Source organism: Gimesia benthica (assembly GCF_009720525.1).
GTDB classification, from domain to species: domain Bacteria; phylum Planctomycetota; class Planctomycetia; order Planctomycetales; family Planctomycetaceae; genus Gimesia; species Gimesia benthica.
Map to the genome: position 1 here is coordinate 230,686 of NZ_CP043930.1, position 115,343 is coordinate 346,028.

General features: G+C 53.9%; 88 protein-coding genes and 2 tRNA genes (2 of these 90 only partly in view). 38 read left to right on the forward strand and 52 right to left on the reverse strand.

Annotated elements, in window-relative coordinates; all coding sequences use genetic code 11:
* Nucleotides 1-520, reverse strand: partial view of a metallophosphoesterase family protein gene (locus F1728_RS01065; RefSeq protein WP_155362530.1) — the 5' portion only. Its footprint begins 227 nt before the window's first position; only the first 520 of its 747 coding nucleotides appear in the window; its start codon is at nt 518-520; the stop codon falls past the left edge of the window.
* Nucleotides 521-1,568: 1,048 nt separating this feature from the next.
* Between F1728_RS01065 and F1728_RS01070 the strand changes: the two genes are divergently transcribed.
* Nucleotides 1,569-2,966: a sigma-54-dependent transcriptional regulator gene (locus tag F1728_RS01070; protein WP_155362531.1), complete on the forward strand. Its 1,398-nt coding sequence runs from the start codon at nt 1,569-1,571 to the stop codon at nt 2,964-2,966.
* A 256-nt stretch (nt 2,967-3,222) separates the two neighbouring features.
* Nucleotides 3,223-4,353 (forward strand): hypothetical protein, encoded by a 1,131-nt coding sequence (locus F1728_RS01075; RefSeq protein ID WP_155362532.1) that lies wholly within the window; start codon nt 3,223-3,225, stop codon nt 4,351-4,353.
* A 30-nt stretch (nt 4,354-4,383) separates the two neighbouring features.
* Here the strand turns inward: F1728_RS01075 and cmk are convergent, their stop codons facing one another.
* A complete protein-coding gene (cmk, locus tag F1728_RS01080) occupies nt 4,384-5,046 on the reverse strand; it encodes a (d)CMP kinase (protein ID WP_155362533.1) in 663 nt (220 codons plus the stop codon).
* Between the two features lie 3 nt (nt 5,047-5,049).
* On the reverse strand, nt 5,050-7,965 hold the full coding sequence (locus F1728_RS01085; RefSeq protein WP_155362534.1) for a glycoside hydrolase family 38 N-terminal domain-containing protein: 2,916 nt from the start codon (nt 7,963-7,965) through the stop codon (nt 5,050-5,052).
* Nucleotides 7,966-8,640: 675 nt separating this feature from the next.
* On the opposite strand from F1728_RS01085, the gene pilM reads away from it, so the two are divergent.
* The 3 genes from pilM to F1728_RS01100 all read left to right on the forward strand — a co-directional run bounded on the left by pilM (nt 8,641) and on the right by F1728_RS01100 (nt 14,934).
* Nucleotides 8,641-10,791 (forward strand): type IV pilus assembly protein PilM, encoded by a 2,151-nt coding sequence (gene pilM, locus F1728_RS01090; protein ID WP_155362535.1) that lies wholly within the window; start codon nt 8,641-8,643, stop codon nt 10,789-10,791.
* A gap of 97 nt (nt 10,792-10,888) precedes the next feature.
* On the forward strand, nt 10,889-12,664 hold the full coding sequence (locus F1728_RS01095; protein ID WP_155362536.1) for a hypothetical protein: 1,776 nt from the start codon (nt 10,889-10,891) through the stop codon (nt 12,662-12,664).
* Nucleotides 12,665-12,729: 65 nt separating this feature from the next.
* A complete protein-coding gene (locus tag F1728_RS01100) occupies nt 12,730-14,934 on the forward strand; it encodes a hypothetical protein (protein ID WP_194242629.1) in 2,205 nt (734 codons plus the stop codon).
* A gap of 116 nt (nt 14,935-15,050) precedes the next feature.
* Here F1728_RS01100 and F1728_RS01105 read toward each other — a convergent pair whose 3' ends face one another.
* Entirely contained in the window at nt 15,051-16,469 is a 1,419-nt protein-coding gene (locus tag F1728_RS01105; RefSeq protein WP_155362538.1) for a bifunctional folylpolyglutamate synthase/dihydrofolate synthase, read from the reverse strand.
* Between the two features lie 200 nt (nt 16,470-16,669).
* On the opposite strand from F1728_RS01105, the gene F1728_RS01110 reads away from it, so the two are divergent.
* The gene (locus tag F1728_RS01110; RefSeq protein WP_155362539.1) at nt 16,670-17,158 is read left to right on the forward strand and encodes a DinB family protein; all 489 of its coding nucleotides are present in this window, start codon (nt 16,670-16,672) and stop codon (nt 17,156-17,158) included.
* 161 nt (nt 17,159-17,319) lie between these two features.
* A complete protein-coding gene (locus F1728_RS01115) occupies nt 17,320-17,652 on the forward strand; it encodes a hypothetical protein (RefSeq protein WP_155362540.1) in 333 nt (110 codons plus the stop codon).
* A 14-nt stretch (nt 17,653-17,666) separates the two neighbouring features.
* Here the strand turns inward: F1728_RS01115 and F1728_RS01120 are convergent, their stop codons facing one another.
* From F1728_RS01120 to F1728_RS01145, 6 genes are all read right to left on the reverse strand, one after another.
* Nucleotides 17,667-18,881, reverse strand: a complete 1,215-nt coding sequence (locus tag F1728_RS01120) for a nucleotide-binding protein (RefSeq protein WP_155362541.1) — start codon at nt 18,879-18,881, stop codon at nt 17,667-17,669.
* A gap of 85 nt (nt 18,882-18,966) precedes the next feature.
* Nucleotides 18,967-20,781 carry a type II and III secretion system protein family protein gene (locus F1728_RS01125; protein ID WP_155362542.1) on the reverse strand — a complete coding sequence of 605 codons (1,815 nt, stop codon included), beginning with the start codon at nt 20,779-20,781 and terminating at the stop codon, nt 18,967-18,969.
* Between the two features lie 121 nt (nt 20,782-20,902).
* The gene (cpaB, locus tag F1728_RS01130; protein ID WP_155362543.1) at nt 20,903-21,949 is read right to left on the reverse strand and encodes a Flp pilus assembly protein CpaB; all 1,047 of its coding nucleotides are present in this window, start codon (nt 21,947-21,949) and stop codon (nt 20,903-20,905) included.
* Between the two features lie 292 nt (nt 21,950-22,241).
* The gene (locus F1728_RS01135) at nt 22,242-22,793 is read right to left on the reverse strand and encodes an A24 family peptidase (RefSeq protein WP_155362544.1); all 552 of its coding nucleotides are present in this window, start codon (nt 22,791-22,793) and stop codon (nt 22,242-22,244) included.
* A 637-nt stretch (nt 22,794-23,430) separates the two neighbouring features.
* On the reverse strand, nt 23,431-23,604 hold the full coding sequence (locus tag F1728_RS01140) for a Flp family type IVb pilin (RefSeq protein WP_144985973.1): 174 nt from the start codon (nt 23,602-23,604) through the stop codon (nt 23,431-23,433).
* Between the two features lie 534 nt (nt 23,605-24,138).
* Complete coding sequence (locus F1728_RS01145; protein WP_155362545.1) at nt 24,139-25,584, reverse strand: hypothetical protein; 1,446 nt, start codon at nt 25,582-25,584, stop codon at nt 24,139-24,141.
* A 292-nt stretch (nt 25,585-25,876) separates the two neighbouring features.
* On the opposite strand from F1728_RS01145, the gene F1728_RS01150 reads away from it, so the two are divergent.
* Nucleotides 25,877-26,869, forward strand: a complete 993-nt coding sequence (locus F1728_RS01150; protein ID WP_228030446.1) for a glycosyltransferase family 2 protein — start codon at nt 25,877-25,879, stop codon at nt 26,867-26,869.
* 44 nt (nt 26,870-26,913) lie between these two features.
* Here the strand turns inward: F1728_RS01150 and F1728_RS01155 are convergent, their stop codons facing one another.
* From F1728_RS01155 to F1728_RS01180, 6 genes are all read right to left on the reverse strand, one after another.
* A complete protein-coding gene (locus tag F1728_RS01155; RefSeq protein WP_155362546.1) occupies nt 26,914-28,647 on the reverse strand; it encodes a divalent metal cation transporter in 1,734 nt (577 codons plus the stop codon).
* A 319-nt stretch (nt 28,648-28,966) separates the two neighbouring features.
* Nucleotides 28,967-31,705, reverse strand: a complete 2,739-nt coding sequence (locus F1728_RS01160; protein WP_228030447.1) for a M16 family metallopeptidase — start codon at nt 31,703-31,705, stop codon at nt 28,967-28,969.
* Between the two features lie 125 nt (nt 31,706-31,830).
* The gene (locus F1728_RS01165) at nt 31,831-32,751 is read right to left on the reverse strand and encodes a rhomboid family intramembrane serine protease (RefSeq protein ID WP_155362547.1); all 921 of its coding nucleotides are present in this window, start codon (nt 32,749-32,751) and stop codon (nt 31,831-31,833) included.
* Nucleotides 32,752-32,833: 82 nt separating this feature from the next.
* The gene (locus F1728_RS01170) at nt 32,834-33,157 is read right to left on the reverse strand and encodes a hypothetical protein (RefSeq protein ID WP_155362548.1); all 324 of its coding nucleotides are present in this window, start codon (nt 33,155-33,157) and stop codon (nt 32,834-32,836) included.
* Entirely contained in the window at nt 33,127-33,852 is a 726-nt protein-coding gene (locus F1728_RS01175; RefSeq protein WP_155362549.1) for a hypothetical protein, read from the reverse strand. Before F1728_RS01175 ends, F1728_RS01170 begins: the two co-directional genes overlap by 31 nt.
* A 31-nt stretch (nt 33,853-33,883) precedes the next feature.
* Nucleotides 33,884-36,184 (reverse strand): transglutaminase family protein, encoded by a 2,301-nt coding sequence (locus tag F1728_RS01180; protein ID WP_155362550.1) that lies wholly within the window; start codon nt 36,182-36,184, stop codon nt 33,884-33,886.
* 204 nt (nt 36,185-36,388) lie between these two features.
* Here F1728_RS01180 and F1728_RS01185 point away from each other — a divergent pair, with 204 nt between their 5' ends.
* From F1728_RS01185 to F1728_RS01200, 4 genes are all read left to right on the forward strand, one after another.
* The gene (locus tag F1728_RS01185; protein WP_155362551.1) at nt 36,389-37,831 is read left to right on the forward strand and encodes a sulfatase family protein; all 1,443 of its coding nucleotides are present in this window, start codon (nt 36,389-36,391) and stop codon (nt 37,829-37,831) included.
* 364 nt (nt 37,832-38,195) lie between these two features.
* Nucleotides 38,196-38,429 (forward strand): carbon storage regulator CsrA, encoded by a 234-nt coding sequence (csrA, locus tag F1728_RS01190; protein ID WP_145040571.1) that lies wholly within the window; start codon nt 38,196-38,198, stop codon nt 38,427-38,429.
* 363 nt (nt 38,430-38,792) lie between these two features.
* On the forward strand, nt 38,793-40,193 hold the full coding sequence (locus F1728_RS01195) for a DUF1501 domain-containing protein (protein ID WP_155362552.1): 1,401 nt from the start codon (nt 38,793-38,795) through the stop codon (nt 40,191-40,193).
* A gap of 140 nt (nt 40,194-40,333) precedes the next feature.
* Complete coding sequence (locus tag F1728_RS01200; protein WP_145040567.1) at nt 40,334-40,579, forward strand: LexA family protein; 246 nt, start codon at nt 40,334-40,336, stop codon at nt 40,577-40,579.
* 25 nt (nt 40,580-40,604) lie between these two features.
* Here F1728_RS01200 and F1728_RS01205 read toward each other — a convergent pair whose 3' ends face one another.
* Entirely contained in the window at nt 40,605-41,009 is a 405-nt protein-coding gene (locus tag F1728_RS01205) for an RING finger protein (RefSeq protein ID WP_155362553.1), read from the reverse strand.
* Nucleotides 41,010-41,271: 262 nt separating this feature from the next.
* Between F1728_RS01205 and F1728_RS01210 the strand changes: the two genes are divergently transcribed.
* The gene (locus F1728_RS01210) at nt 41,272-41,649 is read left to right on the forward strand and encodes a hypothetical protein (RefSeq protein WP_155362554.1); all 378 of its coding nucleotides are present in this window, start codon (nt 41,272-41,274) and stop codon (nt 41,647-41,649) included.
* A 121-nt stretch (nt 41,650-41,770) separates the two neighbouring features.
* Here F1728_RS01210 and F1728_RS01215 read toward each other — a convergent pair.
* Nucleotides 41,771-41,844 (reverse strand) — tRNA-Arg (locus F1728_RS01215).
* Nucleotides 41,845-42,147: 303 nt separating this feature from the next.
* Between F1728_RS01215 and F1728_RS01220 the strand changes: the two genes are divergently transcribed.
* Nucleotides 42,148-43,812 carry a Na/Pi cotransporter family protein gene (locus F1728_RS01220; protein WP_194242630.1) on the forward strand — a complete coding sequence of 555 codons (1,665 nt, stop codon included), beginning with the start codon at nt 42,148-42,150 and terminating at the stop codon, nt 43,810-43,812.
* Nucleotides 43,813-43,818: 6 nt separating this feature from the next.
* On the opposite strand, the gene F1728_RS01225 is transcribed toward F1728_RS01220, so the two are convergent.
* Both F1728_RS01225 and F1728_RS01230 read right to left on the reverse strand, forming a co-directional pair.
* Nucleotides 43,819-44,919, reverse strand: a complete 1,101-nt coding sequence (locus tag F1728_RS01225; RefSeq protein ID WP_155362556.1) for an acyl-CoA dehydrogenase family protein — start codon at nt 44,917-44,919, stop codon at nt 43,819-43,821.
* A 130-nt stretch (nt 44,920-45,049) separates the two neighbouring features.
* Nucleotides 45,050-46,357, reverse strand: coding sequence for a hypothetical protein (locus F1728_RS01230; protein ID WP_194242631.1), 1,308 nt, complete (start codon nt 46,355-46,357; stop codon nt 45,050-45,052).
* 221 nt (nt 46,358-46,578) lie between these two features.
* Here F1728_RS01230 and F1728_RS01235 point away from each other — a divergent pair, with 221 nt between their 5' ends.
* From F1728_RS01235 to thiL, 3 genes are all read left to right on the forward strand, one after another.
* A complete protein-coding gene (locus tag F1728_RS01235; protein ID WP_194242632.1) occupies nt 46,579-47,703 on the forward strand; it encodes a tetratricopeptide repeat protein in 1,125 nt (374 codons plus the stop codon).
* A 457-nt stretch (nt 47,704-48,160) separates the two neighbouring features.
* On the forward strand, nt 48,161-49,420 hold the full coding sequence (locus tag F1728_RS01240) for a trypsin-like peptidase domain-containing protein (RefSeq protein WP_228030448.1): 1,260 nt from the start codon (nt 48,161-48,163) through the stop codon (nt 49,418-49,420).
* Nucleotides 49,421-49,658: 238 nt separating this feature from the next.
* Nucleotides 49,659-50,585: a thiamine-phosphate kinase gene (gene thiL / locus F1728_RS01245; protein ID WP_155362559.1), complete on the forward strand. Its 927-nt coding sequence runs from the start codon at nt 49,659-49,661 to the stop codon at nt 50,583-50,585.
* A 12-nt stretch (nt 50,586-50,597) separates the two neighbouring features.
* Here the strand turns inward: thiL and rpoN are convergent, their stop codons facing one another.
* The 4 genes from rpoN to dnaX all read right to left on the reverse strand — a co-directional run bounded on the left by rpoN (nt 50,598) and on the right by dnaX (nt 55,001).
* Nucleotides 50,598-52,088 (reverse strand): RNA polymerase factor sigma-54, encoded by a 1,491-nt coding sequence (rpoN, locus tag F1728_RS01250; RefSeq protein WP_149339816.1) that lies wholly within the window; start codon nt 52,086-52,088, stop codon nt 50,598-50,600.
* 59 nt (nt 52,089-52,147) lie between these two features.
* Nucleotides 52,148-52,774, reverse strand: a complete 627-nt coding sequence (recR, locus tag F1728_RS01255) for a recombination mediator RecR (RefSeq protein WP_155362560.1) — start codon at nt 52,772-52,774, stop codon at nt 52,148-52,150.
* Between the two features lie 83 nt (nt 52,775-52,857).
* Nucleotides 52,858-53,211, reverse strand: coding sequence for a YbaB/EbfC family nucleoid-associated protein (locus F1728_RS01260; protein WP_155362561.1), 354 nt, complete (start codon nt 53,209-53,211; stop codon nt 52,858-52,860).
* Nucleotides 53,212-53,213: 2 nt separating this feature from the next.
* Nucleotides 53,214-55,001 carry a DNA polymerase III subunit gamma/tau gene (gene dnaX, locus F1728_RS01265; protein WP_155362562.1) on the reverse strand — a complete coding sequence of 596 codons (1,788 nt, stop codon included), beginning with the start codon at nt 54,999-55,001 and terminating at the stop codon, nt 53,214-53,216.
* Nucleotides 55,002-55,422: 421 nt separating this feature from the next.
* Between dnaX and F1728_RS01270 the strand changes: the two genes are divergently transcribed.
* Nucleotides 55,423-56,754 carry an amidase gene (locus F1728_RS01270; RefSeq protein WP_155362563.1) on the forward strand — a complete coding sequence of 444 codons (1,332 nt, stop codon included), beginning with the start codon at nt 55,423-55,425 and terminating at the stop codon, nt 56,752-56,754.
* An 87-nt stretch (nt 56,755-56,841) separates the two neighbouring features.
* Here the strand turns inward: F1728_RS01270 and F1728_RS01275 are convergent, their stop codons facing one another.
* The 3 genes from F1728_RS01275 to F1728_RS01285 all read right to left on the reverse strand — a co-directional run bounded on the left by F1728_RS01275 (nt 56,842) and on the right by F1728_RS01285 (nt 59,875).
* Nucleotides 56,842-57,849: an acyl-CoA desaturase gene (locus F1728_RS01275; protein ID WP_155362564.1), complete on the reverse strand. Its 1,008-nt coding sequence runs from the start codon at nt 57,847-57,849 to the stop codon at nt 56,842-56,844.
* A 218-nt stretch (nt 57,850-58,067) separates the two neighbouring features.
* Nucleotides 58,068-58,802: a response regulator transcription factor gene (locus tag F1728_RS01280; protein WP_155362565.1), complete on the reverse strand. Its 735-nt coding sequence runs from the start codon at nt 58,800-58,802 to the stop codon at nt 58,068-58,070.
* Entirely contained in the window at nt 58,799-59,875 is a 1,077-nt protein-coding gene (locus tag F1728_RS01285) for a sensor histidine kinase (RefSeq protein WP_228030449.1), read from the reverse strand. Before F1728_RS01285 ends, F1728_RS01280 begins: the two co-directional genes overlap by 4 nt.
* 266 nt (nt 59,876-60,141) lie before the next feature.
* Between F1728_RS01285 and F1728_RS01290 the strand changes: the two genes are divergently transcribed.
* From F1728_RS01290 to F1728_RS01300, 3 genes are all read left to right on the forward strand, one after another.
* A complete protein-coding gene (locus F1728_RS01290; protein ID WP_155362566.1) occupies nt 60,142-60,576 on the forward strand; it encodes a DUF2784 domain-containing protein in 435 nt (144 codons plus the stop codon).
* A gap of 130 nt (nt 60,577-60,706) precedes the next feature.
* On the forward strand, nt 60,707-61,435 hold the full coding sequence (locus F1728_RS01295) for an SDR family oxidoreductase (protein ID WP_145440247.1): 729 nt from the start codon (nt 60,707-60,709) through the stop codon (nt 61,433-61,435).
* A 39-nt stretch (nt 61,436-61,474) separates the two neighbouring features.
* The gene (locus F1728_RS01300; RefSeq protein ID WP_155362567.1) at nt 61,475-62,530 is read left to right on the forward strand and encodes a YheT family hydrolase; all 1,056 of its coding nucleotides are present in this window, start codon (nt 61,475-61,477) and stop codon (nt 62,528-62,530) included.
* A 51-nt stretch (nt 62,531-62,581) separates the two neighbouring features.
* Here the strand turns inward: F1728_RS01300 and F1728_RS01305 are convergent, their stop codons facing one another.
* Entirely contained in the window at nt 62,582-64,018 is a 1,437-nt protein-coding gene (locus F1728_RS01305) for an aldehyde dehydrogenase family protein (protein ID WP_145184452.1), read from the reverse strand.
* Nucleotides 64,019-64,169: 151 nt separating this feature from the next.
* On the reverse strand, nt 64,170-65,273 hold the full coding sequence (locus tag F1728_RS01310) for a hypothetical protein (RefSeq protein ID WP_145040521.1): 1,104 nt from the start codon (nt 65,271-65,273) through the stop codon (nt 64,170-64,172).
* Between the two features lie 428 nt (nt 65,274-65,701).
* On the opposite strand from F1728_RS01310, the gene F1728_RS01315 reads away from it, so the two are divergent.
* Nucleotides 65,702-66,277, forward strand: coding sequence for a GNAT family N-acetyltransferase (locus F1728_RS01315; RefSeq protein WP_228030450.1), 576 nt, complete (start codon nt 65,702-65,704; stop codon nt 66,275-66,277).
* Between the two features lie 61 nt (nt 66,278-66,338).
* Here F1728_RS01315 and F1728_RS01320 read toward each other — a convergent pair whose 3' ends face one another.
* Nucleotides 66,339-67,652 carry a mandelate racemase/muconate lactonizing enzyme family protein gene (locus F1728_RS01320; protein ID WP_228030451.1) on the reverse strand — a complete coding sequence of 438 codons (1,314 nt, stop codon included), beginning with the start codon at nt 67,650-67,652 and terminating at the stop codon, nt 66,339-66,341.
* Nucleotides 67,653-68,393: 741 nt separating this feature from the next.
* Here F1728_RS01320 and F1728_RS01325 point away from each other — a divergent pair.
* The 3 genes from F1728_RS01325 (at nt 68,394) to F1728_RS01335 (ending at nt 73,879) form a co-directional block, all read left to right on the forward strand.
* Nucleotides 68,394-69,644 carry a M16 family metallopeptidase gene (locus F1728_RS01325; RefSeq protein WP_155362569.1) on the forward strand — a complete coding sequence of 417 codons (1,251 nt, stop codon included), beginning with the start codon at nt 68,394-68,396 and terminating at the stop codon, nt 69,642-69,644.
* Nucleotides 69,631-70,863, forward strand: coding sequence for a M16 family metallopeptidase (locus F1728_RS01330; protein WP_145184444.1), 1,233 nt, complete (start codon nt 69,631-69,633; stop codon nt 70,861-70,863). Before F1728_RS01325 ends, F1728_RS01330 begins: the two co-directional genes overlap by 14 nt.
* Before the next feature lie 1,729 nt (nt 70,864-72,592).
* Nucleotides 72,593-73,879, forward strand: coding sequence for an ankyrin repeat domain-containing protein (locus tag F1728_RS01335; protein ID WP_194242633.1), 1,287 nt, complete (start codon nt 72,593-72,595; stop codon nt 73,877-73,879).
* A 3-nt stretch (nt 73,880-73,882) separates the two neighbouring features.
* Here F1728_RS01335 and F1728_RS01340 read toward each other — a convergent pair whose 3' ends face one another.
* From F1728_RS01340 to F1728_RS01375, 8 genes are all read right to left on the reverse strand, one after another.
* A complete protein-coding gene (locus tag F1728_RS01340) occupies nt 73,883-74,203 on the reverse strand; it encodes a DUF971 domain-containing protein (RefSeq protein WP_155362571.1) in 321 nt (106 codons plus the stop codon).
* Nucleotides 74,204-74,383: 180 nt separating this feature from the next.
* On the reverse strand, nt 74,384-76,288 hold the full coding sequence (locus F1728_RS01345; RefSeq protein WP_155362572.1) for a glycosyltransferase family 39 protein: 1,905 nt from the start codon (nt 76,286-76,288) through the stop codon (nt 74,384-74,386).
* A 172-nt stretch (nt 76,289-76,460) separates the two neighbouring features.
* Nucleotides 76,461-76,838 carry a hypothetical protein gene (locus tag F1728_RS01350; protein ID WP_155362573.1) on the reverse strand — a complete coding sequence of 126 codons (378 nt, stop codon included), beginning with the start codon at nt 76,836-76,838 and terminating at the stop codon, nt 76,461-76,463.
* Nucleotides 76,839-77,002: 164 nt separating this feature from the next.
* Complete coding sequence (locus F1728_RS01355; RefSeq protein ID WP_155362574.1) at nt 77,003-78,454, reverse strand: DUF1501 domain-containing protein; 1,452 nt, start codon at nt 78,452-78,454, stop codon at nt 77,003-77,005.
* Between the two features lie 3 nt (nt 78,455-78,457).
* Nucleotides 78,458-81,724 carry a DUF1553 domain-containing protein gene (locus F1728_RS01360; RefSeq protein ID WP_228030452.1) on the reverse strand — a complete coding sequence of 1,089 codons (3,267 nt, stop codon included), beginning with the start codon at nt 81,722-81,724 and terminating at the stop codon, nt 78,458-78,460.
* Nucleotides 81,725-81,881: 157 nt separating this feature from the next.
* The gene (locus F1728_RS01365; RefSeq protein WP_155362575.1) at nt 81,882-83,741 is read right to left on the reverse strand and encodes an ArnT family glycosyltransferase; all 1,860 of its coding nucleotides are present in this window, start codon (nt 83,739-83,741) and stop codon (nt 81,882-81,884) included.
* 133 nt (nt 83,742-83,874) lie between these two features.
* Entirely contained in the window at nt 83,875-84,384 is a 510-nt protein-coding gene (locus tag F1728_RS01370) for an NUDIX hydrolase (protein WP_155362576.1), read from the reverse strand.
* 93 nt (nt 84,385-84,477) lie between these two features.
* Complete coding sequence (locus F1728_RS01375; RefSeq protein WP_155362577.1) at nt 84,478-84,822, reverse strand: FHA domain-containing protein; 345 nt, start codon at nt 84,820-84,822, stop codon at nt 84,478-84,480.
* Nucleotides 84,823-85,232: 410 nt separating this feature from the next.
* Between F1728_RS01375 and F1728_RS01380 the strand changes: the two genes are divergently transcribed.
* The 7 genes from F1728_RS01380 to F1728_RS01410 all read left to right on the forward strand — a co-directional run bounded on the left by F1728_RS01380 (nt 85,233) and on the right by F1728_RS01410 (nt 91,411).
* The gene (locus F1728_RS01380; RefSeq protein ID WP_155362578.1) at nt 85,233-85,688 is read left to right on the forward strand and encodes a hypothetical protein; all 456 of its coding nucleotides are present in this window, start codon (nt 85,233-85,235) and stop codon (nt 85,686-85,688) included.
* A 258-nt stretch (nt 85,689-85,946) separates the two neighbouring features.
* On the forward strand, nt 85,947-86,531 hold the full coding sequence (locus F1728_RS01385) for a glutathione peroxidase (RefSeq protein WP_155362579.1): 585 nt from the start codon (nt 85,947-85,949) through the stop codon (nt 86,529-86,531).
* A gap of 133 nt (nt 86,532-86,664) precedes the next feature.
* Nucleotides 86,665-87,834, forward strand: a complete 1,170-nt coding sequence (locus F1728_RS01390) for an iron-containing alcohol dehydrogenase (protein ID WP_155362580.1) — start codon at nt 86,665-86,667, stop codon at nt 87,832-87,834.
* Between the two features lie 136 nt (nt 87,835-87,970).
* Nucleotides 87,971-89,263, forward strand: a complete 1,293-nt coding sequence (locus F1728_RS01395) for an SGNH/GDSL hydrolase family protein (protein ID WP_155362581.1) — start codon at nt 87,971-87,973, stop codon at nt 89,261-89,263.
* A gap of 36 nt (nt 89,264-89,299) precedes the next feature.
* Nucleotides 89,300-90,223: a 1-phosphofructokinase family hexose kinase gene (locus tag F1728_RS01400; RefSeq protein ID WP_155362582.1), complete on the forward strand. Its 924-nt coding sequence runs from the start codon at nt 89,300-89,302 to the stop codon at nt 90,221-90,223.
* Nucleotides 90,220-90,924, forward strand: coding sequence for an ABC transporter ATP-binding protein (locus F1728_RS01405; RefSeq protein WP_155362583.1), 705 nt, complete (start codon nt 90,220-90,222; stop codon nt 90,922-90,924). Before F1728_RS01400 ends, F1728_RS01405 begins: the two co-directional genes overlap by 4 nt.
* Nucleotides 90,925-91,045: 121 nt before the next feature.
* A complete protein-coding gene (locus F1728_RS01410; RefSeq protein WP_155362584.1) occupies nt 91,046-91,411 on the forward strand; it encodes a SpoIIAA family protein in 366 nt (121 codons plus the stop codon).
* Between the two features lie 27 nt (nt 91,412-91,438).
* Here F1728_RS01410 and F1728_RS01415 read toward each other — a convergent pair whose 3' ends face one another.
* The 5 genes from F1728_RS01415 to F1728_RS01430 form a co-directional block, all read right to left on the reverse strand.
* Complete coding sequence (locus F1728_RS01415; RefSeq protein ID WP_155362585.1) at nt 91,439-92,968, reverse strand: bifunctional aminoglycoside phosphotransferase/ATP-binding protein; 1,530 nt, start codon at nt 92,966-92,968, stop codon at nt 91,439-91,441.
* Nucleotides 92,969-93,087: 119 nt separating this feature from the next.
* Nucleotides 93,088-93,228: a hypothetical protein gene (locus tag F1728_RS31440; protein WP_228030453.1), complete on the reverse strand. Its 141-nt coding sequence runs from the start codon at nt 93,226-93,228 to the stop codon at nt 93,088-93,090.
* Nucleotides 93,219-93,830, reverse strand: coding sequence for a class I SAM-dependent methyltransferase (locus F1728_RS01420; RefSeq protein ID WP_228030454.1), 612 nt, complete (start codon nt 93,828-93,830; stop codon nt 93,219-93,221). The genes F1728_RS31440 and F1728_RS01420 overlap by 10 nt, the downstream gene beginning before the upstream one ends.
* A 51-nt stretch (nt 93,831-93,881) precedes the next feature.
* Entirely contained in the window at nt 93,882-95,078 is a 1,197-nt protein-coding gene (locus tag F1728_RS01425) for a DUF3419 family protein (protein ID WP_155362586.1), read from the reverse strand.
* 36 nt (nt 95,079-95,114) lie between these two features.
* A complete protein-coding gene (locus F1728_RS01430; RefSeq protein WP_155362587.1) occupies nt 95,115-96,017 on the reverse strand; it encodes a UDP-2,3-diacylglucosamine diphosphatase in 903 nt (300 codons plus the stop codon).
* 312 nt (nt 96,018-96,329) lie between these two features.
* On the opposite strand from F1728_RS01430, the gene F1728_RS01435 reads away from it, so the two are divergent.
* Nucleotides 96,330-97,127 carry an ABC transporter permease gene (locus F1728_RS01435; protein ID WP_155362588.1) on the forward strand — a complete coding sequence of 266 codons (798 nt, stop codon included), beginning with the start codon at nt 96,330-96,332 and terminating at the stop codon, nt 97,125-97,127.
* Nucleotides 97,128-97,156: 29 nt separating this feature from the next.
* Here F1728_RS01435 and F1728_RS01440 read toward each other — a convergent pair whose 3' ends face one another.
* Both F1728_RS01440 and F1728_RS01445 read right to left on the reverse strand, forming a co-directional pair.
* Nucleotides 97,157-98,872, reverse strand: a complete 1,716-nt coding sequence (locus F1728_RS01440) for a hypothetical protein (RefSeq protein WP_155362589.1) — start codon at nt 98,870-98,872, stop codon at nt 97,157-97,159.
* A 224-nt stretch (nt 98,873-99,096) separates the two neighbouring features.
* Nucleotides 99,097-99,873, reverse strand: coding sequence for a glycosyltransferase family 2 protein (locus F1728_RS01445; protein WP_155362590.1), 777 nt, complete (start codon nt 99,871-99,873; stop codon nt 99,097-99,099).
* A 306-nt stretch (nt 99,874-100,179) separates the two neighbouring features.
* Here F1728_RS01445 and F1728_RS01450 point away from each other — a divergent pair, with 306 nt between their 5' ends.
* From F1728_RS01450 to F1728_RS01465, 4 genes are all read left to right on the forward strand, one after another.
* Nucleotides 100,180-100,791 (forward strand): superoxide dismutase, encoded by a 612-nt coding sequence (locus F1728_RS01450; RefSeq protein WP_155362591.1) that lies wholly within the window; start codon nt 100,180-100,182, stop codon nt 100,789-100,791.
* 141 nt (nt 100,792-100,932) lie between these two features.
* Nucleotides 100,933-101,298 (forward strand): hypothetical protein, encoded by a 366-nt coding sequence (locus F1728_RS01455; RefSeq protein WP_155362592.1) that lies wholly within the window; start codon nt 100,933-100,935, stop codon nt 101,296-101,298.
* A 186-nt stretch (nt 101,299-101,484) separates the two neighbouring features.
* Nucleotides 101,485-101,844 carry a hypothetical protein gene (locus F1728_RS01460; RefSeq protein ID WP_155362593.1) on the forward strand — a complete coding sequence of 120 codons (360 nt, stop codon included), beginning with the start codon at nt 101,485-101,487 and terminating at the stop codon, nt 101,842-101,844.
* A gap of 270 nt (nt 101,845-102,114) precedes the next feature.
* Nucleotides 102,115-103,845, forward strand: a complete 1,731-nt coding sequence (locus F1728_RS01465) for an ATP-binding protein (protein ID WP_155362594.1) — start codon at nt 102,115-102,117, stop codon at nt 103,843-103,845.
* An 8-nt stretch (nt 103,846-103,853) separates the two neighbouring features.
* Here F1728_RS01465 and F1728_RS01470 read toward each other — a convergent pair whose 3' ends face one another.
* The 5 genes from F1728_RS01470 to F1728_RS01490 form a co-directional block, all read right to left on the reverse strand.
* Nucleotides 103,854-108,275 carry a serine/threonine-protein kinase gene (locus F1728_RS01470; RefSeq protein WP_155362595.1) on the reverse strand — a complete coding sequence of 1,474 codons (4,422 nt, stop codon included), beginning with the start codon at nt 108,273-108,275 and terminating at the stop codon, nt 103,854-103,856.
* 242 nt (nt 108,276-108,517) lie between these two features.
* Nucleotides 108,518-109,417 (reverse strand): WD40 repeat domain-containing protein, encoded by a 900-nt coding sequence (locus F1728_RS01475; protein ID WP_155362596.1) that lies wholly within the window; start codon nt 109,415-109,417, stop codon nt 108,518-108,520.
* Entirely contained in the window at nt 109,414-111,084 is a 1,671-nt protein-coding gene (locus F1728_RS01480) for a S41 family peptidase (protein WP_228030455.1), read from the reverse strand. The genes F1728_RS01475 and F1728_RS01480 overlap by 4 nt, the downstream gene beginning before the upstream one ends.
* Before the next feature lie 437 nt (nt 111,085-111,521).
* Complete coding sequence (pepT, locus tag F1728_RS01485; RefSeq protein ID WP_155362597.1) at nt 111,522-112,754, reverse strand: peptidase T; 1,233 nt, start codon at nt 112,752-112,754, stop codon at nt 111,522-111,524.
* A gap of 146 nt (nt 112,755-112,900) precedes the next feature.
* Complete coding sequence (locus F1728_RS01490; RefSeq protein WP_155362598.1) at nt 112,901-114,058, reverse strand: sialidase family protein; 1,158 nt, start codon at nt 114,056-114,058, stop codon at nt 112,901-112,903.
* Nucleotides 114,059-114,339: 281 nt separating this feature from the next.
* Between F1728_RS01490 and F1728_RS01495 the strand changes: the two genes are divergently transcribed.
* A tRNA-Met gene (locus F1728_RS01495) sits at nt 114,340-114,413 on the forward strand.
* 115 nt (nt 114,414-114,528) lie between these two features.
* Here the strand turns inward: F1728_RS01495 and F1728_RS01500 are convergent.
* Both F1728_RS01500 and F1728_RS01505 read right to left on the reverse strand, forming a co-directional pair.
* The gene (locus F1728_RS01500) at nt 114,529-114,825 is read right to left on the reverse strand and encodes a hypothetical protein (protein WP_155362599.1); all 297 of its coding nucleotides are present in this window, start codon (nt 114,823-114,825) and stop codon (nt 114,529-114,531) included.
* On the reverse strand, nt 114,818-115,343 hold the 3' portion of the coding sequence (locus tag F1728_RS01505) for a nucleotidyltransferase domain-containing protein (RefSeq protein WP_155362600.1). Its footprint extends 92 nt past the window's final position; 526 of the gene's 618 nt are visible here — the last part of the coding sequence; its start codon lies beyond the right edge, outside the window; its stop codon occupies nt 114,818-114,820. Before F1728_RS01505 ends, F1728_RS01500 begins: the two co-directional genes overlap by 8 nt.

The window sequence follows — 115,343 nt, forward strand, 5'->3', positions numbered from 1 at the left end:
CCGGAGCAAGGAAATTCATGCTTTCTGTAAAAATGCCGGGAATATGAGTGTGTCCCTGGAAGCAGTACTGGTCGACCAGACCAAAAATACGTTCCATTTTCCGCTGGTTATAAATGTCTTCCGGGAAGACGTATTCGTTTAGTGGATTACGGGCGGAACCATGCACGAACAGCAGTTTATCCTCGCGAATCATCCGCGGCAGTTCGCCCAGAAAATCCCAGCGATCCTGGTTTTTATTGGCATCACCCGTCTCCAGCATCTTCCGAGTCCAGAAGATGGCGCGTTCGGCACCGGCATTGAAACCTTCCGGATCAAACAGGGCAGCCTGGTCGTGGTTCCCCAGCAGAGACTTCTTGCATCGTTGTCTGACCAGATCGATGCATTCCCGCGGATTGGGTCCATATCCGATGATATCACCCAGGCAATAAATCTCGCTGATCTCACGGCGATCAATGTCAGCCAGGACAGCTTCCAGCGCCTCGAGATTACCGTGAATATCACTAATTATCGCTCTTAACAACGGACAACTCCCACTTTGTTTGACCGGGAATACCAGTTCGAAAGACTATCCAGGCAGTTTGCTTTTTACGGAGCATGACCACCCGAAGTTCTCATCAGAAATAAACTGCGACGGGTCAGATCTGTCAAAACAGACATGAATGCATTCACACAATGAAACACCGCCGCGGCACCGCGAAAGAAAAGCAGCGGTAACATGCAACGGGACACTGAGTCTGACCGGGTCTGACAAAAGATCACTACAGCTCTGAGAGACCGTCCAAAATCTTTCCACCAAAGTCCCAATAGTAGCAGTACAGGGGCACCATCTCAAGGCTCTGTTTACAGTTATCATTCGTTACCTGTCAGTAAATCTTCTGATTTCATCTCAGCTGAATGCCTTCAAAAAACAACATTGCCTCATTCATGACTGAAAAACACACCAAAACTCTCCCAGATCACCAAAATCGGTGATGATTTCTCTCCCCGGATTGAGTCAAAACATAGGAAACTGGGATAATACTGGCTAAATAGCGTTTCAAATGGCGAAATCAGGGATTGTACCGACTTTCAGGCCTGAAGCAGTTCTGCGGGGCAATTGAGCCACTGCAACACAGCGCGAGATCCACTGCGATCCCTGCAAGCGGCATTATCCAACCATCGCCGACCTCAAGCAGTGGTCACATTAACAGTTTCCTGAACCTCAAAGATGCAACCGAGGAACAGCTGCTTCCCAAAATCAACAGCCGCGTCGCTCCCGATGTTGCCTGCAGGAAACTGTGGTCTATGTTTTGGTACCCCTTCATCATGATTGTCTCCCAGTTTTCAACTCGGGTCGCACTGTTCGCCGGGATGGCGGACAAGCAGCCTGATTTGAAACCCGGTCTCTTCACATGTTCCCCGGAGCAGGTGAGCGATTCCGCCATCTGCGCTGTCGAACCGTCTGGACGGTCGCTGACAGTGCCAGACACTGGTTCCAGTGAGATCTAACATCCTATTAACTTTGATCCATCAAATCAGTTGTACGACGATTACAACGCTACAAGCACCTTTTGGCGAGACATAAATCAATGAAGACAAATTCAGGCTCATTACTGGTAGTTGATGACGACCAATACATTCTGGAAGCCATGGCAGACTATCTGCGTAGTCTGGGGCACCGTACAGAGACCTCTCTGACCTGCCTCGATGCCATCGAACGACTGAAAGAATTTCCGTTTGAAGTCGTGATCTGTGATGTCAACCTGCCGGATCAGGATGGATTCCATCTGCTGGAGTGGGTTGAGCAGAATGCCCCCGACACCGCCGTAATTATGCTCACCGGATACGGCACGATCGAAAGTGCAGTCGAAGCAATCCGCCTCGGGGCCTTCGAATATCTCACCAAGCCGGTCATTGATGAAGAACTCAGCCTGACCATTGAACGCTGCCTGGATCAGCGACAGGTGGTCGAAGAAAACAAATCACTCAAAGCGCAACTCGATCAGCGTTATGGCCTGTCCAACATTGTCGGACAGGACTACAAAATGCAGAAGATGTTTGATCTGATCGAAAGCGTCGCCGATACGCGTACCACTGTTCTGATTCTGGGAGAGAACGGAACCGGTAAGACAATGACGGCCCGCGCCATTCATCAGTTGAGCGATCGTGCCAACAAACCATTCGTCGAAGTCGCCTGCGGGGCACTGCCTGACACGCTGCTCGAAAGTGAATTGTTCGGACACAAAGCCGGTTCGTTTACCGGAGCGACTCACGACAAAATTGGTAAGTTCCTCCAGGCCGACGGAGGCACACTCTTCCTGGATGAAATCGCGACCGCTTCTCCCAGCCTGCAGGTCAAACTGCTGCGTGTTCTACAGGACCGTGAGTTTGAAGCTGTCGGCGATAACAAAACACACTCCGTGGACATCCGCCTGATTCTGGCCACCAACCAGGATCTGGAAGAGATGGTGGCGAAAGGGGAGTTCCGGCAGGACCTCTACTACCGTGTTAACGTCATCACACTCACCCAGCCCGCACTGCGGGAACGCATGAGCGACATCCCGCTGCTGGTGGAACATTATCTTAAGGTCTACAACGAACAGATCGGAAAATCGATCAAAGGTTTCGATCCTTCCGCCATGCAGGCCCTGCTGAAATATTCCTGGCCAGGTAACGTGCGGGAACTGATCAACGTCATCGAACGCTCGGTAGTCCTCTCTAAAGGGGAGTACATTCGCGTGCATGATCTGCCTGAGCAGATCCGTCAGGAACAGTCCTACTCACTCTCCACAGAGACCAGCAGTGGCGGACGTAGCTCGCTGAAAAATGCCCTCGCCAATCCCGAGCGACAGATCATCATCGAAGCACTGGAAGCCAACGGCTGGAACCGTCAAAACACTTCCAAAGCCCTGGGTATCAACCGGACGACACTCTACAAGAAGATGAAAAAATACGAGATCGACTTCGAAAAGCAGTTGATGCACTAAGCAACCGCCAACTGTAAATAACTGAAACAACACAGGTTCTTCTGAATCTCCTGAACCGGAAAGCACGCCTCACTGGCGTGCTTTTTTTACGTTAGCGGCAAAAGCGGTATTCCCTTCAAATCAGGAAAAACGAATAAAGTTGCACTTATATACCTGTTTTCACATTTCAGAAGTGCCGATATCTGAAGAGAGAATTTATTGTTTCTGACGAAACAGGTAAAACATTGAATCGTCTCATTTTCAGGAGGGGGAAGAAATGAGGTTTGCGCTGGTTTTCTATTCCACGCTCGTTATCCACATCTGCGGATCGGCAATTTTCGCCGAAGAACCAGCAGCACCCAAGTCCATTGAAGATGTCTTTCGTGAACTCGAACCTGCGCCGGCACCCTCTCTGACAGATCCCGCAACTCCAGCGCAACTCCCCCTGGAATCCCAGGTCGAAGCCATTACTGCTCCCACTGTGCAGCCTGCCGCCTGTCCCGGCGGAACGGGCTGTAACTGCGGTACCTGTAATTGCCAGACTCCGGTCTGCAGCTGTGAATCCTGCCAGACCTGCACGCTCTGCGATCGCATTCCTCTGCTGAATCGCTTTCCCAGCGACCGCTGTTTCGAAGACTTCGTGATGCCGGTCAGCAATCCAGTCTGGTCTATCGATCCCCGCTCGCTGACTTATGTTAGAGGCATCTTCATCAATCAGATGATCGATTCCCAAACGCCGGTTCTGGGGGCAGGGGACCTGCAGGTTTACGCACTTCAGCTGGGAGTCGCGCTCAACGAACGCCTCTCAGTCATCGCCGTCAAAGATGGTTACAACACCCTGCAGACACGGGGAATCGGCAACCGAACCGGCTGGTCCGACATCGGCCTGGGACTGAAATACGTTCTGGTCCGCGATGTGGAAAACCAGTTCCTGCTGTCGGGGGGACTGATTTACGAGGCTACCAACGGCAGTTCACGCGTCTTCCAGGGGAATGGCGACAGTGTCTGGACTCCGTATCTGTCGATCGGTAAGCAGATTGGTTCTGGGCACCTCATCGCCTCCACCGGATATCACGTTCCCGGAGATACTGCTGAAGAATCGCAGTCGATTTACTACAGCGTGCATTACGACCACCCCGTAACCAGCAAACTCTCTGCTCTGGCTGAGTTGAACGGCATCGTCTACACCAAAAGCGGTCAGGCTCTCCCTCTGAATATCGAAGGGGGCGACTGGATCAACCTGGGTTCATCCAGTGTTGCTGGAAACAATGTCCTGACATTCGCCTTCGGTGCCGACTATCGCTTCAATAAGTGTCTGTCATTCGCCGCTGCCTGGGAATTCCCGCTGTCCAACAGAAAAGATCTGCTCGACAGTCGTACGACCGCCACTTTGACTCTGATGTTTTAATTACGAGTTCAACCGTAATCAGTTCGGCATTCACTCGGCTGAAGCAGCCTGACGCTCACGAACTGTCTGCTCGAGCTGATCCAGGACTTCCTCGATTGAAAGCTGAGAGGTATTGATTTCCACCGCATCGTCGGCCGGTTTTAACGGGGCGACGGTGCGGCTTTCATCCCGCTGATCGCGCTGGTGGATCTGCTGCAGTATCTCTGCCTGGGTAATCTCCTGATCCTGTCCCTGCATTTCATCAAAGCGACGCCGGGCACGCTCTTCGGGGTCGGCAATCAGAAAGAACTTGCAAAGTGCATCTGGAAACACCACCGTCCCCTGATCGCGTCCTTCGCTGACAATATTCACCCCCTCAGCAGCCTGTCGCTGCAGATGCACCAGAGCTTCCCGGACCGCTGGATACTGCGCGACCTGCGACGCCGCTTCCGAAACTTCTGCAGTTCGAATTGCCTGGGTGACATCCTCTCCGTTCAGAATCACATGTGCGTCAGCAAAGGAAATACGAATCTGCTGACTGACGTCGCCGACGGACTGTGAGTCTGCTGGATCGATGCCCTGGTTCAGGACCGCCAGCGCCACACAACGATACATGGCCCCGGTATCCAGAAACTCGAAACCCAACCGCTGAGACAGCCCCCGCGCTGCGGTGCTTTTACCCGATCCTGCAGGACCATCAATCGTCACGATCATCTGTCAGTTCGACTCCTCAAAGAAAATTTCGATCTCAGCAATTTCATACAGCGACATTTCGACCAGCACCGCATCCTCTTCTACGGGGAGCTCGACAACGGTCTTCCCCTGGAAATCACGCTGTCGGGCGCTCACAGGGGATTTGAAACAACGCAGTTTTATTGAACGATGTACGCCTTCCGTTTCGAGCAGACGTACGGCAAACCCTTTCCGCGAATCATCGGGTCGCAGCTCATCGCGTTTAAGATCCATCACCCGGGTGATCTGCACGTTACTGGCCGATACATGGAACAGCCAACCCTGATCGCCCATTCGCGGCGGACCTGCGGGACTGGCATACTGAGCTACCGGCACCATCGCATTTCGAGCCAGCTGCATCGGGAAGTTCTGGTTCAAGGCAATCGAGAATTGGAACTCGCGTCTGGTTTCCCCTTCGACCACCAGCATACTGTCGAGCATGCGGGGACCGGTTTTGCGATGGAAGGGCAGCCCGTGATTTAGAATCGTCACCCGCTCCTCGCCTTCGGCGATTTCAAAATAGTGCGGGCCTTCGAAACGTTCTCCCTGAAACGCGTGGGCACTTTCCAGGAGCGAACGCGTCAGGGACGCTGTGCTGTCTCCCCAGGCAAAACGGGCCGCATAGTAATGGTCCCACGGATTTCCTTCGGGCTGTACCTGCACATCCAGCTCAATTTTCACATCCAGTACCGGACGCCCCCGCCACAATTGAAATGTCTGTCGGAATGTCGCCAGGGGGCTGTCGCTGACCTGATCATACAATTCACCAGTGGTGACAATCTCGCCCATTCCGGGCCCGGCACAGGTCAATTCGGCCTTCACACTTCGAATAGCAGCATAGGGTGTTTTCTCATCCCAGTCCCCCAGGGGATCGGGGCGGGGAATATTCCGCTGATAGGGGAAACGATATGACAACTGCTGACTCAGGCGATTAGGCTTACGACCATACTCTTTGATCTGCGCAATCCCGCCGGTCTCTTCATGGATGTGCACCTCGAAGAATTCGTTGCGTAACAGGAGCGGCTCACCGATCGGAATATTACTCTTAACCGCCGGTGCCGGCTTCTTCCCAGGCTGCAGCCAGACGAATCCCGCACCTGGTATTTCCACCACCGCCTGTTTGCGCTGCCCGTCGAACTGAGTCGCCTTGATGTAATCCCGCGGCTCCGGTTCGAAGGGAAAATCGGAGAGATCGACAACGACACGCCGGTTAAACGAAAGTGAATTCAACAGCAGCACACCGGACTGCGATGAGTCAGCTCCCTGAAGAATGATGTCGGCCAGTTTTTTGACACCCGCGTCCCGGAAACCCTCCAGTGCTGCACGTGCCGCCTGAATCATCTCTTCCTCAGCGTCCGGGTGTGCGTCTTCAACCTTTGCTTCCAGCTCTAATAAAGAAGGCTCTTGAATCGGCTTCCCATAGATTGCCTGGGCCACTGTCTGAAACCAGCGTCCCGCCATAAACTCGTCATGTCTTTGAAAGCAGTCAATGAAGCGACTCAACGGGTCCGGCTTCCGCATCGCCACCAGTTGGCTCAAAAAGGGAGAGAGATACTCTCGCGCATCGTAGGAAGAATGCCGCCCTGAAGATTCGGTATCCTGAAAGAAGTCATTCAGCAGGACGAAGCTACCTAATACCGGCGCGTAGCGATGAATGCGTTTCATGTCCTGATAAAAGGGCGATTTCACATCAGGCCAGCGGGCAAACATTAATGCCCCGACCTGATCTTCCTCCATCGACTCCGCCATTCGTTGGGGGAATCGCAGATAGCTCGCAGCACCTTCGGCTGACATCGGAATCCGAGAGTAGGCATCCAGAATGGTGCCGTCTGCCCCCTCCCAGTGAATCTTACTCTGTTCGTAATCCGGATAAATCCCGTCATCCAGAACCAGGTGCAGGGCTGAATGGAATCCCGATCGATGCAGGAGCATCGGCAGCAGGGAAGCCAGTCCGAACCGTCGTCGCGCCCAGGTCGTCGGTGCCCGTCCTGAAAGTTCGCGAATCTTCTCTGAACCAGCCTGTAACTGCCAGATCAGCGATTCCACCGCAATCACAGGGGTGGCAATCTCTTCCCGCTCACCACCGATGACTTCCGTCTCCCTGTTATCACAGCTCTTTTTCAAGACCGTGATCAGGTCCGGATTCTGTTCCGCAACAGTCTCCAGATCCTGCGCCGTAATCAGGATGTTCAGAGGTTGTTCGTCTTCGATCGCCTCTTGGAAACTCTCCTTGGCCCATTCTGGAGCCACCAGACAAAGGTCAATCAGGTAACAGTCGATGGGATAAAACCGTTCGCGGTTTTCCAGCAACACTTCGAAACAGGCCTTGAGATGCGCCCGGGCAGCTTCTTCATCGTGAGCGAGGGCAGCATCGGCGGCGGCAATTGCTTCCCGTTGAATCGTAGCTTCATCCAGGCTACTGAAATGGTGCATGCAGCGGGTGAGCAGTTCCAGCTGAATATAACAGAAACCGAGTGCGTAAAAATCAGCGACCAGATCTGCTGACAACTCGACCACTGCAGGCGAATCAGGCTTCTCTGTCTCAGATTCACCTGACTCCTCGGTGGAGTGCAGGGGGGCTAAGGCCGCCTCGGTATATTCGTCGCGCTGGATTTTGCCGCTGACAACGGTCGCTCCGTTCGACTCAGCCTCTTCAATCCATCCGTAAGGCAGCCAGTCCTCCGCCGTCTTGGGGACCAGCAACAGTCGATCGGTCAGAAACTGGGGAGGCTCATCGGAGCGGTGCCAGCTCGGAATCACCCGGGTTGTTGCCAACAATTCCGGATGCCAGGCAACCGCAAAGGCATTCAGCAGGCTTTCCGCCTCTTTTTCATCCAGCTCTGTCGGGAAGTCATCCAGACTGTGGCACGGAATCAATATCACAATGTCATTGTATGTCATTTCACTGCAATACTTTACAGAAGATATAACTTTATGAGATTACGCGGCAGGCCTGGTGTCGGCACAAACCGTCACAACAATTAGCATACGTAAACTGGTTCCGAGTATCCATAGTGCTGATTCCCACAGGGGTCAGAAATCCCAAATGCATGCTGAAACAATACTTAAATACAGCCCCATTTCACCCGCTCACAGACCATATCTCACAGCGACTAACCTGATTCTGTGGATGAAATCCAGCAAAAAATCTGGAAAAATCGTACTAAAATGATGTTTGCGGGAACTTTTCGCCCAGAAGCATCCGTCCAACATTTCGAGAGGCAGATAAAAGGCCACTCAGGAGGCCCAAAAAGAGCATCGTTAAACCGCTTTTCCGGGCTTCCAGTTGCAGGGAGCAGATTGATAAAATTTGATGAACTCGATGGCAAAACCCGTTATTTCATTGACTTTATACAAAACCCTGTGATAGCCTTATGTTAGGGAATTATCTCTATCGATTTTTTCCTGACCTGTCTCTACAGAAATGACTGAAATCAGATTCTTCCGGTCGCCTGAACAAGCTCTCTCATCCAGGTGACGGGAATTCACTTCGTACATTCAATTTCGAAACACGATTCGCAAGCACTCTGGTAGTACTGGTTCCAGTTCCACCAGAAAGCAGGAGTAACCAGACACATGGCAGAAAATCAAGCTGTTTGGGGCATTGAAATAGGACAGGCCGGACTGAAGGCCATCCGACTACGGTATGCCGAAGCGGCCGACCAGGTTATTGCGGTTGCCTTCGACTATATTCTGCATCCGAAAATTCTCAGCCAGCCCGATGCAGATCCCGAAGAATTGATCAGTCAGGCACTGGATACATTCCTCTCCCGTAATGAAATCAAGGGAGATGTGATTGCCATCAGCGTTCCGGGGCAGACATCACTGGCCCGTTTCATTCAACTGCCGCCGGTCCAGTCCAACCGTGTTCCGGAAATCGTCAAGTACGAAGCCAAGCAGCAGATCCCTTTCGCCCTGGAAGATGTCATCTGGGATTACCAGCCTCTGGGAGGCGGTATCGAAGAGGGGGGCTACATGCTGGATGCCGAAGTCGGCATCTTCGCCATGAAACGAGATCAGGTCCTCAAAACCCTGAAGCCGTTCATTGATCGTAAAGTCGAAGTGGAACTGATTCAGATCGCACCACTGGGTCTGTACAATACACTCTGCTACGACTCACTCGGCATGCGGGTCGATACCGATTACGACGGCAACCCGGAAGAGTCATCCATCGTAGTTGACATGGGTGCCGACAGTACCACCTTGATGGTAACGAACGGCAGCAAAATCTGGATCCGTAACGTCCCCATCGGCGGTAACCATTTCACACGTGCTTTGACCAAGGAAATGAAACTCACCTTTGCCAAAGCGGAACACCTGAAATGTAATGCCACCCGCTCCGAAGATCCCCGTGCGGTCTTCCAGGCACTGCGTCCCGTGTTCAACGAATACGTCTCGGAAATCCAGCGTTCCATCGGATATTTCTCCAGTGTGAACCGCGAAGCCAAGATCTCTAAGGTCTACGGTACCGGCAATGGTTTCAAACTCGCCGGTCTGCAGAAATTCCTGCAGCAGAACCTGCAATACGAAGTTGAACGTCTGGATGACTTCCAGGGGCTGGTCGGCGATGCCGTCCTCAACGAACCCCTGTTCCAGGACAACATCCTGACTTTCACAGTGCCCTACGGGATCGCCCTGCAGGCACTCAAGCAGACCATGATTCGCACCACGCTTCTGCCACCGGAAATTGCGACGGCCCGTAAAATCCGCCGCAAGAAACCATGGGCGGTGGTCAGTGCTGCTGCTTTGATGGTCGGCCTGTGTATTTCAGCCGTTGGTTACAGCAACGTTGCCAATTCGGTCAGCAAAGATCGCTTTGGGGAAGCAGAAACAAAAGTTAATAACCTCACCACACAGGTCTCGGGCTATAAATCCAGCTATGACTCCGCTGCCGGGGAATTCACAACCCTGATCGAAAACGGCAACAAACTGGTCTGGAACCTCGATTCGCGCGAGAACTGGCTGGAAGTTTACAAGGCCATTGATGAGTGTCTGCCACGTGATGTCGGCGATGAAATCGACAACGAACAGATTGCCAAGAGCAACCGCATCAAGTTGCCCGGTATCACAGTCACCCATCACAAAGATCTGGCCCAGTGGTTTGAAAAACTCTCTCCGCAGGCCAAATCGCTGTTGCCACCTATTGATAAAGAAAAGCCACCCGAAGGTGAAGGCTATGTCTTCACACTGACCGGCGTGCATTACCACAACGATGAATCCAAACCGACAACTGATGTCGGCGTACTCTATGTGCATGAAACACTACTCAAGAACCTGCAGTCATGGACTGTTAAAAACCCGAATTCTCAACCCGTGGATGTTCGCAAAATGGGGATTTCCCATGCGGTCATTCTCAAGGACGAAGTTCGTCCCTTCCAGTACTATCCGTACGGTAAACCACCCGGTATGCGCGGCACGGACGGCGGTATGGGCCGCGGTTTCGCGGGACTGGGAGGCGGTCAGCCAGGCATGGGAGCGCTTCCGGGAGAAGATGTCGGCTTCGGTTCGTCTCCAATGGGTCCGATGGGACGTCCGGGAGTTCGCCCGCGACCACGTCCCGAGAAAGAAACGAAAGTCATCCCGCTGAAGCAGACCACCTTCACGCTGGAGTTCGTCTGGCAACCAATTCCAGTGCTGGAGCGAGAAGAAAATCCACCGGAAGCACCTGCTGCTGAAGGAGAAGGGGGAGAGACTCCCGGCGCTGAAGGCGAGGCTCCTCCCGCCTGATCCGCGAAAACGGATTCGACTTTTGTGATGACTGATTTTGAAGTACAAGTAAAACTGAAAATAAACTGATTCTCTTCGGAGTGTAGAGGAAACCCCAATGGATAAATTGAAACCTCTGATTACTCATAAATTCTGGATCATCCTGTTCATCGCCCTCATCCTGCCTGTGGTAGGCTGGAGTATGGCAACGGGAAGTCTGGCTAAAGAAATCGATGAGCGTAAAACCGCTATCGATAAGGCGTTTACCGATGCCCAGATTCAGCCGAATCCTCCCAATGAGACCTGGTCCAGTGCACTTCGGGAAATCAACAAGAAGAAAGAGAGCTATATCGGTGAGTCGAATAAGTTCGTCTGGGAAAAGCAGAAAGAACTCTTTGTCTGGCCGCCGGAAATCACACCTCTGATGTCAGATACCCCTTACCGGGGTGAGATCACCCGTGTACCGCGTAACCTTTATCGTAGTGCCTACAAATTTGAAATCCTGCGTGCACATAAGGCCGCCAATCCCTTTGACATCAAAGATGGCACAGGACTGGTTCAACTTTCGCCGAATACCATTCCCCACGTTCCCCTGGACAAATGGAAAACCCTGCCTCCGACATCCGAAGAAATGTGGAACGCCCAGGAAGATGTCTGGCTGGTCACATCCATTCTGGAAGCGATCGCCAAAGTCAATAAAGGTGCAGCCAACATCAGTGAATCCCCGGTACGTCAGATTTCCGTTCTGGAACTGCGTGGTGGAACTCCCGGTGATGACGGCAGTGCTCCGGCCGGCGGCGACATGGAAGGAATGGGGGGCATGGATCCCGAAATGATGGCTGGCGGTGGTGGCATGTTTGGCGGGGGCAGCGGTGGTGCTGGTCCCGGTGCAGGCATGGACGGTGGCCGCGATGGCACACTCTCCATCGATGTCGATATGGACTTAATGAAGATCTTTGGTAACAACGTCGACGGCTCCGCCGGAGGTGGAGAAGGAGATATGGGTGGAGACATGTCCGCCGAAGGCATGGGCATGGTACCCGGTGGTATGGGAGGCGGCATGGGCGGCCAGTCCCAAAACCTGAAACGCTATTATAATGAGGAAGAAGACCTCCCCTATAAAACGCGCGCCTTTTATCTCAAAGCAACAATCCAGTCTTCCAAACTTCCAGATCTGCTGGCATCCCTGAGCAGCATGCCCTGGCCGACCAAAATTGTTCGCGTCCAGATGGCTTCGATGTACTCGGACAACATGCAGCCGATCGTCGCCAACGCAGGCGGTGGAGCCATGCGGGGCGGTGCCATGGGAGGCTCCGGTGCTGCAGGAGGCTTCGGTGCCGAATCTGGTTTTGGCAACGATAACTTTGGCTTACCTGGTGCAGGCGTGTCTGGTGGTTTTGGAATGGAAGCGGAAGCCGGAGGCGTTCCTGGTTCCGGTCTTCAACCCGGTGCGGAAAACCGCAGCTTGCTCGATGCAGCGATGAACGACCCGGAACTGGCAGTCGTCACTGTCGCCGGACTGATGACGCTTTATAAACCATATGTACCACCCGAAGGTGCTGAAGTAGCAGAACAGACTGATGGAAATCAGCAACCTGCCGGAGAAGCAGATGCAGCAACCGAAGGGCAGCCGGGCGATCCTGCTGCGACAGATGCTCCAGCAACAGATACTCCAGCGACTCCCGGTCAACCAGCAGCCTCAGGCCTGGCAACTCCAGGAACGACACCTGGTCAACCGGCAACGCCCCCCGCAACTCAGGGAGATACTCCCGCAGAGCCAGCGGACGGTAATAACAGTCCCCCTGCAGCAGAACCTGATGCAGGCACACAACCAGATGCATCCCAGCCGTCACCGCAGAACGAAACACCTGCTGAACCTGCTGGAAACCAGTAATGTAAGATTGATCTGAACCTGAAGTTAATCAGAGACAGTAAAACTCACTTAACGGAGAAGGTCCCGTGAAAAACCTGATGTCCAATCTCAAAGGAATGAATTACAAAGAATTTGCAGTGAACCATGCGGAAAAAATCGTATTGGGCTTCGTTGCATTGTTTGTACTCTTCGCCATCTTTACCTCCAAATGGTCGACCGAACAACGGACTCCACAGGAGTTAATCCAGAAGGTGGATACCTCTGAGTCCATGGTGGCTAACAGCCAGTGGCCTGAGGACAAACGGAAAGAATTCCTCAAACAGGATGACTTACGGGAAAAAGTGAAAAAGCTGATGATCGATGGCGTCGAAGCTTCGCCTTATGCTTTTTCTACCCCACTGGATTATCAGATCTACGCTAAAAAAGAACGCGCCAAAGAAGTGGACTGGCTCCCCGTGGAAGACCTGGTCGCCTCTTACGGACGTTTCATCATGATGACTCGTCCTGTTGACGCAACCACAGAAGAGGGAGCAGAAGGTTCAGAGTCTGGTACCGAAACTGAAAAAGCTAAACCGGATGAACCGGAATATGATCAATTCAAGCGTCGTACTACGACTGCCGGAATGGGCATGGATGGCATGGGCGGTCCCGGTTCTCCCACTGGTCTGACCTTCGGTGCGATTCCTGGCGAAGCTGAAATGATGGCCGCTGGTCCTGGTGGTTATGATCCGGGAATGGTTCCTCCCGAAATGGTAGGCGGCGCATTGCCGGAAGACCCTGCCATGATGGGCGCGGAAGGGATGGGCGGCATGGGAATGGCTGGCCCGGCCCGCGAAGGACGTGGTCTGCGGTTTGTTGCCGTCCGCGGTGTCTTCGACCTGGCCACACAGCAGGATAAACTGGAACGTTCACTGGGTGATGCCTACTCTCTGCAGAACATGCAGACCGGCAAACTGCTGGAATTCCTCGATTTCGAACTGGAACGCAAGAAAGCCGTCTCCGGTGCAGATCCCTGGGCTGGTCCCTGGGAAAAAGTCGATATCGATGTAGCCATTGAGACTCTCAACCAAAGCTCTGATTTCGATCCCGAAGTCGTCAACACAGGTATTACCGACCGGGTTTTCACCATGCCACTCCCCAGCCGTATCGCTGGATTCTGGTACAAGGTCGCTACACACCCCCGTGTTGAAAACTTCACCCTCAGCCAGGAGGAAATCGAACAGGAACTGGAAATCAATCGTCGCTTCCTGGATCAGTACAAGAAAACACATGCGAGTGAACGCGTCTTCAAAGAAAAGCAGAAAGGGTTCTCCACCCTGCAGCTTGACATGCGTGGCATTCGCAGCGACTTCATGTACGGCAGCCAGCCCGAAGCCATGGAGAACGTTTTCAGTGGCATGGTCGATGACATGAGACAGCAGCGTCCCGGCGAAGCCTTCGATGAAAAGAAATTCGTTCAGAAACTGAAAGCGAATGTGAGTGCCGCAGGTCGTCTGTTGCTGTTCCGTTACTTCGACTTTGACCTCACTCCCGGTGCGACCTACAAATATCGCGTCCGGCTGGTCGTGCGAAATCCAAACTACCAGCGTCCCATCGAAGAAGTGGTCCTGCCGGCTGTCGCTGAAGGGGAAACCCGTATGACTCCCTGGAGTAACGAAACCGCTGCGGTTACTGCTGAAGAAGATGTGCACTACTATCTGGAAAGTGTCCGACCTCCTCGGGGCATCAACGGCAAGACGGCGAACTTCGAAGTCTTCCAGTGGTACCCCAAAACCGGAACGACGATTCACTCTGTCCTGAAAACAGCCGTGGGTGAAGAGATCGGTGGTGAGCAGGTTGCTGAACTGTACGACGTCGCTAAAGAAGAATTCGACGAAAAAGCAACTGTCGAATTTGATACACAGAACTACCTGGTCGATGCCGTGGCTTCACCTTCCATTCGTCTGGAAGACCACCCGGACCTCAACCTGCCGGCGAACACACGCGGCAATCTGCCCATCGATGCAGAAGCCATTATCGTGGATAACTTCGGCAATCTGAAAACCTCATTGCCAGCAGCCGCTTCACGCGACTACGAGACTGTTAAAACCCGCTTCGGTCGGGAACGCAAGAGTCTTGAATGGGTTAAGGAAGCCACCGAAGCCCGTGAAACAGCTCCCACTGATGGCATGGAATTCGGTCTGGAAAGCATGAGTGCTGACTTTGCCGGAATCGAAGCAGAGATGATGGCGCCCACTCAGAAGAGTAAGAAGAACAAACGGAAACGGAATCCGATTCGCGTCGGACCGTAATCTTTCGAGTTCTGGATAATACCAAAGGGAAGTGGCTTCAGTGCCACTTCCCTTTTTTTCTGCGCATACGATTACGGTAGAGAGCGTACCATAGGCTCAGTTGAACACGGGGGAACCTAACAGGTTCCGGACAGCAGCACTTCATCGGTTTTACCGAGGAGCAGTTCCCGCATCTCTGCTGCGATAAAAAAGGAACCCGTCACGCAGATCAAAGTTTTATCTGTCGCTTCTGACCTGGCGCGCGACCAGGCGGCTTCGGGACTGGCAGTCACGACCAGTTCAGACGCGTTCCCGATCTCCCCTTGAATCGATCGAGTGATCTCATGCAGTTCCTCTACAGGAATCCGCCGCGGGTTGGAAAGATATTGTGTCAGAATTACTATCTGGAAATGAGGCAGCAGTGTTCTTAACATCTCCTGCACATCCTTGTCCCGCGTGACCGCGAAAATCAGCACCCGGTCCGGTTCAGAAAAACCGGCCGACAGTGTATCAACCAAAGCCTGAATAGAAGCACCATTATGTGCTGTATCCAGAACAACGGGAGGCTGCTTCTGCACCAGTTCAACGCGGGCGGGCCATTTCAGGTCGGCCATCCCTTTACGTAACAGATCCAACGGGATCTCGACTCCCTGTTGACGCAGATAGTCCAGAACGGTCACCGCCAGAGTCGCATTGATCGCCTGATGCGCACCCAGCAGGCTCACTGGAATCTGCTCCAGCCTGGACCAGGGGGTTAGCACTTCAACCTGCTGACAGGGAAGTCCGGTTGCCGCTGACAGCACCGGCATTTCAGCTGCTTCCACTGACCTTCCGGAAAAGTCCCGCTGCATCAAATAGAGCGGAGCCTGTTTCTCCTGGCTGATTTCCTCCAGCACGGCAATCGCCTCAGGCTGGGTGACACCACTGAAGACTGGAATCCCCGCTTTGATAATCCCCGCCTTTTCACGGGTAATCTGTTCGATTGTATTTCCCAGCAGGGCGGTGTGATCGTAGCTGATATTCGTGATGACTGTCACCAGAGGCGAACAGACATTCGTCGAATCCAGTCGACCTCCCAGACCGACTTCCATGACCGCGAAGTCAACCGACTGACGGGCAAACTGCATCCAGGCCAGAGCTGTCGTCAGCTCAAAAAATGTCGGGCTCAGACCAGTCTCTGCCTGGTCCATTTGCGCAACGACCTGGGAAAGCTCACTTACCAGCTCTACCAGTTCTTCCTGCTCCATCTGCTGACCATTGACCAGAATCCGTTCTTCGTAACGAGTCACGTGTGGAGAAGTAAACAGTCCCACGCGATAGCCGGCTGCTGAAAGCATTTCTGCCATCATTACCGAAGTAGAACCTTTTCCTTTGGTTCCGGCGACATGAATCGTGGGGACCCGATTCTGAGGATTCCCCAGAAGATTCAATAACGCCTCCATTCGGCTCAATTTGAAATCCTGGGTGGAATACTTGCTACTCCCCATCCGTTCATAATTGAGACGACCAAATAGAAAGTCCAGACTCTGCTGGTATCTTTCTGCCAAGACTCCCATGTCAGGCAGTTTCCTTATCTAACGCTGAAAATTGATCTGTTCACACTCAGGATTCCAGTCAGTTCAACCACAATCCCGATTCTTGTTCACTTCTGGCTGATATTATAGTCAGCCCCTTTTCCGATGTAGACCGTGAGGTATACAATCCAGCAAAGAATTTCACAACCGCCACACCGTCAGAACAACAGGGTGAACAGAAAATGAGTATCGATATCGCCACCATCCCCGAACTGCTCAAGTTTAACCGGGCCATGACCTTAAAAATATTGGATGAAATCAGTGAGTTCTCCGATCCGACGAGCGCACTGACCTTTAGACCTGGCCCCGGACGGGCACATATCGCCTGGCAGATTATGCATCTGGGCATTACGGAGGAGCTTTTCGCCTCACAGCGTCTGCGCTCAACAGATTCGTCCCTTACTCAATGGTTCGATTCGTACCAGAAAGGGACTAACGCCAGCGACGAAATCCCCTCGATCGACACCATTCGTTCGGTGTTGAGTGAATCCCGGGAAAATGTCCTCGATGCAATCTCTCAGATCACCGCAGCTGATCTGGAAACGGTTCCTGCAGGATTGAGTGAGCGTGGCTGGACCAATCAGATGGCATTACAGATTCTCTGCTGGCATGAGCCACACCATCAGGGGCAGGCCCATTTAACATTGAACTCCTGGAAAGCGCAACAGTAATTTCCAGGACTGTCTTCTGACAGAGCAGGGTACTGCTGAATCGCTATTGACAATATCCTGGTATCCACCGACAGTACGGCTTGGATACCAGGACATTTTTGCTGAAGAGATTCCACCTGAAGTGAGCCTTTGCACCTCTTTCAGTTGAAGGATCAGTGATCATGAGTTCGATCAATCCCGGAGCTGTCAATATTAACAGCTCATTCGCGGGTGCCCAGCGTAGTGATGCCACAGCCGAAAAACAGAAGTCTGATTCGGCGCAACGCAGTGGTGAGATCACCCAGAAAGAGATTACCGATCACCAACTGCACGATGTCGGTGACGCTGACAAATCCGGAGACCGCGATGCCGACGGACGCATGCCTCTGGGTTATGATGAAGGCGACGGTCAGGAACACCCACCTGGCAAGGACCAGCAGAGCGAAGAGGAGCATCCCCGACGGACTCCCGACGCAGACGGCACTCTCGGAACACATCTCGATCTGGATGCCTGAGGGTGTGCGGCAACCTACTTGGAATGATTCAGGAACCCAAAGAGACTCTTTTTCTTCTTCGCGGCTGAGTCTTCATCATGGGTCAGGCTGTCTCCACCCACGTGTGCAGCCAGCTGCATAATACTGCGGGTGAGTTTGGCCTTGGGAGCCTGCATAACCAACGGAACCCCGTTATTGCGGGATTCAACCATTGTGGCGTAATCGTTGGGGATCTGCGCGAAAATCTCGCGGCCGATTGTCTCCAGAGCTTTGTTTATACTGATCTGTGTATCTTCCAGCCCCAGACGATTCATGACCACCTTCACTTTATCAGCGATCTGATCATGGTTGTCAAAGAACTGGGAAAGGCGTACCACATTCCGTAAGCAGGGCAGGTCCAGCTGTGCCACCATTAAAACAGAATCGGAAAGTTCCATCGCTGCCAGGTCGAGACTGTTATAGCTCTTGCTGACATCAATCACCAGATGGGTGAATGTAGCCCGCAACAGGGCGATAATTCGCCTTAGTACGTCCGTATTGATTTGTGTGGACATATCCATCTGCACGGGTCGCGGCAGCAGAAACGCACCACAGTTATGTTTGGTCAATGATCGTTTCAGCAGCGAATAATCCAGCCGGGAAATGTTCTCAGCCACGTCCTGAATCGTGTAATCGGGAATGATATCCAGCCAGACATCAGAATCCCCCAATGCGAGATCCAGGTCGATCACCGCGACGCTGTTGTGTTCGTTACTCGCCAGACAGCAGGCCAGATTGATGGCCAGTGAAGTACAGCCCACGCCGCCACTCACACCAGCCACGGTAATGACCTGGCTGGAACGAGGCGCTTTATGTTCGCCACCCTCTGATTTCCCTGAAGAGATCTGGATGCGATTCAGCGCAGAGAGGAAGTCTTCCAGCACCAGCGGAAAGCCCAGGAACTCTTTCGCCCCGTTCCGCATGGCACGCAGAATCAGGCTGCCTTCCTGGGATCTGCTGACCACAATTACGCTGCAACTGGGCAGGTCCCGGGTTACCTGGGCAATCAGATTCAGGGCCATTTCCGGATCTGCGTCGAGCGAAATCAGAGCTATGTCCGGCTTGGTCTGTGAAACCACCTCAGTAAAGAATTCATATCGACTGCACTCAGCCTCGAGCCAGACCATATCGACACCAATCAGCATGTTTTTCAGCTCATTGCGCGTCGCCTCATTCGGATCAATAATTGATAGTCGAACTACTCCACTCATAAGTGATCACTTCTGCTTAAGGTATTAATTCTTCCCTCTGATTACTCTATTATCGAATCAGAGCGGGGCGGGTTTTAAATTTTTTCTAGCCCCCCGGTCCAATTAAACCAGGCTGTCCTTTGGGTGGTGTACTTAAAGTCCCCGGTTTAGGAGCCGGTGCCGGATTTCCCGTTTTCTGTTTGGGTTTCCACTGTCCCTGCGTTCCCTCGGTGAGGTCGGGAACCTTCATCCCCTGAGCACCAGCGACTGGTTTCGCGGGAGCCTGTTGCATCTTCTGCTGTTCCTGCAGGGCTTTTAGTTCTTCAGGAGACATCGCAGGCTTATGAATCACCTCAGACTGGATCGTCGGTGGTGCAGGGGGAGGCGGCATCTGCGACCGGGAAGCCGGAGGCAGTACATTATCTTCCATCTGCATCATAGACTCAGGACTGATTGGTCCAGGTACTGAATAGCGGCAGTCAGGACATTTGTCTCCATAGCTGGGAACTTCCAGCACACCATCTCCGTACAATTCACGATCGGTTGGTGTCGCGGTGAACCGCCCTGGTCCTCCCGGAGGAATCTGTCCCGCTTTCAGTGGCGAGACCAGTTCCGGCGTCACCATGATCACGAGTTCCGTTTCGCCTTCCGTATAACGTACCCGGCGGAATGCAGCTCCCACGACAGGCAGTTCGCCCAGGAAGGGAGTCTTGGATGTCTCTGCCGTTTTGCGGCTGGAGATCAGACCGGCAATAACCATGGTCTCACCAAAGTTCATTTCCACAGCAGTATTGGCCCGCCGCACAGTCAAACCGGGGACCGTAGTTCCGGAAACCTGTACCGCGTTAGAAAAGTCACGTTCACTGACTTCAGGTTGTACTTCGAGTCGCAGACGTCCATTTCCCAGTACGATGGGAACCGCTTCCATGCGAACACCAAACTCACGCCATTCAATGGTCACCGTCCCCAGACTCTGAGGTACGAGAATCGGAAATTCACCACCAGACAGCAGGTTAGCAGGGCGGCCACTGGTAGTAACCAGTTCCGGTTCCGCCAGAATCTTCAGTAAGGCTTCCTGTTTTAACGCTTCAATGAAGGCCTGGAAGATGCTGTTATCGCCAACGAGACCAAAGCCCATTGTGGCATTCCCCAGCAGCTGCTGGGAAGCTGTCAGAGCAGGTGGACCGCCGAAGGGAACGGAAATCCCTGTTAACGGTACCAGTGACCCCGGGTTGCTGTAAACATATCCGCTCTGGTTCAGGAACAGCCAGTTCACACCCAGCTGCCGAATCTTGGAACGCTGTACTTCCATGATTTTGACTTTCAGCAGAACCTGCTGCACACCAGCCAGCTTCATCTGATTCAAAACGCCGTTAGGGAAAAACTGTTCTGCGATTTCGACCATTTCGGTAATCGCTTCGGGCTCGGTTACCCAGCCTCGCAGCACAACCGAATCCTGTACCTTGATTGCGGTGACAGAAGAGCGGGGAAAGAGCTCTTTAAGATAGGCCTGCAGGTGACGGGCATCACCACTGACGAAGGTCTCTACAGAATAGATCTTTCCGTTTTCGTCAGTAATGACCAGAGTGGTCACTCCTGGCACCAGAGCCTGCACTCGAATTTCGTTGGGAGTCAGTGCGGTGACATTCAAAACCGTGGGGTCGAAGCCGTCGACACGCTTAATCTTGCCGGGAAACTTCAGAATCTTGGAGAACTTTTCTGTCACTTCCAGTTTCATCTGCTCGGCTGAAACCTGGACAACCGGCTCACTGGCTCCAGGTGGAACAGGTGGTTCGCCCTGCGAGTAGGCCGTGGAACCGATCAGGCTGAAGACCAGTGCCAGACAGAGTGAGAGTTCATGAACTTTGAAGGTTTTGTTGAAGGCCAGCATCCGTGCCCCTTGCTTTTTCAAATGAGTCAACCAGTGCCCCCTGAAGAGGGCCCTGGTATCACTCAGAATCGGTTATCAGTTTGTGCCTGCCAGGCCATCCTGCCTGTCTGGGCGACCCCCTGTCTGGTGAAACAGAGCAGGGGCTCACACTTCAATTGATTTTCTGCTTCTGTCTTTTCGTAAACGAGTCCCACAGATTTTTCAGAGCTGCCTGCTGATCACTCAGTTCCTCTTCCAGCAGTTCCACTTCCTGAACAATTTTTTCTTCGCCTGAATAAATTTCAATCTGCCACATTTTCTTTTCTTCTTCCATCGGCTCGACTTCGACTTCAGCAGAGGTCATCATCTGAGGCTCCTGCTGTTGATCGAGAAACTCTTTTGCCGACTTCGTGTTTTCCTGTGACTTCTTAACAACAGGCTGTTTGTCTTTCTTTACATCGCCCTGTGCCTCTTCACCATCCTGCAGGTATTCACTGCCATCTATTGAAAAGACCTCTGCCAGTTCCTGATCGTCAAACTGAACGTCCTCAGTGTCGGAATCATCTGATTGCGACCGCAGGGCGAGGTGAACTTCTCCTTTTTTCTCAGCCAGTTTCAGAATTGCTCCTTCACGGGGAGAGAGCAGTAACGATATGTTCTTGGATTTGACCTGGTTGCTTTCGGTTCCACCAACGTCAGTGAGATGATCCGTGGCAAAGATCTTGACGCGCTCCAGAATTACTTTAGTGATGGTCGACAATCCCCCCTGTTGCTTTCGCGCCGTGAATGTCACATACACATCAACAAAGTCACCCGGGAGTATCAAACCACTGTGTGTTTTGGTCATATCGACCGATGTCGTAAAGACCCGTTTTCCATCTGGAATTTCAACTGATGCGCCCCTTACACCTTGTTCACTGAGCTTCGCTTTCATCACGATTTCGCCAGGAACGGCCCGGGTTTTAATTGAGCGCTCTTTATATTCTTCCAGCTTTGTAACTGAGCCTTCTGGTATTTGATCAATGGGCCATGATTTAAATTTCACATTGGATTCCGTCAGGGGAGTCCCGGGGGCAATCTCGGAAATGGTCACCAGCACATTTGCTCGTTTAACCTCTTCCTTTTGATTATCCCGATTCAGGACCTGTCGGACGCCCAACATCGCAACTAAACCACAGCCGACTGCGACTACCAACATCATCAATGACTTCAGTTTCATTTCTGTCACCCGTAAAAGAGAAACACATCAGCGACACTCATGTTTCACACAGGCTCACAGGAGCACTGTGAATCGAAGTGACTGACCCGATGGGTAACTGCTTTCACAGTAAAACAGAAAGAACTTCTGCCATCATGGTCAACATCGGCACTCAGAGAGCGTTCGCTTCAATTTATAACGATTTTATCGTTTAAAATAATCATTCCGATTGGAGCGACCTCTTCGGCATGACAACCGAAGAGGTTCACAACCCCTGTTTTATCTATTTTCACAGACTTCAAATTTTCCAGTCTTACAGCAGGCCGGCATAGAAGAAGTAAGCGATTGATCCGATGCAGATCGGAATCCCGTAAGGCAGCAGGTACATGGTAGGCTTGCGTTCTTTAGCAATCCGCGACAGTTCCCGTGGGTTCTTGACGGAACGCCATTCGTCCAGAATCATGATCGCCTGCCCCAGGTGCTTGTAAAAGCTCTTGCGGTAGAGCACCATGGCGACAGCCATCACAGCTCCCACAACGGTTGTCACACAGAACGCATAGAAGGTGATTTTCACTCCCAGCCAGGCACCGATGCCGGCCATCAGTTTCACATCACCCGCGCCCATGCCACCGACGCTATACAGCGGGAGCAGAGTAGCCAGTCCGACAGCCATTCCCAGCAGTCCCCAGCCCAGGCCAGCCAGACCACCGGTCCAGGTCATGTAGACCAGACCAGACAGAACCATCGGATAGGTAATCCAGTTCGGAACCCGCAGTTCTTTACCATCAATGTAAGCAGCATAAATCAAGACGATGGAAACAAACTTAACATGCCAATTCTCGAGAAGTAACTGATGCCAATCCATCAATCTGGCCTTTCTTATTTCATTCTGAGTGAAATGCGGTTGAACACATTTCCTGAGGGATAGTTCTTGTCAGTAAATTTCACAGCCCAGGTAAGTCTCATTTTCTGTGAGTTCCACCGCCGTTCGAAGCAGAGGAGCTGAGCTGCGATCAGTTGTATGCTTATTATTCAGTCTAGGTCACAGACCGGGCAGGGCAGGGAATATCTTGAAAAAACAACGGTTTTTCCACGCCACTGGAGGGCCTGCATGAGAAGGCCACACTGTCTGTTGAAACGCCGGATTATTGAGACAATCGACGGCAGAATCACCGGCCAGTCTGCGAGACTGGTCTGACAGTGTGCCATTTTTTTGATCGGGCTTTAGATGCGGCTGCCGGTCAGCAGTGAAGTGAACCAGACAATGACCATCATAATCATCATCATAAATTCCAGAACTGCTCCCGCGTGGGCATCGAAATAATACGGAAACATACTGCACTCTCCTTGATTTTTAACAGTGATTGAAACACATGGGGATTTCATTGCCGGGGCAGGCTGAGGCCCTGAATTTCAGTGTCCCGTTACGCAAGAAAACGCTCAGCCGAATGGTTCGACTGAGCGGTTTTCTCGTAGTTTCGTTGCGATACAGATCGCCTCGATTAGGTCAACGCGTCACGAACCTGTTCGAATTTCGCATTGGCGTTTGTACCAACAGCCTGGATGGCAGTCAGACAAACGATGACGATCAGAGCCAGCATTACAGCGTATTCAACAGCTGTAGGACCATCTTCTGATACCAGGAAATTCTTGATGCTCTTTGTCAGATTCTTCATTGTTGCTCTCTTTCTTTCCAATTGGAGTCGAGTCATGAACCACATGCATCGACAAAACAACCAAGCCATGGTAATGAACCACAGCTCACCCGAAACATTGCCTCCCTGAGTGACGTCCTCGCAGGAAGCGTCCAATATGCCCCCTCTTAGAAGAGCTTAATTCTGTAAACAAAGAATGTTCACAGAAAATATTGGTGTAGATTGAACTCATATGAAAACGGAAATCTCTTTCCGATATGATGTCAAACTTGTTTTGCAGAGCTGATCCGTTTCACTTTCAGGATCAAACTTTTGCTACCTAAACCTAGGTCACGGGTTAAAACAGTCAAGCAGAGAAAGAAAAGATTTTTGGATAATATTTACCGGTTTCGTAAAAGAAACACTCAAGTCCGCGCAAACCGCTGCCGGGATAGCGTCTGTTTTTTACCTGTTGAGAATCGACAACTCGAAATTATTTTCGCGTCGCAAGCCGGTAATTTACCTGGAGAAAGCAAACTTGCCCTCGCAGAGTGATGGAGCATCTCCACAAGGGCGTTATTCTGCCTGCCAGTCCTGGAGCTTCTGCTCAATCCGTTCGCGGTCCAGCCGATCCGGATGCGTGTCGCGCAAAGCCCGCTTGAGGATCTCAACCGCCTGTACGGACTCTCCCCGCTGGTGATAACTGTTCGCCAGTTGAATCTGCACGACGGGTAACTGGGGCACCTGCTGCGCGGTATATTGCCACAAGTTCATGCCATTTTTCCAGACACTCAGGTAGTGAGAGGTCTGCAGACTGAAACGCGTGAAGAGTGCCAGCGCGAGGACACCAAACACAGCTGGCACCAGATAGCCTGACACACGCCGTCTGCCAAAATATCCGATAATCACACGAATTTTCAGTTGCTCCAGAATCTGATACAAGCCGCTGAACAGCAGTGCAAAAAATGGGATGCAGGGCAGATACAGATAACGGTCATTCATCAGAGTCGTGATCGGGAACAGGTTCAGCACCGGTAACAGCAGGAGCAAAAACGTGGCGCCCGCAAACAGAATCAACGGATTTCGTCTGCCCATCCGTACAAACAGCGCCGCTGCGATCAGCCAGCAGACGACCGACAACAGTACCAACTGACCAATGCCTGAAACAGGCGGGGCGTACAGTACCGAACGGCTCTGAGGCCAGATCAGCATCTGTACATATTTGGACATAATTACGCTGTCTACGGAGAGTATTTCGAGCTTGCTCATACCGAAGTGGTCGCGCACGCCCCCCAGTTCACTCGTCTGTGCCAGCATGGTAATCAGCAGTAAAAGCAGGGCACAGCAGCCGGGGAAGATCTGTCGCTTGACCGCTTCCCGGAAGGGAACTTTTACCACCCAGTAGTCGTAACAGAAGACAATCGCCGGCACGACGACTGCCAGTGCCTTGGAAAGTAAAGCCCCAATGAAACAGACAAATCCCCAGGTATTCTGTTCGAGTGTCCGCTCTTTTCTCAGCCAGTACCAGAGTGCTGCCAGGATGAACGCTCCGGACAGCAGCCCTTTGCGTGAAGAGATCCAGACCACGGTTTCAACCTGCACTGGATGAATCGCGAAGACCGCCGCCGTCGCCCAGCCCACCATTCGATTACCACTGAGTCGGGTGACCAGCAGATAAGCCAGCACTACATTGATCAGGTGCAGCAGAATGTTCGTCAGATGATATCCGCCGGCCCACAAACCATAGAGTGTATGATCAACCAGAAATGAAAAGACGGTGAGTGGCGCATAGTTACGCGTCACCACTTTTGTAGCTACCAGCTGCAGGTTTTCGGGCTGCCAGCTCTTGATCAGCGGATTGTGAATCACGTACCAGGGGTCATCCCAGTTGACAAAGTCAAAGGTCACAGCAGCGCCATAACTGACCAGCACGACCAGCGCCAGCGAGATCAGCGGCAGTTGCTGACTCTTGATGGCCAGCCAGATTTGCCAGGGCAGTTCGATTCGCTTTTGACCATTCATGAGATTAACACCATTTCTATCTGGATCCGCGGACGGAGTATCACGTACCCAAAACATAGTTTGAAATCCGTAAGCTGCAGACGCTTTGAAGAAAATGTTGCCTGAAGACAACATCCTCAGCGGGGACGGACACGAGAGCCGGTAAAATCGATAGAACCGGAAGCATTTCAAAATCCGCAGGACAGCGTCCTCTATCCCAGCGGCGAAGAGAGCGAATCGTGAACTAAGCTTAGATACAACATGATTTAAGCTGCCCGGCAGTGATCTACTTCACTTCTTCTCGGAGAGTAACGTGCTCGATTCATCCACCAGTGCCGATAGCAACCAGAGTGTCGCCGTCCCCGTCTTTGCACCTGACAGCGCCGAGATGATGGCCCAGTTCCAAAACCTGGAACCACTGCTGGCCGAAATCGAACAGTCCTACACTCCACAGACTGATACGCCACCGACTCCGGCGGAACCAGTTCCCACGACGGGCAAGACCGTCGTCGTCATGCCGGCTTATAATGCCGCTTCAACATTACTCAAAACACTCGCTGATCTACCACAGGATGTCGTCGACGAAATCATCCTGGTTGATGACGGCAGCACAGACGCCACCGTGGATCTCGCTCTGCGGGAAGGACTCACGGTCATCAGACATAAAGAAAACCGGGGTTATGGCGGGAACCAGAAGACCTGTTACCAGTATGCCCTGGAGCATGGCGCCGAATACATCGTTATGCTGCACCCCGACTATCAATATGACAGTCGCGTGGTGGGACTCGCAGTAGAGTTACTCAAACTGGATATCTGTGACGTCGTAATGGGTTCGCGGATCCGCACACGTAAGGAAGCCCTCGCGGGAGGTATGCCAGCCTGGAAATATCTGGCAAATCGTATGCTGACCATTACTGAAAACATTGCCCTGGGACAGAATCTGGGAGATTTTCACAGCGGTTTCCGTGCCTATCGCAGGGAAGTCCTGGAAACAATTCCATTCGAACGTAATTCCAATGACTTCGTCTTCGACAGCCAGTTCCTGGCACAGGCTGTTCACTTTCAATTCCGCGTGGGTGACATCCCGGTTCCGGTCCGCTATTTTCCTGAAGCTTCGAGTATCAACTTCCGCCGTTGTGTAAAGTATGGCATCTGCACTCTGGCTGTGCTGGCAAGGTTCTGGGCACAACGACTGCGAATTCGTCCTTCAAAAATATTCTTCAGTAAGCGGACCGATTCAGATACTGAGAATCGCGAAGAACTCCAGCAGGCTTCACAAAAAAAGACAGGCACGCCGGAAAATTAATTCCAGCGAATGCCTGCCTTGAAGAAGCTCTTAACGCGGTTTCGTTATTCGGCCGCAGGGGGCTGTTCAACCGGCGCCGGCTGGCGTACGAAGTGCACCACAATTGCGAGTCCGATAAAGATCCCCAGTGCGGTAAACCCGTATCCGGCAAAGCTGCTGGATTTGATACTGAAGAGTGAACCGAAGGTTGCCAGCAGGGTGGCGACCCCCATCGCGATGTTCCAGGCGAGCCGTTTGCCGCCTGTGGGAATCCGCTCGCCCAGGATCTGTTTTGAGTTCATCATAAAGAAGAACGTCAGGTAGGCGATCGGCAACAGCACCATTCCGAACATCGAAGTGGGAACTGCCAGCCAGGCCTTGGCATCCCCTTTCCAGAAGAAGGAGCCAACTGACCCCGTAATTGCCGGCATGAAACAACCAATCCGGTGATACATCCCTTTGGGTTCTACCCCCAGCATTTCGCAGAATACGAAGCCGTTGATCAACATCAGAATGATAATGGTGGAAACGGCCATCGATAACACACCGATCCCGAAGACCAGCTGTGAGACAGTGGCTCCCGCCAGCGGCTTCAGTGCAGAAGCCAGTTGGAAGGCATCTCGGTTGACCAGCATCGCAGCCAGCTTACGTTCCGGCAGGGGAATTGCATCCCGCTTCTGCTCCAGTGCCTGTTGATCGCTCGACAGTTCCTTCCACTCTCCGGGAGAAACTTCCGCCTGAATCCGGCTGTCCAGCAGCTTATGGTACTGTCCCAGCAGGCCCGGATCGGCTTTAACAACCTGTCCCTGTTCGTCTTTTTCCCCCAGCAGGCCCGCCGCCGGTTTCGCGTGGAACTGGGAAGCAGCTGCGATCACAACACAACTGGTCGCCAAAACGAATGGCACAAACAGACCGGTAGAAAGGTCGAACATTGCCAGACCACGGAAGTCCTTGTCCCAGCCTTTGGCCCGCATGGAGTATGGTAACAGGAAGGTCATATTGATACCGACGGCTGTCGCTGCCGCGGTGATCATCACCTTCTGCTGATTGCCGACAATCAGATTTTTCCAGTAATCGGCGTATTGTCCCGCTTCGGATAACACACCCGCAAACTCAGGAGAGGGATTATTAAACAGACTGAAATTAGGAATATAGCCGGCCAGAATCCTGGCCCAGTCCAGATCGTTTGTGGAAACACTCATCTTGATGACCACACCAAAGAAGCAGATCACCACGATCCCGACCAGGATCTTCAAAATTCCTTCAAACAGCTTGATGCCCCATCCGCCCGAATCGTAAAACCAGATCACAATCCCGGAAAGAATAAACATCATCGCGACCGCTAAGATTTTCCCGCTGTCATCATTGGTAAACAGTTCGGGGGCCAGATTCTGCTGGAGTGCCGCGGTTCCCAGTGCATACTGAGGCATACACCAGACCAGGTTGGCCATCAGGGTTGCAATCGCCCAGCCCCAACCCAGAACCGGGTTAATGTGTGTATTGATCGCCGTGAAGGGGCGTTCTTTGGTGGAGAGTGCAACGTAACCAATGGCACTCAACATGATCACGCCCATGATCATCGCCAGTGGCTGCAGCCACATCAGGTGATAACCGGAGAGAATCCCCAGATACAGACCACCGGCCAGTGACCCGCCCCCCAGTGTGATTGCACTCTGCAACCAGCCGGGACCAGAAAGTTTTGTGTATGCCAGTAACTTGGCTCCCGTACCACGCTGTTTGGCATCCAGAATTAACTGGCGATCTTGTTCAATCCGGGAATTGTCTGCTTCGTCTGTCATTGCAAACTCTTACTATATCTGTATTTATCGGGCGAGTAAAATCGACTTTGTTAATAAGACAAGAAGCCCAAGGTAACCAGTTCCAGAGCGAGAATCAAGCATCGTTGATTGAAGGCATGTGACTTTCAGCTAACAATCAGCCGTTGATCGATCACAGTTGAAAGCAACTACACCACGCGAAAACAGCTCAGCCGGAAACAGGGATATAGTAAAGGAAGTTAAATAAGAGTTGCGGACCATTAATCAAAAAGAGCGGCTCAAACCATTCCGTTTGAGCCGCTCGAATCAGTTTAGATTAACGATCCGCAGATCTAATCTGCTACTTCTTCAAACTCCCGGAGACCGTGATGATCAGATCTTTGGGGTTAATGAATTTAGCAAACGCCTTCTGAGCCGCTTCGGATGTGACCGCATTGATCTTCTTTTCCAGATCAATGTAATAAGTCATGTCACGATCGGCAAACAGGTTCGTCGTCAAAATTCCAGCCAGTGAAGCATCGCTGGTCCGAGAAACTTCCTGTTGTTCCAGGTAGCCTTTCTGGGCATTCGCCAGTTCTTCACCTGTGATGCCTTTGGCAATCAGCAGTTCCAGCTCTTCTTTGATCGCAACTTCGACCTTTTCCATATTGTCCGGGTTGCAGCTGGCGTAGATGGATATCGATCCGCGGGGATCGACATTGTCTGCGTGAATGAACGCTCCCACGCCATAAGCCAGACCTTCCTTCTGACGTACCCGGTCACCCAGTCGTGAGGAGAGACCACTGGATCCTAAAACAGAACCGGCGACAATCAGATCCGGGTACTCGGGAGACATGCTGTTCATCGGAAAAGTCAGACCGGCGAAGTAGAACGCATTCGCTTTATCGGGAATGATGATCTCTGTCAGTTTGCCAGGAATCTTGTGTGGCTCTGAAGGAATATGAGCATACTCGGCAGGAGATTTCCAGTCGTTCAGCACGGTTCCCAACTGCTCGAAGATTTCCTCTTCTGCGAAATCACCGACAACGGCGATTTCCCCCACGGAGGCGCCCAGATAATTCTCATACAGAGACTGCAGATCACTCTGCGTCAACGCTTTGACGCGGGCAGTCTCTTCATCGATATCCGGAACATAGCGGGGATCTTCGGGTGCATAGGGCCGCAGTTGACGCCGTACCGAGAGAATGGCCCGCGACTGAGGATCGGTTTTCTGCTTATCCAGCATCGCGACCTGCTGTGTTTTCAGCAGTTCCAGTTCGCTGGCGGGCAGGGTCGGCTCACGCAGAATCTGACGCAGAATATCGAGCACTTTGCCCAGGCTGTCGCGGCGGGTTTTGATTCCTACATTCACTTCACCCGGCGAACCGGAGAGCGAAAGTTGTGCACGCAGCTTATTCAGTTCATCTTCAATCTGCTGACGAGTCAGGTTCTTCGTGCCCCGCTTCATAATCGCAGGCAGAAACTCACAAGCGGTCCGCTTGCCTTGCAGATTTTCCAGGTTACCGTAACGCAGGGTCATTTTCAGGTTGACCTCTTCGCCACGCGTCTTCTTAGACAGTAACGCCACTTTCACACCGCCGGGCAGTGTTTTAATGGTGGTCCGTTTCTCGATATTCTCGGGAGAAACGTCGAAGTTTTCACCCGTCGCGACCGCTTCCCGGCCTTTGTAATCGCCAATCATCTTTTCGATGTCAGCCACCTGTGGGATCGCGACTTTCTGGCTTTCCTCTACGGGGACAAAGATCCCAACCGTCCGGTTGTTCTCTTTCAGATATTCATCGGCAACCCGTTTGACATCTTCGGGAGTCACTTTCTCCAGAGCATCTCGATACAGGAACCGCAGACGCCAGTCGCCCATCGCCACCCATTCAGAGAGCTCAACGGCGAGACGGGAACTGTTGTTTTCGGCCTGTTCGTACTGTTTCAACAGTTTCTGTTTGGCGCGGGCCACGTTTTCGGGAGAGATTCCTTTGTCCCGGACTTCCTGCAGGGTATCGAACATAATTCCCAGTACCACCTGCGGGTCATTACCTTTGATGACTTCCACCATCAGCCGCAGCACGCCTGGATCGTGTAACGCAAAAATCGAACCCGATACGCTGGATGCTTTTTTCGTTTTCACCAGGGCCTGATACAGAACGCCGGAAGGATCGTCTGTAAGCGTTGATTCGAGCACATCCAGAGCCGCCATGTCTTTGTGTGCCGCTGCGGGGATGTGATATGCGACACCGACAACGGGAACTTCCCCAATGCGTTTCAGTGTCACGATCCGCTCGCCTTCCTGGGGAGGCTCTTCAGTGTAAGTCTTATCCAGTTTGCGCTCGGGACGGGGGATGGTGCCGAAATATTTGTTGATCAGTTGCAGAGCCTGATCCGTTTCGAACTTCCCGGCTACAATCAGCACGGCATTATCGGGCTGGTAATATTTTTTGTAGAAGGCTTTCAGACGATCGATTGGCACACGCTCAATATCAGCCCGGTTACCGATCGTCGACTTTCCGTAGTTATGCCATTCAAATGCGGTCGCCATCACCTTTTGCATCAGCATGCGGGACGGGCTGTTTTCACCTCGTTCGAATTCGTTCCGCACAACCGTCATTTCTGAAGCCAGGTCTTCCGCCTTCACATAACTGTTCAGCATGCGGTCGGCTTCCATCTTCAGAGCGAATTCCAGATTGTCTTCACTGGCGGGCAGCGTTTCGTAGTAATTCGTCCGGTCGTACCAGGTGGTTCCGTTGAACTGGGCACCACGCGCCTGCAGTTCTTTGGGAATATTCTGATGCGTGGGTGTCCCTTTAAACAACATGTGCTCCAGCAGGTGCGCCATGCCCGTCTCGCCATAGCCCTCGTGCCGTGACCCGACCAGCAGTGTCAGGTTGACGGTGACCTTGGGGCTGGATGCATCAGGGAAGAGCAGCACACGCATCCCGTTACCCAGCTCATACTCCGTGATCCCTTCCACGGTACGAATTTTCTGAGGAGGAGCAGGGTTGTCTGCAGCAGTCACAAACGAATGGGAAACAAAACTCATTACAAACAGTACCCCTGCGGTTAAACTCCATTTTTGTCGATTCATCATCCGATATCTCGCTCCACTTGAGAGGTTCAGCAATATTAGTTGTTGTTCTTGACTCAGTAGTGTCGGCAAACTCTTACGAAATTATAGGCGATTGGCGGGAGGGCAACAATCACTGACAGCAGATTTCAGCCAGTTCGATTTGATTTGCCAGCCTCGCGCCACCACGTGGATGCCAGCCCGATAACGATGCCGGTCCCCAGCCCGAAGCCATGTGCGTAATTAGCCACATTCCCGACCACACCGGCGATACAGAGAAAAAACCAGCCAATCAGAATGATCACCATGTTGGGCGGTATGAAAAAACTGGATTGCGGATCGTATAAGCTTTTCATCCACATGTATCCAAACAAACCATAAACAACGCCCGACAGGCCACCGAACATGGGGCCCGAGAACCAGTACTGCGCCAGGTTAGATGGAACGGCGATCAGAATCACCATCGCGGCCAGTTTCAGACTGCCCCGATTGATTTCAATTGCCCCACCTAACTGGTAAGTCATGATGCAGTTAAACAGAATGTGCAACGGACCAAAGTGAAGAAAAATGGGTGAGACCAGACGCCAGAGTTCGCCCTTTTGAATATCCAGCAACCGGGTATCATAACGCACCATATCGCCCGACACCTCGAAGGAGCAGATACTCAGTGCCTGGCGAATGGGGATGTTGTAGTCATTGGTTTGCATCAGCAGAAACACCACCACACTGACACCGATCAGCAGGGATGTTACCGGACAGCGACTGGTGAAAGGCTGATTCCAGGTGTCACGCACTTTAACCTGACGTTTGACGGCCGCCCGGGCCTGGGCGATTCGTTCATCCCGAATGGCTTCCGCCTGACGGGTGGCTGCCTGGTACTTCTCTGCACCAGGATCATCTGTGAATGCGGCCAGTTCCTGCTTGGCCTGTTCGACCTGATCTTCATCCAGGATCCAGATGTTCCACTCGTCACCGGAAGTATCGATGTTGGCGCCGATCTCCTCTGTGAGCAGAAAGTCTTCGAACAGTTTCGCCTGCTGCTCTGAGGGCAGCGTCCCAATTTTTCGCATCGTGTTTACAATCCATGCCCCTGCTTAACAACATTGACTTCCATGTCAGGCATCAACGGACCCGCAGGTAAAACGGGAGAAATCAGTCCTGCTTCAGGGCAGATAAGTGAGTTTGAATTTGTTGTTCTAAAGTTGTGCGATCAGACCACGGAGTATAATGGGCCCGCATGATAAAACCATAGGCTTCGCCCGGCTGATAGTCCGGAATAAACCATTGAAAATCCCAGGCGGGATTCTGCTTTCCCCCTCCGGTCGGGGACTGGGCAAACCAGATCTGATCCTGTGATCTGAATAGCTGAGTATAAGCATAATTGTCACGAATACCATAGTACCACGGACGCGAATACACATAAGCTGAGGGGTGGTTGACCAGAGTCAGCGGAAAATCTTCAGCAACGCGGGGCAAGAACCGGACTCCTGCAGGGGGATGTGTACTCTCGACTCCATGTGCGGGTGTGCGGGTATGTAAAAATTGTTCGCCCTGATCCGTTCCCTCTTTCCGCCTCCCGTAAAAATGGATCCGACGATCCTGGGGGCCTGGATGTAACTGGCCCAGAACAGACCGATGTAGCCATTTTTGAACACATCCGCATGCGGAATACACTCAAACGTGTACTCGATCGTTCCGTCGTCCAGTATCTGATATCGACCGCAGCTCTCCAGTTTCCAGTTCGGCGTCGGTGCCTGGTAGAGTTCCACCGTATCCTCGGAGATCACCCGCAACTGCATGCGAAACTTGCGCGGTTCAAACTTCTCCGGCAGCCGGGTCGTTCCATCGTGAATGTGCTCGAAGTTGAGTCCAGCCAGCGCGGGGACAAACAGATTCTCTTTCTGCCCTTCATACTTGAGCGAAGCCAGACCATTATAGCCGGCGCGGTGTCCCGGCAGCAGTTCGGTATCGACGGCCGCATTATCGACAATCACCGCAGTCACTTTGCCGCGTTTTAATACGACCGCATGGTCGTTGGTCGTGCGATATTTGACCTGTGGGTTGGTCAGACTGGTGACGCCCGGCGCTGCCTGGGGATGCCTGGCTGATAACGGGCTCACCATGAAACAACTTAATACCAGACCAGCCAGAACGCACCGGATCCAGTTCATATCAGCTCTCCCCTCAGGCAGGTGCTTGAATTCAGTCCTGCTGCATAGTGTCCAGGTAGTTACGAAATTCGTGAATCCGCCGAAGATCAAAACCTTCCGGTGATTTCTCCAGCAGATAATCGGTATCGGCAATCGCCTCGGCGATCCGTCCCGTCTGATAACGCAACACAGCCCGCAGCCAGCGTTCCTGCAAGAGTTCTTGGTCGATGGCAATCATCGTCTCCACGTAGCGAAGCATGGCCTGCACATCCTCGTCGTCTCGGGCAAGATTCAACAGGTTGCGCAACATCCGCTGGATGATTTCTCGTTTGGGTTGCGCCTTGAGAAACTCGGCGTCGAAGCGGCCTCCATTCGCAGTGAGAATCATGACCTTGGCAGCTTCGTCACTCAGGGGTTCGCCCCCCTCGAAGACGTCCACCAGTTCTCCCTGTTCCGAAATGGAATTCACGCGGACCACAAAATGTCCCGGCAGCCCCACGCCATCAATGTCGAGTCCCAGGCGTCGTCCCAGTTCCATATACAATACGGAAAGTGTAATCGGCAGCCCTTCACGATCCTCAATCGTCTCGTTGATATAACTGTTGGATCGGCTGTAGTAGTTCGTACGGCTGCCATGGAAGCCCGTTTCATGGAACAGATACTGATTCAAAGCATTGAGCTTTGCTTTTGCATTCGCATCTTCGGGCAACGTCTTGTTGATCTCATTGACCATGCTCTTCATCTGGCCGAGGTAGACCTTAGGATCCACTTCATTATTGTCCAGACGTGCGATCAATAAAGCGGCTTCCATGAGATCAATGTCCGCCTCTTTTTTATCGCTGGCGAAAATCGCTTTGAGTTCATCGCGAACGGCACTTTCATGAATTGACTGTGCCAGTTGTTTCAGACGCTCAGCCTGTTTCTGCAAGAGACGCGCCCGCTCCTGTAGAGCCTGCTGTGCCCGTCGCTCGTCAGTTTCCTTCACCACCGCTTCGATCAGATCTGCCTGTGGCGGACGATCCACGCGGAGGTCTTCCGTCAGATCCAGAATTTTCTGTGCGGTCTCTTTGGAAGGGCGGTAGGGGGGGATCTCGGAAGCAATCTGGAATCCGCGGAACGAGGCCACCGTATTACGAAACTTAGCCAGTCCGACTTTCCCCTCGGTATAGCGCTGGTCTTTGACCTCGAAAACTTTTTCATCGTTCACGAAGCAGAGGATACGATCCTTCTCCAGGCGAACTTTCAGATGATTCCATTCCTCTTCGCGATAAGCGTTGCTCTTTTTCTCATCCAGCACCCGCCACAAAAAGACATCCGGCCCGTCGAAACGGCTGATCCGCAGACTCTTATTACTGGGATAGAAACCGTAGTGTTTAGTATTTTCATCGGAATAGAAAATCAGCCCCGCAGCCCCCGACTCATCATCCAGTTTGACCTCCACAGCCACTTCATAAGGGAGTTCGGGCAACGCTTCCTGGGAGACACACAACGAACGGCTACCCAGACCGGAGCCGAAGCCATCCACCTGGATCCGTCCGGCACGCTGTCGCCAGCGGGAACCGAACAGGGGCTTCCACAGATGCTCATCCAGAGTGCCGATAGTCAGCCAGCGATCGATGGGCACCGGGTTCGGCTTTTCCAGCAGGCCTTTTAAAGCACTGACATTCACAGCATATCCCAGGTTGCGGGTGACCGCGGACTTGAGTGTCACAATTCCCTGCACGCGTCCCTGGGAATCCAGTACCGGACCGCCACTGTTGCCAGGTTCGATGGGAATCGCCAGCTGAAGCATCGGCTTACCATCAACTTCGCGGGTACCCGAGTTGACTCCCTTTACCACGCTGTAACGCAGTCCCTGGGGATTCCCCAGCACAACCACTTCCGCTCCCTGTTTGAGCGTTTCAGGCTCAGCCAGCTTGAGTGGTTTGAGATTATCGACGGCGATTTTTAAGACCGCCAGATCCATCTGCCGATCGGTGGCGTAGACTTCCTGAACTTCATAACTGGTCCCATCTAGGAGTTGCACAGTAATCGGCCGCGCCTCTCCGATCACATGCAGGTTGGTCGCGATCAAGCCGTTGGCGTCAATCACGAATCCGGTTCCCATGCCAGCTTCCTGTCCGTCACGCCCCGCGAAGGAAACTGACACGACCGATTCTTTAGCCCGTAACGCCAGATCTTCTGCTGATACCCCCGGGTCCGATTCTGATGCCTGCGCTTCCGGACGTGGTGCTACCAGGGGCTGTTCCTCGACCGCGGTGACGACCGAGGGCATGAGCAGCATACAGGTCAAACTGAAAACTGACAGGGCTGGGAATGAAACGCGTTCAGCCCGGCAAACTCGTCTGAACATGGGCAGGCATCCTCGTAAGGGGAAGGGGGTGAGCTACTTAATCACTCTGATTGTATGTGACCGGCTGGCAGAATGCAAAAAAGATCGTACTTTTCCCGTTTCCAGACAGGAGTTTACAACACGCTTGACGTGCCTGGACTGAAATGACAAGCTGGAATCCTGGTTTGGCGAATTGTCCCCAACTGTTTATTAAAGGCAGATACTATGCGCTCCGTTCTGTTTTCATTTCTGATTGCTCTCAGCTGCCTCCTCTGCCCCGCACAACAGGCGACTCAGGCCGCCTCACAGCCCAATATTCTTTTCCTGTTTACCGACGATCAGGCCCCCTGGGCACTCGGAAAATCAGGACATCCGCACGCCAAGACCCCCAACATCGATCAGATCTTTCAGAACGGAGCTTACCTGGTCAATTCCTTTACCACGACGCCGGTCTGCAGTCCTTCGCGGGCCAGCCTGGTCACCAGCCGCTACGGCAGCGAACTGGGCATCACCGACTGGCTGCATCCCCGTACGGAACCGGAACTGGGGCTGAAAGCAGATACGATCACCTGGGTCAAACTGCTTAACGACGCGGGCTACCGAACTGGTCTGATCGGGAAATGGCACCTGGGGCTGCTCGATCAACAGCATCCGACGCGCTTCGGATACGATTACTTCATGGGATTTCGCAGCGGAGGCAATGTGCCTAAAGATCCCACGCTCGAAGTGAACGGCAAAGATCAGAAGCTGAAAGGCCTGCTTCCCGACATCCTCGTCGATGATGCCATTCGTTTCATCAGCCAGGAATCAGACAAACCGTTCCTGCTGTCTCTACACTTCCGCGCGCCACACACTCGCTGGCTGCCGGTCGCCGATGAAGACTGGGCGCCCTTCAAAGACCTGGATCCGCAGATTCCAAACCCTGACTATCCGGACCTGAACACGAAACGGGTCAAGCAGATGACCCGCGAATACCTGGCGAGCGTGGCCAGTGTGGACCGGAATGTGGGACGCCTGCTGGACAGACTGAAACAATTGAATCTGTCCGAGAATACGATCGTGATTTTCTCCAGCGACCATGGCTACAACATGGGACACAACGGCATCTGGCATAAAGGAAACGGGCACTGGGTACTCAACCAGAATCCCCCCGCCACGAAGAACATTCCCAAGGGGCAGCGGCCTAACATGTACGATAACTCCATCCGCGTTCCTACCGCTGTGCTCTGGCCCGGTGTCACTCAATCCGGACAAGTCGTTCAAGGAACCGTCTCGAATCTGGACTGGTTTCCGACACTTCTGGAGATGGCCCAGGTCCCGATTCCCTCAAATCTGACAATTCGTGGCACGAGTTTTGTGCCCCTGCTGAAAAAAGAAAACGAGAAAGCATGGGACAACGACTTTTACGCGGAGTATAGCACCAGGCATCAGTCACACACCCACATGCGAATGTACCGCACGCCGGAATGGAAACTGATCCGCGACTTCCTAAACCCTGAAAGAGATGAGCTTTACCATCTAACCACAGATCCACAGGAAGCGATTAATCTCATCCAGTCCCAGGATCCGAAGGTCCAGAAAATCCGCGATGAGCTGCACCAGAAGATCCTTTCGAACATGAAATCGATCGACGACTCCGTGCTGCAGCAGGTCGGGCAGGGCTCCTGAATCGACATTTTTGTAAAAAAGTCAAAACTGCTCTTGCAAGAAAATCCAAACCGATATACATTTCGCGCCAGCAATCAACTACTTGCCCGGCAGGAGCCGGCCGCATGCTCGCCGCTGGAGGAGCGAGCCCTTCCTATATAAGAGACACATGACAGCAAAATAGTTGCTGAATTGAGTCGAACGACTGACTCAATAGTCCTTTTGGTTGCCTGATTCTACCGCCGACACGTATCAGAGTATGTCGGTGCACAGAGCGGAACACAATCGATCCACAGATAGATCGAGTTGCATCCGTACCCCACCCAGGCAGTGTTCGAGTTGTTTGAAACACGTTCTGTTCCGCATTACAAGAAGGAGTCTTTCAATGTTGGTCTTATCCCGCAAAGTCAACGAATCCATTCAGATTGGCGACAACATCCAGATTACGATTATCGAAACCCGCAAGGGAACCGTGCGTCTGGGAATTAACGCCCCCCGGGAAATTCAGATTTCCCGTCCTGAGCAGGTCAAACAGACTGTGACTCAGGAAACCACCACACAGGAAGGAAACCGTGAGAATTCTCAGTTTTCCCTCTCCTTTTGTGGCACGATTTCCTGAACCGGTTTCGCACATCGGACAGCCGGAGGAAGCGCACCCGCGCCTTCCTGCCCCTGTCCGGGCGAAACCCTGACACCACAGCCTGCCGACATCCCTCCACGACTGAATCCGCCCGCCGGTCTCTCTGAATCCTTTTGAATTTTCCAGGTCCCCCTGTCGGGCTCAACGTACGCGCCGACAGTGGGACGGGACCAAGGCAGTAACTCTGGAGAAACAGCTAAACGCATCAATTTCCACTTGTGTGTATCCATGCTCACGGTTAGAATCTAAACAATCCTGCGAAATTCCTGCATCCCGATACCACAATGTACCCACCAAAGAAATTGACGTTCCCGCCTGTACCCACAAGCCAGAGGTAACTTCATGAGTGCTGACCGTTCTGTTTACTGTCCCGGCCCAATGTCACGCCGCAGTTTTCTTCAGGCCGGTTACATGGCACTGGGAGGTCTGGGGCTGGCCGACCTGCTCCGTCAGCGCGTACTGGCTAATTCACTCAATCCCCAGGCAGGGAACCGGGAAGATACCGCAGTGATTTTCATCTGGCTGCTGGGCGGCCCCAGTCATATGGAAACGTATGACATGAAACCCAACGCCCCCAGTGACTATCGCGGACAGCTCAATCCCATCGCCACGCGGGCTCCCGGCATGGAGATCTGCGAGTTGCTTCCGCTGCACGCGAAAGTCGCGGACAAATTTTCGATCATCCGCTCCATCTCGCATGAAGACTCACAACACGCCCGCGGTTCGGTCCGTTTTCTGAGCGGTCGTAAAACACAGAGCGTTAATCCGGTCTCGGAGTTTCCCACCGTCGGTCCTATTGTCGCCAAGATGCGTGAGCACCGTCGCGTCGGCGTACCCAATTATGTCGCCAGCTCTCCACGGGCCTACGGGGGTGGCAGTGCCTACCTGGGGGAATCCGCGATGCCCTTTGTCGTAGGCGGGAATCCGGGTGCGCCGGGTTACTCAGTGCCCAACCTCTCGGTTTCCAACAGTGTCAAAGATCGCCTCGATGACCGGCTGGGACTGCTGCAGTCGTTTGATAACTTCCGCAGAGACGTCGACCTGCACGGTTCCATGCAGGCCCTGGATAACATCAACGAACAGGCCCTGGGTATGCTCACCAGTGACAAAGCCCGCCAGGCTTTTGATCTGTCACAGGAGAGCGAAGCCACCCGCGACCGTTACGGCAGACACAAATGGGGTCAGCGGGCGCTACTGGCACGGCGGCTCGTCGAAGCGGGCACCAGCTTCGTCACGATGTATATGAACAACCCCGACATTCCCGGCACCCAGAAAAACCGCATCCATTCCAACTGGGACATCCACGCTATTAACGGTGACCTGTATTATGACCTGAGCGTGCGGATGCCGCCGTTCGACCGGGCCGTCTCGGCACTGATTGACGACATTTATGCACGCGGTCTGGATAAGAGAGTCCTGCTGGTCGTCTCAGGAGAATTCGGCCGTACGCCCCGGATTGATGTGAAACCCGGCACCAAAAGTAAGGTCATGCAACCGGGCCGCGATCACTGGCCGGGAGCGATGTCGGTTCTGGTCTCCGGGGGTGGGGCTCCCATGGGACAGGTTATCGGCTCAACGACCGCCAAGGGAGAATATGCCAAGGACAACAAGCTGGATCCCAACGACCTGCTGGCCACCGTCTACCATTTCATGGGCATTGATCAGAACCACGAATTCCTGGACCGCAGCGGCCGCCCTATGCCTATCCTGCCTCATGGTTCACCAATCAAAGAACTGATCTAAGCTGGCACGTTCAGTTGCATTTTCCGACGCCAGAGGATAAATCTGCTCTGGAATTTCTACAGGCCGTCTGTCAAAATTCCCACAGGCCCCACTATCAGGTTGAGGGCCTGACTGATTTCCCCATCGATCAGGTTAAGAGCATGAAACGACTCACAGTAAAACAGCAGGCGATCCTCAGTTTCATCCGCGTTTACCGAGCCAGAGCAGGGGCCGCCCCCACCGTACGGGAAATCGGCGCCGCCTTCGGCATCAGATCTACCAACGGCGTTGTCGACCATCTCAAAGCCCTGGAACACAAAGGCCGACTCAAACGCATCGGCACCATGCCCCGCGGCATCGAAGTCATCGAAAACCTGCGCATGCGATTTTCAGGAACCGTTTCCTGAAGGTAGCCAACCAACTGCCGACAGATCAACGTTTGGGTTCAGTCATCCCGGCATCGAGAACACAAAACGTCTGCAGGACAAGACCAGGGGCAAGGTAAGCCGCATAACCAAGCACAATGAAGACAAACCATAATACAGCTCGCAGATATTGCCCCTTGTAAAGTTGGCCCAGTCCCGGGAAGCAACCTGCCAGAATCATCGCCAGCAGTGGATTCCATTTTCTTGAATAAGGGCTGGTCTCCGCATGCGGGGACTCTTCAAGATCGGCTCTCGGGAGGTCATCCCGTGCGCGAGGCGGTTGAGGAAAGCTCCCATCCTCATAGGGAATATCTATTTCATTATTACATCCCAGGCAAAACCCCGGTTGACCTGCAGCAGTATTGGGTACTTTGATGTATTTTCCACACAGGGGACATTTAAATTCGATCATCTGAGTTTCTGGTCTAAGCGTGCCTGCTTTCCCATTCCGTATTCTACCTGAACTATACATAACCAAAGGCCATTGTAATCACAAGCAGAGAATGGTCTTTCAGATCTACGGCTTGCCAATAAAGGTGGTTGACATTCAGGAGGTCAGGCTCATTAATTGTTGGACGCAATGCAATTAATATCCCCCTGAGCAGTCTGACTTCACACACCGCCAGTCCGCTACCGCTCAGCCCACCCGGCAGCATATTCAGGAAAATCAGGTCATGACCAAACAGGCCCCGTGCAGCCGGACACTGCTGACTGTTCAGATTCTGCTCACCACCCTCACTGGTGTATTTACTTTACTCGCGTGGTTGAACGACATCGGTCCCTACTGGAGACTCTATGCCGGCCTGTTCGCAGGCAGCATGACAGCGCTCATCTTTCGCTCAGGGTGGCTCATTCCGTGTACTGTTTGCAGCACACTCTTTGGAATATTTATCGATCCCCCGATCAAAAGTGGCCTGATCGATGCCCAAATGTGGCAGACGGTATCGAATCTCTGGAGTGGTGTAATCGCCGGGCTGGTGCTTGGAGTCACTATAGAGATCACATTGAAAACATCAGATGACGAGCACACCAGCGTTGAAGATTCCACATAACACAACGATGGCCGTCAATCGCTCGCTCGGGAAGATTCAGAAGGGGATGTCGGGAGAGAAGGTGCAGGGCAGTTATGGCCCTTCCTCAATCAGCCCCGTAAGCAGCGGGACAGAAGCAGAGTACCCCCGGCTGGGCTCGAACCAGCAACCTCTGGCTTCGGAAGCCAGCACTCTATCCAATTGAGCTACGGGGGCCTGTTGCGCCAGGTAGACATTTCAACACGTCCACCAGCGAAAAATGGTGCGGAAATCGTTCTAAAACCGCCTTAGAACTGATTTACCGCGTCTGATGCAATCCTACAAGGATCAGGGGCAAAATTTTGGCAGTCTCTGCCAAGACAGGCTGCCCACTCCCTTGTATTCTCACCTGATCTACATAATAACTATGCGAAATCTTAACGATAGTTTCACATTCATCAAGACATACGAACACGATTAAACACTCCCGTTTTGCAGAAAAAGGGGAGTGAGACATCAACCACAGGGTCCAGAAACAACATGTTTGAAATGACGACCACCCTCATTGGCGGTCTGGGAATTTTCCTCCTGGGAATGAAGTACATGTCCCAGGGTCTTCAATCTATTGCAGGAGCCAGTTTGAAACGGCTGATTGGTGCCGTCACTAACAACCGGCTGCTGGCAACAGTTGTGGGCTTCTTGGTCACGGTTCTCGTTCAGTCCAGTTCTGTGACAACCGTGATGACAGTCGGGTTCGTCAATGGCGGCCTGATGTCACTGACACAGGCGATTGGTGTAATCATGGGCGCCAACGTCGGTACGACCGTTACCGGCTGGATTCTGGTGCTGAAGATCGGTAAGTACGGTCTCCCCATGCTGGGAATCGCAGCGTTCGTCTATCTGTTTTCCAAGAATGAACGACTGCGATACGTGGCCCTGGCGATCATGGGGGTCGGTATGGTCTTCTTCGGCTTACAGCTCATGAAAGAGTCTTGTAAGTTCATTCATGAGATGCCCGAGTTCCGCCAGTGGTTTCTGCACTTCCAGGCAGATACGTTCCTGGGCGTCTTCCAGTGTATGCTGGTTGGCTGCATTCTGACTGTGCTTGTGCAGTCCTCTTCTGCAACCCTGGGAATTACGATCTCCCTGGCATCCAGTGGTCTGATTCCCTTCGAAACGGCAGCAGCCCTCGTCCTGGGAGAAAACATTGGGACTACGGTTACCGCTCTGCTGGCTTCAATCGGTACCACAACGAATGCCCGTCGTGCCGCTTACTTCCATTTCCTGTTCAATATCGGCGGCGTACTCTGGATTTCCACAATCTTCTTCTGGTATGTCAAATTCATTCCCTGGTTGATTGACGTCGATGTGACTAAAGAGGTCGTGGTTAACGGCGAAGTGACCTTTCCGGAAACCGTCAAAGCCATCGCGGCCACCCATTCGGTGTTCAACATTCTGAATACGCTGGTTTTCCTCCCCTTCGCGGGCAATATCGCCACGCTGCTCACCAAGGTCGTCAGGGACAAACCGCAGGAAATTTCCCACCTGACCAGCCTGGACATCCGCATTCTGGAAACTCCGGTGCTGGCAATCGAACAGTCACGGGGCGAAGTGCTCAAAATGGGCCGGCTCTGTGATGAAATGGTACAGATGCTGAAACGGATCCTTTCCCAGGACACGCCTGACCCACTGGAAGTAGAAGTCCTCTTTCAGCACGAGGAAGAGTTGGACCGGATGCAGGATGAAATCACCAGTTACATCACGCATCTGCTGGCGATGGATCTCTCCCAGGAAGTCATTGCCCAGGGCCGTTGCCAGTTGAGAATGGCGGATGAATACGAATCGATCAGCGACTATCTGCAGCGGATTGCCAAATTCCGGCTTAAACTGAAAAAGCAGGGCCGAAGTTTCGACGAATCGCATAACGATTCCCTGCTTGAAGTGCTGACGATGGTCGAACACCAGTTGCATCAGGTGACTGAGGCTTATCAACACGAAAACCGGGACATTGTGGATTCGACCGTGCACTCCGGCAATGAGATCAAAAACAAAGTCAAGTCGCTCTCCAAGGAGCACCTGGACTACCTTTCCGAGGAGAAGGTCGATCCCTATATCAACGTCTCTTACACTTCCACACTGAATGCGATGCGGCGTGTCCGGGATCACATCATCAACCTGGCCGAAGCCATGGCTGGCGAAAAGTAATCAGCGTCAGTCGAGCACGCAGGCAAACTCCCGCATATTGGCATGCACGACCGGTTGCGGGCAGGACCAGACCAGGAAGAACATCGCCTCACGAATCGCCCGTTCTGCGGGATGCCCTTTGACAAAACCCGCTCCTTTCACAGCGGCCAGCAGCGCCTGTGAAGACCGCAGCACCAGCGAATTCGATCGCTCGCGGATTTTCTCAGAGAACGTACCGTTCAAGGTTCCTGCTTCCAGGGTCTCGAACATCTCGCGATAAATTCCCGCGCATTCTGCGTGCAGGGGTTCATAGATCTCGAGCAGATCTGTACGTTTTTCTGTTTCTTCCTGCAAATGGGCGATCGCCCGTCGTGCCACTCCCAGTGCGAGGGCAGAGGTCGTCAGCGAGCCGGCGCCTCCCTGGCCATCGGGGCGTTTCATCACCTGTTCTACAGGACCTGCAATCAGGTGTTCTGAGGGAATCTGTACCTGGTTCAGTTTGACCGCCCCTGTATGGGATCCGGTCATCGAGAGCATCTCGATCGGAGACTGCGGGTCTACGCCGTTCGCCTTCGTATCGACGAGTGCCAGAATCTGGGTTCCGTCTTCGCAGACGCCACCGGTCACAATGTAGTCGGCGTGGACGGCCCCGGTGACCCAGGGAACGAAACCATCGAGAATCCAGCCGTTATCGTACGAATGCGCACTCACGGTTGGCTTCTTTAAATGCTGGCGAGAAGTCGTCAAATGTGAAATTCCGACGGTGGCGAACTTCGTTCCGTTGACCAGTTCCTGAAATACGGTGGTTTTGAAATCAGTATCCGAGGACCAGTTGATCCGCTGGCAGGCTGCATTGAACTGGGTCAGCACGAATGTCGTCGTGAGGCAGGCTTCTGCCAGGCGAATATAACCATAGGTCATTTCAAGTGAGTCAAAATCTGCTCCCCCAAACTCAACAGGTACATTCCAGCCCAGGACACCAGCCTCTTTCAGAGCGTTCCAGGCTTCTGCAGGCCAGTTCAACTCGGCCTCCGCACCAGTGGCCAGTTGGGCCAGGGTGGCGGTCAGTTGTTCAAATTCCTCGGTAAACCGTGAGGGAGGGTTCCCGTTCGCTAAATCAGCAGACATCAGATCACTCGTACTTGATAGAATTAAAAACCGTTTCGTAATACACAGTTTATAAAAAAAGCCTCATACTCGAAAGTATGAGGCTGATTTCGACTATCGCAGTCTGCAGGGTGATACTCCTGCAGTGCAATTAGTTACAGGTCGAACAGGCTGGCTCACAGACCTGAACCAGTACCTTTTTGGGTACTCTTCGGCAGACCTGAACCGGTACCTCTTTTTCGACGGTATAGGGCACACAGACTGTGTAAGACTGCTGTACGACACGGGGCACCCGCTTGCAGACAGTTACCTTACGGGTGCAGGTACGCTGCTCAGGAACGCAGACAGTGTAGTTAACCTGGCGAGTCTTTTCCTCTTTGACAAAGGAACAGACTTTGACATCGCAGGTCCGAGTTTCCTGACGGCAGAGTTGCACCTGATAGTTATACTGCTGAGGCACACATTTCACGTCACAGACTTTGACGGTACGTGTCCGGGTTTCAGGACGGCAGAGCTGAACGTTGTAGGTGTACTTCTCGGGAACACAGACGGTCTCACAAACCTGCACGGTACAAGTCCGTTGCTCTGGCTTACAGCACTGAACTTCATAGGTGAATGGTACCTGTTCGCACTGCTGCTGGTAGGACGTGTATTCGACCTTTTTCTGTACAACCTTCGGCACCCAGACCCGCTGTGTGCAGACGGGAGTACAGGCGGGCTGACAACAGTCGCCACAGGTCCCACAATCACCACATGCGGGGGCAGGGCAGGCGGTCTCGATAGGACGGTCTTCCCAGTGTCCCTGGTCTTCACAGACAGTTCGATAGCGTTTGACGGGCACGCATTTCATGACGGTCCGCATGCCGGTCCGTTTTTCGGTGTAAGGTACATTCACAGTGTAGGTCTGCTGGACGTCTTTGGTGACGACTTTCTGAACCATCCGGGTCGCGGTTCGCTGTTCGGTGTAGGGAACGTTGACCGTGTATTCCTGCTGCTCATCCCGCCAGAACCGTTGTTCGACCATGCGGGTCGCAGTACGGGTTTCGTAGTAGGGCACGTTGACGGTGTAGGATTTCTGAGAGGTCTTCCAGATCGGTTTACAGACGACATACTTCTCAGTCCGTGTGCGCACTTCCGGAACATACGCCGTGTAAGTCTGAGTGATCTCTTTCACTTCAGGTACATTGTCGTAGATGGTGACATCCCGCTGCCGAGTTTCTGTTCGATAAGCGGTACAGTGAACCTTGCGGGTTTCTGTTACCATCTCAGGCACCATCACTGTCTGTTCGACTGTCTTGCAGGCGGGTTTGCATGTGATCGTCGCACAGGGATCACATCCGCTCACACAAGGTGCAGAGCTCACACAACACAACTGCGATCGACACTTACCTGCCTGAACTGCAGTAGTCATCATCATGATGGCTGCAGCCACACTCGCGATTTTGAGTATCGATTTCACGATTCCTCCCCTTTTGATCATTGGTCTGACATCATAGTTCCGGAAGACAACGTACCCGTAAAATCAGATCGCAGCGGGTTGGATTTCCCTGAAATTTGAAAACGGTTGTACGCGCATCTAGCATACCATGTTAACATAGGAATTCTACAGAAAATATCAATTATAACGAAAAACTAACAATCACAAAGAACTTACGACCAGACAACCCCATGAGATACCAGATGTCCACCTCATTAAAGCTTAAACCCCAACCAGGCCTCCTGCTGGGATACCTGTTTTTATGCTGCCTGCCTGCTGCCAGTGCGGAAAATCAGAAACTCGCTCCGCACACTCGGATTGTGACATCCAGGGAAGCCGATCTGAAAACCGCGGAAGGCATCAAACAAAAACTCAACCCCGGAGAAGTGGTTCTCATCACGGAAAAGAATCAGGAGTGGCTCTGGGTGCCTCTGCTGGGAGGCTGGGTGCGGGAGACTGATGTCAGAATCCCGGGCGATCTTATTTCATATCTGGACAAGGCAATTCAAGAGAAGCCAATCGTGGAGCGGTACCAGCTTCGAGCCATTGCCCGCCAGGAGCTGAAACAATACGAGGCGGCGATAGCTGACATTGATGCAGCAATCAAACTGAAACCAGACAACGCCCATCTGTATATTAACCGGGCCGGGATTCGACGTTTACAACAGCAGAATCGGGCGGCACTGGATGATCTGAATCACGCGATCAAACTGGCCCCGCACAGCGCACACGCCTATCAGCTGCGTGGCATGCTTTATCTGGAAGACCATCAGCCAAAATTCGCGATCGATGATTTCAATCGGGCTCTGAAACGGAATCCCAAAGCAGTGGACTCACTCAATGCCCGCGGCATCGCGTATCTGGAGCAGGGGAAACCCGATCTGGCGCTGCAAGACTTCGATGAAGCAATCAAGCTCAACAACTTCGTATCGCAAGTATTCGGAAATCGAGCCGGCGTCTGGGAAGAGAAACAGCAATATGCAGCCGCGATAAAAGATTATCAGCGGGCGATTGAACTCAATCCACTCTCACCGATCGTACACAATGATCTGGCCTGGCTTTACGCAACCTGCCAGGCCCCGGAATTCCGAAACCCCAAAGCAGCGGTGCTGCATGCGAAACAGGCCTGTGAACTGACCCAGTCACAGGATGCCAATCTGCTCGACACATTAGCGACTGCTTATCAGGCGAATGACCAGCTCGAACTGGCCATAAAAACACTGGATTCCGCCATCCAGAAAGCTGCTCCCGAAGGTAAGTCTGAAATGCAGGAGAAGCTGTCAAAATACAGAAAAATGCAGGATCTCGCTCAAGATCAACAGGATTAAGCAACCTGAACACCGTTCACAGTCTCATTTTAGTGTCTGAAGGTGGTCTCCGCAGCTATCCAATCTGGCCGGCATGAGCCTTTTTCGGAATTCCCAAATAGAAACCGAAAAGCGACAACGCGACAATCCGCATGCCTTACCTAAAGTTACGCACTGTCAACTAGGTAAACTATTCCAGAGAGTCTGTTCATAATTAAGACACCAAAGAATTCATTCCGATACCCAGTTCTACGGAGCATTGATGGATCGCCTCCGGTCGGTAGATGGAACTAGGACACGCGAGTAATCGCACCGCCACCTCGATGAACTGAGCCACCGAATGATTAAGTGCTTTTATAGACTCACACTGTGCACTCTGATTCTTGCAACAGGAGCGGGTGCCCTATGTGAGCAGAGTATAGCCTCCGATGTACGGAAAACGCCTCTTGTCCGCGCCATTGAGCGTGCTAAGACATCTGTGGTCAACATCCACAGCGAAAAGACTGCACGTACCGACGACTCACTGTTTGGTTCCGGCAAGAGCCGCAAAGTAAACGGCATGGGTACCGGCATTGTTGTCGATCCCCGTGGATACATTGTCACCAATCATCATGTCATCGACGGCGTCGACGCGCTGCGTGTGACCATGATTGACGGCAGCACCTACAACGCCCGGATCGTCTCTTCCAACCAGAGCGAAGACCTGGCTATTATCAAAATCAACCCGAACAAAAAACTGACCGTCATGCCTCCTGGTACGTCCTCGGACCTGATGCTGGGTGAAACCGTGATTGCTGTCGGTAATGCCTTCGGTTATGAACATACAGTGACTTCCGGTATTATCAGCTCCCTCTCACGGGACGTGGAAGTCAACGAAAAACAGTCTTACAAGAACCTGATCCAGACCGATGCCAGCATCAATCCGGGAAACAGCGGCGGGCCACTGCTCAACCTGGACGGAGAAGTCGTCGGCATTAACGTCGCCATTCGTGCTGGTGCTCAGCGTATCGGTTTTGCGATTCCCATCGACGATGCCCGTCAGATCATCGCTGACCTGATCAGCAGCGAACTGATCGATCACACCTACCACGGAATCCATGCGAAAGACATCAAGCAGGGTGACAAACAGATGCTGGTTTTGAAAGTACCGGCAAAAGACAGTCCAGCTGAAAAATCAGGACTTCTGAAAGACGACATCATCATGAAAGCCGGTTCGGTCAACATCGTCGACCGGGCTGACCTTGAGCGTGCTTTCATGGGACATAAACCGGGAGATACAATTGACCTGCTGATTCGCCGTCAGGATAAAACCCAGACGGTGCAGATCACACTGGCTGATGCCGGTACGGTTGCCCGGACGACTCCCGTCAGTGCTCCAGTAGTACGTGCTCAAAACAACGAAATCGCTATGGACCCGACTGCCGAGAAGACCTGGGAAATCCTGGGTATCAAACTGGCTAAGGTTCCTGATACTCAGAAGCACCTGCTGAGTCCTCGCTATGAGGGAGGCATGCTGATCGAAGACGTGCGTCCTCACAGCCCTGCCGCCATGAACGGCATGCGTCGGGGTGACATCCTCGTCGGACTGCACATCTGGGAAACTGTGAACCTCAGCAACGTGTCATACGTTCTGAGCAATTCCAAGCTTTCCAGTTTCAATCCGCTGAAGTTCTACATCCTGCGACAGAACGAAACGCTGTACGGACACCTGCCACTGAATCTGGCCGGAAACCCTTAAGCTCAGTTAACAGATCCATCATTCAGTTCATCAACTGGATCCATCAGCCCGACACGCTTTTTGTATAAGCGTGCCGGGTTCTTTTTTTACAAGCTATGAATTCGATCAACAGGCTACGCTCAGAATCTGTACCTCACCGCCTCGCCAGGCGGGACTCTTGTCTGATATGATGAGCTTCGTTGTCGAACTCACATGGACTCGATTTACAGTCCATCCAACCCCGCTTTTAGAATCACCTATGGCTGCCGCTTTCCACGAATTTGATCTGATCAAATGGATCCAGACCCGTTGCCCGGCTCCTCCGCATGACCTGCGGAGCATCGGCGATGATACTGCCATTGTGCAACCGCAGGCGGGCAGGGAGCTGCTACTGGCAACCGACATGTTGATGGAAGGGACGCATTTCACGTTTCCTCCTGCGACTCCTGAACTGGCTGGTCGCAAGGCGCTGGCAGTGAATCTCAGTGACATCGCCGCGATGGCGGGAGAACCGCATTCCGCCCTGGTCAGTCTGGCGTTACCCCGTTCACGGGGGGCTGAATTTGCCAAGTCTGTCATGCAGGGCCTGATAGACCTCGCCAGAGAATTTCACGTTGAGGTCATCGGCGGTGACACGAACAGCTGGGACGGCCCACTGGTGATCAACGTCGCGGTCATGGGGATGGCTCCGAGCCTGCAGTCAATTACACGTTCCAATGCCCGTGACGGGGACTGGATCTTCGTTACCGGCGCTCTGGGTGGCAGCATGGCGTCACATCACCTGACCTTTACGCCACGCATCAGGGAAGCAATGCTCCTCAGGCAAACGGTCTCCCTGCACGCGATGATCGACATCAGCGATGGACTGGCTTCTGATCTGCAGCATATAACAACTGAATCAGGCGTGGGAGCCGTGATCCGCTCAGAGCAGCTTCCCATCAACGCCTGCCTTTCTGCAGAACTGACTGAAGCAGAGCGTCTGCAGAAGGCACTTTCCGACGGCGAAGACTTCGAACTGCTCTTCACAGTCTCACCTGAAGATGGACAAAAACTGCTCGAGCAGAACCCGCTCTCAATTCCACTTACGCACCTGGGTGAAATCAATACAGGGCAGGGGGCGTTCCTGCAACAACCCGACGGTTCCCGCGTTTCACTGGAACGAAGTGGCTGGCAGCATCAACTCTGAAGTGGCAACCGCTTAATACTCACGCCGCTGTCGGGATGAGGGGATATTCATCGCTTTGCGATATTTGGTTACGGTTCGTCGTGCGAGGTTGTAACCTTCCTTCGCCAGGGCATCGACCAGTGCGTCATCACTGAGCGGTTTGCTTTTGTCTTCCCCATCGATGATCTCTTTCATCTTGAGACGGATAATGCCCCAGGCCACGTCTTCCCCGTCGGAGGTCTTGGTACCACCGCCAAAGAAACGCTTGAGAGGATACAGGCCACGCGGAGTCTGGATCCATTTATCATCGACGGCACGCGAGACAGTCGTAACATGCACGCCAACCACATCTGCGATCTGCTGCATTTTGAGGGGGACGATGTATTCCGGACCGTTGTCGAGAAAGTCGGTCTGGAAGTCGACAATCGCCTGCGCCACACGCTTCAAAGTGCTATGCCGCTGCTCGATGGCTTCAATCAACCATTTGGCAGCATCGATCTTCTTCTTGATGTAGTCTTTGGTCTGATCGTCATTTTTATTGCGGAGCAGTTGTGCGTAATGCCGGCTGATCCGCAGTGGTGGTGTGTACTCATTCTCAAGTTCGACCACGTACTTGCCGTTTTCGTCTTTTTTGACAAAGACATCCGGCGTCACTTTCAAGACCGGTTCTGATTCAAATCCACGTCCGGGAAATGGATCCAGGTAACGCAGATAGGACATCGCATTTTTAATGGTGTCGATTGAGTAGCCGGTCTTTCGCTGAATGACAGGCAACCGGTTTTGTCCCAGATCTTCCAGGTGTGACGTGATCAGGGTGACCAGCACATCGCGATAGGGAGCGTCCGGCTTAAGTTGCAGGAGCAGACACTCTTTCAAATCCCGCGCCCCCACGCCGGGAGGATCACATTTCTGAATGAGGTGCAGGGCGGTTTCGGCCTCTTCCTGCGAAATTGGTTTTCCATAGACCTGCACGATCTCGGGCAGGGAACTCTGCAACCGACCATTATGGTCGAGGTTCTGAATCAGATATTCGCCGAATTCCTTGATCTCGTGAGAACAGGAGAAGTAATGAAACTGTTCCAGCAGGTATTCATTGATGGTCTGCTGGCGTTCTGAAATATTGGCGACCGCATCGTTGTTGCGCTCGATGTCTTCGCTGATCCGGTTCGACGAAGGCTTGGTCGCCGAAGTCACATTATCTTCCGGCCACTGTTCTGCCATCTCGAGCAGTCGTTCGAAATCGGACTCGTTGTTGGTTTCGTTGCCGGCGACCATCTCTTTTTCGTCGAGCTTGTAACTGTTGGCATCGTCGTCAGCCTGACTCCGCATCAGTTCCGTTTCGGTGTCCGTCGTCCCTTCAGTATCACTGACCCGTTCCAAACAGACGTTCTCTGCCAGTTCCTGGTCAATGCGTTCCTCCAACGCCTGTAACGGGAGTTGCAGAATCTCCATGGACTGGATCATCCGGGGAGCCAGCTTCATCTGCTGGCCCAGTTTCATTTGTTGTGAAATATTCAGATGCATATATTATCCGAATTCAAACTCATCATGGTTGTTAAAAGAAAACAAATGAAAATGAAAACCTAGAACCTTTGTCGTCCCTGCAAGGCATCCGCCAACATCTCTTTATTCGCAAATTCCAGGACGCTGCCGGAAGCGATTCCGCGCGCCAGCCTGGTAATCTCTACATTTTCGTGTTCGAGCAGATTCGAAATGTAGAGAGCAGTCCCGTCCCCTTCCAGGGTCGGGTTGGTAGCCATAATAATTTCCTGTACGCCATCCTGCTTGACCCGGCGCACCAGGGCGTTGATCGTCAGATCATCGGGGCCGACTCCTTCCAGGGGAGAAATTCGTCCCTGCAGCACATGATACACACCCTGAAACGAACTGGTGGCTTCCAGTGAAACCACATCCCGGGGCTGTTCGACAACACAGACCAGTTTTTTATCCCGTCGTGAATCAGCACAGATGCTGCAGACGTCCTGTTCGGTCAGGTTAAAGCAGATCTTGCAGGGATGAATCGCCTGTTTTACGGCAATGATGGCATCCGCCAGTTGACGCGCTTCGGCCTCGGGAATCGAGAGGACATAGTGCGCCAGACGTTCCGCCGACTTGCGACCGATTCCGGGCAGCGTAGCAAACTGGTCAATCAATTGCCCCACGCTGGAACCATAAGGATGAGACTGATTCTCTCTTCCACGAAACGCCATAAAAGTGAACTCTTTATAATGAGAAATCGACGAACGAAGCCCAGCGATACCTGGCTGGAAATCAGGGGGAGGGGAACCTCAGCCTACGAATTGGGATTGAACTTGGACAATGCCTCATCGAGACCGGGGATGTTTAGCCCTCCTGTGATTTGAGCCATTTCTTCCGCTGCACCCTCGCGGGCTTTATCGAGAGCGGCATTGGTTGCTGCTGTGACCAGATCTTCCAGCATTTCCTTGTCACCGCTCTCCAGCAGTGTCGGATCAATGGTGACACCCAGAATTTTCTGCTGGCCGTTGGCTTCTACAGTCACCATGCCACCACCTGCGGCGCCTTCGAACTTCAGCTTGGCCAGTTTGTCCTGCATTTCCTGCATCCGTCCCTGCATTTCCGAAAACTGCTTCATCATGCCGGCCAGATTTCCCAGTCCTTTGAACATGGCTATGATTCCTCTTTTTTCTCTTCCGTTTTGACTTTTAAGACATCCACTCGCACGCTCTGGGCATTAAACACAGTCAGTGCCTCTTGCAGAAATTCATCTCCAGCAGGTGCCAGATCTCGTTTTTCCACCCGTTTTTTTTGTGCTAGTGAGTTATTTTCGTCTGCGGCATCTTCTGCTTCTGCTGGTTCCTGAACAATCAGACGGATCTTGGCCCGCTCTCCTGTCAGTTTCTCCAACGCTGCTTCGAGTTTGACCATCATTTCAGGTCGTTCGCAGTACTGTTTGGCAAAATTATAGCTCTTGGAGAATTGTAAATCCAGCTGTTTCGGCCCAGAAATTGCTATTGACGCCACCCCCTTCAGGGAGTCTTTCAACAGATCCCCTGTATTTTCAATAAGTTGCGACAACAGTAAACTTTCCATCCCAGCCCGGAGTGGAATCAAATCCCGGGTAGGAGGTGGGCTTTCAATTGAATTTGACGCTACAACCGATTGATTTTCATTTTTTTTTTCAATTTTTTTTTGATCGACAGCCGGTTGAGGAGCCGGTTCCGGACGGGAAGGGGTTTCCCGGGGAGGGGGAGCAGGAGCTGAAACCGGGGCTGCAGAGACTGCGGGACGGGGGGCGGCGGCCATCGCTGGGACTGCCCCGCCTGATTTCACAAACGCACACAACTGGTCGAGGTCTTCCAGCAGAGACATCCGGATCAACGCCAGCTCGACCAGGGCACGACCATGGCTGGCGCGGAACATTTTATTCCGCGCTTCATTCAAAACCTGAAACGCTGCCAGGCAGGTATGAATTCCCCAGACTTCCGCCTGTCGTTGCAGGCTCTCCCGATTATTTTCCGAGATGGCCAGCAGCGTAACATCATTGGCGCCACTCGCCACGACCGACAGATCGCGCAGGTAATTCAGGAGCTGATCAACCAGCTCATTCAGCTGCACGCCTGAGGTCAGGGCTGCATCAAACAGTGAGAGCGCTACATCCCGCTTTCGCTGCATCAACGCATCCAGTAGTCCAATCAAACGCTCATCACTGGCAGTCCCCAGGATACGGTGCACACCTTCTGCCGTCAGTTTATCTTCACCAAACGACAGCAGCTGGTCAAAAATGGACTGGCTGTCCCGCATTGAACCGCCGGCCCGCCGGGCAACCAGCTGGATGGCATCATCGGCAACTGTGACCCCTTCTGCTTCCGCGATCTGTCTGAGTCGTTCACAGATACTCGTCTCTTCGATATACCCGAAATCGAACCGCTGACAACGGGACAGAATCGTATCGGGTAACTTATTGGGCTCGGTCGTACAGAAGATGAATTTAACGTTCGGAGGCGGCTCTTCCAGCGTTTTCAGCAGGGCGTTGAAGGCCTCTTTGGTCAGCATGTGCACTTCGTCGATGATGTAGATCTTGTATTTGGATCGCATCGAACGCACATTAACATTGGCCCGCAGCGAGCGGATATCATCAATCCCGCGGTTCGACGCACCGTCGATTTCCAGAACGTCGACATCGCTGCCTGTCGCTATGTTCTGACAGATTTCGCACTCGCCGCAGGGGATTCCATCCTGCGTGTTGGGACAGTTCAAAGCCTTGGCTAAAATTCGGGCCATCGACGTTTTACCGACTCCGCGGGCTCCGGTAAACAGGTAGGCGTGTGCGACCCGGTCTCCCCGGATGGCGTTCTGCAGCGCCCGGGCAACCATTTCCTGTCCCACCACTTCCGAGAAGTTTTGCGGGCGAAAACGACGGGCCAGCACGGTGTACTGTAGCGATTGTTTGGACATGCGTAACTTCAGGAATCGAAATCAAATAGAGGCATTGTTTGGCAAACGGCAATCGTCTGACTGCTCAAACATCTACAATAGGAGACTCCGGGCTGTTTATCCAGTGAGAGAGTAGCCCTGATTGAGATCTGCATCGCGAATCGACACGGGAAATGAAAACAGGGGCGAAATACTGCCCCCTCGTACACCTGGAATAAACCGCTGTGGGCTGCTTCGGTTAAGATCTGACCCGGTCAACGACTACCCCACCATACTCGGGGACAGCATTCCGCCCCTGAATTGATAGCGTATCAACGCGTGAACCATGCATTATGGAGCTAATTTTCCAATCGTCAACCCACTGCCATTTGATTTCCGACGCGGAATCATCGAAAATCAAAAAAACCTGTGATAATCCGCACCCATATATCAGAAACCGATTATGAATCTGTTCCAGACACCACCTCAAACCATCGCAGACACACAACAGGCCCTCAAGGCAGGCACGCTCTCGTGCCGCGAACTTCTGGAACAATGCTTCCGAAAAATCGATGCGGAAGAAGATGTCATCCACGCCTGGGCTTACCTTGATCGTGTGTCCGCCTTTCAACAGGCCGATGAACTGGACGCGGAAATTCAACGAGGCATCTGGCGGGGTCCGCTGCATGGCATCCCCGTGGGTATCAAGGACATCATCGACGTCAAAGGCATGCCCACCCGGGCCGGGCTGGAATCGCGGGACGAGACGCCCGCCTCCCAGGACGCGATGGTCGTCGCCAACCTGCGTCTGGAAGGAGCGATCTTTCCCGGAAAAACGGAGACGACTCAGCTGGCCTGCTTCGATCCACCACCCACACGAAATCCCTGGAATCAGGACCACACGCCAGGAGGCTCCTCAAGCGGTTCTGCCGCCGCTGTCGCTGCAGGGATGTGCCTGGCGGCAGTCGGTACTCAGACCGGAGGCTCCATTATTCGTCCCTCGGCTTTTTGCGGTATTGCAGGGTTGAAGCCCACTTTCGGTATGGTTGACCGACAGGGCGTCATCCTGCTCTCCGACCATCTGGATCATGTGGGACCGATCGCACAGACGGTGGTTGACCTGGTGATCATGCTGGACTGCATGACCGACCAGGCGACGTATCTGCCTTTATTAATGGAACCCGTTACCGAACCACCGCGAATTGGCTGGCTGTCGGGATTTTTCTCAGAACGTGCGGAGCCCGAGATGCAGCAGGCCCTCATGATGGCTTCTGATGAATTGAACGCCGCTGGTGCACCGATTCGAGAATGTCCGCTGCCAGCCGAATTTGATTCGATTCTGGAAGAACACATGGCATTGATGGGTTATGAAATCTTTCAGCACATGGGCGGGGATTACGACCAGAACCCGGATGACTACGGCCCTGCGATCAGCAAAGTCCTCGAATGGGGCAGAAGGGTCACCCCCGAACGCTATCAGGCCAGTCTGGACTATCAGAATATGATCAGCCAGGTCATGCGACGCTGCTTCGCCCGTTCCGAAATCCTGATCTCTCCCGCCACCTATGGGGTTGCCCCCACCCCGTCAACGACCGGGAATCCCGGAATGAATGCCCCCTGGAGCCTGACCGGCTTCCCGACAATCACCATTCCTGTTGCTGTCAGTGAGACCGGCCTGCCGCTGGGAATCCAGATCACTGGACATCCCGATAAATTTGACGATCTGCTCAAAGCCGCCCAGTGGTGTGAAAACGTCTTAAGACCGGGGTATCTGGAACAGATTAAACAAGGCTGACTTACTCTTTTATCGTTCAAGCATAAAAAAAGCCCTGACCGGTTTTCGCCAGTCAGGGCTTTTTCAATATTTATTCAATGAACGTGTTTACTTCGCGACTACGATGCCGTTCTTACCGGGCTCCGGATCAACTTCCGGCTCGGCGTTCTTCTGAGGAATCCGATCGTTAACATCGTATGCCTGTCCAATGGCCCGCAGTGCTTTGATGGACCACCAGGTAATGTCGAATTCCCATTTGCGGTGACCGGCGGGTGCTACGGAAGGATGAGCGTGGTGATTGTTGTGCCAGCCTTCGCCGTAAGCGACGATTGCGACCCACCACAGGTTCTTGGACTGATCGGTCGTTTCATAGTTGCGGTAACCCCACAGGTGTGTCGCGGAGTTCACAAACCAGGTTGAGTTGTAAACAAATGCCATCCGGGCACACAGGCCCCAGAGCAGCATTGACCAGGCCATGTACATCCCGCCCATTGCGTATCCAATGCCGAACAGGACGAAGCCGGAACCAACCACCCAGAGTCCGTAGGTCTTTTCGAAGAACTGCAGCATCTTGCGATCTTTCATGTCGGGCACATAGTGCTCGAAGAACTTCTGGTTGACTTCCTTGCTGCGATACACGAACAACCAGAGCAGGTGAGACCAGAAAGTTCCCTCAAACGGAGAGTGGGGATCACCGTGCTTGTCAGATTTCTGGTGATGCAGGCGATGAGTCGCGGCCCAGGTCAGCGGTGAACCTTCACCCGACAGCACGCCACAGAGCAGCACGAAGAACTCAGCAGGAGCACGCAGCTTCATCGATTTATGTGAGAGGTAACGGTGGTAGCCCAGGCAGATGCCAATACTGGCGGTGGCCCAGTGCAGTACCAGACAGGTCACGACGGCCTGCCAGGAGATGAAGAAAAACGCCGCGACAGCACCGATGTGAATGCCTGCCATCCACAACAGAATGACCCAGTCCACATTGCTCCATTTCAGGTTCTCTTTGTGGAACTTGCAAATGATCTGCTCGCGCTCTTCGCGTTTTTTGGATTTCTTCGGCTGAGCTGTAACCGTGGATTGATTCTCAGGAGGTTGCTCTAAGATGACACTCGCCATGATATCCTCATCGTTTCGTTAGGTATCTTGATGGTTTATTTGCAGAAACCAGACTTCCACTGATCTCTCACTTCCACGGAATTCTAACAATGAGGTCGACACGAGGTGTCTGGTAAGGGTCATATAATTGTCAAAGTTATGTCAAAGTAAAAAAAAGTCTGCAATTTCAGGACTTCGAACCCGAAAACCCTTAAGAAATCTCACACTTGTCCACTCGACTACTCCGACATTTCTTCCGGCATGAAGCGATAGCCGGCCCCACGTACGGAAACAATGTGCACTGGTTCGGCAGGATTGCTCTCGACCAGTTTTCGCAGCCTCAGCACGAAATTATCGATCGTGCGGGTCGTCACAAAGGCAGATTGCTCGCCCCAGACGTCGTCCAGAATCTGGGCTCGCGTCAGCACCATTCCCTCATGCTCGATGAAATACTGGAGCAGCCGCAACTCCAGATTGGTCAGGCTTTTCCTCTCGCCATCGACTTCGATTTCAAATGCTTCAAAGTCCACCGTCACATTACCGAACTGGTATTCCTTGGGCATCTTCCGCGTCGTGACTGGTGCTTTCTGGACCAGACTTTTCCGCTTGAGCAGGTTCTTGACCCGGCTCAAAAGTTCGGGCAGGGCGAACGGCTTCGTCATATACTGATCGGTCCCGCAATCGAAAGCGTAGGCCTTGTCTTCACTCAGCTCGCGGGCACTGAGAACCAGGATTGGCACGACTTCGTCGATCCGGCGGATCTCCTTGGCAATTTCATATCCGCTCATTCCCGGCAGCATCAGGTCCAGTACGACCAGGTCAATACTCTCCCCGTCCGACTCATAGCATTCTTCGAAATGACGGATCGCAGTCGGACCGTCCTCGGCAGTCAGTACCGCATAACCTTCCTGTTCGAAGTTGAACTTTAAACCCTGTGCGAGTGCTTTTTCGTCTTCAACAACAAGTAACTTCATTCTTCCGCTTTCCCTGGCAAATCGATGGCAAATACGCTCCCGGGCTGGTCCAGTCGATCATGTACGGTGACTTTACCGCCCAGCAGATGTACCAGTGTCCGTACAATATACAGGCCCAGTCCCGTTCCTGTTTTGCGCCGCTCCAACTCACTTTCCCCTCGATAGAAGATTTTAAAGATCTCTTTGCGGATTTCCGGATCGACTCCTTCGCCATTATCCATCACTCGGGAAATCACCCGGCCACCACTGCTCACGCGCACTTGAATCTGAACCTTCGGCACTGCACCGCCATACTTGATGGCATTGTCGATCACGTTGCGAAAGATCATTTCCAGTAGAATTCTGCGTGTATGTACCGTGGCGGCCTCGATATCGAACTCGCATACCTGGTCGATATCCAGTTGACGACGATTGCATTCCAGCTTGGCACAGTGGCGAATCAAAGGTTCCAGCAGAATGTCTTCCGGATCGGACTGCATCCCCAGCGCATCCAGACGTTTCACCTCCAGGAGCTGCGAAATCAGATGATCCAGTCGTTCCAGCTCAGTCTTCATCGTGACATAAAATTCGCCTCGCTGCTCATCAGAAAGCTGACGAAGCTGTAGTGTTTCCAGGTAAAGTCTCAGCGAAGCGAGTGGTGTTTTCAGTTCGTGCGTCACACTGTCGATAAAATCAGACTGACGCTGATTCAGGCGAACTTCCTTGATGGTCAGCACGAGATACAGTGAGAGTCCCACCAGAATCAACACGAAGACGACCGTACCGATCGCCAGGGCCGTCCACCAGTAAATTTGCGCCGCCAGAATGATCCAGAACACCATGAGTGCGACATTCAGGATCATCAGTACGACACTTAAGGTGATCGGTAACCGTAATCGTCCCCGCCGCACTTTTCTCATCAGCGTTTCCGTCCCGCGATTAGTAGAACGCGCGTCTGCTGCGACTGAAGACTTCGCCGAGGCAGAGCGTCCCTCATTCTGTTGCTGTTCTGCGGATGACTTCACAGTTTCTTTTCCGATGCGTGTTCCCAAAATTCGACGTCCCGTCATCAACACACCTATATCCATCTTCATGGCTGACTCATCGATTGAGCATGATATCGACGGTCATTCGGAACTCAACGCCATTATAGCGAAGTCTCCTTGAACTGAATATAAGTCGTGCTGTCAATCATCATAACTTCATTTTCACAAATCGCCACTCAGAGTCCAGGTCGGTACAATTTGAGAATTCTCTCTCATTTTCAGGAATATTCAGCCAACCCCGGGTCTCCTAAGAGAGAGCACCTGTATTAAAAAGTTATTCCCGTCTACAGTTTCCTGTCTCGCCGGAAGTGGAGATGAATTTTCACGACACCCAATTTCTGAGCAAGCTGGCCGCAGATGCCATCGTGGTTATTCATTTCGCCTTTGTGCTGTTCGTTCTGATCGGGCAGTTACTGATCATGGTCGGTGCCCTGGCCGGGTGGAACTGGATCCGTAACTTCAAATTCCGTCTGATCCACCTGGGTTCGATTCTGTTCGTCGTAGCCGAATCTCTGCTGGGTATTGTCTGTCCGCTGACCACACTGGAAAAATGGTTGCGCGAACAGGCAGGGGAAACCTCCTACGAGGGCGATTTTATTGCCAGCTGGGTCCATGATGCGCTCTTTTTCGATGCGGCTCCCTGGGTCTTTACGGTCTGCTATACGCTGTTCGGGCTGCTGGTTCTGCTCACATTTCTCTTCGCGCCCCCGCGTCGAAAACCCTCTGTACAGACGCCTGCGGAAGCCTGAATTATCCCGGTTTCCCTCTGCACATCATTTCTTTTCAATCTGATTTTTCGTAAGATTGGGACAGGTTCCAACTGAGGACCCGCCTTGAATTGACCCACCTGTCTATATCACCAGATTGAGAAACAGAAACATGCCAGGATTAGAAAATAAGAAAGTTGTTGTTACCGGGGGAGGGACTGGAATCGGAGAGGCCTGTGCCCTCATACTGGCCCAGGCCGGTGCGGATGTCGTCGTGGGTGGCCGTCGTCAGGAACCACTGGAGAAAGTTGCTGCCAAGGCCGAAGGAAAAGTTGACTACCATGTGATCGATGTCGCCGATCGTGACAGCGTTGCGGCTTTCTTCAAAGCAGCCAACGAGAAACTGGGCCAGATTGACATCCTCGTCCATTGTGCCGGCATCAACTGCCGAGACCGCTCCATGGAAGTTGTCTCCCCGGAAGACTGGGATCGCCTGATGACTGTTAACGCGACCGGAGCTTTCAACTGCATGCAGGCGGTTTTGCCCCAGATGCGGGAACGCCAGGACGGACTGATCATTAATATCTGTTCGATTTCCGGTTTGCGGGCTGCTCTGCTCGGCGGCGTCGCCTATAATGCATCCAAGTTTGCGATGACTGCGCTGGGAACCACCGTCGCCCAGGAGGAAAAAGACCGTGGGATTCGAGTTTCCACCATATACCCGGGTGAAGTTGAAACTCCGATTCTGGACGAACGGCCTGTGCCCGTCAGCAAAGAACATCGCGCCAAAATTCTGCAGCCCGAGGACGTTGCTGCTGCCGTTTTGATGATCAGCCAGTTACCGCCTCGTGCTCACGTTCAGGATCTGACCATCAAGCCGACTACCGCGGCCTTTGTCTGATTGGCTAATTTTAAGTGTGTTCCGCAGGAATCAAGCTGAATGAAGAGTGATCTGGTATTTCCACCGTTTGTGCCGCATCGTCTCTATAAAAATCCTCATTTGCAGACGATCGTGGGGCAGTTTCACTCGCGTGTGAAAACTCCCTATCAGGCAGAGCAGCATTCGTGTCGCCTGCCTGACAGCGACCTGTTAATCCTGCACGATGACTGCCCGGGCCCCTGGAAACCGGGGGACCGCGTGGTGATCCTGCTGCACGGCTTGTCGGGATGTCACCAGAGTTCTTACATGATCCGCCTGGCACACAAGCTGAATGCGCGGGGAGTTCGTGTGTTTCGCATGGATCTCCGCGGCTGTGGGGCAGGGACGGGACTCGCTAAATCTCCGTATCATGCCGGCAGCTTTCACGATCTGCAGGTTGCCATCGAACAGATCGAGTTCATGTGCCCGCGTTCGCCGATCGGCGTCGTCGGCTTTTCGCTGGGTGGCACGATCACACTCAATTACCTTGCCCGTCACAAACCGGGTTCGGAACTTGTCGACCGGGCGCTGGTCCTCAACCCACCACTCCGCCTCGCGGAAAGTGTGCAGGTATTCGGCAAGCCACTCTTTGGTCGCTACCAGCGGCACTTTGTGACGAACCTCATCAAACAGGTCCGCAAGTCGCATCAGTACCAGGAACATACACACAAAATCACGGGCGCAAACTATCCACGCACCCTGCTTGAATTCGACGATCAGTTCACAGCACCGCTGGCCGGTTTTGAGTCTGCCGAAGATTATTACAACCGTTGCAGCCCCTGTGATGTCCTGCCGGAAATCTCGGTTCCGACGCTGATCATCTCTGCTAAGGACGACCCGCTGATCCCATTTAAATCTTACCAGCCCGCGATTGAAAAACTCGCGAACCACGACAAGGTCACCCTGTATCTCACAGAGCAGGGGGGCCACCTTGGCTTCATCGCAGGTCCTTCCAGCGATCCCGATCCGCGGTGGTCCGACTGGCGAATCGTGCAATGGCTGATGGCAGATTCTCCCGAAGCACTGGCCAGCCAGATCCGGGAGCAGACTCACTCCTCACTGATTCAGACCGCCTGATTTTCACCAGACGGTCTGCAGTGAGAGTTCGAATTATATAACCTTTCCGGCTCAGTGAGCGGCCGGCGGTTCGTTCTGGAAGGCACGCGCCCGGAACAGGAACTCGACGATGTTCCCTTCGTGCGGCTGCAACCAGTTCAGAGCATTCGTCTTCACAGGCCCGATATTCAACCGGTCGATTTGTGTTGCATCCAGCAACTGCTGCGTCCAGTCCTGATCTTCAGTAAATACAGAGCAGACTAGCGTCATGCCGATCTTTTTCAACATGTCTTTCTGTTCGCATTTCACGACTGAAGCCATGGGGAACATGTACTCGGTGTTCGCCAGCGTCGCGTCGGGATTGTCACAGTGCACGATGGTCGGACGCAGATAATCGCAGCGTTCCATCTCGATCAGTCGATCACCGTCGCGATATTTCTCGGTGACTTCGGTCACGCCGGACTCTTTCAGTCCTTCTTCTATCTGACCGTTCATCGCCTTGGCAGCACCGGTCATGGTGAAAGCAGCCAGCGGCGCTTCGGGGTCAGTCATCGAAGTCGGTCCGACCGGTCCCAGCCGTTTGGCGATCGCGTCTGCAATCTCTTCAGTATGCCGCGATGCCCATACGCCGGATGCGTTGACGCAGCTGCGACCACCGTTCTGGTAGATGCTGTCTACGATCAGGTCGAGGTAATCTTCCCACTGATCCACGACATCGTCACCGAGCAGAATCTTACTGAAACCAGGACCGTGCGCCTGCACGTTCGGGTTCGCCTTGTACTTATCGATCGTCTGCTGACCGCCGAAGACCATCACCCGCTTACAGAGCTCAGTCACCGTGGAACCCACATCGTGAGGTCCCGGATAGACGGAGATACATTCCCGTGGAATCCCCGCCTGGCAGAAGGCTTCGGTCATCCGATAAGGAGTCCAGGGTTCAGAAGAACCCGGTTTCAACACCAGACCGATCTGCATCGGCAGGATCGGCATCCAGAGTGTATGCACGCCTGGTGAATTTGAAGGCAGCACGAGTCCCAGTACCGGCGAATTGGCCTGATAGCTCAGCATCACGCCACGCTCTTCTTTACCATACCCCTTTGTCAGAATATCCAGTGGCAGACCGCGGGTCAGGGCGTCGAGAATCTCTTCCATGTGTTCCAGCACGAAGGAAACCTTCTTCATGTTGCTGGCACACATCCACTCAGGCATCCCGGTACTGGCAGACTGAATCCGGCAGAACTCTTCGGGAGTCTGCGTTCCGTTGCCCAGCGGAAGTTCCGCCGTCATGTAGAGTTCGGCTGCTTTCTTACAGATTTCCAGCAGCTTGGGAATCGGAATCTCTCGCAGCAGGTCGCGTGCCCGCTGTGCTTTCCGCATGTCCATTTTCACCAGACCGGCGTTGGCCTGATGCACTTTGGCGAGAGGCTCGCCTGTTTCAAAATGAACGACTTCCTGTTGATCGAAACTTTCGTAAGGGGTACCCCAGCGAAGTACAGGTATTTCCAGCACGGCGGCTATCCTTTGTGAATTCAATGCAAATCAGGCAGCAATTTGCATCCAGGCAAAATAGTTCAGAAGTTCAATCCGGTTCAGACAGCCGGAACAACAGCGACCGCCTGAAAGACGGTCGCCGATCTTTGACTGCTTGAGCACTTGCGTCTTAGTAAACGCCCACCGTGGTCGACGAAGCGATTTTGTGGAAGGGACGCACACCACTCACGCCATCCCACGGATACTTGACGTGAGGCATTTCGCGTTCGCCTTCATCGCGTTCCAGGAAACCGGGAATGAACAGTTCTTTAGTCATGGTAAACAGCTTCACGCGGCCGGTTTCACCGTAACCCACCACCTTGGTGTGATCGTCGAAATCAACCACGCGAATCGCAGCACGGGGCTGCGGTGCGTAATAAGTGATTTTGTAGTTGTCAGCCGGATCAAAAGGCTTACCGCAGGCCAGACCCATCAGCGTGTTGCCGTAGGTCGGGGTGATGAAGACGTTCTCACCCAGCAGCTCTTCGCGGGCAAAGCGATACCACTGTTGTGTGAACTCGGTTCCACCGCAGAAGATCCCTTTAATGCCGGCTTCTTCAATGCTCGAGCCTTCGTCCATCAGACGCATGGCGAGAGCTTCCAGCAGTTTGGGAGTGGTAAACATACACTTGATGTCATGCCCCGCACTCAGGATCGTCATTGCCTGATCGATCACGTGATTACTGTATTCTTTAACTTCGTCGATCTTGCCTTTCTTGATCAGCTTGACCACCCAGCGAGGGTCGAGGTCGACGCAGAAGGAGATCCCGCCCCGGTGCTGAGCCATATGCTCAACAGCCAGACGCAGACGACGCGGTCCCGAGGGCCCCAGCATCAGCCAGTTCGAACCTTTCGGGAAGTATTCATCGGGCAGGGTATCGCTGAAGTTTTCATAGTCGATACGGAAGTCGTCGATTACCACGCGTGACTTGGGAATCCCTGTCGTACCGCCAGTCTCGAAGACGTAGGTCGGCTTGCCCTGCAGTGCCTTGGGAATCCAGCGATCTACCGGACCGCCCCGCAGTTCATCATCTTCGAACAGCGGAAACTTGTTCAAGTCCTCGAAGCAGTTCACGTCGGTCAGCGGATCGAAATCGAACGATTTCGCTTTTTCCAGCCAGTAGGGAGAGCCCGTTTCCGGATTGAAGTGCCACTGCACGTGCTCGCGCGTGTGAGCATCGAGTATGTCCTGATGCTGTTTTACCAATTCGTCAAGGTTACTGTTGTCGGTCACTGTGAGAATCACTCCAAACAGGGTAGGAACAGAGGCGGGGAATCATCATGTTCACCAGGAAACATGAACTCTAACGGTTAGTTCATTCTAGAAGTTTCACCCGTTTTTTCAACTAAGGGAAACAGCCACAATTTCAGATCCGACAATCCCGCTGCACCACTCCCGGAACTTGAGTGAAAACCTCGGAAATTGAAATCGCATCTCCTGATTTTCTTCACTGGACGGTTCCAGCCCGCATTTTAAGTAAATCACGCGAACTGCTACCATCGGGTACATCAGCCACGACAGGCACCCGCTTCAGGAAAATCAGCGCTTTCCCGCCGAATCGAACTCCCCAGATTGACACTAGTATAGAGAATGGTAAAATTATATATTCTAGATATCTGGTCCGTTTTCGATCCGACTCCTCGTGCAGCAGCGAGCTTCTCATGGACTTCACCGAAACATACTTTCGTAGATTCCGCATGGAAATCGACCTGCTCAACGCGCGCCTGGTAGACGATCCTCTGCCCGAAGGCTATCGCTGGTGTCCCTGGGAACTGACCACGCTCGACCGTCACGCCATCACCAAGTACCACAGCTTCCGCTCTGAACTCGACGCCCGCGTCTTTCCCTGCCTGGGAGACATCGACGGCTGTCGCAAACTGATGCGTGATATCTCGACGCAACGCAACTTCCTGCCCGGCGGTACCTGGCTCATCACCTGGGACGGCATGGGCAACGAAGAACCCGTCGACTGTGGCACGATTCAGGCCATCGTCCCCAGCCGCATCATGGGTGCGATTCAGAACGTCGGCATCACCCCCAAACACCGCGGACTCGGACTCGGCAGGTCACTGGTCAACAAATGCCTCCTCGGTTTCCGCGAAGCCGGTGTCAAACGGGCTTACCTCGAAGTCACCGCCGAGAATGAACCCGCCATCAACCTCTACCGGTCGATCGGGTTCCGCCTCACACGGACCCTCTACAAACCCAGCCACTACGTCGAAGCTCCCTCGCTCTAAGCAGAGATCACGCTCCGGTTCTTAACCGGTTTGCCCCAAGTCTGCAGCTGGCTGCCGTCGCCTATCCTTTGATTAATAACGGCTTGGTGTTCGACTTCTGATACAGTTCTTTCCATTCCTTTGAACCGTCGTTCGGAACCAGTCGCGTATCGACGCCCCGCTCAAAGTAAGGCACATTACCATCGCGGGCCGGGTTCAGGACAAAGTTGACTTCACCCGTATTGCCGAAGTACATCTTCCGTCCGTCTTTCCACGTCGTTTCAATCAAACGCGGCGGTTCGGGACGAGACTCTGGTTTATCAACACGCAACTTCTCAAGCATGTCCCGATTCAGTTCATATCCCAGTCCCGGCTTGTCAGGGACTTGAGCAAACCCTTCTTTGACCACAATCGGCTCCGTCAACAGATTGTACTTGTACAACTGGTGACAATTCACAGCAGGCCAGGTGGCATGACTCAGCACCGCACCGAAATGCAGCGAGAAAGCAGCCGTAATCCCCGTACCCACCAACTGTAACCAGAACGGTTTATCCGCCATCGCAGCCACAGCTCCCGATGCCATCAGCTCTCGCGCACCATGCCCGATCACGAAGCCATCACAGATGTTTTCGCGAATCGCAATCAGCGGGTCGGGGGTTCCATAATGCATGGCGATATTCACATCGGTCGCCGCCATCAGAATTTTGTTTCCCGCCACGTCATCCTGGAAAATCGGTGACTCAAAAATATCGACCTGCGGATACTGAGCCAGATCTTCCAGGATCGGCAGGGCACGCTCCGCATCCAGTAGCGTGTCGTTGAAGTCCATGTCGATCTTGAACTCCTTCGGCACCACTTTGCTGGCCTCTTCAACCTGGGCCCACACGTCATACCACGGACGACCTTTCGTCTTATAGGACATGTAGCCCTGCTTGTAAGCCTCGGCACATTCCAGCGCCATATCCTCGACCGAAGTATCAATATTCCACCATGAAAGGGGTGTCTTGTCGTGAACCTTCCTCCCCAGCAATGCATGCACGGGAACTTCTGCTGCTTTCGCGACCGCATCAAACAGCGCCATCTGCAGCCCGGCTCCCAGATCGTCGTCCCACATCAACTCGGCCGCATTCTTACCCTGCGCCCGCTCTACGGCTTCATCCGAAGTCGCGTTCCAGGTGTAATAGAGCAGCGTCTCACCGAAGCCAACGTGCCCCGATTTCAAATGCACTTCCACAATTTCGGTGTACTGCCAATGCGGTAATTCGCGTGCCATGTTCCGGGCGGGCACTTCCCGATAGGGAACTTTCACCGTCGTTCGCTCGATCTTTTCGACGCATAAATGCTGGGGTGATGCCTTTTTCTCTGCAGCCTGAATTGAGTCGGAGATCATCGTCATTATTCCCATACCTGCCACTCCAGCCAGACTCCGGCGCAGGAATCGTCTTCTGGAAATTCGGTTCATTGCTATCGACTTGTTATGTGCTCGCACCAGGGGATTCCTTTGTCTGGGGGATTCTTCGGGAGGGACTCAAGTTGAAACGGAAACGCTGCCGGAATCATCTCTCATCCCATCTTAACATCAACAACCCCCAATATGTCCAGCGCCTGACATTTTTTTCTCACTTTTATCAACACCACTGAAACTCAAATGGGTAGCCCCGAATGTAATTCGGGGCGAGCACAGCGAGCAGGAAACTGACAGTAATACATTGCGAAAGCGCCCCGCAGCACCTCCACACCGGGTGGTCTCGGATGCAATCCGAGATTGCCGCAGGCAACAGGAGGTCCCAACTCAACGATACAATCCATATTCAACTCCCCAACCCCTTCCGTAGGGCGCGGACCCACGTGTCCGCCCGCCTCGCGATAATCGAACAAAGATCCCCCTTCGAAGGGACCACAAACCGCTCTCAAAGAACTGGCATGCACACCTGCAGATCATTTGCGGCAACACTCCCATCCCACCCCGAAATGACACTACCAATTCACCAGCTGAGTCGCTAAGATCGCCCCAGTATTTCAGATAACATCCGACTGCAGAACGACAAACGCTGTCTCCCTTCAGACGAGACCCACCGCGACACCCGTTCTGCTCACAGTTTATATCGTCTCTCCAGTCAGGAAGGTTGCAACCCGTATGGGCAAACAACTGATTCAAACGCATCGTTTTCCAAACGGGCTGACACTGGTGACCGAGTCGATGCCCGACGTCCAGTCGGCCGCATTCACGATCATGGTCCCCGGCGGCAGCATTTACGATCCCCCCGACAAACGCGGCACCGCCAGCATCCTCGCCGATCTGATCTCCCGCGGAGCAGGGGAGTACGACAGCCAGCAGCTCTCCAGCGCCCTCGACAACCTCGGCGTCCAGCGACATGAAGGGGTCTCCAACGCCCACATCACCTTCACCGGGGCAACCCTCGCGGACAAAATCGGCGAGACTCTCAAAATCTACGCCCACATCATCCGTGAACCGCATCTGCCCGAGGACCAGTTCGACGCCTCCCGCGCCGGCGTCGCTCAGGCCCTCTTGTCGGTCGAAGACGATGCCCGGCAGAAAGCACTCGTCGAACTCAAACGCCGCGCCTTTCCCGCTCCCTGGGGACTTCCCAGTGACGGCGAACTCGCGCACCTGGCAGGCATCACCATCGACGATGTCCGTAATCATTACAAGGAAGGCTTCCACCCCGACGACACCATCATCGGGATCGCCGGCAACATCGACTTCGACGAAGTCCGCGACCTCATCGAAAGCCTCTTCGGCGACTGGGAACCCAGCGCCGGCCGCGAAGAACCCGCTCTGGATTTCCCGACCGAGAAAACCTTCTTCACCGAACAGGAAACCACTCAGACACACCTCGGCGTCGCCTATGACGCCGTCCCCTACGGCCATCCCGACTATTACACCGCCTGGGCCGCCGTCGGCATCCTCAGTGGCGGCATGAGCGCCCGCCTGTTTACCGAAGTCCGCGAAAAGCGGGGGCTCTGCTACACCGTCTCCGCCTCGCTCGTCGGCATGCCGGGCATCGGTCGCGTCCTCTGTTACGCAGGCACCACTTCCGAACGAGCCCAGGAAACACTCGACGTCACGCTCCACGAACTCCAGCGACTCGGCGAAGGCATCGACATCTCCGAACTCGAACGCTGTAAGGCCCGAGCCAAAAGCTCGCTGATCATGTCGCAGGAGTCGACTTCTTCCCGCGCCGCTTCGATCGCCCGCGACTGGTTCTATCTCAAACATATTACGACCCTCGATCAGATTCACGACGAAATTCAGCAGCTCACGACCGACCGTATTCTCGGTTATGTCCACGCTCATCCCGCCGCCAATTTCACCGTCTTAACGATCGGTCCCAAACCGCTGGAGGTGCCCCGTGATCTTTCATGAAACCAAACTGGACAACGGCCTGCAGATCATCGCCGAACTCAATCCCAACGCACACAGCCTCGCCATCGGCTACTTCGTCCGCACCGGCTCGCGCGATGAAACCGCCGACGTCTCCGGCGTCAGTCACTTCCTCGAACACATGGCCTTCAAGGGGAACGAAAAATACACGGCCGACGATGTCAACCGCATCTTCGACGAGATCGGTGCGAACTACAACGCCTCGACCAGCGAAGAGATCACCCTCTATTACGGTTCGTTTCTCCCCGAGTACATCGACACCGCAATGGAACTCCTCTCCACACTGATCCACCCCAGTCTCCGCCAGGACGACTTCGACATGGAGAAGAAGGTCATCCTCGAAGAGATCGGCATGTACGACGACCTGCACAGCTTCACCGCCTACGAAAAAGTGATGCAGGCCCACTTCCAGGGACATCCGCTGGGGCAGAGCATCCTCGGCTCCGTGCAGTCCATCACCGACCTCACCGCCGAGCAGATGCGCGACTACCACGCGAAACATTACCTCGCCGGTAACCTCACCCTCGCGGTCGCCGGCAATGCGGACTGGCACAAGGTCCTCGAGCTCGCACACAAATTCTGCGACCACTGGCCCGGCGGACAGACAGACCGTCCCACCGACGAAGCCCAGCCCAAAACCGGCACGCAGATCATCACCGAGAAGAAGACCCAGCAGCAGCACATCATGCAGCTCGCTCCGGCTCCTTCCGCCCGCGACATCCTGCGGCTCCCCGCAGAAATCCTCGCGGTCGTCATCGGCGACGACTCTAACAGCCGCCTGTACTGGAAGCTGGTCGACCCCGGCCTGGCTGAATCCGCCGAGATCGGCTTCAACGAATACGACGGCAGCGGCACCTGGCTGACCTATCTCTGTTCCGAACCTGATCTGATTGAAAGTAACCTCCAGTTGATCCAGCAGATCTTCGACGACGTGAACCAGAACGGCATCACCCAAGAAGAACTGGACCGTGCCAAAAACAAACTCGCCTCGCGACTGGTCCTCCGCAGCGAACGCCCCATGGGCCGCCTCTCTTCCCTGGGAGGCAACTGGGTCTACCGCCAGAAGTACTACTCCGTCGCAGACGATCTCGAACTCTTAAACAACATCTCACTGGACGACATCCAGGAACTCCTGAAAAAATACCCCCTAGGCCACAGCACCACCGCCGCCGTAGGCCCCATGACAACCGTAGTCGACTAACCAGGAAACCAAACCTCCTGAGCGGCAACGCACCGGGTGCCACGGTTGGCTCGTCCAACAGTGCCCTAAATATCAAAGTCCTCAACACACCGGGTAACCCCGAATGTAATTCGGGGCGAGCACCGCGAGCAGGAAACTGACAGAACAACGTTGCGAAAGACTCCATCAAAACCTCCCCACCGGGTGGTCCCGGATAAAATCCGGGATTGCCGCAGGCAACAAGAGGTCCCAGCTCAACCAAACAATCCACATTCATCTCCCCAACCCCAACCGTAGGGCACAGACCCATGTGTCCGCCCGCCGCGCGACAAACAATCCCGGAACACTCCCCAACCGCACCAAACAAATCCCCAAACACAAATCCCCACACCTGACCAGACCGCACTTGATCCCCTCCCGCCGAACCGTATCCTCTTCGAAATCTGGCTCGCGCGCGAGGCACCTGATTGAGCACCGAAACACGCCGCACCAGTGACACCTCAACACCGGAATCGCCGCCCATGTTCACCCGCTCCACACCTGTTTCTGCAGCACCAGTTCGAAAAATCGAGCTTAACAGTCGGCCACAGCCAGACAGATTCAGGACACAGCGGGACAAATTCCGGGACAGACCAGGACAAAATCCGGCCACATCGGGACAAAATTTTGTCTTGACCCCCACGTCCCCATCGCCACAATCAAACCGCAAGCCACACACCAGACAACAGACAAACCAGCCATCCATAACCAACTCCCATTCCATCAAAAATGTAAGGTGCGACCCCACGTGTCCGCCCACCGCGCAGCACACAACCCAGGCAAACGCACCAGGGCAAACATAACAAGTAGCCGCTGCTCTACCGCCTCTCCGATACTCAGCAACAGGGACAACACAAAAGACATCAGCCGCAGGGCCTTAGCCCCGGTTGAAACGTCTCAGGCAGAAACGCATCGCCTACCCGGACACGACCGGCCCCCCAGCTATCAGAAAAAACCACGCACCAGCGCACGCAACCAGAAATCATACCGATCGGCACAGGGGAGGGAAGGGGGATATGGAGTAGTGCTCAACAGATAGTACTGAAAGGAAGAACTGGTCCGTGCGAAAAACAAACTCGCATTGCGACTCGAATTATGCAGCGAATGCGTGCCGGCTTCCGCGCACTGTTTGAGTAACTCATCTGTCAAACCCCCAGTTCCCACATCAGTCGCTCCTGTTCATCCCGGTGCAGGGTACCGATGCTCGTCCAATGCCCTTTCAAATACCGCCGGACCTGGTAACTGCCGGGGCGAAGTTTTTCCCCGGGATCAGGATCGTGAAATCCAAAACCGTCGCTGCATCAGAATTGGGAAGGCTGGGCACGTGCCACCGATCGCCACATCGCAGCTGACTTGCTCGCTCCCATCGCAGGGCTCCCGTTGTGATTTCAGATTCGAAGATTTACGGCTTTATTTCGACACATAACCTATAGTACACTATCCGATAGCGCGATGCTATCGCGTTCCACTCAACCAGTGAAGGGAGACGCCGATGAACCTGTTACCTGCACTCCGCGGCTGTTGTCTGTTCGCCTGCCTCTGGTCTTATTATGCTGCCTCCCGGCGTTCCTGAATCCTTTACGAGATCCCCGTGATTCTGATGCAACTTCCACTCGCTTTACCTTGCTTACGAACCGCGATCGCCAGTCTGGTGTCGTGTCTGTTGTTATGTCTTACTGGATGTGCAGATCCCCCACAGGAGCCTCAACAGGTGCAGCAACCAGAGCCAGCCGTACTGGAATTTCATCAGATCGTCAAACAGGGAACACCGGACGAGATCCGAAAACACCTGCAGAGCGGCGTCGAAATCAATGCCCCCGGGCATGTTGGCGAAACCGCGTTGATGGTCGCGCTGGCAGCTAAGGACCTTGAGAAAACCAAACTGCTGCTGGAGCAGGGTGCCGACCCCGAACTGGCTGACAACTTCAATAACACGGCCCTCCGCCGCGCCGTGCAGGAAGAGTTCGCCGAAGGGGTCCGTCTGTTGCTGGACCGGGGTGTGGATCGGGGCTATCACCCCAAATACCCGCTAAAGGTCATTCGCTACACGCAGGAGCCCATCGACTTCTCTCAGCTCAAAATGCCCAAAGAACTCGAAGGCCAGATGACCAGGGAAGAATGGCAGCAGTCGCTCAAAGAGACACTGGGGCCAGAGGCGCAAGAGACTTCCGAACAGGAAATCGAACCTTATCTCTACCCGGTCATTGAAGATGTTTACAATCTCGAAATCCTGGACCTCTTCCTGGCAGCCGGCGACAACCTGAGCCAGACCTCCAAGGAAATGAAACGGCACCTGCTCAAGCTGGATGACTCAGCAGAATTTCGCGCCACTCCCGCAGACTACCAGCAGTGGAAATTGCCCCGCTTCGGCGCAACCAATCCCCAGCGAATGGACAACCCGTTCTGGGACGACATGATTCGCTCCGGCAAGAACGCCTATCTCGCACGCGAACACTTCAAAGATAAAAAAGACTTTAATAAACCGGGAGCCGTCTGGTGTTTTGACCGCTTCGGCTCATCCCTGACGAAACTGCCCGATGGCCGCTACGTGCAGGTCGGCGGCGAGCATGAAGATTATTACGATCCGGACTTTTACATTTACAATGACGTCGTGGTTCACGACGGCCAGGGAAACTTCGAAATCTATGGTTACCCCCAAGCGGTCTTCCCTCCCACCGACTTCCACTCGGCCACCCTGGTTAAAGACGAAATCTACCTCATCGGCTGTCTGGGATATACGGAACAGCGCGTGACAGGTCAGACCCCCGTTTACCGCCTCAAGACAGACACCTGGCAGATTGAAAAACTGGAGACCACGGGCACAAACCCCGGCTGGATCTTCCGGCACCGCGCCAACTACGATCCACAGCGGAACGTCATCCGCGTGGAGGGGGGCACACAGCAACTCGCCACCCCGGCTGAAGAATCAGATCAGGTGGAGAATCCAGACGTCTACGAACTCGATTTGACCACCCTGAAATGGCAGAAGCAGGACTGAGGCCTACTCAACCACTTCGCCCAGTTCACGCAGATGCTCAAAGGTAAACAGGCCCGTGTTGTGACCATCGCTGAAGGTGATGCGGTAGGCGTAGTTGCCGGCCAGTGCCATGCGGTCGATTTTGAGCGGTGCCAGTTCGGTCGGGGCGAGAATCGTCAGCTGCTGGGGTGCGTGTTCGGCTTCCTTCCGTTCATTGCGACACATCACACAGGGGCAGGCTTTACGCAGATCAGAGACAGCATAGCGTTTCCGCTGTCCGTCGCTCCAGGTGATGAGCAGCGTCTGGTCGTCGAGGCGTTTGAGTTCGGTCGGGGTCAGTTCCATGGGTCTCTATCGGTGTCCTGTTGCAGGCAATCTTTCAAGCATGTTTGCCTGGCGCCTGCGTGCTGATCTGGTAAGTTCTCAGCCCCGAAGGGCCAGCCGACAGTATAACCATCCCGCAGCCTGGATGAGAGTGTACGAGAGCACGCAAGCGAAGATTCAGCCGATTCCAGCAGCCTGCCTTCAGCGCAGCCCCGGCTCGGCCTCGTCTGCCTGCGATTGTGCTTTGACTCGTTGCTCGTACTCCTGCCGCATTTCGATGCTGACCTGAATCACCGTTTCCAGGGCCTGTCTGGCTTCGGGGCTCTGCAGGTCAAACAGGAACATGGAGTAACCGACCCGCTTCAGGGGAGTCAGCGAACGGAAATCCTGATAAGGGTCTTTCCCGGAATACAGACCCTGCAGATAGTTGGCCGAGATCACAAGATACTTCCAATGCTCCGGATTGGTCGGCATCCGCTCCCGCATATTGAAGGCTTCAATTCCATACGATTCCGGCAACGCAGTACCAAAGTAGCAGATCAGACAGCGTTCCCGGTCTGCGGGGGGAAGTTCCTCCAGGGCCGCTCTGGCCGCCGGCAGATCCTGTCCCCAGTCCAGATTGGAATCGAGCAGGTACTGATAGCCCGACTCGGGACCACCGGCGAGTCGATTGAAATACGACAGATAGTGCGGCCTGACCGTCTGCAGCGCAACAATTTGAAACAGGATACAACCTCCACAAAACAGGTAGAGCACCGCTTTCTTCTTCTGCAGCCAGGGCCAGATCTGATCGACGGTAAACAGAATCAGCAGCGGATAGAAAATCAGCAGGTAACGTTGCCCCAGATTCAATCGGCTCATCAACGCCAGCGTCAGCAGTACCGCTCCCGCCAGCAACCAGACACAGGGCGCGTGTGGCGTCGGCGCGATTTCTGTGGTTTCGTCTTCTGTGGAGGGTGCTTCGATCTGATCCCTGGCTAAAGTGGGCAGCAGAGTTTTCCGGGCAGGCTGCCACAAAAAGGGAATCAAAATCAGTGTCAGCACGGTGAAGACCAGTTCGACCGGCGTACTTTTCCAGAGCCAGACCAGCAGAAAATAATACCACCATCCATCTTTGGAGACCTCTCCGTGGAGATACGCCGGATGCCCCTCCGAGTTGTGTTCGATCTGATGCAGAATGCCCCACAGGGGAGCCGGACTTTTGAGCTCCCGGTGAGCCACGTCCATGATCTTTTGCGCCGTAGGGCCGCGTCCGAGAATGCGGATCCAGGGTGAATCGTCCTGCGTGCGGGCATAGGGCATCGCCTTCAATGGTCCCGCGAAAGCGAACAGATGAAAGGCCCAGGTAAGCGGCATCATCAGCAACAGGAACAGGGTAAACACAACAATCACACGCTGACACAACTTCCACAGCTGTGACGCGGAAAGCTCCTTAAGCTGCTGCTGTGCTGCTGCCAGGACGATCACAACCAGCACGCATGGCAGTAGAAAAATACCCGAGTACTTCGCGGAAATCGCCAGCGCCACCGTCAATGCCACCCAGAACAGGGTCCGGATCAACGGTCGTTTCCAGTAGCCGGTTAAAGCCGCCAGCGCGAGCAGTGCCATCAGTGTAAAACAGGAGTCTGTCGTGGCCAGAGAAAAATGAGCCAGCATCACCGGTGAGAACGCCAGCAGAGCCGCCCCCAGCAATCCGGCCAGGTATCCCCGTCGTCGATAAAGCCACACATATACGACGAGCATGCTGGAAATGCCGACCAGCAGAGCATTCATCAATCGGGCCCGGTTGATCAGCGGAGGATCGGTCAGTTCCCCCTTCCAGATAAAGGCGCGCGAAACACCACCGGTGGCCCAGACTGCCGGATAGTAATTCAACAGAATCGGCAGCGGTGCCACTCCCTTGCGAGGCAGACGCTGATCCAGTTCCCCCTGATGTACTGTCTGCAGCGCTGCACTCAGGTAAAACGTCTCGTCAAAAGTCGGGCTTTTCACCGTGCGAAAGGCACCAGTCTGTACGAGGATCAACAGGGAGAAGAACAGGGGAGTTCCCCAGACGAGAATCCGCATACTCAAACTGTTAGCTGGTCTGGGCTCGGGAGCTGTCATCGTCTTCGGTGCGGCAATATCAGGGAGGCAAAATCATGAAACAGTGATCATTCTGCCATCATAATCGCCCCCTGGGGCAATTCCCATCAGATTTTTGCCAGTTTCACCGATTTGCAGTGCTGATAGACGCGCGTCTCCCCGGACGTATCCTCAACGCATCGATAGTACCGATTTACCGGATTAATTCCGCCTGCAGAGGCAGACTGGGGGCAACGCTTTTGATGTCGCTTTCTACCTGGGATGACTGCAGCGGGACGATGTAATATTTCATCCCGTTAATCTGCTGCTCTTTCCAGCCCGGAGGAATCGTAGCTGGAGGAGTCACGTTCTGTTGCAGATCTCGCAGCTGTACCTGGGGATATGTCGGCATGATCGTCCGCGGGCGGGTCCCTTCCAGCTGCTCAACCCGCTGCTCCAGCTGTTCGATACGTTTCAGCAGAGCCTGCACTTTGTCCTGATCCGACTCCGCCTCAGGTGCACTCCACAAGCTGTTGGAAACCAGACTGACGACAACCAGCACGACCAGTAGAGGAACAGACCAGCGTTTCATCTCTTGAACTCCTTGTCAGATAGTGAATTGCGATGCAGCGTCCCGGCAGAGTCGGCGACGGTCTCACTCAATGACGCGTGTCGGCACAGTCAAGTTCCCGCATTTTCCAGAAACGGCTGACTGAGGCCCGGACTCTAGCTGATTATTGATAGAGCGGCAAGAGGTTAACTCAACAGCGGCTGCGCCACGTTTCCATGCACGTCGGTCAGGCGGTAGTCGCGGCCCTGGAATTTGAACGTGAGTTTTTTGTGATCAATTCCCAGGCAGTGCAGGATCGTCGCATTCAAGTCATGCACGGGCAGCGGGTTTTCGGTGATGTTATAACTGAAATCGTCGGTCGCCCCGTAGGTCATCCCGGGCTTCATACCGCCGCCCGCAGCCCAGACCGTGAAACACCGCGGGTGATGATCGCGGCCATAATTCGACGCGGTGAGCGTCCCCTGGCAGTAAACGGTCCGACCAAATTCTCCCGCCCAGACCACCAGCGTGTCATCCAGCATTCCCCGTTGTTTCAGATCGAGAATCAACGCCGCCGTCGCCTGATCGGTCTCTCCGGTCAGCTGTTTGATCTTACTCGGCAGATTAAGATGATGATCCCAGCCCCGGTGATACAGTTGAATGAACCGCACACCCCGTTCGGCGAGCCGCCGGGCCAGTAGACAGTTCGCGGCGTACGTGCCCGGTTGTTTCGCCTGTTCTCCATACAGCGCAAAGGTCTCGGCTGATTCCTGCGACAGATCGGCCAGTTCTGGAACCGAGGTCTGCATCCGAAACGCAAGTTCGTACTGGGAGATGCGAGTCGCGATTTCGGGATCGCCTTTTTCCTCGAGCGCAATCCGATTCAGCGTCCCCAGTTCATCCAGCATCTCGCGTCGCAGCTCGGAGTCGATCCCCGGCGGATTCGAGAGAAACAGCACCGGATCACTGGAACGTCGGAACTTCACCCCCTGATGTTTCGTGGGCAGAAATCCGCTTCCCCATAGACGATCATACAGAGGCTGTCCGCCCGCTCCGGAAGTGAGTGCCACAAACGTCGGCAAATCCCGGTTCTCGCTCCCCAGTCCATAAGATATCCAGGAACCCATACTGGGGCGTCCCGCCTGAATACTGCCGGTCTGCAGAAACGTGATCGCGGGGTCGTGGTTGATGGCTTCGGTGAACAGCGATTTGACCACGCAGATCTCGTCGGCAATTTTCGCGGTGTGAGGCAGCAGTTCACTCATCCAGGTACCAGCTTCTCCCTGCTGGGCGAACTTGAACATCGAGGCTGCAATCGGAAAGCTCTTCTGGCCGGAAGTCATCCCCGTCAGCCGCTGGCCCTGGCGGATCGAATCTGGGAGTTCTGTCTTGTGAAATTTCTTCAGTCCCGGTTTATAGTCCAACAGATCGAGCTGCGAAGGTGCCCCCGACTGACTCAGGTAGATCACCCGTTTCGCCCGTGCGGGGAAGTGCAGACCGCTGCTGACAGCCGGCTTCGATTCAGCCGCCTGCAAAATGTCTGTCTGTGATTCCGTAAGCAACGTCGCGAGCGCTGCCAGCCCCACACCGGCGGTGTTCTGGCGCAGAAATGACCGGCGATTGACCTGCATTGTCAGTTGATCTGTCATGTTCTGCATCGGTTATTCCCTGTTAATGGTCTCATCCAGGTTTAATATCAGACTGGCAATCACCGTGTAAGCCGCGTGCTCCGCAGGGTCGTACTGAATCGCCGACCGCGACTCACCCACGTCGAGGAACTTCCGCGCCGCTTCAGGCTGGGCTGCGAATCGGCTGTGATAATGCTCCCAGCCTTTAAGGAAGATAGCCAGCTCGCGTTCGCTCGGCTCACGCGCCAGCACGACCCGCATCGCGAAACGAATCCGTTCCGCCGGCGCCTGGACTTTCTGTTTGAGCATCCGCTCGGCCAGCTTGCGGGACGCTTCGACATACGTCACATCGTTGAGCAGCGCCAGGGCCTGTAGAGGCGTATTGGTCCGCGAACGTTTGACGATGCAGGTCTCGCGAGACGGGGCATCGAAGGTCGCCATCGTCGGGGGAGGCACGGTGCGTTTCCAGTAGGTATACATACTCCGGCGATACAGATCGGCTCCGGTTCCCGGCTCATAGATCTGACTGGCGATCTCCTTCCAGACTCCTTGAGGTTGATAGGGTTTGACCGAAGGACCGCCGATCTCGGGACGGAGCAGACCGGAGACAGACAAGGCCTGATCGCGAATCATCTCCGCAGGCAATCGCAATCGGGCCGCCCGCGCCAGCAGTCGGTTCTCGGGATCCGCTTTCAACAGGGCAGGCAAGACATGCGATGACTGCCGATAAGTCGCGGATGTGACAATCAGTTTCTGCAGTCGTTTTACATCCCAGCCGGTGCGAATGAACTCGGTCGCCAGCCAGTCGAGCAGTTCGGGATGTGTTGGCCAGGAACCCTGGGAACCGAAGTCTTCGGTTGTCTTGACCAGGCCATTCCCGAAATACATCTGCCAGTAGCGGTTCACGATCACCCGGGCCGTCAACGGATTCGCCGGATCGACGAGCCAGCGGGCCAGCCCCAATCGATTGCGGGGCAGGTCGGCGGACAACGTTCCCAGGCTGGCCGGAATGTCGGCAGAGACCTGCTCGCCCGGTTTGTCGTATTCACCTCGCATGAGCACGAAAGTGGGCTGCTTTTCGTCCTGCTCCCGCATCACCATGCTGGTTGGCAGACGACGTTCCAGGGCAAACTGTTTTTCTTTCAGAGACCGCAAATTAAAGAAAGCGAGACGGTATTCCGTCGGCGCCCGATATGTCATGAAATAGCGTGTCACTTTCAGCTGCTGGGCTGCACTTCGTTTGTTAACAGGAATCTTCAGGATTTCGGGGACCGACTCTCGCACCAGGTCGAGGGTCACCCAGTCTGAAGTCAGCTGCGTTCGGTAGATTCGGAAATCGTCAACCAGCCCGCGAAAGTAATCGCGATCGTGATAGGCCCCAAACACAAACGGCGCAGGAAACGCAAACCCGCCGGTCAGATAGTCGAGTTTGACTTCCAGTTCGTGTGGCTCTCCATTGACATACAGCTGGAAGTCGCGTGCCTGTGAATTCCCCGCATAGGTGAGAACCACATGCGACCAACGGTTCAGTTCGAGCTTGTCGCGGGCTGCCAATAATACCGCATCGTCGAGCCAACGCGGCCCCATGTTGATCTGCAGTCGTCCGGCTTCCAGAAAGATCCGAAAACCGCTCTCATCCTGCTTCGGTGTCAGTGATGCCAGAATCGTCCCGTCTGGCTGCGCAGGGTTGACCTGAAAGACGACCGAGAACGGATCTTTGTCACTCAAAATCGGCTTCGCGTCCCCTTTCAAATGGACAGGCTTTTGACCATCCAGTTTGACACCCTGTGGCTCTCTCAACTCTTTAACTTCATGCTGTTCGGAGCCATTGAGTTTCAGCGCCTGTCCTTCTGCAGTCGGCTCGAATTGGGCCTGACTGGTCGATCCATCCCGATCGTATCTCTCCACATCACTTGAAGCGTTGGTCCGGTTTGCATAGTAATCCATCTGTTGTTTACCGATGACCTGCAGCTTCAGCTCGCCGTTAAAGTCAATCCGGTAGGCCAGGTGCTGCTGCGGATATTTGAGCTCCAGGTCGGCTGAAGGCTGCTTCGCTTCCCATTGTTTCTGCAGACTCTTCAACTCTGGCTCTGCGGACTTGAGCTTCCGTTCCAGTTCGCTGATCTGCTGATTCAATGCTTCCAGTTTCTGCTGTTGGGCAGCAGTCGGTGCTTTCACGAAGGGGGCCGCATTACCATATTTGATTACACGACCCCGTTCGGGAATGTTATTGAAAAAGGCGATCAACTGGTAAAACTCTTTCTGCGAAACTGGATCGTACTTGTGCTCGTGACAGCGGGCGCATCCCACCGTCAGTCCCAGCCAGACCGTCCCCGTGGTCTCGACCCGATCGACCGCGTATTCCAGCAGGTATTCATCAAAGATGATTCCCCCCTCGGAATTGGCTCGATGATTGCGATTGAAACCGGTGGCAACCAGTTGATCCAGCGTAGGGTTCGGCAGCAGATCCCCGGCCAGCTGTTCGATGGTAAACTGATCAAAAGACTTATTGCTGTTGAATGCATTGATCACCCATTCGCGCCAGCGCCACATATGCCGTTCCCCGTCGGTCTGATAACCGCTGGTATCAGCAAAGCGGGCCGCATCGAGCCACTCCAGCGCCATCCGCTCGCCATAATGGGGTGAGGCCAGCAGACGATCTACCCGGCGTTCGTAAGCTTCAGGAGACTCATCCTGAAAAAACGCGTCCTGCTCAGCCAGGGCAGGGGGGAGACCGGTCAGATCCAGGCTCAGTCGGCGGAGCAGCGTTGATCGATCGGCTGCAGGAGAGGGTTTCAACCCCTCTGCTTCCAGCCGTGCCAACACGAATGCATCGATGGGATTACGCACCCAGGCCTGCTGCCTGACCTGGGGAATCTCGGGACGTCGGGGCGGAATAAAGGCCCAGTGTTTCTGCCAGCGGGCACCCGCATCGATCCAGCGTTTGATGGTATCGATCTGGTCTGCAGTGATCTGCTTCTCGGACGACGGTGGAGGCATTACCAGTTCCAGGTCAGTCGTCAGCAGCCGTTTGAATAATTCACTCTCAGCCGCGTTTCCGGGAAGCACCACTCCCGGGTCAGCCGTAGTGCCCAGGAGACCGCTCTCCTGATCGAGCCGCAGTTCGGCCTGGCGTTGAGAGGCATCGGGGCCGTGACACTGAAAGCAGAGATCGGAAAGGATCGGCCGCACATCGCGGTTAAACTCGATCTCGCCTCCGCGTACAGAGGACGAGCCCGTCAGAAATAATCCGAGCAGGCCCGCAGCGCAAACCAGTCCCGGCAATCGCAGTCTTATCACAGCAGTCCCCACTTTGGTTAGAACAGGAGGCGAACCACAGTCTCAGCGACATATTAAGATTCGTTTATTCTAACAGGTGACCGCAGCCGGAACCATAGTCTCAACAAAAGTCTGGGGACACAGATCTCCCGGACCAGACTCATAAATGACAATCTCGCTATTCTTTCTCCTGCTCGTCCATGTGGTCCTGATAAATTTTCAGGCACTTTTTCAGGGCCTTTTTCGCTTCCAGACTCTGCAGATCAAAGACGTAAATCGAATAGTTGGCCATTTTGAATGGTTCCAACTTCCGGAATTCAGCACAAGGATCGTCCCCATGCGCATATAGTCCCTGTAGATGATTCGCCGAGATAATCATGTATTTCAACTGGTCTGGATCAACAGTATGATGGTCGCGGATGTGAACTGCTTTAATCCCGTACAGATCTGGTCGGGCGGTTCCGAAGTAGTAAATCAATGAGTTCTTCTGATCTTCGAGCGGCAACTCGTCCATAATCTTCTTCAGAGCAGGCAGGTCCTGACCCCAGTCGAGGTTTGAATCCAGCAGGTATTTGTGCCCCGCACGAGGTCCGCCAATTCCATCATTGAAGTAGGACAGATAGTCGGGTTGAACTGAAACGATGGACTGCACCTGAAAACCGATCAAGGCCACGGACAATGTGACCAGCAGTACCCGCTTTCCCTCAAACCAGCGCCACATCTGATCGATGCTGAACAGACACAACAGGGGATAGAGGAGCAGCAGGTAACGTTGTCCCAGATTCAAGCGGCTGGTCAAAGACATCCCCATAAAGACCACCACAGCCAGCACCCAGATCAGGGGCGCGTGGCTCGTTGGTGTGTCAACATCGGTCTGCTGTTCTTCCTCTTCGGGAAGTTCAGAAACAGGAGCGGAGGCAGGCCTCACCAGCCGTTTCAGATCGCCCCACAGAAAGGGGAGCAGGCACAGGCTGATCACCGTTAACAGCAGTTCCACGGGTGTACTTTTCCAGAGCCAGGCCAGGGGGAAGAAATACCACCAGCCACCCTTAGAGAGTTCACCCATCAGATAGGCATCATGGCCTGCCTCGTTATGCTGGAACTGAAACAACACCCCCGCAAAGGGAGCAGGCCGTTTAATATCATTGTGTGCGATTTCCATAATCTTCTGAGCCGTCGGGCCCCGACCGAGCATCTTGACCCAGGGAGAGTAATCGGGGGTTTCGGCATAAGGCACGTTTTTCAAAGGTCCCGTGAACGAGAACAAATGCAGCGCCCAGGTCAGCGGAACGAACATGAGCAGAAACACTCCAAAGACCAGTGTGACCCGTTTCGTCAGAGACCAGACTGCCGCTTTGGAAAATGAGGTCCATTTCTGCAAAGCGACCAGACCAACAACCAACAACGTACAAGGCAGCAGCAAAATCCCCGAGTACTTCGCGGAGATCGCCACAGAAACGGCCAGAGCAACCCAGAACAGATTCCAGCCGCCGGGTTGTTTCCAGTAATGGACCAGCGTCGCCAGTGCAATCAGCGCCATCAGTGTAAAACAGGAATCCGTCGTGGCCAGGGAAAAGTGAGCTTCCATCGTCGGGGAAAAGGTAATCAGCGCGCCTCCCAGCAGGGCCGCCAGATAACCCCGGCGTCGGTACAGCCAGCAGTACACCAGCAGCATCGTCGGTATTCCCACCAGAATTGAATTGAGTCGCCTGGCGCGTCGAATATACGTGGAATCTTTCTCATAGCTCCCCCAGGGATTCTCACGCAGGCTGCCCTCTTCATTCCAGACGACCGGCAGGTAGTCCATCATGATCGGCAGCGGTGCGACGCCTTCCCCACTGATCCGTGTATCCAGAAACCCTTGATGAACCGTCTTCAGAGCGGTGCTCAGATAGTAGGTTTCATCAAAGGTTGCACTTTTGGAATTGCGAAACGCAGCGGTCTGCTGCAGGATCAGCCCGGCCAGTAGAAAGGGAGATCCCCAGATCAGAAGGAGTCCCACCAGAGTATTTGTGGAGAGGGCCGGTTTTGAGCTCATAATCGATCGCACTTAGATGAGGAGAAAGAGAATCAGCCCGAATAATACTACCCTGGACACAAAAAGCATACACAAGTTTCAGGGTTTCCCGTTACGCTGTCTGATGACCTTCCCGCATACCCCGCGTAGACGGTCAATCCCGGTAACAGGCACGGTACCAGCGAAAGAGCTGCCTGAAAGGGGGCGTGAAACCTTCCGCGTTTTCATCCAGCATACGTTCGATGTCAGCCAGCTTGAAAAATTCAGCGCGTTCAATCTCAACCGGATCAAACGTGAAGGGGCCATCGGAAACGGTGCGAAACAGCACCGTATGCTCATAAGCGTTATGGGGTGTTCCGGGAAATTTCGCCAGTCGCTCCAGGGGTGTCGTGATGCCGATCTCCTCCTGCATCTCACGTCGAGCCGATTCGGCATAATCCTCGCCGGCACTCAGATGACCGGAAGCGGAGGAAGTGTAGGTCAGGGGATACTCGTCTTTGGTCGCGGCGCGATACTGCAGCAGCAGTTCTCCGCGGGAATTGAAGACAAAAATATTTGCGGCACGATGCAGGAGCTTGCGGGCGTGTACGACCGAGCGGGGCAGTTGTTCCAAGACCCGGTCGTCCGCATCAACAACATCAAACAGTTCTTCAGAGTGAGACATGGCTGCTTCGATTTCTCAGTAGAAATTCAACGTGCAGGAATCGATTCCACTGCACTGTCAGCCAGGGGAGAGGTCCGCCTTCAGGCGGAATCGTTAAACCGGGTTCTCGGAGAAATAGCTCTCTTCGAAACTTTCCTGACCTTCGCCATCATAGTAACTGATGACATAGTTGGCCATTCCGATGGTCAGAATATCGCCCGGGTAGAGGGGAGCTTCATGCACGGTTTCCGAGTTCACCATCGTACCGTTGGTCGATTCCAGGTCACGTACGCGAACGGAGTTGTTCAAGAAGGTCAATTCACACTGCTGGCGGCTCATCATCGGATCCAGCACACGCAGATCACAATTGTTACTTCTTCCCATTACAACGGGTAACTCATCAACACTGACCTCGATATCCGGTAAATCGGGATGATCACTGATAAGATGAATTTTCATGGAAGGAACCTTCTTACGCTCAGGCGAAACATAGTCCAAAGTCTTGGCTCAACAATGTTTGCCTTCAGGGGCGGGTGTGTAGGGGGCAGGTGTCTTTGGGGATTGTATTAGTTGTGCAGGCTCACCTTACATACGTGAGCTCTTATGCGTAATTCTACAACTTCCATTCTACGCATGCAATGGGAAACAGGAAAAAGATCATAAAATCTGAATTTCCCTCAGAATTCCACAAATCTGCGGTTCCCCTAATAGCGTGGAATCTGGGCTCTGCGCTCACTTTCTTCGAGGATGGGACCGTTTTCGCTGAAATCAACAACATCTGAATCTGCTGTGATGATAAAATTCGATTGGGCCATCTAGTTTCAACATCCAGAGCGCAGCATCCTCCCGCGAAAGGTTAACCGACAACAATGAGCAACTTTGTTGGTGCATTCATCCTGTTTCAGACTACCATCGAGGGAAAGCCTCACTGGCTGGTCCACTGGAACTACGAACGTCAGGAATTCATGCTCCCCGGAGAACGGAAGCGTCCCTATGAAACCTTTCAGCACTGCCTGATTTCCGAGCTGGAAAAATCTTTCGAACTGGCTCCCTTTGAAGACTTTATCATCGCCAGGGAACCACTGGCCCACCTGGCCTTCACCCTCAAAACGGATGCAGACAATACTTCCGAACACTATATCGTGGAACTGTTCGACTTCCAGGAACTGAATAGCTCGGCCCGCGAGCAACTGGAAAAAGACCTCCGCAACCGCTGGGTGAATGAACTCGAAATCGAGGCCAACTGTACCAGCGATGACTTCCCCATTTCGGAACTGCTGGGCACCCTCTACCACAAAGCCAACCTCGCCAACCGTCTCTCCTGAAGCCGTTATTCTCCCTAATCCACCAGCTGTCCGCTTCATATAAATCAGCTTCCCACCTGCAATCCCTGCAGGAATCACTTCTGTGCAATTGATTCTACTCAGGCATCAATGTAATATTTAAGTAAGGTTATCATTCTGATTCGATAACACTGGAGGGATCGTAGTGTTCTCGCACGAGGCGACGAAAAGCATCCTGTGTCTGTTTTATTAACTTACGAGCCGTGCACATTGCCCGGATCCCAAATGAGGGAGAGATTGATGAGAAGCCTCACGACCATGACCCTGCTGGCAAGCATGCTGGCACTGACCTGTTCCACTCTGATTGCCGGTCAGGATGATAAGAAATCCGTTCCCCCCGTACTCGATCGCACCATGAAGTCGCTGGACGGCAAAGATGTTGATCTGAGCAAGTACAAGGGCAAAGTTCTGCTGATCGTCAACACCGCCAGCAAATGCGGCGCGACTCCCCAGTACAAAGATCTGCAGTCACTGCACGAAAAATACAAAGACAAAGGACTGGTCGTCCTCGGTTTCCCCTGCAACCAGTTTGGTGCCCAGGAGCCCGGAACCTCAGTGCAGATTTCTGAATTCTGCACCAAGAACTACGGCGTCACCTTCGACATGTTCAACAAGATTGACGTCAACGGTAAAGACGCTGACCCTCTCTACAAGTATCTGACCTCGCAGAACACCAAGCCAAAATCCTCCGGTCCTATCAGCTGGAACTTTGAAAAGTTCGTGATCGGCCGTGACGGCGATATCGCTGCCCGCTTCCCGACTCGCACCAATCCGCAGTCCAAAGAAGTCGTCTCCACGATCGAAGCAGAACTGCAGCAGAAGTAACACACCGTAGTTCATACGGTCCCGGGGATACACTCCTTTCAGTGTATCCCTTTTTTTATGCCCCGTTCCTCGCGTGAAGTATCACCGATGCAAGCCACGGGCTGTATTTTTCTCATACACAAAAGACAGCGCCATGCACTATGATTTCTTTGCTCCCCCGCAGATTCATTTTGGCTGGGATCGTTTCCAGGAAGCAGGCACCCTGGCCGCATCCCTGGGCAGTCGGGCACTGATTATCTCCGGTTCGCGTTCCCTGGAAACTAACGGCGTGCTTGACGAATTGAAGTCGCTGCTCTCCCGCGCGGGCATCTCCAGCGAACACATCCGTACGATCTCACATGAACCGGAAGTAACCGACGTCGACCAGGTCACCAACATCCTCCAGCACCATACCCTGGGTGCAGGGGACTTTCTCATCGGCATCGGCGGTGGTTCCGGCATCGACCTTGCCAAAGCGTGTGCCGCGATGATCACCAACCGGGAAAGCGAAACCGTGCTCGATTACCTCGAAGGGGTCGGGCAGGGGCTGCAACTCAAAGCAAAACCGCTCCCTTTAATGGCAATTCCCACTACGGCAGGCACAGGCAGCGAAGCCACCAAGAACGCAGTCATCTCCAGCTACGCCCCCGCTTTCAAGAAGAGCCTGCGTTCTCCCGAAATGATTCCCGACATTATCCTCTGTGATCCGAAGCTGGCCTGTTCGGTGCCCCCCGAAATCACCGCCCGCACCGGCATGGATGCCATCACCCAGTTACTGGAAAGCTACATTTCCTGCCGTGCGCAGCCCATCCCCCAGGCACTCAGTCTGCAGGGTCTGAAGCTGGCCATCCCCGCCTTGCCTCAAGCTGTCGCAGATGGCAACTCCCGCACGGGTCGCGAGAGCATGGCTCACGCCGCCCTGCTGTCCGGCATCGCACTCGCGAACTCCGGACTGGGCATGGCACACGGCGTCGCCCCCGCCCTGGGAACCCATTGTCGCATTCCGCACGGCCTGGCCTGTGCCGTCATGCTGCCCTCGACGCTCAAAGCCAACCGCAGTGTCTGTGAAACGCAATACGCGGACATCGCCCGCCACCTCGATCCCGGACTCTCCCTCTCAGATGCGGACGCCGCCGATTCCCTGATTCAGCAGATCGAAGCCTTAAATGCCAGTATCGATATTCCCGCGACTCTATCAGAACTGGGCGTCACACGCGAACAGATTCCCGCACTCGTCGCTGATTCCCGGGGCAACAGCATGCGGGGCAATCCGCGCGAAATCTCCGACGATGAACTGACCGGTATCCTGCAGGATCTTTTGTAAGATTACTGAGGCTTCTTGAAAAATCCGCTCTCCAAATTGGGCAGTGCGCGCTCATTTCAATCTGCCTGCTGATAGGTTAAACTGGGCCTGTTAACTAATACTTTACTAGCAAGTCTGCCTCTGGAGATACCGCGCCATGCATCTGTCCTGTTTGAAGCTGCTCACAGCTGGACTCTTCCTCTTCACCGCTCTGTTTTCAAGCCAGGCTGCTCCGCCTGCTTACCACGCCGTCAAAGCCGAACAGGTGAAACCCCGTCAGGGCCTCGGCAATGTGCTTCAGAAACTGCAGCAGGGAAAAGAAGTCAACGTCGCCTATCTCGGTGGCTCCATCACCGCAGCCAATGGCTGGCGCGTCAAAACGACCAGGTGGCTCAAGGAAGCATTCCCCAAAGCGAAGATTCACGAGATCCACGCCGCCATCGGGGGAACGGGCAGTGACCTGGGTGTCTTTCGACTCCAGCGCGATGTCCTCGATCACAAACCCGATCTGGTTTTCGTCGAATTCGCCGTCAATGACGGGGGACGTCAACCCGAGGCCATCTGGGACTCGATGGATGGCATCGTGCGACAGATCTGGCAGGCAAATCCGCAGACCGATATCTGCTTCGTCTATACCTTCCGCGTGAACTACGAAAAGGAACTCCGCGAGGGAGAATGCCCGCGGGCCGCTTCCGCCATGGAACTCCTGGCCGACCATTACGGCATCCCGTCCATCAATGTCGCCCTCAAAATTGCCGAACTGGAACAGCAGGGAAAACTCAAGTACCAGTCCGATAAACCGCTGGCAGACGGCATCATCCAGTTCTCCAAAGATGGTGTTCACCCACTGGACCAGGGACACGAAATCTACACCGAAGTCATTGCCGACGCCATCCAGAAAATGGAAACAGACTCTCAACCAGTCGACCATGCCGACAAGCTGAAACAGCCTTTCGTCAAAAGCCACTGGACCAATGCCAAGATGATTCCCCTCGAACCATCCGTGCTTACCGGCAACTGGAAGAAGCTGCCCGCTGACAATATCCTGCAGAAACGCTTCGGCAATCGCATGGGACAGATCTGGGAAGCCGACGAACCCGGCAGTCGTATTACCTTCCGCTTCCGCGGAACCCAGGCAGCCCTCTACGACCTGCTCGGCCCAGACGGGGGACAGGTGCTGATCACCGTTGACGGCAAGCCGAGCCAGAAACCGGTGGCCCGCTTTGACAGCTACTGTACCTACCATCGAATTTCGACGCTTCGACTGGCACAGAATCTGGATCCGAACCAGGTTCATACCGTGACCGTTGAAATTCATCCCGAACAGCCAGACCGTACGCCGGTCGCATTTCGCCTCAAAAACCCGGATGAAGAATTAAAATCTCCCAAATACCAGGGAACCCACATTCGCGTTGGTCAGATTATGCTCCGTGGCGAACTCGTTCCCTGAACCCGTTCCCATGGATCTTTGTGAAGGATTGATACCATGATTATCGCAGCCGGCTTAAGTCCGGCCTGGCAGCAGATTCTGGAAGTAAGCTCCCTGGAAACAGGTGAGGTCAACCGCTGTCAGTCTGCGCAATGGACCTCTTCCGGGAAGGTCATCAACGTCGGCATCGCGGTGCGGCACCTGGGAACTCCCTGCGAGACGATCTACCCGGCGGGAGGCTTCGCGCGGGAGCTGATCTCGAACGAACTCGAACAGCTGGGCGTCTCATCCTGCGTCATCCCGCAACAGACGCCGACCCGGGTCTGCACGACGATCCTGGATCGTTCCACCGGTAAGACCACCGAACTGGTTGAAAACGCACAGCCGATCACCGCAGAGGAACTGGCGGCTTTCAAAACGGAATACCTGAAGCACCTCAAGTCTGCCCAGGTAGTCGTGCTCACCGGCTCGCTTCCCGCAGGGACCCCCTCCAGCTTTTACAGCGATCTGATCGCCGAGACACATTGTCCCGTGATTCTCGACGCTCGCGGGCCGGAACTGGAAGCAGCCCTCGAAGAAAAACCGTTCCTGGTGAAACCCAATCACGAAGAACTGGAACGCACCCTGATGACCAAACTCGCTGATACCGAGACGCTCATCAAGGGTATGCAGGAGATCAACGAACGAGGCGCCACCTGGGTCGTGATTTCGCAGGGGAAAGACACTCTCTGGGCCACCTCGCGGGAACACGTCTATCGCTTCACCCCCGCCCGGGCGGAAGTTGTGAATCCGATTGCCTGTGGCGACAGCCTGGCTGCGGGCATCGCGGTGGCCCTGCATCGTGGTAAACCGGTCCCTGCTGCCATCCGCCGGGGAATGGCAGCTGCCGCCGACAACCTGACGCAGCTCCTGCCCGCCCGCCTGTCGGAAAAGCGGATGCAGACCTTTTACGATCAGATCGAAGTGGAGCAGATCACTTGAGTGACTCGACGGAAACAGACCAGGATTGTCTGCTGGAAGCCTGCTCCATCGGCCGCCAGACCACTGCAGGGGAGTGGCTCGTCCGAGACTTGTCACTCCAGGTCCATCCCGGCGATCGGATCGCGATTGTCGGTCCCACCGGTTCAGGGAAGTCACTGTTCCTCCGATCCCTGGCCATGCTGGATGAGATCCAGGCGGGAGACATTCTGTTTCAGAATGCCCCCGTCGCCGACAAAGACCTGCCCGCCTACCGCAGCCAGGTCGTCTATCTGCAGCAGCGGCCCGTGCTCATCGAAGGGACCGTGGAAAGCAATCTGAAATTCGCACTGCAGTTTCATATCAACCAGGATAAATCCAACAATGTCGACGCGGTTCTGGAACTGCTCAGCTCCTTTGAACGACCCAACGGGTTCCTCAAGCGGAAATCCAGTGCCCTCTCAGGGGGAGAAGGGCAGATCGTCGCTCTGCTGCGGGCCCTGATTCTCGCCCCGCAAATCCTGTTAATGGACGAACCGACGTCCGGCCTCGATCCACAAACCACGCGGCAGTTTGAGCAGATCATTCAACAGTGGCTTGAGACCTCTAACCAGCGTCCGGCCTTCGTCTGGATCACCCACGATCACGCGCAGGCAGAACGTGTCGCCACGCAGCTCATGTCCTTTCCAGCCGGCACCCTGGAACCAGTTCCGACAACTGCCTGAACCAGGGCAATCGGGTTTATCAAGGAACAGTGAAATCTGTCCATTACGAATTGGAAACCAGCCCTGATTTAATTATGCTGGAGACAGTAAGTATTTCTCTCACATTTAAAGGAGACAAGCGATGTCACTTGAGATCATACACCACGCGACCGAGAACTACGTGGAAATCAGCATGTCCGGCAAGCTGGTCAAAGAAGATTACCACGACTTCACTCCTACGATTGAAACACTGATCCAGCAGCACGGCCCCCTGCACATGCTGGTCGTGCTCCACGACTTTCATGGCTGGACCATGGAAGCCATCTGGGAAGACATCAAGTTCGACGTCAAGCACTTCAAAGACATCGGCAAACTGGCCATGGTCGGCGAGAAGAAATGGGAAGAGGGCATGGCCATGTTCTGTAAACCCTTCACCTCCGCCAAGGTCAAATATTTCGACCTGCACGAACTGGACGCCGCCCGCACCTGGATTTCGGAAACGGAATAATTCACCGCTTCCTCCAGCATTCGGTGTCTAACCAGTCACCAGTTGAACCAGCATTTCAGTCGTCCATTCCTGCTTTGTAGGGAGGACGGCTGAAACCGCTTGTTCCTTCGCCGTCAGTGGTTCGCGGACATCGAGCTGCAATTGCAGCACATCCCGAGTCGCATCCGAGGGATCTTCTTCGTACGCCTGCCGGTCTTCGATCCGCTGCTCCAGCACATCCTGTTCAGCTTCAAAACAGAGCAGCACAAACCGGACTCCCCGAGCTGCCGCCAGTTCGCTGAACAGGGAACGCTGCCAGACCTGCAGCGTCGTCGCATCGACGATCACCGACCAGCCCGCGTCCAGAATCGTCTCGGCCAGTTCCACCAGCCGCTGATAGGTCAACTCGGTCACTTCGGAAGTATAGAGACGCTCGTCGGGAATCTCCTGCTCCGTCTGTAATCGCTTCCGCTCCACATCCGAACGCACGCGAATGGCAGACATGCCTTCCAGCAGCAAACCGGTCCCATACGATTTCCCACTTCCCGAAACGCCATGCGTCAGAATCAACAGAGGCTCATCCCGCGTCACATACTTGCGGGCCAGCTTCAGATAAGACCAGAACTCCTCACGGATCTCCCGGGTTTCAGCCGGCGAAAATTCATGCTGACTCAGTCGTAACGCCGCCACCTTGGCGCGAACCATCGCCCGATACGAGAGATAAAACCGCAGCAGAGGCACACCGGCGTAGTCACCCGTCAGTTCGAAGTAGCGATTCACAAACCGCATCGCAAAATCGGGGCGTCCCCGGTCTTCCAGGTCCATCACCACGAACGCCACCTCGCTCATCACGTCGGTCCACCGCAGGTCGGCGTTGAACTCGAGGCAGTCGAAAATCGTCACCCCGCCTTCATTGAGGATCATATTTCCCAGGTGCATATCGCCGTGACATTCCCGAATAAAGCCCTGCGTTTTCCGCTCCGCCAGCAAGCCTTTTGCGGATTCATGCCAGCGATCATTCTCGGCGCGAATCTGCTCCACCATTTCGCGGACCTCGTCATCGTCGCCAAACAGTTCGTCCACATGCCGAAAGTTTTCCTTAACGGGCGCCATGACCTTATCCGGCGTTCCGTAAGGCAAGTCACTATCCGCGACCGCAGCCCGACCGTGAAACTCAGCGACTTCTTCAGCCAGGCGATCGATGTGCCCGGCAGTTAACCGATCTTCACCAATCGCTTTACTCAGTAGATCATCCTGAGAAAACTGGACCATCTGCACCGCGTAATCGATGACTTCCCCCGCGCCATCCAGTTCCGGTGCTTCTTCAGTTCCGGTGATGGGAATCACCTTGAGATACAAATCGGGCGCAAGACGTCGATTCAGCCGAATTTCCTCGTGGCAGTACTGCTCCCGCAAAGCGAGTGTGGTGAAATTCACAAAGCCCAGATCGACCGGCTTTTTGAGTTTGTAAGCATACGGCCCCGTCAACAGTACCCAGGAGATGTGCGTCTCCAGGACCTGGAACTCGTCTACCTCATGTGCGAAGAGCGATGGATTCTGCAGCGATTCAATCAACATCTGGTCGGCATCCTGTACGTGGCTCTGATTCTCATTCGTGACACACCGCGTATCATAACAGAATCGGAACCGAGCGCAGAGGGCAGCCGACGACAGTCACCATAGATTCCGTTTAATCCTCAGACGGGCTTGCGGACAATCAGACTGTAATAAGGTACTTTCAGCAGAGGCACAAACGGCAGACTTCCCTGACACTCTTTCAGTGAAACCAGTTCAAACCGGTCGAGCAGGTAAGGCAGGTGGTCCGCATTCAGAAACACGTTATCTCCCGCAAACCAGGTCGGCCAGAAATGACGTTGAAACCAGCTGTGCCGTCGCAGGGTTTCAGCGGGGTACTTGCGGGAGACATAAAAATCGACAATCGCCAGCAGCCCCCCGGTCGTAATAACTCCCAGGCCCGATTCACCGCCTGAAACCAGTCGGGAATCATCGTCAGGGAATAGGAAAACGTCACGAGGTCCACCTCCGTTTCCGCAGGTGCGAACTGTGTGGCATCCGCGCAAACCGCAGACACCCGTTCCCAGCCCCGGTCCGTTATCCGCTGCTGACAAACATCCAGGAGAGGCTGACAGAGATCGACCAGGTAAACCTGACGAAACTCCTGCAGGCGAGGTCCCCACAGTTCAGCATTTTCTCCCGTGCCGGCTCCCAGATCGACCCAGACGCCATTCTCGAGAACCGGCAGACTTTCGAACAACTCACAGCGACCATGCAGCAGTTTCCGACGAAACTGATCATAGCCCGCTGCCTGTCCGGAATAGAAAGAGTCCAGCCGTTCGGCGTGCGTCTGCCCTTCGATCCGCGAGGCCAGCAAATGCCACAGCGTCCGGACATCATTCCAGCGTCCACTCAGATAACTCATCGGGCGATTCCTTTCCGCGCGAGTAAAAGCCGCTTCCTCTTCGGCATCAGATCAGACCTGCAGATCGGCAATATAAAAACTACCATACGTATTCACGCGATCCCGCTCGTGCAGTTCGTCCGCGAGTTGACTCTGGTAACGGAGCATTTCTCCCACCCGGGCCGTCTTTCCCTGGTGCTGCACCTGCAGCGGATCGATGAAATCGACCTGCATGCCTGCACTCCGCCAGATGATACGCGTCTCTTCTGCCGCCCGGTTCACAATCGCCTGCCACTCACTCTGGAGTAACTGAGGTTGAGCCCCGGCCATCCAGTCCATATGATCCAGCAGCACATAACGGGAAATCGTACCCTGGTGCTGATTCAGGAACCCTTCCACGGTATTCGTATTCACGCTGATCCGGTCGACCAGTCCCCCTTTGAGCCGTTCGAAGTTTTCGCGTTTGAGATACTCCGGACAGCATTCGGGATCATAACTCCCCGTCAGATAGACGCGCCAGAAATAGTTATCCCGCAGCGAGCGACTGGTGAAGACCGTCTCAATCCGATCGATCACGAACTGCACGATTCCGCCCGGATACCCCTGGTCAATCTGAGTCCGTTGCGCCCGGGGCACACCCAGCATTGAGAGCGTCAGATCGCGCCGCATCCACCATTTGATCATCCGCGTCCAAAGCTGTTCATTCAGGTTGCGCGACTGATAAATCGAGGTCTGCTCATCGATGTCCTGTGCGGAGAGCAGGGAATTGATATCTTCCCGGATCTTAGCCACCCGGTCGATATAACCGTTGACCATCCAGGCAAACAGACCGGAAGAGCCGCGAAAATAAAAGCTGGGGCGTTTGCCTTCGCTGGAGAAGAAATCCCCATGTCGGTCCCAGTATTTCCGCGTGAGCACGGACAGCTCGCACCGCAGCTTCTGACCATACAGGTGCTCCCAGTTGGCAGAATTCCCGCGACCGAACAGATCGAAAAAGTCTTCGAAATCCAGGTTGCGAATCGCAGCCAGTTTCAGTTCAAGCAACGCATTCTGCTTGGGATTCATATCCACCGCATGCACCCGTCGCGGTTCGTCGAGCAGATAATCCAGAGCATTACACCCCGCGGATGTAATCACCATGACTTCGTCATCCGGTCCGAGTTTTAACGCTTGGCGGTCCAGGCGCGGGTCCTCCCAGCAGGTGTTATAAACGAGGTTTCCCTGATGAACCCATTGAAAACTCTTACGACTGATCCGTTCTGCAATCATGGAATCTGCTCCGACTGGACAATAAAAAAAGGCTGATCAGCGTCTGATCAACCTGAAGGGATGACAACGTTTCCAGAACCGACTCAGCAGTCCTGACATTTCGACCTCGACCTGGGGTCTCACCCCCTGGTCCGCGGTCCTGGTTTTGACAGTTGGTTTCTTCACGGGGGCGACATTCTGATCGAAGTACACAATCTCCAACGCACCGTCGCTGTATTCAATCAGGGCAGTGCAGTGCTCGACCCAGTCCCCGGTATTGCAGTAGTTAATCCCGTCAATATCGAGAATATTGGGCGCATGAATGTGACCACAGATAATGCCCTCGCATAACCGCTTGCGGGCATGGCTGGCCAGCTTCTGTTCAAAATCACTGATGAACCGCATCAGCTGTTTAACCCGTGACTTGATGGCGGAAGAGAGCGCGAACTTCGCCTGCCCCTTGCGTCGAAAGACCCGGTTAAACAGGGTATTCGCGGTCAGTAGAATGTCATACGCGAACGATCCGAGCACCGAGAGCCACTGGGCGCCAGTCTCGAATTTATCGAACTGGTCTCCGTGGATAATCAGGAAACGCCGCCCGTCCGCCGTGATATGCACGAACTCATCGGAGAGGGTTACAAAGCCAAACCGCTTACCAAAATCGCGGAGAAAATTATCGTGGTTTCCAGGGGTATAAAAGACCTCGGTTCCGGAAGCACTCAGCTCTTCCACACGATCGAGGATCGCGTTATAGCTTTCCGGCCAGCGCCATTTTTTGCGAAGCTTCCAGCCGTCAATCAGGTCTCCCACCAGATACAGGGACTCAGGCTTGTGGGCTTTCAGAAAGGCGAGAAATTCTTCCGCCCGTGAGTGCATGCAGCCCAGGTGGACATCGCTGACAAAGATCGTGCGTATCTCGCGACCAGCCGTTGTGGATCCCCGTTCCTCGGACACGATCATATCATCCTCCTTAATGACATTGCTCCGCGATAACGCATGCCCTGCATGCCTGGCACAACTCCGGCCGTGTGCACCTCTTTTTGTTTTTCTGATTTCATTATGGCGGGGGATACTACCAGAAAATTATTCGCTGCTGATGAATGGAAAGTTAAGGTCTTGCGAATTCAGAAAAGGCGGGAAAACACTGCAAATTGAAGATCCGGTTAAGCCCTCGAGATGAAAAAATGAAGCAGCCTCTGCTACAATCCCTGTTCGTAAACTGATTTGCGTTTCTGATGAACCCGTACCCCCAGTCTGTCCCGAGCAAGTTTCATGTACGACTTAACAACCCTGAATCTGGTCCTCGCCACGTCGCTGGTCCTGGTGAACGGTATCATCTCCGTCTGGCTCAAGCTCGACATGGAGAAGCGGTTACTGATAGCCACGCTCCGCTCTATCGTGCAACTGCTGTTGATCGGCTTGATCCTGGAGTGGATCTTCGAGCTCTCCTGGTGGTCGGTCATCGCCGCGCTCATGTTTACAATGACGCTCATCGCGGGGATCACCGCGGTACAACGTTCCCAGCGGCGCTACCCGGGGATCTGGCTCAACAGCATTGTCGCGGTCTTTGCCAGTTCCTGGCTGGTGACCGGCTTCGCATTGACGGTCGTCATTCCGCCGCACAGCTGGTCCGACAGTCCCGCGCAATATCTGATCCCCTTACTGGGAATGATCCTCGGGAATACCCTCAATGGAATTTCACTGGGCCTGGATCGACTCAGTGAAGAACTCGTTCTCCGCCGGGCTGAGGTGGAACTCAAACTGACGCTGGGTGCCACCCGCAATGAAGCGGCCCGACAGGCTCTGCAGAATGCGGTCCGCTCGGGTATGACGCCGATTATCAATTCCATGATGGTCGTCGGCCTGGTCTCGCTGCCCGGAATGATGACGGGGCAGATTCTCGCTGGTGCCAGTCCGCTGGAATCGGTGAAGTACCAGATCGTGATCATGTTCCTGATCGCATCCGGCACCGCACTGGGGACGGTCATCTCTGTCGTGCTGGGATATCGTCGGTTATTCAACTCCCGCCATCAGTTCCTGTTTGAACGGATCCATAAAGCAGGGGAGTAGTCTGGAACCAAAAGACGTGCGCGGAACGGTTATTCAACAACCAGTTTCTCGAACAGAGACTTCAGCGTCGCTTCAGGGTAGAGCACAAACGAAAGCTCGCGGCTCTGTATGACCTGATTGGCCTGCCGCTGTTTCTGAATCGTCGCCAGATCTTCTTCGACCTGACTTCGCAGTTGTGTCGTCAGTTCGGCCAGGGCAGCGTCGACTTCGCGAATTTCGCGGAACCGCTGTCGGTTCTCACGTCGGCGGGCAGCCGGGCTTAACTCCTCATCGGGAGCAGCCTCCTGCTCCTGAATCAACGCCTGTTTGCGTTCCAGCAGGGGAGCCGCTGCCTTCTGCTGCTCCGGATTCAGGTGCCGATCCGAGTTGAAATCCAGATCCCGCAGGATCCGTCTCAGACAGGTTTCATCGCACTCCTGCACATTAAAGGCCTCGCAGAAGGGGAGGTAACGGGTTGCAGAGAGCGTGAGATATCGTGGAGGCACCAGATGGAAGAACCGGGTAAAAATCCGATCGGTCATTTCATCATACTTGGCGCCGCCGATGCCATGCACGAACAGATCGCCCAGGAACAACCGGGCAAACAGCGTCGTGGTCAGCGCCCGTGTTCGCAGGCGGATGCCTTGCGCGGGAAGTTGTTTCAAGACTTCGATAGCCGCTGACAGGTCGCACTGTTCCTTCAGCGGTAAGCGGGCGATTTCACGCGTACCGTCCGACAGCAGTACTTCCTGATCTTCCCGTTTCACGAGCAACTGGTGCCGTCGAGTGGCGCCGGCCTGCCAGACCCAGAACGGGGTTTCCACCCAGCCCTCAGACTCAGAGAGTTCGGGCACCGGATGTGTTTTACTGCGGACCCGGTTAACCTTGCGGTACTCTCCCAGGACTTCATTGTGTATCTTGCGGAACGCACTCGCATTCTGAATCAGGTAACAAGCAAACCACAGGAACGGTCCGGTTTCCGAGAGACGACTGATGGGCAGTTCCAGGTTTTCAACGCCCCAGCGGGATTCCATTGCATGTCGGGCAGCAGTCAGACAGTCAACCAGGCGATCCGAAGTTTCCAATTGCGCGACGGCAGCCGGCCAGATCTCTTGCAGCAGAGGTGCTCCCAGGTCGGGCCACTGCTGGAGTGCCTCGCTGACACGTTTCTCAAAAGAGCAGAACAGCTCCCGGTTCTGGACGGTCGTCTCTTCCCAGGGCTTTTTTTCAATGGTTTCATCAAAAGGGATTTCGACCAGTTCCGGATCGGCCTGTGTCCCCTGGGGTACTCGAATCGAAGTCGTACTCACCAGGTCATTATCGACGATCAGGTTCAGACTGAGGCCCCCGGTCTGCCGGGCCACGTTTCCGACCAGCAGGTTCTTCACCCAGACGCCCGGGTGAAACAACGCCGGTTGATGTCCCGTCATGAACAGCAGACGCTCGTCGAGATCGGTCGGAAGTTCGACTGGGGTCCCCGTCAACTCGCTGGTGTAGCGGGCCGCCTCTTCCAGAACCGCTTTTCGGGCCCAGCTCCGCAGGCTGGAGATAATTTTGCCGCTCCGTTCCCGGGAGCAGGCTTCAAACATGCTGCGGTTCGCTTCGGCATCCGCGATGATCTCCGAGAGATCGGGCCGCGAAAAGACCACATCGTCGGAGCGGGGCACACGCAGATCCTGTTTTTCCCACACCGGTTCCGGCACCGCGGAACTGGATGTAAATCGGGATTCAGGATTCTGGCAGGGAAAAGGAGTCACTGATGACATTTCAACGCTTTACGGGTGTGCGGAATGAATCAAAATCAGGTACGGGCAGGCGAGAAGATCCGTCAATCGGCTCTATCATAACAGAACCACCGCCCGAGCGGTATGGTTGAGCGGCTTTCAGTTTGATGAGTGCACAACTGATTGTCGAGTCCTTTTGAATTGAATTCAGAGGGAAATCGCCCGATGCATCCGCAGAGGCTGATCTGAACCGAATACCCGGCAGATCACTCGCTGAAAGAATCGGTACGATCGTTACAACAATCAGAGGCACAGCAGGTCAGCCCGGCTGCCTGCATTTCCCGGTCGAGCACTTCATCGTAGTATGCTTTGCGTTTGATCGCATCATCGAGCGAACCGCCGAAGCTGCGTTCTTCTTCGAGGTAGACCAGCGGAACGGGGAATTCAACGATCTTCATTCCATGAGCAGCGGCCTGAACCCAGAGTTGCAGCGGCATCGCGTAGCCGAGATCGGTCACGTTGAACTTCGCCAGTGCTTCGACCCGGTATGCCTTCAGACCACAGAACGCATCCGTCAGATCAAAGCCCAGTTGTTCGTTGATCCGACGCGTGACGGCGACGTTAATCTGCCGACGATCTTCGGGAGGAATGCTGGCACCATCAAACTGCTTCAGATAACGACTACCCGAAAGCATGTCGATTGGTCCGTCAGCTGGTTGTTCGCGCATCTGCTGGACCAGATTCGGGAGCAGGGTGGGTTCGTGCTGACCATCGCAGTCAATGGTGACCAGGATGTCGTATTCATCCTGGTGAGCAATCGCGTAATCGAAGGCACTTTTGAGAGCGGCACCATATCCACGATTTTCCGGATGCGTGAGAACTTCGATGCCCGACACTTCTTTGAGCAGCTCTGGAGTCCGGTCCGAAGAACCATCGTCGACGACCAGAATCGCCTCGGCGTACTTGCGGACTTCGGTCAAAACCTCGATCACATGACGTTCTTCATTGAATACGGGTAAAGCAACCAGAGCTTTCCTGTGCATAATCAGATCCTTTACAAATCCGGAGAATTCTGTCGAATTTTTTTCGGCACGGTTTTATTGTAGAACCCACCGGTTAAACGTCAACTATGCACATCGGCAGGAAGCAGGCTGCTGGCGCCAATGTGAAAACTTATCGACCAGTTGGTTGTGAGAATCAGATAATCCTCTACAATGGGGAAGAAGGATGTATTTGCACACAGATCCGGTTATCTCTAATGATCTACTGGATTTGAGACGCCGGGCAATATACGTAAAGTCACTCACAACTTTAGACTATTTACACCGAAACACAAAGGAGTTTGTCGTATGTCTTACTCACTTCCTGACCTGCCCTATGCCTACGATGCCTTGGAACCTCACATCGATGCCCGCACGATGGAGATCCACCACACCAAGCACCACCAGGCTTACATCACCAAAGCCAACGCCGCCCTCGAAGGCCACAGCGACCTGGCTTCCAAGTCCATCGAAGACCTGATGAGCGACCTGAGCGCCGTTCCTGAAGATATCCGTACTGCCATCCGCAACAACGGTGGCGGACACGCGAACCACAGCCTGTTCTGGACCATCATGTCCCCCAACGGCGGTGGAACTCCCGGTGGTGACCTCGGCGATGACATCAACGCCACCTTCGGCAGCTTCGATGCCTTCAAAGAACAGTTCGCCAACGCTGCAGCTACCCGCTTCGGTTCCGGCTGGGCCTGGCTCTCCGTCGATGGCGGCAAACTGGTTGTTGAAAGCACTCCGAACCAGGACACACCACTTTCAGAAGGTCACACCCCGATTCTGGGACTGGACGTCTGGGAACACGCATACTACCTAAACTACCAGAACAAGCGTCCTGACTACATCTCCGCATTTTTTAATGTGATTAACTGGGATGAAGTCGCCAAACGCTATGCCGCAGCCAAAGGTTAAGCACTGGTTCCGGGATTTGTCTGATTTTTAATCGACAGCCTTCCCCTGAATCGCCGATATTACGAAAGCGGCCCTCTCCAGTTGAGGGCCGCTTTTTCTGTTATTCGGAAGGGAATCCTGGTGCCTCAATACAGCAGATACATGCTGATTCTGCTTGGCCTGACCTGTCTGCAGGTCGGGTGCCGCAACATTCCCGACTATCATCAGCCCGCCGGTTTCAGCAGCACCTATCACAAGCGGATCTACCCTGAAACCGCAATCGCTTCCGCCTCAGATGCCTCTGCAGCCGCTGCGCCACAGGACCGGGGCGTCTTTTATCCGACCGACGTAAAAGTCAAACAGCCCAAATACGTCGCACCGCTGGCTGAAGTCAGAGGCCCCATTACCAGCGAAGAACTCCAGCAGGAACAGCGTAAACTTCAACTGGACAGCATGAAACGGGAAGACGACTACATCAACCAGGAACCGATGTTTAACGAGAACTTCCCGGCTCCGACCGCCTGGTAAACCAGGTAATCCACTCACCGCTACGCCCGGTTGTAAAGTTTACATAATTCCAAAAACTCAATTTCAGCTCTCCTAACTGATTTTGACACAAACTTTGGAACAGGCTATCTTTCCGACCTGCCTGATTGACAAATGGATTTGTGGAGCTCATCAGGCTTTACCGTGGTCATGGGAAGGAACCCTCAAGTGGTAAATGGTCAACATGTTGTCGTCCTGGATGGATTACACGAAACGGAAGAAGTTCTTAAAGCAGTCCTGGAACCCCAGGGATGTCGCGTCAATCGCATCCGCAAGCCACAACCGGGGGATGTCATCACCGAGAACGAACTGCCCAGCATTGTCGTTCTGCACGATGACGACCTGGCCGCCTCTTCCTCAGCACAGCCAGGCTGGAATGAAGTCCCCAAAGTTGTCATTGGTTCAGTAAAAGTTCCTGCCACTCCCGAAACCGACCAGTCCACCCGCTTCCTGGTCCAGCCATTTCAATACGCAGAGCTGATCGATTCGATTGAAAGCCTGCTCAATCAGCCCCGATCTCACCAGTAGTCCGCTCAGATTCTCCTGACAGATCTCACTCTAAACGGATGTTGGGATTTGAACAGCGCTCCCGGTTGAGATATGATTCTCCGTAGGGGCTTTTCTGTAAAGGATTTCCCTTCACAGAGAACTCAGGAAAACGGAATCGTTTCCCGGGCGTTCCTCGACTGAAACAGACTGCACATTGAATTCATGTATCACCGCGCAGGTTGCAGGAATTCGGTGCAGCGTACGTTTACCTGATGAGCAGGTCCAGTCATCGACTGAGAATCAGAGACCATGAAAAGGCTGATAGCAAACGCACAAGAGGGGGGCAAAGCGACCCTGCTGGTTATCCAGGGAGTGGACCTCGGAACCCGCTTCCAACTGGGAACAGATCCTGCCAGTGTGGGTAGAGGAGTGCGAAACGAGATCCGGATTCTGGATACGGAAGCCTCCCGTCAGCACGCTACGATCTCCTTCAAGAACGGCTCCTACATCATCACTGACCAGAACAGTTCCAATGGAACAATGGTCAACGGGACCCAGGTTCAATCCACCCGGCTCAGTAACGGTGATCATATCCAGATCGGGCGCAGTCTGCTGCTGTTCTCCAGCCAGGCGATCGACGAAGACTCCCGCTACATGGCGGAAAAAATCGACCTGATCAGCAGCGAGGATTCAAATCAGTCCAGCATTACCCACGAAGTCAATCACGAGTTTGACTCCATGGTACTGGACACGGCAGATCTCTCCGGAATTGTCCAGCAGCAGGATGTGCAAAACGACCTGCAGGCCTTGTACCGCATCGCAGAAGCCGCTGTCAGCCCGACCATTTCACAGGAAGAACTACTCAAGCGCATACTCGACCTGACCATCAATACGGTCGGCGCTGATCGGGGCTGTATGCTGATCACCGACCCGCAATCGGGAGAAATCCAACCCCAGATCTTCAGCAGTAGTGCCGAGAAGAAGTCCGGCGCACGCATGCCGGTCTCCCACAGCATTGTCGACTACGTGCTCAACAAAAAACAGGGAGTCCGCACCTCCGACGCGCAGCGCGATCAGCGATTTGAAGGGGGCCGCAGTATCCTGCAGGCGGGCATTCGCGAAGCCATGTGCGTTCCCATGCAGGGACGCCATGAACTGATGGGCGTCATCTACGTCGACACGACGACTTCTCATCCCGAAGCTTTGCTCAAGAACGGGGCCGTCGAAAAATTCAGTGAAGAACACCTGCGACTCCTGGTCGCCATCGGTCGTCAGTCCGCTTTGGCCATTGAAAACTATCGCTTCCAGAATGCCATGTTGAAAGCGGAACGCTTTGCCGCCATGGGTCAGACCATCGCCACCCTGAGCCACCATATCAAGAACATTTTGCAGGGGGTTCGCGGCGGAAGTTACCTGATCGACATGGGACTCAACAAGTCCGAGGAAGACCTCGTCCGCAAAGGGTGGAACATTGTCGAGAAGAACCAGAACAAAATCTATCACCTCGTGATGGACATGTTGACCTTCAGCACAGAACGCAAGCCGGCCCTCGAACCAGGTTCCATCAACACGCCGGTCAAAGACGTGCACGAACTGATGCAGGCCCGTGCCGAAGAGTGCGGCGTTCAGTTGAAATGCGAACTGGATCCGGAACTGCCGGAAAGCGTATTCGATCACGAAGGTATTCATCGCGCGATCCTGAATATCGTCATCAATGCCATTGATGCCGTCGAAGGCCTGGAGCAGGGGATCGTTCTGCTGGAAACCCGCTACCTCGCGAAACCCGATCAGATCCTGATCATGGTCTCCGACAATGGCCCCGGTATTCCCGCGGATCAGATCAGCAAAATCTTCAACCTGTTCGAATCCACCAAGGGCGCCCGCGGCACCGGTATCGGCCTGGCAGTCAGCCAGAAAATCATCCGCGAACACGGGGGAGAAATCAGCATCGAAAGCGAAGCCGGCAAAGGTTCCCGTTTCACGCTGACCGTTCCGCGTCTGGATGAAGATCACCCCCACGCCACGCTCTCGAATATCTAAGAAATTCCTTAGAACGAGCGTTTCTTGCGGGCCGCTTTTGCCCGGTCCTGCGGATTGCCTTCCAGCATCGCCTGCAGTGCAACGGGATCAGCCCCCAGCGGTTGCTTGAGGTCTGACCAGGTCGCCGCCTTACAGGCAGGGAGCAGCCGAAAGTGAACCGGCTGAATCTTCGTCAGGGGAGGCAGTTTCTGTTCCTGCAGCAGAACCCCGCCCGGCATCGCCAGTGCATGTTGATCTGCCTGATCACCGAAGACCTGGGCGAGCGTCTGTTCAAAATCGCCGCCAGCCCCCGCAGACAGCGAACCGGATTCCCCGAGTGCCTGCAACCGCTCTACCATATACCCATTAGCCGAACCCCACCACTGTACCTGCTTCTGCAGCCCCTGTGGGAGCCGAAGCAGGGAAGCGGAACGGGAAGAATCAGAGCGACCGCCTGACGCGGCTGGAACAGGTAGAAACAGACATTCTTCCGCCAGCACCCGGGCAGCAGTTCCCGTAGATTGAGAACCGTCGCTTTCCTTAAAAGCCAGCACCGAATCGCGAGGCGCCAGGGTACTCTGATTCAGAGAAACCCGAACCCGCGGACTCGACGACGGCTTCACCGCTAACGCAAACAGATCATTCTGGCTCAATAATAGACTTCCGGAGACTTCCAGGTCCAGCTGCGTCGCCTCTGAATTGACAACCGTTCCCGAAGTCGATAGATAGGTGCGGCTCAACAGCACCTGGTTTGGTTGACTTCCCGTTCCCCCGCCAACCTGCACAACGGACTGAAAGCGTTTGTCGTTGAGCAGCAGAGCATCCAGGGCAGAATCTTCAAGTGCCAGCTGACTGTTCTGCAGCGAAACGAAAGCCCGGGGAACCACACCTTTCCGGTCGGCCGAAATCCGAAATTTCCCGCCGTGAATCGCCAAGGTAGAATTCTTCAGGGCAATAAAGGAGTCCACTCCCGCACTGCGGGAATCACGTGACCGCGTCTTTCCTGTGGAGGGCAGCAGCTTCAGTTCCACAATCAAAGGAGCCGCACCAGAGGGCGTGTCGAAATTCAACTGCACCTGTTTGTTTTCCAGCTCGATGGGAGCCGTATAACAGACGCCCTGTCCGGTCACATTCACCCGGGTGGGTCCTGAAACAGCAGCGCTGTTGAGAAAGTCGCTCAGATTTCCTTTCGACATATCGAAGGAAACCGTCTTCGATTTTGCGAACTTGCCGGCGATTGCTTTTCCGATCTGAGGCTGGCTCACGTAGGCCTGAATCCGCTCCTGCTCGCCGTCAGAAAGCGTCGCCAGACGGTTCGGATCGCAGCCAGGTACTATCCCGCCTGAAGAAACACTATAGACATTTTTGACTTTGGAAAAATTGAGCAGGCTGCTGTCAAAGGCCGGCTTCCGCAGTGCAGCGTACTTAGATGGTAAATCAGCATCGAAAGACTCAACCGCCACCGGCTTCCCCCAACTTTGCTGCCAGGTTCGATGGGCATCAATCTCAAATGTACTCTGCGGACTGCCAGGTTCGGTCGATCTCAGATACAACGGCCAACCCCAGAACATGACGCTCTCCAGCTGCAGATCCAGGTCCTTGAAGCGACTCTTACTCTGCTGGCGCAGTTTATCCTGCGGCCAGTCGACGAGCGTCAGCATCGCGGCCTGTTTTGCCTGCGGATCTCCCACGAGTACCGAATTGATCACGATCAGGTCGGTCTGCGTCTTCAGAGTCTCCTGGTTCTCGGCAGCAGGTGGGGCCTGTTTTGCCACCGGCCCGATCAGCTCAAAGATCGATTGATCAGAGACGAGTGTACTGGAAAACACACGCAGCGTGCGGGGAACCTTCCGCGCCTGCAGCAGACTGCTGATATTCAGATTGGGATTCAGCGCCGCCAGCTCCAGGCAGGGGGCTTCGGTCACAGAAAAATAACAGTTGGAAAGCATCACATCGGAGTAGGGCTGATCCACTCGCACCACTTCCAGCTTTCTGCCGGTAACGACACAGTTCTCCAGCAGAATCCGCGACTCCCCCTCGGGCCGATCGGTCTCGGTGCGGGGGACTCCGGTAGAATTGATCAGTCGAAACTCACGTGTCCCGGTTCCTGTCAGTGAAAAGGAACATTCCTGAATGGTCAGATCACTCTGGTTTAGAGCCAGCAGGTTACAGTCGCCATTACCAGTCAGACGGCCCGCGTCACACAGGAAATGAATTCCCTGGAACCGCAGCAGCCCTCCGGAAAAACTCAGGTAATCAGAGATCGTCTGCGAATCAGAACCGCCCTCCGGAGTCAGGATCACCGTCGGCTGTTTCTGGCTGGAATCCGCAGCCAGGATGATCAATTGCGAAATTCCTGCGAGTCGCTGAGGACTCATTGAGAACGGACCGGGACCGTACAGACGAATGACTGCCCCACGGTTGGCCACCTCCGCCAAAGCGTCATCCAGGCTGGAGTAGATTCCCTGCGCCGAAGATCCATGGGCGACTTTAAGCAGGGGCAGCTGAGCTTCCGGCTGGCTGGCATTCGCCCCCGTCAGCGCCGAAAAGCCTTTCCCCCACGAGGGTAGATACTGTTTTTCCTGCCCCCGCACAGCCGCCTCTTCCCATCGGGAACCAGCAAACTTTTCCTCAGTTTTTGTGACTTCGGTACTGGTCTTTTCCGTTTCCTTTTCCGCTTCCGCATCTGCTTTTGGCTCATCCGCAGCGGCGACCGCAGTGCTTTCGGCCGGCGCGGGCGCCTCGGCATTCGGATCGAATGGGTTACTGCCCGGTCCCTGTTGCGGTGCGGAACCAGACCCCATACTGCTCACAGCCCACCAGATCAGCATGATGACCAGCAGTAACCCGCCCAGCACCAGACCAATCTGCCGGTAGTCGAGTGAAATCTCACTCTCGCTCGCATCGGCGTCGCCGTTCATGACCGGCGACGTTTCCCGGACCGATTTGCGGCCCCCGCTGCTGCGTTTCGTCGGTTGAGGCCGAGCCTGTTTTTTACCCGCTGCAGCAGGTCGGCTCCGCTTACCCTGCGAAGAGTCCGGCTCACTTTTGCGAGTACGGTTCGCCTTCCGCGTCTTCATCGCGGAATCGGAGATCACGGAGCCTTCTTCCGGTTCGTCAACCGGCTGCCGGGTACGCGAACGGTCGACTGTTTTTTGTGGTCCCGATTTCGAGCGGGATGATTTCTTCTCGTTTTTCTTCTCGTTTTTCTTCTCGTTTTTCTTCTCGTTTTTCTTCTCGTTTTTCTTCTCGTTTTTCTTCTCGTTTTTCTTCTCAGGCGTCGACTTGGGGGAACGCTTCAGCCCAGGCACCGTGACTTCAGACTCCAGTTCCACTTCTCCCGCCAGTTGCTGCAGATCAAAGCTGGTACTCAGACGGTTCCCGCCATCTGCATCTGCATGATCGTCGTCGTCCTCATCCGGCTGGCTGTTGTAATCGGGAATGAACTGATTAATCTGAAAATCGCTGCTGTCAGCCGGGAGAATAATATCGACCTCACGCGTCGGATGCTCCCCATCCGATTCATCTGAGGCCAGTGCTTCCAGCACATTATTGTCGACATTGGAACGCTTCAGATTTGGGTCCTTCAGATCTTCCAGCAGTTCTTCCGGCGTCTGGTAGCGGTCGTTCTTGGACTTGGCCATCATCCGGTGAATGATCGCCACGATCCCTTCGGGCACGCGTTCATTCAATTCCCGCGGGTCGGGAGGGGGAGTAGTAGCATGTGCGGCCAGTTTATTGGTCAGGCTTCCCTCGGAGAAGGGGGCCCGTCCGGTCAGCATGTGATACCAGGTGCAGCCCAGCGAATAGATATCGCTGCGAATATCAGCCGCTTTACTGTCCCGTGCCTGCTCGGGAGCCATATAGTCGACCGTTCCCACAGTCGTACCGGCCCGGGTAATGCTGGTTTCGGTGTTGTCATCAATCGAACGGGCCAGCCCCAGGTCGGTCAGCTTGACGACCCCATCCTGGCGAATCAGGATGTTGGCCGGCTTGATATCACGGTGGACGATTCCCTGCTGATAGGCGTGCGAGAGGGCTTCTGTCACCTGCGTGATAATCTCCAGCGAACGCCGAACAGGTAGTCGGGTCCGCTTGCTGATCATGTTATGCAGGTCAGTCCCTTCGACATACTCGAGGGCAATGTAGAGATAACCGTCTTCTTCGCCCGCATCGTAGACGGAGACGATATTCTCATGCCGCAGGTGAGCAGCCGCCTGTCCCTCAGCCTTGAATCGTTTGACCAGAACCGGGTTTTCCGCCTTGTCGCGGGGCAGAATTTTAAGAGCCGCCAGTCGATTCAGCGTCGTGTCACGAGCGAGAAAGACAGCCCCCATGCCACCGGCACCAATCTCTTTCTCGATCTGATATTTCCCCAGCGAATCCAGCTTGGGCACGCGCGCGGACTGGCGTTTTTTCTTTTCAGGAGTATCTTTATTCCGCTTGGCCATCGCCTGCCCCAGAAATGATCTGATTCGCCGGTGTTAGTAACGCATGTCGCCAGTGTGTGAGAAAGTGTGAATCAACAGGAACTGAAAGTGAGACGCAAAAAATGTGTTGCAGGAAGAGCTTATATAATAAGCATTTGCAAGGGGAGAGTCAAAATAGACCTTGGCCCTTTTCTACGATCCTGCCTAGAAAACGGGTTAGTGCACATCATCACATCTTCGCACCGCCCCCCACACAAACACATTTAAAGTGAGTCGCTCCAGTCCAGACACTGTACCAGCCCTGATTTAGCACCGCAGACGCACCACTGTCCGAACGGGTCGCAGGCGACCTCGATCGCCTCATCAGGAATAATCCCGCCCCACAGCAGTTTGCCCTCCTGGTTGAGCCAGTACAATTCCTGTTCAATGGTCGCGGTGACGATCCGGTTCCCCTGAAAATCGCAGGCAAGGACCTTCGGCGTCCCTTCAAATACCAGCGTTCCCGCGGAATCGCCTTCATGATCGAAGATCAGGATTCCGTAATTGAATCCCGCCAGGTAGATCCGCTGACCATCGCCTGACATCGCCAGCCCGCCGCAATTCGACCAGTGCTTCTCCGTCCAGAGACAGTTGCCTTCCAGGTCATAACAGCAGACCAGGCCGTTCTCAGCCGCCCCCATCAGACGAGGTTCGGTCATCTGAAATTCGAGGTAACTCAGCGGCTTCATCGTCTCAAAGCTGGCCACCTTCTTTTTCTGGGAATCGATCAGAATCGTTTTCCCGCTGGCCAGACTGACGGCGACATAATCGCCGTAGGAATCCATGGCAATCGCCAGGCATTCCACGGAGAAGGAAATCGCCCAGATCACGTTCAGATCGCGATCGAAACAGCAGATATTATTATCGGAGTAGATCGCGGCCCCCCGCTTGCCGTGATCGCTCCAGTGTACCAGCTGCACATCCCTGATCCCGCGGTTCAGATGCAGGAACTGACCCTGCCGATCCAATAAATAAAGGCCGCCGGAAATATCGGCGGCCAGTATTTCTCCTGTTTCACGTGCCAGGTCGAGCGCCAGGAGTGGCGCTTCGGTGGAAAATGACCAGCGGAGGCTGGGAGTAATTCCTTTTCCCTGGGTCAGCCAGGCGGCACGTTCATCCATCATGGTGTTACAGCATATTGCCTTTGCAGAATTTGTAAGCCACGTTTGATATCAGAATCTGCTGCCAGTTTCTGTTCCTGTGACGCCCCATACATGGCCGTCCGCAGTTCATCTTTCTCAACCGTGATTCCGGGTTTGATCCCGATCTTACCATATGTGTTTCCGTGAGGCGAATAGAATTTGGCCGTCGTCAGACGCAATCCCGTAGATCCGCGGATCGGGAAGATACTCTGGACTGACCACTTACCGTAAGTCTTGCGACCAACCACGGTCGCCCGACGATGATCGGTGAGTGCTCCCGCCACAATTTCACTGGCACTCGCACTGTTTTCATCCACCAGCAAGACCAGCGGAATCTTCCAGGTACCAGGACGGTGAGCGGTGTAGCTCCAGTTCTGATCGGATACGCGACCTTTGGTGGAAACCAGTTTGCCTTCATCGATAAATCGATCCAGCACTTCCACGGCTGCAGAGAGCAGACCACCCGGGTTACCACGCACGTCCCAGATCAGAGCCCGCATGCCTTCGCCGTGCAGTTTCTGCAGGGCAGCGTCGAGTTCTGCTGCTGAGGTTTTCTGGAAACCGGTCATTTTGATGTAGCCGATTCCATTTTCCTGATCGACCATCTTCACGATCGGAAAACTGCGAACCTGTACAGCCTTGCGAGTCACGCGGGCCATCCGGACCTGTTCTGTTTTGGGACTTTCCAGTTCCAGTACCACCTGGCTGCCGGAGGTGCCCCGCAGCAGATTCGCTGCCGCATCGGTCGTCATGTGACGACAGTCGGTGCCATCGATGCTCACAATATGATCGCCTGCCAGCACGCCTGCGTTTTCTGCAGGACTCTCGGGCAGTACGTTGATCAACAGCATGCCTTCACCAATCTCGGCTTTCATTTCGATACCGATGCCGACGAATTCGCCTTCGATGTTGTCATACAGGTCGCCCAGACGTTCGGGAGTCAGGAAGCTACTGTAATCGTCCAGGGCATTGCAGCCGCCGAACGTGTATTCTGCAATCACGGCTGAGTCACGCAGACCCAGAGTCTGATACGACAGGTCACAGACCTCGTTGATCAGCTGATGGGCACCGTGAAAACCGTTGACACCTTTGTTCCAGTAGTTCTCGCGAAGAATCCGACGCATCTTGCGAATCTTTTCCGGTGGCACATTTTTCAAATGCACCTTCACAAATTCATCGTTGGCCAGAGCGAGGTAGAGGCTTTCTGTTCCATGAGCGACAAACGAGGTTGTGCTCAACGCGTCGACGAAGTGCGATTGAATCTTCGCTAAAATTTCGTCATACAGAATGAATGATTCGCGACGGGACTGGACCAGCAGAACTTTGTTAAAGCTGTCGTCGTGGTAACGTCGATCAATGCCGAAATGAATCTTGGCACGACGCAGCCCGTACTTGATGCTGTCATTGTCCGGCCATTCCTTGAGCGCTTCTTCATAGTGCTCAATAGCCTTAATCCACTGCCGCGTCCGTTCGAACTCTTCCCCTTTGGCAACCGCCTGGGTCTGAGTAACAGGAATCACGATGGGCAGAGGACCGGGATCCGCATAAGAGACAGTCGTAGTGACCGCCAGCTGACATCCCAGTAACACGATACACAGCGAACTCGAGTAGACTCTCTTAAGAAGTCGCATCTTGGTAGTAGAAAACATTGTTCCCCCTCTATGTCGATGCACGTAATTCGTACTTGAAGGCCACCACAATCAGGGCTCATCACAAGTAAACGAAATGCGAAACACCAAACAGCGCTGCACACGTCAATGCACAGCGATTATTTAAACAGGTAGCTTGCCGATATGTTTAACATAAGCCACAAAAAAACGGTGGTCAAACAATCGTTTTCATGAAGATGTGGTACAATCCCCACAATCGCTACAGCTTAAATAACTGACAGGAGAACAGCACGCCGTCGCCCGATTTCCTTCTGATGCGAATCGTCTTAACTCGTTGCCACATCAGGCGCAGCAGAATGCTTAAGGTCTGGTTGAATTCACCAGCTTCCACAGGCGGAATAACCGGAAGCAGATCGGCGTGTTTCGAAAAAAAAGCGGGTACGTTGACAGAAATCCTCAACTGGACGTGAAAAACTTCAACGTTCCTGGCCCCAGAGAATCGCAAGTTGCACTAAAACATCAACGGCCTTTTCCATCTCTTCCACGGTCGTCCATTCCAGGGGGGAATGCGGATTATGCTGACCGCTGGAAAGATTCGGCGTCGGCAGTCCCTTTTCGGTCAGCAGGCTCCCATCGGTTCCACCGCGGATGATATTCAGGTTCGGTTCCAGCCCCGCAGCACGCGTCGCTTCAATCGCTTTCTCCAGCGCCCGCGGTTCCTTGACTAAACCGTCCCGCATGTTGCGGTACTGCTTATGCACGTCGATCTTGATTTCCGCCCGCGCATATTTCTCGCGCAGCGGCTGCGCCAGTGAATCCAGCAGGCCGGCATACTCGGCCAGTTTCTCCGTTTCAAAATCACGCAGGATCAGCCGGGCCGACGCTTCCGCCACGCCCCCTTCGATATGATAGGGATGAATGAAACCGTCGCGACCGTCCGTCGTTTCCGGGCTCAGTGTTTCGGTAGGCAAGGATGAGATCAAATCGCTCAGAATCCGAATCGCATTCACCATCACGCCTTTACCAACCGAAGGATGCGTATTCACGCCCCGTACGGTAATCACCGCCTGATCGGCCGAGAACGTCTCGGAATCGATGCGACCACTCCCGTCACTGTCCAATGTGTAAGCACAGCAGACGCCAAACACATCCAGATCCAGTTTCTCAATCCCGCGGCCGATCTCTTCGTCACAGGTAAAGCAGAGCCGGATCGGACCGTGGGCAATCGAGCGATCACTCATCAGGTGCGCTGCCGCCGACATCATCACGGCCACGCCCGATTTATCATCGGCGCCCAGCAGCGTGGTCCCGTCCGTGGTGATCACGGTTTTGCCCACCATCTCTTTCAACCGGGGCTCCTCGCTGACCCGCAACACACGCGATGTATCGCCGGGCAGCACAAGGTCGCTCCCGTCATAGTTCTCATGCACGACCGGCTTCACATTCGTCCCGGAAAATTCAGGCGATGTATCCACATGGGCCACCCAGCCGATTGCCGGCACATCCCCTTCGACCGTACTTGGAATCGTCGCCATCACGATGCCGTACTCACTGATCGTCACATCTTCCAGCCCCAGTTGCTCGCACTCTTCACACAGCATCCGGCTCAGATCCAGCTGCTTCTTCGTGCTCGGAAACGAGGGACTGGTTTCGTCCGACTGGGTATCGACTTTGACATAACGCAGAAAACGATCAAGTAATGTATCCATCGGCGGTCACTTTATCTTTCAGAAAATAGTAAGGAGTCCCAGCGAGGGGACTCCTGCTAACTTATAAAGCCATTAGCCGCAGGGCATTCGCCCCGGTTGATTCGCTGTCGTCTGGACGCATCCTTTAACCAGATCCACACCACAACCTAACGTCCGGCAGTAAACTGTTTTAAATCAAACGCCACGAATTCGATTTTCTGATAACGGTCCCGCTCATACAACAGCCCCGCCTGACCATTTTTCAATAAAGCCAGAGAGGAATACGCGGCCGAACCCGGCGTCACCAGTCGCGACGCCGCCCACGTCTGCCCGTCATCTTTGCTCAACCGGACCGTCATCTTTTCCCGTTTTTTACTGGCGGGGTTGCTGAACAGAATCTGACCCGGCGTTCCATATTTGGGAAACGAGACACGAATCAGGCTCGCCTGGCAGACCGGCTCAATCAGTGTCGCATCGAGCGTCACCTCAGACCAGGTCGCCCCGCCATCGTCGGAATACGCAATCGCCCGCCGGTTCTTGCCGTGATAGCTCCGCATATTCATCTGCAACCGACCGTCGCCCAGTTCCACGACCGCACATTCATTGGTCATCTCGCCGATCGGCTCACTCAACTGCCACGTCTGGCCATGATCGTCCGAGTAAATCGCATGCGACCGCCGCACCACCTTTCCGTCCAGCGTCACATTATGATCGCAGGGAATCACCAGCCGCCCTTTATGTGGTCCCTGCGTCAGCTGAATCCCGTTGCCCGGCCCGGTCGCATACCAGGTCCACTCCGGCTTCTTGGTTGTCTCGGTCACTTCGTAAGGCGGCTTCCAGGTCTGACCGTCATCATCGGAATAACTCATATAGACCCGCCGCGTATCCAAACCGGTCTGCGCCTTGATCTGCTTCTCATGATCCTTGCCATGATTCCAGGTCAGCGGCAGCCAGATCCGCCCGGTCGACTCATCCACCACCGGACAGGGATTCCCGCAGGTGTTCTCCCCGTCATTCCACAGCACCGCCAGGGGAGACCAGGTCTTCCCGTTGTCGCTGCTCCGCTTGAGCACCAGATCAATATCGCCGCTGTCGCCCAGATTGTTCTTCCGCGCCTCAGCAAACGCGAGCAGCGTTCCCTTGGGCGTCACCAGCAGCGCCGGGATGCGAAACCCGTGATAGCCGGCTTCCCCTTTCTCAAACACAGTCGTCCGTGTGACTGTCTCAAGGGCAGGGGGTGTTTCTGCAGGTGCCGCTGCCGGGAGAGGGGCAATCGAGAGGAACGGGAGCGAGAGAACCAGACCGAACGCGAGCGATTTCATCATGCGGGCACTCCAGAGCGAGATTCAGGGGTATCAAATGAGCAGATTCGAGTATAACGCCCCCGGAAAAGCCCCACAATCAACGAATTTCTGCGACATTTTCGAATGAAAACGGCGGTTGACTTGCGTACTAACAATAATTTGTTAATCTTGCGACTTCTCAACGGCTTTTTTGCCGATAACGTGAGATATCTAAGGAAGTTAGCACCGGAGAAACCTTTTCTCCCCAGCGAACTTCCACTAGGATAGGAGTGTCTGTCTCAACACAGACGCCCACACCATCCGGCGGTGTAGCTCAGTTGGTTAGAGCAGCGGAATCATAATCCGCGTGTCGGGGGTTCGAGTCCCTCCACCGCTACTTGTGTCAGCCATTGGCACGTTAAGAAAATCAAAAACGCCTGAATCCCAACTTGGGGGTCAGGCGTTTTTTTGTTGAATAAGAATAAGTGATTTGACAGCAGGAAAAAACAATATTAGACAGAAATCTCAGAAGATTTATTTTTAACTTGATTCTTCAATTTCTCAATAAGCAATTTTGTTTTTGAATCAATCACATCATCTTTAGGCGGGTTTGATCGATCATGTAGAGCACCAATCTGTTCTGAAAGCAATAACAAGGTCTCTTCGACCTCATCGTGGTCTTGTCGCCCATTTCGGACTCTCCAGTCATGTATTGCGACACGACTTAAACCTGTCAGATTTTTATTCCCAGGGGTAATTTGATTTACCATTTTAATAATTGTTGATTGTAATTTGATTCGTTTATGCATGATGCCTCACCTTTTCATTTAATACTTCAATCCATCGTTTAGACAAACCAATACATGAGTCTGGTAAAGGTTTCAATAGTTCATCAGCCCATGTCCCCCGAGTTGATGAAAGCCTACTTGCACGCAGGTGATCGTAATGGTCAATACTCATTTCTAAAGGATTGTCTATTTGAAAGGGCGAGTATTTTGAAAAATTAGCCTCACCCATCACAACATAAGAATATATCATTGCCAGATCCCTTAGAGACATGTATAGAAGCCCTTTTGAAAAGACTGAACTATTTGACTCTCGTAGCTCTTTCATTGCATATCGCGCAATGAGAGTAAAAGATTCAAAATCTTTCTTCCAGTTCTCATAAAAAGCAGGTTCCTTCATTTCTCTTATCAAATCAGATCCATCTGCAGAATAAATCATCACACTTTCTCGATATAAATGATGGGCAAAAAGATCTCCTTCTTCATGCATTTTATTAAACGTTTTTAGAGAGATTGTATGGACATTAGAAGGAATGTTTAGA

Excerpts from the sequence above, each read along its gene's own strand:
- F1728_RS01115 (WP_155362540.1), top strand. The coding sequence starts at position 17,320 with ATGAGTTCGATCAATCCCGGAGCTGTCAATATTAACAGCTCATTCGCG.
- F1728_RS01450 (WP_155362591.1), top strand. The coding sequence starts at position 100,180 with ATGTCTTACTCACTTCCTGACCTGCCCTATGCCTACGATGCCTTGGAA.
- F1728_RS01350 (WP_155362573.1), bottom strand. The coding sequence starts at position 76,838 with ATGAAACGCTGGTCTGTTCCTCTACTGGTCGTGCTGGTTGTCGTCAGT.
- F1728_RS01380 (WP_155362578.1), top strand. The coding sequence starts at position 85,233 with ATGAGCAACTTTGTTGGTGCATTCATCCTGTTTCAGACTACCATCGAG.
- F1728_RS01440 (WP_155362589.1), bottom strand. The coding sequence starts at position 98,872 with ATGTCATCAGTGACTCCTTTTCCCTGCCAGAATCCTGAATCCCGATTT.
- pepT (WP_155362597.1), bottom strand. The coding sequence starts at position 112,754 with ATGGATACATTACTTGATCGTTTTCTGCGTTATGTCAAAGTCGATACC.
- F1728_RS01135 (WP_155362544.1), bottom strand. The coding sequence starts at position 22,793 with ATGGATTGGCATCAGTTACTTCTCGAGAATTGGCATGTTAAGTTTGTT.
- F1728_RS01110 (WP_155362539.1), top strand. The coding sequence starts at position 16,670 with ATGAGTATCGATATCGCCACCATCCCCGAACTGCTCAAGTTTAACCGG.
- F1728_RS01415 (WP_155362585.1), bottom strand. The coding sequence starts at position 92,968 with ATGTTGATTGAATCGCTGCAGAATCCATCGCTCTTCGCACATGAGGTA.
- F1728_RS01145 (WP_155362545.1), bottom strand. The coding sequence starts at position 25,584 with ATGAATGGTCAAAAGCGAATCGAACTGCCCTGGCAAATCTGGCTGGCC.
- F1728_RS01290 (WP_155362566.1), top strand. The coding sequence starts at position 60,142 with ATGAATTTTCACGACACCCAATTTCTGAGCAAGCTGGCCGCAGATGCC.
- F1728_RS01355 (WP_155362574.1), bottom strand. The coding sequence starts at position 78,454 with ATGCAGAACATGACAGATCAACTGACAATGCAGGTCAATCGCCGGTCA.
- cmk (WP_155362533.1), bottom strand. The coding sequence starts at position 5,046 with ATGATCGTGACGATTGATGGTCCTGCAGGATCGGGTAAAAGCACCGCA.
- F1728_RS01480 (WP_228030455.1), bottom strand. The coding sequence starts at position 111,084 with ATGTTTTCTACTACCAAGATGCGACTTCTTAAGAGAGTCTACTCGAGT.
- F1728_RS01435 (WP_155362588.1), top strand. The coding sequence starts at position 96,330 with ATGTACGACTTAACAACCCTGAATCTGGTCCTCGCCACGTCGCTGGTC.
- F1728_RS01270 (WP_155362563.1), top strand. The coding sequence starts at position 55,423 with ATGAATCTGTTCCAGACACCACCTCAAACCATCGCAGACACACAACAG.
- recR (WP_155362560.1), bottom strand. The coding sequence starts at position 52,774 with ATGGCGTTTCGTGGAAGAGAGAATCAGTCTCATCCTTATGGTTCCAGC.
- F1728_RS01085 (WP_155362534.1), bottom strand. The coding sequence starts at position 7,965 with ATGACATACAATGACATTGTGATATTGATTCCGTGCCACAGTCTGGAT.
- F1728_RS01160 (WP_228030447.1), bottom strand. The coding sequence starts at position 31,705 with ATGATGAATCGACAAAAATGGAGTTTAACCGCAGGGGTACTGTTTGTA.
- F1728_RS01220 (WP_194242630.1), top strand. The coding sequence starts at position 42,148 with ATGTTTGAAATGACGACCACCCTCATTGGCGGTCTGGGAATTTTCCTC.
- F1728_RS01185 (WP_155362551.1), top strand. The coding sequence starts at position 36,389 with ATGCGCTCCGTTCTGTTTTCATTTCTGATTGCTCTCAGCTGCCTCCTC.
- F1728_RS01390 (WP_155362580.1), top strand. The coding sequence starts at position 86,665 with ATGCACTATGATTTCTTTGCTCCCCCGCAGATTCATTTTGGCTGGGAT.
- F1728_RS01095 (WP_155362536.1), top strand. The coding sequence starts at position 10,889 with ATGGATAAATTGAAACCTCTGATTACTCATAAATTCTGGATCATCCTG.
- F1728_RS01340 (WP_155362571.1), bottom strand. The coding sequence starts at position 74,203 with ATGGAACTGACCCCGACCGAACTCAAACGCCTCGACGACCAGACGCTG.
- F1728_RS01205 (WP_155362553.1), bottom strand. The coding sequence starts at position 41,009 with ATGATCGAATTTAAATGTCCCCTGTGTGGAAAATACATCAAAGTACCC.
- F1728_RS01320 (WP_228030451.1), bottom strand. The coding sequence starts at position 67,652 with ATGACGATGATCTCCGACTCAATTCAGGCTGCAGAGAAAAAGGCATCA.
- F1728_RS01455 (WP_155362592.1), top strand. The coding sequence starts at position 100,933 with ATGCTGATTCTGCTTGGCCTGACCTGTCTGCAGGTCGGGTGCCGCAAC.
- F1728_RS01120 (WP_155362541.1), bottom strand. The coding sequence starts at position 18,881 with ATGAGTGGAGTAGTTCGACTATCAATTATTGATCCGAATGAGGCGACG.
- F1728_RS01295 (WP_145440247.1), top strand. The coding sequence starts at position 60,707 with ATGCCAGGATTAGAAAATAAGAAAGTTGTTGTTACCGGGGGAGGGACT.
- F1728_RS01225 (WP_155362556.1), bottom strand. The coding sequence starts at position 44,919 with ATGTCTGCTGATTTAGCGAACGGGAACCCTCCCTCACGGTTTACCGAG.
- F1728_RS01280 (WP_155362565.1), bottom strand. The coding sequence starts at position 58,802 with ATGAAGTTACTTGTTGTTGAAGACGAAAAAGCACTCGCACAGGGTTTA.
- pilM (WP_155362535.1), top strand. The coding sequence starts at position 8,641 with ATGGCAGAAAATCAAGCTGTTTGGGGCATTGAAATAGGACAGGCCGGA.
- F1728_RS01175 (WP_155362549.1), bottom strand. The coding sequence starts at position 33,852 with ATGAACTGGATCCGGTGCGTTCTGGCTGGTCTGGTATTAAGTTGTTTC.
- F1728_RS01235 (WP_194242632.1), top strand. The coding sequence starts at position 46,579 with ATGTCCACCTCATTAAAGCTTAAACCCCAACCAGGCCTCCTGCTGGGA.
- F1728_RS01425 (WP_155362586.1), bottom strand. The coding sequence starts at position 95,078 with ATGATTGCAGAACGGATCAGTCGTAAGAGTTTTCAATGGGTTCATCAG.
- F1728_RS01260 (WP_155362561.1), bottom strand. The coding sequence starts at position 53,211 with ATGTTCAAAGGACTGGGAAATCTGGCCGGCATGATGAAGCAGTTTTCG.
- F1728_RS01365 (WP_155362575.1), bottom strand. The coding sequence starts at position 83,741 with ATGAGCTCAAAACCGGCCCTCTCCACAAATACTCTGGTGGGACTCCTT.
- F1728_RS01385 (WP_155362579.1), top strand. The coding sequence starts at position 85,947 with ATGAGAAGCCTCACGACCATGACCCTGCTGGCAAGCATGCTGGCACTG.
- F1728_RS01155 (WP_155362546.1), bottom strand. The coding sequence starts at position 28,647 with ATGACAGACGAAGCAGACAATTCCCGGATTGAACAAGATCGCCAGTTA.
- F1728_RS01395 (WP_155362581.1), top strand. The coding sequence starts at position 87,971 with ATGCATCTGTCCTGTTTGAAGCTGCTCACAGCTGGACTCTTCCTCTTC.
- rpoN (WP_149339816.1), bottom strand. The coding sequence starts at position 52,088 with ATGCATCTGAATATTTCACAACAAATGAAACTGGGCCAGCAGATGAAG.
- F1728_RS01375 (WP_155362577.1), bottom strand. The coding sequence starts at position 84,822 with ATGAAAATTCATCTTATCAGTGATCATCCCGATTTACCGGATATCGAG.
- F1728_RS01370 (WP_155362576.1), bottom strand. The coding sequence starts at position 84,384 with ATGTCTCACTCTGAAGAACTGTTTGATGTTGTTGATGCGGACGACCGG.
- F1728_RS01285 (WP_228030449.1), bottom strand. The coding sequence starts at position 59,875 with ATGAAGATGGATATAGGTGTGTTGATGACGGGACGTCGAATTTTGGGA.
- F1728_RS01315 (WP_228030450.1), top strand. The coding sequence starts at position 65,702 with ATGGACTTCACCGAAACATACTTTCGTAGATTCCGCATGGAAATCGAC.
- F1728_RS01275 (WP_155362564.1), bottom strand. The coding sequence starts at position 57,849 with ATGGCGAGTGTCATCTTAGAGCAACCTCCTGAGAATCAATCCACGGTT.
- F1728_RS01195 (WP_155362552.1), top strand. The coding sequence starts at position 38,793 with ATGAGTGCTGACCGTTCTGTTTACTGTCCCGGCCCAATGTCACGCCGC.
- F1728_RS01200 (WP_145040567.1), top strand. The coding sequence starts at position 40,334 with ATGAAACGACTCACAGTAAAACAGCAGGCGATCCTCAGTTTCATCCGC.
- dnaX (WP_155362562.1), bottom strand. The coding sequence starts at position 55,001 with ATGTCCAAACAATCGCTACAGTACACCGTGCTGGCCCGTCGTTTTCGC.
- F1728_RS01300 (WP_155362567.1), top strand. The coding sequence starts at position 61,475 with ATGAAGAGTGATCTGGTATTTCCACCGTTTGTGCCGCATCGTCTCTAT.
- F1728_RS01475 (WP_155362596.1), bottom strand. The coding sequence starts at position 109,417 with ATGATGGATGAACGTGCCGCCTGGCTGACCCAGGGAAAAGGAATTACT.
- F1728_RS01400 (WP_155362582.1), top strand. The coding sequence starts at position 89,300 with ATGATTATCGCAGCCGGCTTAAGTCCGGCCTGGCAGCAGATTCTGGAA.
- F1728_RS01345 (WP_155362572.1), bottom strand. The coding sequence starts at position 76,288 with ATGACAGCTCCCGAGCCCAGACCAGCTAACAGTTTGAGTATGCGGATT.
- csrA (WP_145040571.1), top strand. The coding sequence starts at position 38,196 with ATGTTGGTCTTATCCCGCAAAGTCAACGAATCCATTCAGATTGGCGAC.
- F1728_RS01500 (WP_155362599.1), bottom strand. The coding sequence starts at position 114,825 with ATGCATAAACGAATCAAATTACAATCAACAATTATTAAAATGGTAAAT.
- F1728_RS01465 (WP_155362594.1), top strand. The coding sequence starts at position 102,115 with ATGAAAAGGCTGATAGCAAACGCACAAGAGGGGGGCAAAGCGACCCTG.
- F1728_RS01210 (WP_155362554.1), top strand. The coding sequence starts at position 41,272 with ATGACCAAACAGGCCCCGTGCAGCCGGACACTGCTGACTGTTCAGATT.
- F1728_RS01325 (WP_155362569.1), top strand. The coding sequence starts at position 68,394 with ATGGGCAAACAACTGATTCAAACGCATCGTTTTCCAAACGGGCTGACA.
- F1728_RS01070 (WP_155362531.1), top strand. The coding sequence starts at position 1,569 with ATGAAGACAAATTCAGGCTCATTACTGGTAGTTGATGACGACCAATAC.
- F1728_RS01445 (WP_155362590.1), bottom strand. The coding sequence starts at position 99,873 with ATGCACAGGAAAGCTCTGGTTGCTTTACCCGTATTCAATGAAGAACGT.
- F1728_RS01490 (WP_155362598.1), bottom strand. The coding sequence starts at position 114,058 with ATGATGAAATCGCTCGCGTTCGGTCTGGTTCTCTCGCTCCCGTTCCTC.
- F1728_RS01410 (WP_155362584.1), top strand. The coding sequence starts at position 91,046 with ATGTCACTTGAGATCATACACCACGCGACCGAGAACTACGTGGAAATC.
- F1728_RS01105 (WP_155362538.1), bottom strand. The coding sequence starts at position 16,469 with ATGGGAGTCTTGGCAGAAAGATACCAGCAGAGTCTGGACTTTCTATTT.
- F1728_RS01165 (WP_155362547.1), bottom strand. The coding sequence starts at position 32,751 with ATGCGAAAAATTGGGACGCTGCCCTCAGAGCAGCAGGCGAAACTGTTC.
- F1728_RS01420 (WP_228030454.1), bottom strand. The coding sequence starts at position 93,830 with ATGAGTTATCTGAGTGGACGCTGGAATGATGTCCGGACGCTGTGGCAT.
- F1728_RS01470 (WP_155362595.1), bottom strand. The coding sequence starts at position 108,275 with ATGGCCAAGCGGAATAAAGATACTCCTGAAAAGAAAAAACGCCAGTCC.
- F1728_RS01430 (WP_155362587.1), bottom strand. The coding sequence starts at position 96,017 with ATGATCGTGTCCGAGGAACGGGGATCCACAACGGCTGGTCGCGAGATA.
- F1728_RS01140 (WP_144985973.1), bottom strand. The coding sequence starts at position 23,604 with ATGAAGAATCTGACAAAGAGCATCAAGAATTTCCTGGTATCAGAAGAT.
- cpaB (WP_155362543.1), bottom strand. The coding sequence starts at position 21,949 with ATGAAACTGAAGTCATTGATGATGTTGGTAGTCGCAGTCGGCTGTGGT.
- F1728_RS01075 (WP_155362532.1), top strand. The coding sequence starts at position 3,223 with ATGAGGTTTGCGCTGGTTTTCTATTCCACGCTCGTTATCCACATCTGC.
- thiL (WP_155362559.1), top strand. The coding sequence starts at position 49,659 with ATGGCTGCCGCTTTCCACGAATTTGATCTGATCAAATGGATCCAGACC.
- F1728_RS01180 (WP_155362550.1), bottom strand. The coding sequence starts at position 36,184 with ATGTTCAGACGAGTTTGCCGGGCTGAACGCGTTTCATTCCCAGCCCTG.